The organism is Pseudomonas sp. GX19020, assembly GCF_023371075.1.
In the GTDB taxonomy this organism is placed as follows: Bacteria; Pseudomonadota; Alphaproteobacteria; order Rhodobacterales; family Rhodobacteraceae; genus Pseudogemmobacter.
This window is the reverse complement of the sequence record NZ_JAMCCR010000009.1, coordinates 57,672-163,522: the sequence shown is the minus strand read 5'-3', so window position 1 is coordinate 163,522 and position 105,851 is coordinate 57,672. Positions and strand designations below refer to the sequence as shown.

Annotated in this window: 95 protein-coding genes and 3 pseudogenes (1 of these 98 only partly in view); 45 read left to right on the top strand and 53 right to left on the bottom strand. The window is 62.8% G+C overall.

What is annotated here, in order from left to right:
- From M3484_RS15030 to M3484_RS15015, 4 genes are all read right to left on the bottom strand, one after another.
- Positions 1–281, bottom strand: a 281-nt coding sequence (locus M3484_RS15030) for a helix-turn-helix domain-containing protein (RefSeq protein WP_502942469.1), incomplete at its 3' end; no start/stop codon positions are given.
- The gene (locus M3484_RS15025) at positions 262–582 is read right to left on the bottom strand and encodes a transposase (RefSeq protein WP_249497490.1); all 321 of its coding nucleotides are present in this window, start codon (positions 580–582) and stop codon (positions 262–264) included. The genes M3484_RS15025 and M3484_RS15030, both read right to left, overlap by 20 nt.
- Positions 583–746: 164 nt before the next feature.
- Positions 747–1,736: a restriction endonuclease gene (locus M3484_RS15020; protein WP_249497489.1), complete on the bottom strand. Its 990-nt coding sequence runs from the start codon at positions 1,734–1,736 to the stop codon at positions 747–749.
- A gap of 140 nt (positions 1,737–1,876) precedes the next feature.
- A complete protein-coding gene (locus M3484_RS15015) occupies positions 1,877–2,602 on the bottom strand; it encodes a hypothetical protein (RefSeq protein WP_249497488.1) in 726 nt (241 codons plus the stop codon).
- A gap of 605 nt (positions 2,603–3,207) precedes the next feature.
- On the opposite strand from M3484_RS15015, the gene M3484_RS24030 reads away from it, so the two are divergent.
- The 5 genes from M3484_RS24030 to M3484_RS14995 all read left to right on the top strand — a co-directional run bounded on the left by M3484_RS24030 (position 3,208) and on the right by M3484_RS14995 (position 8,207).
- Positions 3,208–3,444: a helix-turn-helix domain-containing protein gene (locus M3484_RS24030; RefSeq protein WP_502942468.1), complete on the top strand. Its 237-nt coding sequence runs from the start codon at positions 3,208–3,210 to the stop codon at positions 3,442–3,444.
- Positions 3,445–3,642: 198 nt separating this feature from the next.
- Positions 3,643–4,170, top strand: a complete 528-nt coding sequence (locus M3484_RS15010) for a PDDEXK family nuclease (protein WP_249497487.1) — start codon at positions 3,643–3,645, stop codon at positions 4,168–4,170.
- On the top strand, positions 4,167–6,302 hold the full coding sequence (locus M3484_RS15005; protein WP_249497486.1) for a TnsB C-terminal domain-containing protein: 2,136 nt from the start codon (positions 4,167–4,169) through the stop codon (positions 6,300–6,302). Before M3484_RS15010 ends, M3484_RS15005 begins: the two co-directional genes overlap by 4 nt.
- Positions 6,295–7,860, top strand: a complete 1,566-nt coding sequence (locus M3484_RS15000; protein ID WP_249497485.1) for a TniB family NTP-binding protein — start codon at positions 6,295–6,297, stop codon at positions 7,858–7,860. The genes M3484_RS15005 and M3484_RS15000 overlap by 8 nt, the downstream gene beginning before the upstream one ends.
- The gene (locus M3484_RS14995) at positions 7,857–8,207 is read left to right on the top strand and encodes a hypothetical protein (protein ID WP_249497484.1); all 351 of its coding nucleotides are present in this window, start codon (positions 7,857–7,859) and stop codon (positions 8,205–8,207) included. Before M3484_RS15000 ends, M3484_RS14995 begins: the two co-directional genes overlap by 4 nt.
- A gap of 305 nt (positions 8,208–8,512) precedes the next feature.
- Here the strand turns inward: M3484_RS14995 and M3484_RS14990 are convergent, their stop codons facing one another.
- The 6 genes from M3484_RS14990 to bcoG all read right to left on the bottom strand — a co-directional run bounded on the left by M3484_RS14990 (position 8,513) and on the right by bcoG (position 15,561).
- Entirely contained in the window at positions 8,513–9,316 is an 804-nt protein-coding gene (locus M3484_RS14990; protein WP_171909542.1) for a carnitinyl-CoA dehydratase, read from the bottom strand.
- Positions 9,316–11,307 carry an acetate--CoA ligase family protein gene (locus M3484_RS14985; RefSeq protein ID WP_249497483.1) on the bottom strand — a complete coding sequence of 664 codons (1,992 nt, stop codon included), beginning with the start codon at positions 11,305–11,307 and terminating at the stop codon, positions 9,316–9,318. Before M3484_RS14985 ends, M3484_RS14990 begins: the two co-directional genes overlap by 1 nt.
- 294 nt (positions 11,308–11,601) lie before the next feature.
- On the bottom strand, positions 11,602–11,916 hold the full coding sequence (locus M3484_RS14980) for an Rdx family protein (RefSeq protein ID WP_249497482.1): 315 nt from the start codon (positions 11,914–11,916) through the stop codon (positions 11,602–11,604).
- A complete protein-coding gene (locus M3484_RS14975) occupies positions 11,917–13,080 on the bottom strand; it encodes an acyl-CoA dehydrogenase family protein (protein ID WP_092899412.1) in 1,164 nt (387 codons plus the stop codon).
- A gap of 4 nt (positions 13,081–13,084) precedes the next feature.
- Positions 13,085–14,551, bottom strand: coding sequence for a carnitine 3-dehydrogenase (locus tag M3484_RS14970; RefSeq protein WP_249497481.1), 1,467 nt, complete (start codon positions 14,549–14,551; stop codon positions 13,085–13,087).
- Positions 14,552–14,658: 107 nt separating this feature from the next.
- Positions 14,659–15,561 carry a 3-dehydrocarnitine:acetyl-CoA trimethylamine transferase BcoG gene (bcoG, locus tag M3484_RS14965; protein WP_249497493.1) on the bottom strand — a complete coding sequence of 301 codons (903 nt, stop codon included), beginning with the start codon at positions 15,559–15,561 and terminating at the stop codon, positions 14,659–14,661.
- Positions 15,562–15,593: 32 nt separating this feature from the next.
- Here bcoG and M3484_RS14960 point away from each other — a divergent pair, with 32 nt between their 5' ends.
- The 3 genes from M3484_RS14960 (at position 15,594) to serA (ending at position 19,579) form a co-directional block, all read left to right on the top strand.
- Entirely contained in the window at positions 15,594–16,640 is a 1,047-nt protein-coding gene (locus M3484_RS14960) for a GlxA family transcriptional regulator (RefSeq protein ID WP_249497480.1), read from the top strand.
- Between the two features lie 113 nt (positions 16,641–16,753).
- On the top strand, positions 16,754–17,908 hold the full coding sequence (locus M3484_RS14955) for a phosphoserine transaminase (protein WP_249497479.1): 1,155 nt from the start codon (positions 16,754–16,756) through the stop codon (positions 17,906–17,908).
- 75 nt (positions 17,909–17,983) lie between these two features.
- Positions 17,984–19,579, top strand: a complete 1,596-nt coding sequence (gene serA, locus M3484_RS14950; protein WP_249497478.1) for a phosphoglycerate dehydrogenase — start codon at positions 17,984–17,986, stop codon at positions 19,577–19,579.
- Between the two features lie 139 nt (positions 19,580–19,718).
- Here serA and gnd read toward each other — a convergent pair whose 3' ends face one another.
- Positions 19,719–21,128, bottom strand: coding sequence for an NADP-dependent phosphogluconate dehydrogenase (gene gnd, locus M3484_RS14945; RefSeq protein WP_249497477.1), 1,410 nt, complete (start codon positions 21,126–21,128; stop codon positions 19,719–19,721).
- A 185-nt stretch (positions 21,129–21,313) separates the two neighbouring features.
- On the opposite strand from gnd, the gene M3484_RS14940 reads away from it, so the two are divergent.
- Positions 21,314–22,051 carry a metallophosphoesterase gene (locus tag M3484_RS14940; RefSeq protein ID WP_249497476.1) on the top strand — a complete coding sequence of 246 codons (738 nt, stop codon included), beginning with the start codon at positions 21,314–21,316 and terminating at the stop codon, positions 22,049–22,051.
- 165 nt (positions 22,052–22,216) lie between these two features.
- On the opposite strand, the gene pbpC is transcribed toward M3484_RS14940, so the two are convergent.
- Together pbpC and M3484_RS14930 are read right to left on the bottom strand one after the other, a co-directional pair.
- A complete protein-coding gene (gene pbpC / locus M3484_RS14935; protein WP_249497475.1) occupies positions 22,217–24,268 on the bottom strand; it encodes a penicillin-binding protein 1C in 2,052 nt (683 codons plus the stop codon).
- Between the two features lie 17 nt (positions 24,269–24,285).
- Positions 24,286–29,748, bottom strand: coding sequence for an alpha-2-macroglobulin family protein (locus M3484_RS14930; RefSeq protein WP_249497474.1), 5,463 nt, complete (start codon positions 29,746–29,748; stop codon positions 24,286–24,288).
- A 224-nt stretch (positions 29,749–29,972) separates the two neighbouring features.
- Between M3484_RS14930 and M3484_RS14925 the strand changes: the two genes are divergently transcribed.
- The 5 genes and pseudogenes from M3484_RS14925 to M3484_RS24025 form a co-directional block, all read left to right on the top strand.
- Positions 29,973–32,342: a response regulator gene (locus M3484_RS14925; RefSeq protein ID WP_349306280.1), complete on the top strand. Its 2,370-nt coding sequence runs from the start codon at positions 29,973–29,975 to the stop codon at positions 32,340–32,342.
- A gap of 346 nt (positions 32,343–32,688) precedes the next feature.
- A complete protein-coding gene (locus M3484_RS14920) occupies positions 32,689–33,114 on the top strand; it encodes a MerR family transcriptional regulator (protein ID WP_249497472.1) in 426 nt (141 codons plus the stop codon).
- 50 nt (positions 33,115–33,164) lie between these two features.
- Positions 33,165–34,940 (top strand): acyl-CoA dehydrogenase C-terminal domain-containing protein, encoded by a 1,776-nt coding sequence (locus M3484_RS14915; RefSeq protein WP_249497471.1) that lies wholly within the window; start codon positions 33,165–33,167, stop codon positions 34,938–34,940.
- Positions 34,941–34,969: 29 nt separating this feature from the next.
- On the top strand, positions 34,970–35,182 hold the full coding sequence (locus tag M3484_RS14910; protein ID WP_092899437.1) for a hypothetical protein: 213 nt from the start codon (positions 34,970–34,972) through the stop codon (positions 35,180–35,182).
- A gap of 285 nt (positions 35,183–35,467) precedes the next feature.
- A pseudogene (locus M3484_RS24025) lies at positions 35,468–35,560 on the top strand (IS5/IS1182 family transposase); the annotation flags it as partial.
- Between the two features lie 24 nt (positions 35,561–35,584).
- On the opposite strand, the gene M3484_RS14905 reads toward M3484_RS24025, so the two are convergent.
- The gene (locus M3484_RS14905) at positions 35,585–36,475 is read right to left on the bottom strand and encodes a LysR family transcriptional regulator (protein ID WP_249497470.1); all 891 of its coding nucleotides are present in this window, start codon (positions 36,473–36,475) and stop codon (positions 35,585–35,587) included.
- Between the two features lie 166 nt (positions 36,476–36,641).
- On the opposite strand from M3484_RS14905, the gene M3484_RS14900 reads away from it, so the two are divergent.
- Together M3484_RS14900 and M3484_RS14895 are read left to right on the top strand one after the other, a co-directional pair.
- Positions 36,642–37,538 (top strand): DMT family transporter, encoded by an 897-nt coding sequence (locus M3484_RS14900; protein WP_249497469.1) that lies wholly within the window; start codon positions 36,642–36,644, stop codon positions 37,536–37,538.
- A 494-nt stretch (positions 37,539–38,032) separates the two neighbouring features.
- Positions 38,033–38,242 carry a hypothetical protein gene (locus M3484_RS14895; protein WP_249497468.1) on the top strand — a complete coding sequence of 70 codons (210 nt, stop codon included), beginning with the start codon at positions 38,033–38,035 and terminating at the stop codon, positions 38,240–38,242.
- Between the two features lie 413 nt (positions 38,243–38,655).
- Here the strand turns inward: M3484_RS14895 and M3484_RS14890 are convergent.
- Positions 38,656–38,757, bottom strand: a pseudogene (locus M3484_RS14890) (IS5/IS1182 family transposase); the annotation flags it as partial.
- Positions 38,758–39,597: 840 nt separating this feature from the next.
- On the opposite strand from M3484_RS14890, the pseudogene M3484_RS14885 reads away from it, so the two are divergent.
- From M3484_RS14885 to pnp, 3 genes and pseudogenes are all read left to right on the top strand, one after another.
- Positions 39,598–40,035 (top strand): annotated as a pseudogene (locus tag M3484_RS14885) (formylglycine-generating enzyme family protein).
- Between the two features lie 112 nt (positions 40,036–40,147).
- Positions 40,148–41,164, top strand: coding sequence for a hypothetical protein (locus tag M3484_RS14880; RefSeq protein ID WP_249497467.1), 1,017 nt, complete (start codon positions 40,148–40,150; stop codon positions 41,162–41,164).
- A gap of 180 nt (positions 41,165–41,344) precedes the next feature.
- Complete coding sequence (gene pnp, locus M3484_RS14875; protein ID WP_092899447.1) at positions 41,345–43,483, top strand: polyribonucleotide nucleotidyltransferase; 2,139 nt, start codon at positions 41,345–41,347, stop codon at positions 43,481–43,483.
- 62 nt (positions 43,484–43,545) lie between these two features.
- Here the strand turns inward: pnp and M3484_RS14870 are convergent, their stop codons facing one another.
- The 9 genes from M3484_RS14870 to rpsO form a co-directional block, all read right to left on the bottom strand.
- On the bottom strand, positions 43,546–44,199 hold the full coding sequence (locus M3484_RS14870; RefSeq protein WP_092899449.1) for a hypothetical protein: 654 nt from the start codon (positions 44,197–44,199) through the stop codon (positions 43,546–43,548).
- A gap of 112 nt (positions 44,200–44,311) precedes the next feature.
- Positions 44,312–44,611 carry a monovalent cation/H(+) antiporter subunit G gene (mnhG, locus tag M3484_RS14865; RefSeq protein ID WP_092899451.1) on the bottom strand — a complete coding sequence of 100 codons (300 nt, stop codon included), beginning with the start codon at positions 44,609–44,611 and terminating at the stop codon, positions 44,312–44,314.
- Positions 44,604–44,888 carry an MrpF/PhaF family protein gene (locus M3484_RS14860; protein ID WP_249497466.1) on the bottom strand — a complete coding sequence of 95 codons (285 nt, stop codon included), beginning with the start codon at positions 44,886–44,888 and terminating at the stop codon, positions 44,604–44,606. Before M3484_RS14860 ends, mnhG begins: the two co-directional genes overlap by 8 nt.
- Positions 44,889–44,896: 8 nt before the next feature.
- Positions 44,897–45,247: a Na+/H+ antiporter subunit E gene (locus tag M3484_RS14855; protein WP_249497465.1), complete on the bottom strand. Its 351-nt coding sequence runs from the start codon at positions 45,245–45,247 to the stop codon at positions 44,897–44,899.
- Positions 45,244–46,743: a Na+/H+ antiporter subunit D gene (locus tag M3484_RS14850; RefSeq protein ID WP_249497464.1), complete on the bottom strand. Its 1,500-nt coding sequence runs from the start codon at positions 46,741–46,743 to the stop codon at positions 45,244–45,246. Before M3484_RS14850 ends, M3484_RS14855 begins: the two co-directional genes overlap by 4 nt.
- A complete protein-coding gene (locus tag M3484_RS14845) occupies positions 46,740–47,108 on the bottom strand; it encodes a Na+/H+ antiporter subunit C (protein WP_249497463.1) in 369 nt (122 codons plus the stop codon). Before M3484_RS14845 ends, M3484_RS14850 begins: the two co-directional genes overlap by 4 nt.
- On the bottom strand, positions 47,108–47,521 hold the full coding sequence (locus M3484_RS14840; RefSeq protein WP_092899461.1) for an MnhB domain-containing protein: 414 nt from the start codon (positions 47,519–47,521) through the stop codon (positions 47,108–47,110). Before M3484_RS14840 ends, M3484_RS14845 begins: the two co-directional genes overlap by 1 nt.
- Positions 47,518–49,737 carry a hydrogen gas-evolving membrane-bound hydrogenase subunit E gene (mbhE, locus tag M3484_RS14835; RefSeq protein ID WP_249497462.1) on the bottom strand — a complete coding sequence of 740 codons (2,220 nt, stop codon included), beginning with the start codon at positions 49,735–49,737 and terminating at the stop codon, positions 47,518–47,520. The genes M3484_RS14840 and mbhE overlap by 4 nt, the downstream gene beginning before the upstream one ends.
- A gap of 202 nt (positions 49,738–49,939) precedes the next feature.
- Entirely contained in the window at positions 49,940–50,209 is a 270-nt protein-coding gene (gene rpsO, locus M3484_RS14830; protein ID WP_092899465.1) for a 30S ribosomal protein S15, read from the bottom strand.
- A 378-nt stretch (positions 50,210–50,587) separates the two neighbouring features.
- On the opposite strand from rpsO, the gene M3484_RS14825 reads away from it, so the two are divergent.
- Positions 50,588–51,844: a calcium-binding protein gene (locus M3484_RS14825; RefSeq protein WP_249497461.1), complete on the top strand. Its 1,257-nt coding sequence runs from the start codon at positions 50,588–50,590 to the stop codon at positions 51,842–51,844.
- A 113-nt stretch (positions 51,845–51,957) separates the two neighbouring features.
- Here M3484_RS14825 and truB read toward each other — a convergent pair whose 3' ends face one another.
- Genes truB through rbfA form a run of 3 tightly spaced genes read right to left on the bottom strand, consistent with a single transcriptional unit; the run spans position 51,958 to position 54,038 of the window.
- Entirely contained in the window at positions 51,958–52,860 is a 903-nt protein-coding gene (gene truB / locus M3484_RS14820) for a tRNA pseudouridine(55) synthase TruB (RefSeq protein WP_092899469.1), read from the bottom strand.
- 3 nt (positions 52,861–52,863) lie between these two features.
- Entirely contained in the window at positions 52,864–53,610 is a 747-nt protein-coding gene (locus M3484_RS14815; protein ID WP_249497460.1) for a phosphodiester glycosidase family protein, read from the bottom strand.
- Complete coding sequence (gene rbfA / locus M3484_RS14810) at positions 53,607–54,038, bottom strand: 30S ribosome-binding factor RbfA (protein WP_249497459.1); 432 nt, start codon at positions 54,036–54,038, stop codon at positions 53,607–53,609. Before rbfA ends, M3484_RS14815 begins: the two co-directional genes overlap by 4 nt.
- Before the next feature lie 99 nt (positions 54,039–54,137).
- On the opposite strand from rbfA, the gene dapB reads away from it, so the two are divergent.
- Positions 54,138–54,947 carry a 4-hydroxy-tetrahydrodipicolinate reductase gene (gene dapB, locus M3484_RS14805; protein WP_092899473.1) on the top strand — a complete coding sequence of 270 codons (810 nt, stop codon included), beginning with the start codon at positions 54,138–54,140 and terminating at the stop codon, positions 54,945–54,947.
- 128 nt (positions 54,948–55,075) lie between these two features.
- Here dapB and M3484_RS14800 read toward each other — a convergent pair whose 3' ends face one another.
- Complete coding sequence (locus M3484_RS14800) at positions 55,076–55,264, bottom strand: DUF1674 domain-containing protein (protein ID WP_249497458.1); 189 nt, start codon at positions 55,262–55,264, stop codon at positions 55,076–55,078.
- Between the two features lie 67 nt (positions 55,265–55,331).
- Here M3484_RS14800 and M3484_RS14795 point away from each other — a divergent pair, with 67 nt between their 5' ends.
- The gene (locus tag M3484_RS14795; RefSeq protein WP_249497457.1) at positions 55,332–56,564 is read left to right on the top strand and encodes an RsmB/NOP family class I SAM-dependent RNA methyltransferase; all 1,233 of its coding nucleotides are present in this window, start codon (positions 55,332–55,334) and stop codon (positions 56,562–56,564) included.
- 85 nt (positions 56,565–56,649) lie between these two features.
- Here M3484_RS14795 and M3484_RS14790 read toward each other — a convergent pair whose 3' ends face one another.
- From M3484_RS14790 to M3484_RS14775, 4 genes are all read right to left on the bottom strand, one after another.
- Positions 56,650–56,853: a Trm112 family protein gene (locus M3484_RS14790; RefSeq protein WP_249497456.1), complete on the bottom strand. Its 204-nt coding sequence runs from the start codon at positions 56,851–56,853 to the stop codon at positions 56,650–56,652.
- On the bottom strand, positions 56,850–57,491 hold the full coding sequence (locus M3484_RS14785; protein WP_092899480.1) for an LON peptidase substrate-binding domain-containing protein: 642 nt from the start codon (positions 57,489–57,491) through the stop codon (positions 56,850–56,852). Before M3484_RS14785 ends, M3484_RS14790 begins: the two co-directional genes overlap by 4 nt.
- Position 57,492: 1 nt before the next feature.
- Entirely contained in the window at positions 57,493–58,410 is a 918-nt protein-coding gene (locus M3484_RS14780) for a thioredoxin family protein (RefSeq protein ID WP_092899482.1), read from the bottom strand.
- A 95-nt stretch (positions 58,411–58,505) separates the two neighbouring features.
- Positions 58,506–59,087, bottom strand: a complete 582-nt coding sequence (locus M3484_RS14775) for a DNA-3-methyladenine glycosylase I (protein ID WP_249497455.1) — start codon at positions 59,085–59,087, stop codon at positions 58,506–58,508.
- A 104-nt stretch (positions 59,088–59,191) separates the two neighbouring features.
- Here M3484_RS14775 and M3484_RS14770 point away from each other — a divergent pair, with 104 nt between their 5' ends.
- From M3484_RS14770 to yddG, 4 genes are all read left to right on the top strand, one after another.
- Entirely contained in the window at positions 59,192–60,049 is an 858-nt protein-coding gene (locus M3484_RS14770) for an EAL domain-containing protein (protein WP_249497454.1), read from the top strand.
- A 133-nt stretch (positions 60,050–60,182) separates the two neighbouring features.
- Entirely contained in the window at positions 60,183–61,358 is a 1,176-nt protein-coding gene (locus M3484_RS14765) for an acetyl-CoA C-acetyltransferase (protein ID WP_092899488.1), read from the top strand.
- 196 nt (positions 61,359–61,554) lie between these two features.
- Entirely contained in the window at positions 61,555–62,280 is a 726-nt protein-coding gene (locus M3484_RS14760; protein WP_092899490.1) for a beta-ketoacyl-ACP reductase, read from the top strand.
- Between the two features lie 141 nt (positions 62,281–62,421).
- Positions 62,422–63,273: an aromatic amino acid exporter YddG gene (gene yddG / locus M3484_RS14755; protein ID WP_092899492.1), complete on the top strand. Its 852-nt coding sequence runs from the start codon at positions 62,422–62,424 to the stop codon at positions 63,271–63,273.
- A gap of 46 nt (positions 63,274–63,319) precedes the next feature.
- Here yddG and M3484_RS14750 read toward each other — a convergent pair whose 3' ends face one another.
- The 3 genes from M3484_RS14750 to M3484_RS14740 form a co-directional block, all read right to left on the bottom strand.
- The gene (locus M3484_RS14750; RefSeq protein ID WP_092899494.1) at positions 63,320–63,490 is read right to left on the bottom strand and encodes a YdcH family protein; all 171 of its coding nucleotides are present in this window, start codon (positions 63,488–63,490) and stop codon (positions 63,320–63,322) included.
- A 108-nt stretch (positions 63,491–63,598) separates the two neighbouring features.
- Positions 63,599–64,369: a tRNA1(Val) (adenine(37)-N6)-methyltransferase gene (locus M3484_RS14745; RefSeq protein ID WP_092899496.1), complete on the bottom strand. Its 771-nt coding sequence runs from the start codon at positions 64,367–64,369 to the stop codon at positions 63,599–63,601.
- On the bottom strand, positions 64,366–64,569 hold the full coding sequence (locus tag M3484_RS14740) for a putative signal transducing protein (protein WP_249497453.1): 204 nt from the start codon (positions 64,567–64,569) through the stop codon (positions 64,366–64,368). The genes M3484_RS14745 and M3484_RS14740 overlap by 4 nt, the downstream gene beginning before the upstream one ends.
- A 93-nt stretch (positions 64,570–64,662) precedes the next feature.
- On the opposite strand from M3484_RS14740, the gene M3484_RS14735 reads away from it, so the two are divergent.
- Positions 64,663–65,682 (top strand): polyprenyl synthetase family protein, encoded by a 1,020-nt coding sequence (locus M3484_RS14735; RefSeq protein WP_249497452.1) that lies wholly within the window; start codon positions 64,663–64,665, stop codon positions 65,680–65,682.
- 77 nt (positions 65,683–65,759) lie between these two features.
- Positions 65,760–66,848 (top strand): helix-turn-helix transcriptional regulator, encoded by a 1,089-nt coding sequence (locus M3484_RS14730; RefSeq protein ID WP_249497451.1) that lies wholly within the window; start codon positions 65,760–65,762, stop codon positions 66,846–66,848.
- Between the two features lie 214 nt (positions 66,849–67,062).
- On the opposite strand, the gene modC is transcribed toward M3484_RS14730, so the two are convergent.
- The 5 genes from modC to M3484_RS14705 all read right to left on the bottom strand — a co-directional run bounded on the left by modC (position 67,063) and on the right by M3484_RS14705 (position 71,030).
- The gene (gene modC / locus M3484_RS14725; RefSeq protein WP_249497450.1) at positions 67,063–68,157 is read right to left on the bottom strand and encodes a molybdenum ABC transporter ATP-binding protein; all 1,095 of its coding nucleotides are present in this window, start codon (positions 68,155–68,157) and stop codon (positions 67,063–67,065) included.
- Positions 68,154–68,852, bottom strand: coding sequence for a molybdate ABC transporter permease subunit (gene modB, locus M3484_RS14720; RefSeq protein WP_092899504.1), 699 nt, complete (start codon positions 68,850–68,852; stop codon positions 68,154–68,156). The genes modC and modB overlap by 4 nt, the downstream gene beginning before the upstream one ends.
- A gap of 24 nt (positions 68,853–68,876) precedes the next feature.
- On the bottom strand, positions 68,877–69,659 hold the full coding sequence (gene modA, locus M3484_RS14715) for a molybdate ABC transporter substrate-binding protein (protein WP_092899506.1): 783 nt from the start codon (positions 69,657–69,659) through the stop codon (positions 68,877–68,879).
- 101 nt (positions 69,660–69,760) lie between these two features.
- On the bottom strand, positions 69,761–70,105 hold the full coding sequence (locus tag M3484_RS14710; protein ID WP_249497449.1) for a winged helix-turn-helix domain-containing protein: 345 nt from the start codon (positions 70,103–70,105) through the stop codon (positions 69,761–69,763).
- A 40-nt stretch (positions 70,106–70,145) separates the two neighbouring features.
- Complete coding sequence (locus M3484_RS14705) at positions 70,146–71,030, bottom strand: bestrophin family protein (RefSeq protein WP_092899508.1); 885 nt, start codon at positions 71,028–71,030, stop codon at positions 70,146–70,148.
- Positions 71,031–71,335: 305 nt separating this feature from the next.
- Between M3484_RS14705 and M3484_RS14700 the strand changes: the two genes are divergently transcribed.
- Complete coding sequence (locus M3484_RS14700) at positions 71,336–72,298, top strand: GAF domain-containing protein (RefSeq protein WP_092899510.1); 963 nt, start codon at positions 71,336–71,338, stop codon at positions 72,296–72,298.
- Positions 72,299–72,492: 194 nt separating this feature from the next.
- A complete protein-coding gene (exaC, locus tag M3484_RS14695; RefSeq protein ID WP_092899512.1) occupies positions 72,493–74,010 on the top strand; it encodes an acetaldehyde dehydrogenase ExaC in 1,518 nt (505 codons plus the stop codon).
- Between the two features lie 165 nt (positions 74,011–74,175).
- Here exaC and M3484_RS14690 read toward each other — a convergent pair whose 3' ends face one another.
- On the bottom strand, positions 74,176–75,594 hold the full coding sequence (locus M3484_RS14690) for an amidase (protein WP_249497448.1): 1,419 nt from the start codon (positions 75,592–75,594) through the stop codon (positions 74,176–74,178).
- Positions 75,595–75,749: 155 nt separating this feature from the next.
- Between M3484_RS14690 and dapF the strand changes: the two genes are divergently transcribed.
- The 3 genes from dapF (at position 75,750) to M3484_RS14675 (ending at position 79,124) form a co-directional block, all read left to right on the top strand.
- The gene (dapF, locus tag M3484_RS14685; protein ID WP_249497447.1) at positions 75,750–76,604 is read left to right on the top strand and encodes a diaminopimelate epimerase; all 855 of its coding nucleotides are present in this window, start codon (positions 75,750–75,752) and stop codon (positions 76,602–76,604) included.
- Entirely contained in the window at positions 76,601–77,875 is a 1,275-nt protein-coding gene (gene mtaB / locus M3484_RS14680) for a tRNA (N(6)-L-threonylcarbamoyladenosine(37)-C(2))-methylthiotransferase MtaB (RefSeq protein ID WP_249497446.1), read from the top strand. The genes dapF and mtaB overlap by 4 nt, the downstream gene beginning before the upstream one ends.
- Before the next feature lie 151 nt (positions 77,876–78,026).
- Positions 78,027–79,124: a hypothetical protein gene (locus M3484_RS14675; RefSeq protein ID WP_249497445.1), complete on the top strand. Its 1,098-nt coding sequence runs from the start codon at positions 78,027–78,029 to the stop codon at positions 79,122–79,124.
- A 154-nt stretch (positions 79,125–79,278) separates the two neighbouring features.
- On the opposite strand, the gene M3484_RS14670 is transcribed toward M3484_RS14675, so the two are convergent.
- The gene (locus M3484_RS14670; RefSeq protein WP_249497444.1) at positions 79,279–80,316 is read right to left on the bottom strand and encodes a LacI family DNA-binding transcriptional regulator; all 1,038 of its coding nucleotides are present in this window, start codon (positions 80,314–80,316) and stop codon (positions 79,279–79,281) included.
- Between the two features lie 274 nt (positions 80,317–80,590).
- The gene (locus M3484_RS14665) at positions 80,591–81,190 is read right to left on the bottom strand and encodes a helix-turn-helix domain-containing protein (protein ID WP_249497443.1); all 600 of its coding nucleotides are present in this window, start codon (positions 81,188–81,190) and stop codon (positions 80,591–80,593) included.
- Between the two features lie 99 nt (positions 81,191–81,289).
- Between M3484_RS14665 and M3484_RS14660 the strand changes: the two genes are divergently transcribed.
- The gene (locus tag M3484_RS14660) at positions 81,290–83,248 is read left to right on the top strand and encodes an oxidoreductase (RefSeq protein WP_249497442.1); all 1,959 of its coding nucleotides are present in this window, start codon (positions 81,290–81,292) and stop codon (positions 83,246–83,248) included.
- A 49-nt stretch (positions 83,249–83,297) separates the two neighbouring features.
- Here M3484_RS14660 and eutH read toward each other — a convergent pair whose 3' ends face one another.
- The 3 genes from eutH to M3484_RS14645 form a co-directional block, all read right to left on the bottom strand.
- Complete coding sequence (gene eutH / locus M3484_RS14655) at positions 83,298–84,494, bottom strand: ethanolamine utilization protein EutH (protein ID WP_092899527.1); 1,197 nt, start codon at positions 84,492–84,494, stop codon at positions 83,298–83,300.
- Positions 84,495–84,566: 72 nt separating this feature from the next.
- Entirely contained in the window at positions 84,567–87,023 is a 2,457-nt protein-coding gene (locus tag M3484_RS14650; protein ID WP_249497441.1) for a GcvT family protein, read from the bottom strand.
- Positions 87,023–87,931: a phosphotransferase family protein gene (locus M3484_RS14645; protein ID WP_092899531.1), complete on the bottom strand. Its 909-nt coding sequence runs from the start codon at positions 87,929–87,931 to the stop codon at positions 87,023–87,025. Before M3484_RS14645 ends, M3484_RS14650 begins: the two co-directional genes overlap by 1 nt.
- A 164-nt stretch (positions 87,932–88,095) precedes the next feature.
- Here M3484_RS14645 and M3484_RS14640 point away from each other — a divergent pair, with 164 nt between their 5' ends.
- Positions 88,096–88,857, top strand: a complete 762-nt coding sequence (locus tag M3484_RS14640; RefSeq protein WP_249497440.1) for a DeoR/GlpR family DNA-binding transcription regulator — start codon at positions 88,096–88,098, stop codon at positions 88,855–88,857.
- 15 nt (positions 88,858–88,872) lie between these two features.
- On the opposite strand, the gene M3484_RS14635 is transcribed toward M3484_RS14640, so the two are convergent.
- Together M3484_RS14635 and M3484_RS14630 are read right to left on the bottom strand one after the other, a co-directional pair.
- The gene (locus tag M3484_RS14635; RefSeq protein WP_249497439.1) at positions 88,873–90,060 is read right to left on the bottom strand and encodes an ABC transporter substrate-binding protein; all 1,188 of its coding nucleotides are present in this window, start codon (positions 90,058–90,060) and stop codon (positions 88,873–88,875) included.
- Positions 90,057–91,106, bottom strand: a complete 1,050-nt coding sequence (locus M3484_RS14630; protein ID WP_249497438.1) for a GntR family transcriptional regulator — start codon at positions 91,104–91,106, stop codon at positions 90,057–90,059. The genes M3484_RS14635 and M3484_RS14630 overlap by 4 nt, the downstream gene beginning before the upstream one ends.
- Positions 91,107–91,373: 267 nt before the next feature.
- On the opposite strand from M3484_RS14630, the gene M3484_RS14625 reads away from it, so the two are divergent.
- The 7 genes from M3484_RS14625 (at position 91,374) to M3484_RS14595 (ending at position 97,782) form a co-directional block, all read left to right on the top strand.
- A complete protein-coding gene (locus tag M3484_RS14625) occupies positions 91,374–92,663 on the top strand; it encodes an ABC transporter substrate-binding protein (RefSeq protein WP_249497437.1) in 1,290 nt (429 codons plus the stop codon).
- Between the two features lie 52 nt (positions 92,664–92,715).
- A complete protein-coding gene (locus M3484_RS14620) occupies positions 92,716–93,588 on the top strand; it encodes an ABC transporter permease (RefSeq protein ID WP_092899540.1) in 873 nt (290 codons plus the stop codon).
- Positions 93,589–93,595: 7 nt separating this feature from the next.
- Positions 93,596–94,423: an ABC transporter permease gene (locus tag M3484_RS14615; RefSeq protein WP_092899542.1), complete on the top strand. Its 828-nt coding sequence runs from the start codon at positions 93,596–93,598 to the stop codon at positions 94,421–94,423.
- 11 nt (positions 94,424–94,434) lie between these two features.
- Positions 94,435–95,550, top strand: coding sequence for an ABC transporter ATP-binding protein (locus M3484_RS14610; protein WP_249497436.1), 1,116 nt, complete (start codon positions 94,435–94,437; stop codon positions 95,548–95,550).
- 26 nt (positions 95,551–95,576) lie between these two features.
- On the top strand, positions 95,577–96,479 hold the full coding sequence (locus M3484_RS14605; protein WP_092899546.1) for a polysaccharide deacetylase family protein: 903 nt from the start codon (positions 95,577–95,579) through the stop codon (positions 96,477–96,479).
- Between the two features lie 87 nt (positions 96,480–96,566).
- A complete protein-coding gene (locus M3484_RS14600) occupies positions 96,567–96,785 on the top strand; it encodes a hypothetical protein (RefSeq protein ID WP_249497435.1) in 219 nt (72 codons plus the stop codon).
- Positions 96,778–97,782, top strand: coding sequence for a CobW family GTP-binding protein (locus M3484_RS14595; RefSeq protein ID WP_249497434.1), 1,005 nt, complete (start codon positions 96,778–96,780; stop codon positions 97,780–97,782). Before M3484_RS14600 ends, M3484_RS14595 begins: the two co-directional genes overlap by 8 nt.
- On the opposite strand, the gene M3484_RS14590 is transcribed toward M3484_RS14595, so the two are convergent.
- The 5 genes from M3484_RS14590 to proS form a co-directional block, all read right to left on the bottom strand.
- Entirely contained in the window at positions 97,759–98,754 is a 996-nt protein-coding gene (locus M3484_RS14590) for a lysylphosphatidylglycerol synthase domain-containing protein (RefSeq protein ID WP_216279363.1), read from the bottom strand. The genes M3484_RS14595 and M3484_RS14590 overlap by 24 nt on opposite strands.
- A 287-nt stretch (positions 98,755–99,041) precedes the next feature.
- On the bottom strand, positions 99,042–99,716 hold the full coding sequence (locus tag M3484_RS14585) for an ABC transporter ATP-binding protein (protein WP_249497433.1): 675 nt from the start codon (positions 99,714–99,716) through the stop codon (positions 99,042–99,044).
- The gene (locus tag M3484_RS14580) at positions 99,709–100,995 is read right to left on the bottom strand and encodes a lipoprotein-releasing ABC transporter permease subunit (protein WP_249497432.1); all 1,287 of its coding nucleotides are present in this window, start codon (positions 100,993–100,995) and stop codon (positions 99,709–99,711) included. Before M3484_RS14580 ends, M3484_RS14585 begins: the two co-directional genes overlap by 8 nt.
- A gap of 87 nt (positions 100,996–101,082) precedes the next feature.
- On the bottom strand, positions 101,083–102,357 hold the full coding sequence (locus tag M3484_RS14575; protein WP_249497431.1) for a glycosyltransferase: 1,275 nt from the start codon (positions 102,355–102,357) through the stop codon (positions 101,083–101,085).
- Between the two features lie 66 nt (positions 102,358–102,423).
- Entirely contained in the window at positions 102,424–103,764 is a 1,341-nt protein-coding gene (gene proS, locus M3484_RS14570; RefSeq protein WP_092899558.1) for a proline--tRNA ligase, read from the bottom strand.
- A 120-nt stretch (positions 103,765–103,884) separates the two neighbouring features.
- Here proS and M3484_RS14565 point away from each other — a divergent pair, with 120 nt between their 5' ends.
- The 3 genes from M3484_RS14565 to M3484_RS14555 form a co-directional block, all read left to right on the top strand.
- Positions 103,885–104,076 (top strand): hypothetical protein, encoded by a 192-nt coding sequence (locus M3484_RS14565; RefSeq protein ID WP_249497430.1) that lies wholly within the window; start codon positions 103,885–103,887, stop codon positions 104,074–104,076.
- 602 nt (positions 104,077–104,678) lie between these two features.
- Positions 104,679–105,818: an AI-2E family transporter gene (locus tag M3484_RS14560; protein ID WP_249497429.1), complete on the top strand. Its 1,140-nt coding sequence runs from the start codon at positions 104,679–104,681 to the stop codon at positions 105,816–105,818.
- Positions 105,815–105,851, top strand: the 5' portion of a protein-coding gene (locus tag M3484_RS14555) for a P-loop NTPase family protein (protein ID WP_249497428.1). 653 nt of this gene lie beyond the right edge of the window; only the first 37 of its 690 coding nucleotides appear in the window; it begins with the start codon at positions 105,815–105,817; its stop codon lies beyond the right edge, outside the window. The genes M3484_RS14560 and M3484_RS14555 overlap by 4 nt, the downstream gene beginning before the upstream one ends.

The following is a 105,851-nucleotide window of genomic DNA, read 5'->3' as shown; positions in this document are numbered from 1 at the left end:
CCGATGGGACGCTTGCGGACCTGCCAGTGCTTGAGCTGGAAGATCCGCTGCACCGTGTTCTTGTTGAAGCCCAGCAGGAAGGCCACAGTGCGGTAGCCGAAGGAGGGGTTCTCCTCGATCATGGCCTTGATCGGCTCGGCGAAGCCAGGATTGATCTTCGGGGCGGCCTTGGTCGGCTTGTAGTAGACGGTCCGCCGCGGCACGCCGAACCAGGCGCAAAGCTTCACCAGGGACACCTGAATCCCGTCCGCCAGCAGGCCCTCATGGAGCGTCCGGATCAATTGTCGTCCTCCCGCTCCATGGGGGCCGCCAACTTTTTCGGGCACGCAACTCCAGCATCGCTTCGCCGTAGGCCTCCTGTAGATCGCGAAGCTGCTTCTCGTATTCTTGGCGAACGTCCAGCGGGTTCGCCCGCAGTGCATTCTCCATGCCCCGACGGGCATCATCGACCCAACCCTCGATCTCGGACGGAGAAAGGTCAAAGCTGCGGCTGGCTTCCGCCACCGTCGTCTTGCCCTGAAGGATCTCGATGACCAGCGCCGACTTGCGCTTGGCCGTCCACCGTTTGACGACGTCTTCCAATGGTCCACTCATCGCTACGTTTTACTCCTTGTAGCATGAGCAGATTTTCACTGGGGCAATACACGCTTTCCCGGGCTTACCGCAGCAGCGATGCTGCACCGCCGTTCGTCAGCTTTCCGCCCTTAATCACCGAAACAGACACGGTTGTATATAATTTCATCCCCTCACCCTTGCAGATCGGGCACGTAGATTTGCTTCAAGGGAAGCAATGTCCGATATCGCGGTGACAGCCGAGAGTAGTTTTCGAGGACAAGCTCTACAAATTGCTCGCCGTCGATCAGCCGCAGCTTGGGTCGGTTGCGCTCTAGTTCCACTGATTGGCGGCTGAATGATCCTAGACCAATGAACAGCCCATATTCCCCTTCGCCCAAGGTGCCGAGCAATTGGTCTACTTCCGGACGCGGAACTTGGTCGACCTTGCGTTTGCACTGGACCTTCAGGATCGGTGGTTCAAACCCGAGCTTGTCGCGATGTGCGATCACATCGACCCCGCCATCGCCTGACCGCTGTGTGACGCGAGCGGTGTACCCCATGCATTCAAGCAAATGCGCGACGAACTCCTCGAAATCATATCCGGACAGCTTGGTCATGATCTGGCGGATGATGAAATCGCCGGTCGTCAGCTCCGCTTGCTTGGATACGGCGACTGTCGCCGTATCGTCGTCCTCAACCTCTACTGCCGGTTCGTTCACAGGGGCATCGCCTGCCGGTACCGCTATACCCAGCTTCGTAAGGAATACGTCAGCACTGCTTTGGATTAGGAAAACCGTGATGAACGCGCCAATCTCGTTGAGGACGCTTTGCCCGAACTCGTTTCGGGGAAGGTGCTGCAGCCACTCTACGCCCCGGTGATTGGGATAGTCATCGGGGTCGTCAGCAACATGTTCAAAAGAGCCGGTGAATCTGCCGATATTGACCATGCGGTCGTGTTTCGAAGGGTACACGACGATGTCGCCTGCCTTCATCTCGTGGGTGAAGCGAAAAAGGATGCCTGCATCGACGGGCCGTGAGCCGACTTTCTTGTTTGGGTAGTGTAGGGCCAGTGCAGCCTTGAGGGCGTCCCGATCTGCATACTGCCTCAGGTCGCCCAAGGCCGACCAGCCGATTGCGACATATCCTTCGTCCACGGGGCGGCTGCCGACATGCTCGCCCATATGGACGCCCCATACCCGTGGAATCTGGTTCAAACCGGCACCTCAAAATTTTCATTCAATCAACGGCTTCTAGAGCTGTGCCGCAAGCAAAACATGATGTCGCGAAAGCACCTTTATTGGCTCGCTGGTACCACAGCTGTTTAGGCTTGCGGTATATGGCGCTCAGCGGCGGTCATTGCTTCTGCCTCTGTCTGGAACGGCAGGTGATCGCGCGGGATTGGCTCGAGGTTTTTCCAACCGATCTCGCCAAGCTCCTGAAACCTCAAGATTGCTCCTTCGATCACGGTGCGAGCAATGAATGGAGCATCGACGATAATTTCCAGCCCGATGCCGTACTGGTATGAGTGGTCCAGCCGGAAAGATTCATGGATCACCGGCGGGGTCTCGCGCAAGACCTCCCAGGCGACCTTCTCCTCATACTCCCTGACGGTCAGGCCATCGAGCGCGGCATGACGGCGCGGTTCGGACTGGATCACCCGATAAAGTTTCTGCCTTCCGTCATAAAACGCAGGGCTGAATTTCCAACAATATTCCTCTTCCAGTTCTGCCTCCGTCAGCCGTGACCGGGTCTGCTCCGAGGCGAGATCCTCGGCGCGTTCCCAGAAACGCAGGTTGCCGGTGGTTATGCTGGCGTTCCAGATGCTGTGACCGTCAAGGCCCAGAAACAGGAAATCGAACCACTGCCTGTAGATATCTGAGCGGCCCGGTTCGTCCAGCACCAGATGGCTGGTGAACAGCCCACCATAGATCGGCTTATCGCCCAGAATTTTCCAACGCAAACGCACGAAGGCATCACGCTGCCGGTGTCGCGACAGGGAGGCGAAAGGGGTGAAGCGACGGCGATTCCCGCGTCTCATGGCTGTCATCCTTTTTTGCGCCGTACAGTGATACTATCCAGCGTTGCGGAGAATCTATGCCGAGGCTTGGCATGGACCCACCGGCTATTCCTTCATTGAGGGGTATCATGGCATGCCATGGGCTACGAGCAGCACTTTCAGCTGCCGCGCGTCAATCAGGATGAGACGAAGCGCCGGGTGCGTGACGAATGGAGGGCGTAGCCCGACCGGGGAGATGGCCACCGGCCCGGCCGATCTGGGCGGCACTAGTGCATGTGGGGGCACGGTGCCGATTTTTATAATCGGTCATGATTGCGCAGTCTTCCTGACACGGCGAAATCAATTTTGCTGGAGCCGAACACTCAGAGTTGTGGGATTCTGCACAGAGTTCACCAGACGGTTTCCCTTGTCCTGCCGTCGAACCTTGATCGGGATTACAGCGTAATCGCACGGGTGTTCGGTGATGACCCAAATCACCGCGCACATGACTCAATCTAAATTCAATTTGATAATTCAAAGGCTTGCGAGACCTTTGTTATTGATTTGCCGAATCACTTGATCCACTTGTGGGACAGGTGATTCGCAACTTTCGTTTCCCAGTTCGCCTGGAACCCCTAGTCTAGCATGGAGTAACAATGACTGTTGATCTGGCGCGCCACGCAGACATCCGCAAACGCTTGAGTGCAGTCGGTCTTTCAATCAGCGCACTCGCACGAGAGGTTGGGGTAGCACCTGAGACAATCACGATTGTCAGCCAAGGCTACCGCCGATCGCGGCGGGTCGAAGCGGAGCTGGCATACGCCTTGGGGACAACGCCAGAACGGCTCTTCCCAGAGAGATATATAGCGGAGGAGGGCTCAACCGAAAAATAGCATACCGTCACAAAGGGAAAAGGCCCTCCTAGTGGAACAGGAAGGCCCTTCAGAATTAGATGTCGTTTGGTCGCGACCCTCCTTCTTTCCCTCAAGACGCAGAAAAAGTCAACCCGCCGGAATGGTTTCGGCGGGACTGCCCCTGCATTTTTGAAAGAAGGCGGAAGCGCTTCATCCCCTGCGCCGAAAGGTAGGGGCATGGATGATCGCGCGTTCCGAAACCATATGAACCAGACCCTGATCTACCGCGCGCCAGAACCGAGCCGCGCGAGCCGGGATGTTGTACGCCGCTCCAAGGCGAGCCTGCGCGGCAGCATGATCGCCAAACTTCCGGCCTACGAGCGCCCGCGTGTCATCCAGTTCGAAAGCATGTTGGAATACCGCTTTCTGTGCCTGACGCTGCTGCGCCCGGATATACATGACATTCTGGAACAGCCGCCCGCGATTCTGTACCGCCGCGCCGATGGCAACACTGCGAGGCATGTGTTCGATTTTCTCATCACGTTGACCAATGGCGAGCGAATCGCGGTCGCTATCAAGCCTGCGGGCAGGGTTATCCGGCGGGATTTCATCACCGAGTTGCGTCATATCGCTGCCGACATGCCGAAGCATTTCGCGCATCGGGTCATACTCGTGACCGACGAGCAGCTTGACCGGAGGGCAGCGGCAGAAGCTGCGCGGCGGATCATGTGGAACCGTCCCGCTTTGACGGAGGTCGCAGCATGAACATGCGCGTCCGTCTCTCCCGCTCGGACCTGCTAACGGTGGGTGGCGTTGCTTATCGTCCCACTGAGGTGCAGGCCGAAACCATCACTCTTGAACGTACCGACCAGCCGGGGATTACGGAGAGCTTCACCCATGCCGAGGTTCATGATCTGCTGCAATCCTCCAAAACCCGCTACCAAGCCGGGTATTTCGATTTCGCCCGTAGCCGCGACCGGAAGAACCGTCCGGCTGATGTGCTGGCTGAACTCGATGACCGATCCAGGTCAATTCTTCTCTGGCGGCAGGCGATCTGCGACAGCTTTCTGACCTTGGAGCAGGGCGGCAAAGTCGTCAGAACCTATACATCGGTCACGATGATCACGCCCGTACTCGACTATGAGGTCCGGCGGAAATCGGGGCAGATTGGCAATGGCTCCGGTGGAAAACGCGCGGGTGCAGAGTTGGTTACACGCAAGCTCCCTTGCGCCAAAACCATTCTGCGCTGGCTTCGTGCCTATGAGCACGGCGGGTACGACCTGCTGGCACTCCTGCCCCGCACTCATCGCAGCGGCAATCGCGGGTTGCGCTGGTGTCACCGGACCGAGGCGATGGCGTCTGAAGTCATTGACGCCTATGCCAGCATACAACGACCGACCAAACGGCAGACGGTGGTCGATATCCGTACCCGTATACAATCTGAGAACCAGCGCAGGCGTGGCGATGGCAGGCCCGAACTGGCACTACCATCCGAGCGCAGCCTCCTGCGGCGGCTTTCCCAGGCCGATCCCTACTACATCTATGCAAGACGCTGGGGCATCGATGCGGCGAACCGGAAATTCAATCTCTTCGAGACGGGTGTCGAGACGCTGTTTCCCGGCGAGCGGGTTGAGATGGATGAAAACCGCCTCGACGTGATTTCTCTTCTGACACCTTCGGGGATTCTCGACCAAATGTCCGCCGAACAGGTTGAACGGCTGAAAGGGAGGCGCTGGCTCTATATCGCCAAGGATTGTGCCACGAAGTGCATCCTCGCGCTGCGGCTGGCTGAAACCCCAAACGCTCAGGATGCGATCCGCACCCTGCGGGATGTGCTCCACGACCGGACGGCCTACGCCCAGGCGGCGGGCTGTGAGAGCCGATGGGATCAGGTCGCGGGTATCGGCACCCTCGTCACCGATCAGGGATCAGCTTTCATCTCGGAAGACTTCCGGACGGTCGCGGCCTCGCTCGGCCTGACGATGCACTTTCCCCCGGCGGGATTGCCGCAGATGCGCGGCAACATCGAAACCTTCTTCCGGACGGTCGGGCACAAGCTCATGCCGCTTTTGTCGGGGCGGACGTTCTTCAACCCAGTGGAACGCGCTGACTACCCTTCCGAACAACTGGCATGCCTTGATGACGACGATCTTATCCGCATCCTGCTCACCTTCGTCGTAGACATTTACCACAATGAACCCCACGGGTCGTTGAAGGGTGAGACCCCAGCCGACTGCTGGAAACGTCTGGCAAAAGAGCAAGGATTGCTGCCGGGTCCGGACGGGCTGACGCTGCGAAAGGCTTTCGGACGGCCGCTGACCCGCAAACTTCGTGGCGATGGCGTGCTGTTTGCCGGGCTATCCTACAGTTGTGCTGCCTTGCGTGAAGCGTTCCTTCACTCTCCGGAACGCGATGTGGAAATCCGAGCTGACCTTTTCGATCTGGGCTGGATCGCGGTCAAAGTCGGCAAGTCGTGGCACGCCACGACCTGCAACCATCGTGGCTTTGACGGGATGCGCTATACCGACTGGCAGGAGGCCTGCCGGGCGCTGCGTATTCAGCACCGACGCGCAGCCGCACTGTCAGAGAATCTCGTGCAGCGCGCCGTTGCTCGGATTTCGGAAACCAACCGCGCCGCCGCATTGCGGATGCAGTTGACACCTTTCCATGTCACCGATGTCGAAGTCGCCCGGAACGAAGAAGCCCTGCATTTCTCTCTGACCTCTTCCGGCATCAAGCTGGCTAACGGCGGCCATTCCGGTGATCCGCTCACAGACAGCATCGAAATTCTGCCCCCGGAACACGCGGAGAAATCCCCGTTCGAGACGCGGGAAGAGACGTTGCCCGCCAATCCCGATGTGCCGCGCGGCAAGACCTGGAGGTTTGACGATGAGTGACCTTCCCTCAACCATCGCAAGCAAAATTGCCGATTTGCGCGCAAGGTTCATCCTTCACGAACGGTTCGAGCCTTTGCAGGGGCGGTTCCGCATGCTTTTGGAAAAGCGTCTTGCTGATATTGCCGCCGGGCGCAGTGCAGATGCGCATGGCATTGCCCTTTCAGGCGCATCGGGTACCGGAAAGAGCTGCGCCATGGCGCAGCTCATCGCACGGGCAAGGGTGGAACTGGCGCACTCATCCTGCACCGAAGCAACGATCATCAGCCTCCGCGTTCCGTCCCCCGCTACGCTGAAATTCCTCGGCCAGATGATCCTGCGCGCACTCGGCTACAACCTCTCGGCCGAACGGCAGGCGTGGTACATCTGGGATTTGGCCAGGCATCAGCTGCGGCAGCGCCGCGTCCTGTTCCTGCATCTGGACGAGGCACAAGATCTCAGTTCCCGTGGCACGACAAGTGAACTCAACGCCGTCGCCTCGATGCTGAAAACCTTAATGACCGATCCCGATTGGCCGGTGGGCATCCTGCTTTCGGGCACCGAGGAGCTTGAGCGCATCCTCAACCACGATCCGCAACTGGCCCGGCGCATGGATGCGGTGCATTTCGCGCCGCTTTCTCCCGTGATTCATGCACCTGATGTTGTCGGCCTGATCGGGGACTACGCCATTCGTGCCAGTCTGATTGCCGCCCCAGACAGTCAGACCATCGCTTTGGCGGAACGGCTGATCCATGCCAGTGCCTTTCAGTTCGGGCTAGTGATCGAGATCATCATTGCTGCAATCGAAGCGGCGCTGCTGGAACAGACCCCGGCCTTGCAGGCGCGCCATCTCGCGCTCGCCTATGAGCTGCGGTCGTCATGTTCGGATGCTTTCAACCCCTTCATCGTTAACGATTACCACAGGATTGATGCCCGCAAGGTGTTCATCCGGGAGCCCTACCGCAAGAGCCTGTCCAGTCACCTGCAGGAGATTGGTCGGGTCATGCGCCCGATCATCGGCGGCGACAAAAAAGCGATCTGGCTCGATCACTCGGGCAATATCGAGCGCTTTGCAGTCGACATGCTGGACGTCTGGGACAATGGCGCCGGTGAAATGTCCGACGCTGAGAAGCGCGACAGCACCCCCCGGAAGCGGGAAGAGGTGCAGCGCGAAAAGCCGGTCTGCCCGGAATGCACCGGAATGCTTCGCGGCAATACCTGCCTCGCCTGCGGATGGGAACGCCCGGCGCGGTCTGAGATCGTCGCGGTCGAAGGCACCATGCGCGAGTTTGACGCCGCCGCGCTGGGCATGGAGGCGCGCTCCGGCCTGAGGGCTGACTGCCTGAGCCAGCCCCGTAAGGTCTGGGAGGCTGCGCTCGCATACACCCATGGTCACAGCACAAAGGGATCGGAGCACGCCCTCCGGTGGGCGAAGGGCATTTTCCACGGTGTTTACCCGAGCGAATGGCCCGCCAAAGCGTGGGGCACTCAACCCCCGCTGATTGCTGACCAAGGCGCCTACGCTCTGATCGAGCGCGAGCAAAAGCGCTTCCGTGGTCGCGGTAAGCGGAGGGCATCATGATCCACATGACCCTTTCCGACGCCATGCTGGACGGCTGCCGCGCCGTCGGCATCGAGCCGCCGCGCAAGACGATCACCGGCCAGTGGGTGAAATGCCCGGTGACCGGCAAGGCCCGGTCAAACACCTCTGGCAGGGTGATGATCTTTGGCGATGAGACCGGCGGCATCGCCTGGAACTGGGCGACCGGCGAGCAGCACACCTTCCGCGTCGGTGGTGAGGGCTTCGGAAAGGTGTCAGCCCCGCGCCGCGATCCAGAGGCTCCGAGCTTTCTTACGAGGAATTTGCCAGAAAGTTACGGCAGATTACCGCCCAGACGATGGTTCAAGTTCGCTCCAACCCATCATTGAGCGGTAGCTCTTCGCAAAGTTCGTCTCATTCCTTGAGCTTCCCGGGCTTCCGTCAATCGAGAACTTCTCACGAGCAACGACTGTTGAGATGTTGTGCAGCCACGGCTTTCTGACATTGCCGCGTGCTTGGGCCACCGCCCCACATAGCGTGTGCGGTCCCCAACACCATCGGCGACTGGATCCAGGTCCAAAATACCCGACGCCCGCATCAGCCACCCGCCATGCGGTCACCACAATATGCATTAATATCAATATATTATCCAACAAAAACCGCAGCGGAGGGCGATACAAGCCTGCCCCCGCCCTCAGCGTCCCTTCCAGACTGGGTCGCGTTTTTCGGCGAAGGCTTTCGCGCCTTCCAGCTGGTCTTCCGAAGAATAAAGCCGGTCCACCGTCGGCATCAGCCGTTTGGTGATGCGGTTCAGCGCATCCTGAAAGCGCATGTTTTCCGCTTCGCGCACCACTTCCTTGATCGCGGCATAGACCAGCGGCGGGCCGGATTCCAAAAGTCGCGCGAGCTCCCAGGCTTTCGGCAGCAGCTCGTCCGGCTCGCAGATCTCCTTGATCAGGCCCCAGCGCAACGCCTCTTCGGCGTCGAACCAGCGGCCCGTGAGCAGCAGATCCATCGCCACGTGATAGGGGATGCGTTTGGGCAGCTTGATCGAGGCCGCATCTGCGACCGTGCCCGAACGGATTTCCGGCAGCGCGAAGGTCGCAGTCTTTGACGCGAGGATCAGATCCCCCGAAAGCGCGAGTTCCAGCCCGCCACCGCAGCAGATTCCCTGCACCGCGACGATCACGGGCTTGTTGAGATTGGGCAGTTCCTGCAACCCGCCAAAGCCGCCAACGCCGTAATCGCCGTCCACGGCATCGCCCTCGGCTGCGGCTTTCAGATCCCAGCCGGGGCAGAAGAATTTCTCGCCGGTCGAGCGCAGGATACAGATGCGCAGGCTGTCATCGTCGCGGAAATCGCGGAAGACAAGGCCCATGACGCGGCTCGTCTTCAGGCTGATCGCATTGGCCTTGGGCGCGTCGAGCGTCACCTCAAGAATGGCGCCCTCGCGCCGGGTTTTTACCGGTCCTTCGACCCGCATCTGCATCTCGGCCATCAGTCTCTCCGTATCAGGGCATCCACCGCCACTGCGCCCGTTTCGCGCAAAAGCACCGGATTGATTTCAATTTCTTCCAGACTGTCATCGCCTGCCGTCAGATGGCCCAGCCGGACGGCAATCGTGGCAAATGCCGCCACATCCGCCTTTGGCCGGCCGCGATAGCCGTCAAGCAGCGGCCAGAGCCGCAGGCGCCGCATCGCGGAGAGGATCTGCGCCTCATCCGCCGGCCAGACCAGGGTGACGGTATCCGCCAGCACTTCCGCCGTGACGCCCCCCATGCCAATGGTCAGGGTCAGGCCGTAAACCGGATCGCGGCCAATCCCAAGAAGCATCTCGGCGATGATCCCCGTCACCATTTCCTCGGCAAGATAGCCGGTGGCACCGGGCATTTCTGCCTCGCCCTGCAGCGAAGCAAGGCCAAGCCGCACCGCGCCCGCCTCGGTCTTATGCGCGAAACCAAGCCCCTTGAGCGCGATGGGCGCCGTCAGACCCGTCGCCTGCGCCTGCACCTCGGCAAGCGTGACGCCGGTCACTGCCCGCGGCACCGGGATACCGGCTGCCGCCAGCAGCGCCTTGCCCTCGGCCTCGGTCAAAAGCCGCGTCTCGCGCGGGGCAAGGGCTTTGACCGGCTCCCAGCCGGGCGCGCCTTCGGGCGTCTGCGCCGCGCGGATCGCCGCCAGCGCCGTCTCAAAGCCCAGCAGCGTGCAGACCCCCTGCTCCATCAGCCCCTGTACCCGTGCCTCGCCGAAATTCTCGGAGATCGAGACCACGGGGAAGGCCGGTTTTCCGGTCGCCTTCTGCGCCGCGACGATGGAGTCGAGCGCCGGGAAATAGCTCGACGGGTCGCAGCGGTCGTCCCTCGGCATGTCGATCACATAGAGACCGGCGTCATAGGGCTCCAGCATGGCGCTGAAAACCTCGGTGGTCTTTTCCAGATCACCCCAGATGAAAGTGTTGTAATCCAGCGGGTTGGCAATGGTGACAATTGGCCCGAGCGTCTCGGAAAGCCGCGCGCGACTGGCCTCGGGCACCGGCGGGAAGCTGAGCCCGAAAGGTGCGGCCAGATCCGCGGCCATACCGGCCTCGCCCCCCGAACAGGACAAAGAGCAGAGCTTTGTCCCAAGTCGCGGCCCGTGAAGATGGAAGATCTTGAGCGTCTCGATCAGCTCAGAGGGGCTGTTGACCTCGGCAATCCCCAGCTGCGCGAGGAAGGCCGAAGAGGCCGCACCGCCCCCCGCCAGCGAAGCCGTATGCGAGGCGGCAGCCACGCGTGAGGCCTCGGTCTTGCCGGATTTGATCGCGACCACGCCCTTGCCCATCTCTGCCGCCCGATGTGCCAAACGGGCAAAGGCGGGCGCGTCATCGATCCCCTCGATATACATCCCGATGGCGGTGACGCGCGGGTCGTCAAGCAATGCACCCGCCAGTTCGGCCAGCCCGACTACAGCGGCATTCCCCAGACAGGCTACATAAGCGATCGGCAATCCGCGCTGCTGCATGGCAATATTGACCACGACATTCGAGGATTGACTGAGCAGCGCCACCCCCTTTTCAACGCGCACGCCACCATGTTGATCCGGCCAGAGCAGCGCCCCGTCGAGATAATTGATCACGCCGTAACAATTCGGCCCGAGGATCGGCATATCACCTGCGGCCGCGACGAGGCTCTGCTGCAGCTCCGGCTCACCGGCTTCTGTCCAGCCGGCCGCGAAACAGATGGCGCCGCCGGCGCCACGTTCCGCAAGCTCGCGGGTGACCTCTACAGTCGCGAAACGGTTCACCCCGATAAAGGTGGCATCCGGCGCCTCTGGAAGATCCGCGACAGATGCATAGGCCTTAAGCCCGCCGATCTCGGGCTTACTGGGATGGATCGGCCAGACCGGCCCGTCAAACCCCATCTTGCGGGTCTGTTCAATTACGTTAAGCGCCCAGCCCGCACCAAGAACGGCGATATGCCGGGGGCGCAGCAATCTGTCGAGCCGGTTCATGCGCAGCCCCCCCGCGCGTGCCCGATCCCGGATCCGCCGAGGGGGGCTGTCTGCCCCCCACGGCGCCGCAAAGCGGCGCCTCCCCCCGAGGATATTTTCGGACAGATGAATTCCAGAACCAGTTCCCCTGCCCCGACGAAGCGGGGCAGGGTTTCACCTGTCGCGGCCATCGGCGTCCCCGCCTGTACCGCCAAACCAGTGTCGTGGGATTTACTTAACATTTGGTTTTCAGCTGTCTCTAAATATCCTCGGGGGTCCGGGGGCAGACAGCCCCCGGCACGGTTGGCAACCGGCTCAGCCATGGGAAGCTACGGCGCTGTCCACATGGCCCAGATTGCGCTCCGGCCAGACATGATCCCGGATCAGCTTCTTCAGCTGTTTCGAATCCGGAAAGCCGCCCTGTTCCTTGCGATCCCAGATCACGGCACCATCCAGCTCGATTCGAAACACGCCGCCCGTTGCCGGCACCAGCGTCACCTCATGCAGGTCCTGGCCAAAGGTCTGCAGCAGTTCCTGCGCCATCCATGCCGTGCGCAGCATCCAGTTGCATTGCGTGCAATAGGTGAAGCGGATTTTCGGGCCCGCAGCCTTTTCGACCGGATCCGCCATTCAGCCCCCCACAGCGCGCAAAAGCTCGCGGGAGATGATGTGGCGCTGGATCTCTGAGGTGCCCTCCCAGATCCGTTCCACCCGCGCGTCACGCCAGATCCTTTCCAGCGGCAGTTCATCCATCAGCCCCATGCCGCCATGGATCTGGATTGCCTCATCCGCCACCATCGCCAGCACTTCGGTCGCCTTCAGCTTTGCCATCGACATATCGGCTTCGGTGACCGTGCCCTGGTCATATTTCCAGGCAGCCTCCCGCGTCAGCAGCTCTGCCGCTTTCAGCTCCATCGCCATATCGGCGAGCTTGAAGCTGACGCCCTGGAATTTACCGATCTGACTCCCGAATTGTTTGCGTTCCGCCGAATAGGAGATGGCGTGGTCCAGCGCCCGCTCTGCCCGGCCGAGACAGGTCGAAGCGACCTGCAGCCGTGTCGCGCCCAGCCAGGAATTCGCGACCTCAAAGCCCTTATGCGGCTCGCCAAGCACCTGCCGTTTGTTCACCCGGCAATCGTCGAATTCCAGCACGGCATTGGTGTAACCGCGGTGGCTGACATTGCGGTAGCCTTCCCGCACAGTGAACCCCGGCGTGCCTTTATCGACGAAAAACGCCGTGATCCGCTTTTTCGGGCCGCGTGGCGTGTCCTCTTCGCCTGTCGCCATGAAGACGATGGTGAAGCCCGCCAGATCAGCATGGCTGATGAAATGCTTGGTTCCGTTCAGGATCCAGTCGTCGCCATCTTCGCGCGCCGTGGCCTTCATGCCGCGCAGATCAGACCCCGCCCCCGGCTCGGTCATCGCAAGGCAATCCCAGGTCTCGCCCCGAATGCACGGCATGAGATATTGCTCGCGCTGCTCGGCATTGCCCGCCAGGAGGATGTTCGAAGGACGCGCGACGCAGGTCCAGTGCAACGCATAATTGGCGCGCCCCAGCTCTTTCTCATACAAAAGCCAGGACAGGGTATCGAGGCCCGCACCGCCGACCTCGGCCGGCATATTCGCGGCATAAAGCCCGGCCCCGATGGCTTTTTTCTGGATCTCGCGGATCAGATCCAGCTCCAGCACGCCCGAGCGCTCCACTTCCGCCTCATGTGGGTAAAGCTCGTTCTCGACGAAAGCGCGCGTCGTCTCGACGATCATCTTCTGTTCTTCGTTCAGGCCAAAATCCATAACGTCAGTCCTTCTTCTGGCCAACGGCGCGGCCCGCGCCCTCGGGCAGCGGCAACCCGGCCTGGGCCTCCGCCACCGCCTTCAGCTTCGCCCAGACTTCCGGCGCGGCCCGTACGGTTTTTCCCGCCTTCATATCGACATGCAGGCAAAGCTGCTCAATCGTCGCGACCACCTCGTCGCCTTTCAGGATCCGCACAAATGACCGGAACCGTTTCTCATCGGCCGAGATGATCTGCAGCGTGCCGGTGAGCCTGTCACCGAGCTTCGCCTCGCCGAGATGACGGATATGGGTCTCGGCAGAGTAATAGCTGTGCCCCGCCTCCACATAGTCCATCCCGGCCCCGATCAGCCGCAGGAAGGCATCCGCCACTTCCGAGTTGCAGAAATAATAGCGGCTCTCGGTCATATGGCCGTTATAGTCGATCCAGCCCGGCAGCACCTGCATATGGGCCATGACCAGCGGCGCGGCCTTCGGCCCCTGATCGGTGTCGGCATGGAAGATTGCCGCGCGGCGCGCATCATGTTCGCGCAAGACCTTGCCCGCCCCCCAGTTGCGCTCTTTCAGCGCGCGCAGGAAGCCCACGAGGTTCTGATCACGGATCCGCTCCAGCTCGCGAATGCCATACATCCCCGATTGCGCATCAGACTGGGAAGACACCAGCTCGACCAGCTCGTCATTGAACTCCGGCACATCCATCAGCTTCGTCCAGGGCCATTTCAGCGCCGGGCCGAACTGCGCCATGAAATGCTTCATGCCCGCTTCACCGCCCGCGATGCGATAGGTCTCGAAAAGCCCCATCTGCCCCCAGCGAAGGCCAAAGCCCATGCGGATCGCCTCGTCGATCTCCTCGGTGGTGGCGACCCCGTCTTTGAGCATCCACAAAGCCTCGCGCCAGACCGCCTCGAGGAAACGGTTGCCAAGAAAGGCGTCGATCTCCTTGCGGATCACCAGCGGGAACATCCCGATGTCTTTCATGATCTGCACGGTCTTCTCGACCGTCCCGGGCGTATTCTTCTCCGACCCCGAGATCTCCGACAAAGGCAGCAGATAGACCGGGTTGAACGGATGGGCGACGATGATGTTCTCGGGCGCCGGCGACCCCGTCTGCAGATCAGAAGCCTTGAACCCGCTCGTCGAAGACCCGATCAGCACGCCGGGATTGGCCTGCTGCAGCTGCGCATAGACCTTATGCTTCAGCTCGATCCGCTCGGATACAGACTCCTGTACATATTCCGCGCCCTCGACCGCCTCGGCCATGGTGTCCGCAAAACTCAGCTTCCCCTCCGGCGGCATCGGCACATCCGACAAAGCCGGCAAAGCCAGCCGCGCATTCGAGAGCACAGCATTGATCTTGCGCTCCGCCTCCGGATCGGGGTCGAACACCGCCACATCCCAGCCATTCAGCAGAAACCGCGCCGTCCAGCCTCCGCCAATGACGCCGCCACCGATAATCGCCGCCTTACGCGCCATAGCACGCGCCCCCTTCCCTGACCCCGGCCCTCCATTGCTGCGGGAGAGCCTTTTCATCTGTCTCTAAATATCCCCGCCGGAGGCATCCGCACCCGGCCAGAGGCGCCTCACTTCGGCAAAGGCGCCCGCTTCTCCAGCTTCAGCCGCACCCGCACCTCTGCCGGCGTGATCACCCGCGCGCCGAGGTTCTCGATGATCGTCACCGCGCGCTCCACGAGCTGCGCATTGGTCGCGAGCACGCCCTTGTCGAGCCAGAGATTATCCTCAAGCCCGACCCGCACATTGCCGCCCGCAATCACGCTCGCCGCCACATAGGCCATCTGGTTGCGCCCAAGCGCAAAAGCCGACCAGTGCCAGGATTTCGGCACATTGTTCACCATTGCCAGGAAAGTGTTCAGGTCATCCGGCGCGCCCCACGGCACACCCATGCACAGCTGCACCAGCACCGGATCGGGGATGATCCCCTCATCCGCCAGCGCTTTCGCGAGCCAGAGATGCCCGGTGTCAAAGGCCTCGATCTCGATCCTCGTGCCGGAGGCCACCATGCGCTTCGCCATATCCCGGAGCATCCCGGGCGTATTGACCATCACATAATCGGCCTCGTTGAAATTCATCGTGCCACAATCAAGCGTGCAGATCTCGGGGCGGCATTCGACCACATGCGCCACCCGCTCGGCAGCGCCCGCCATATCGGAATTCGCCGCCATGCGGTTCATGGTCTCGGTGCCGTCGAACAGCATATCGCCGCCCATGCCGGCGGTCAGGTTCAGCACCACATCGGTGCCCGAATCGCGGATGCGTTCGGTCACTTCACGATAGAGCGCCGGGTCACGTGACGGTTTGCCGGTCTCCGGGTCGCGGACATGGCAATGCACCACTGCCGCACCGGCCTTGGCGGCATCAATCGCCGAAGTTGCGATCTGTTCCGGCGAGCGCGGCACATGCGGGCTGCGATCCTGCGTCCCCCCCGACCCGGTCACGGCACAGGTGATGAAAACCTCGCGGTTCATGGTCAGCGGCATGGGAGACTCTTTCCTGTAGCATGGGGCCTGTTGCGCCCGAGATTATCCGGCTTGCCCGCGCACGCTTTGCGATTTACGAATTTTTCATGACGGAAAACGCTATCTTCTCATCGGCACGCGGCCCGCTGACCATTGCGCTCCTTGTGCTGCCCCAGGCCTCGATTCTCGAGGTCGCCTCGGCGCTTGATCCGCTTCGCAACGCCAACCGCCAGCTCGGGCGTGAGCTGTTTCGCTGGCGCGTGGTCTCGCCGGATGGCCAGCCTGTGCCCCTGACCTGCGGCTTGTCGCTGCCCTCGGACGGCCCACCCGGCCATGCGGTCGGTGCCGATGCGCTGATCGTGATCTCGGGCTATAGGCTTGACGAGGTTGCAACCCGCCCCCTGATCCGCGAACTGACCCGTATCGCGCCCCGGTTCCAGCTGGTCGGCGGGGTTGACAGCGCCCCCTGGGTGCTCGCCCGCGCGGGTCTGCTGAACGGCTACCGGGCCACCGTTCATTGGGAAGATCTGGAAGATCTCGCCGCCCGCCATCCGCAGATCGAGGTCGTGCCGGACCGCTTTGTGATCGACCGCAACCGCGTGACGATCGGTGGCGCGGCACCGGCGCAGGATTTCATGCTGCATCTGATCCGCGCCCGCCATGGCGCCGGCCTCGCGCGCCAGGTCGCGAACAGCTTTCTGACCGGCGTCCGCCCCGGCCATGAGCCGCAAATCGCGCCCCTGCGCCGCGACCCTGCGCTCGACCCGCGCGTCACCGCAGCTGTGCGGCGGATGGAGGAGCGGATCGACCAGCCCGAATCCGCCGCCGCGACCGCCCGCGCCGTCGGTCTTTCGCCGCGCCGGCTGGAGATCCTGTTTCGCGACTCTCTCGGCACCACACCTGCTGCCTGGTGCCTGACGCTTCGGCTCCAGGCCGCACGGAGGATGCTGACGGACACACAGCACCCCCTGGCGGAAGTGGCTCTGCGCACAGGGTTTTCCGGCCCCTCCACCCTGTCCCGCGCCTTCCGCAATGCCTGGGGCGAGGCCCCGGGCGCGCTGAGAAAGCCCCCCAAAGCGAAGTCGTAAAAGTCTGAAACCGGCATTTCAAATTCCTCTTGCGTCACCCCCGCGAGAGGCGTAATCCCGGCGGTGGGACACCTCTCCCCAACGAGAGGCATTTATCTGCAAGGATACCAGATATGGCACTCACCGCCCCGGCCGCGCGCCCGGTCAATCCGCGTTTTTCTTCGGGCCCCTGCGCGAAGATCCCTGGCTTTTCCCTCGATATGCTTGCTGATGCGCCTTTGGGCCGCTCGCACCGTGCCGCTGTCGGCAAGGCAAAGCTGAAAGAAGCCATCGACCTTACCCGTGACATTCTTGGCGTTCCCGCGGATTACCGCATCGGGATCGTCCCCGCTTCCGATACCGGCGCTGTCGAAATGGCGCTCTGGTCGCTGCTTGGTGCGCGAGCCGTCGAGATGCTCGCCTGGGAGTCGTTTGGCGAAGGCTGGGTCACCGATGTCGTCAAACAGCTGAAGCTCGACGCCACCGTGCGCAAGGCACCTTATGGTGAGATCGTTGATTTTGCTCAGGTCGATTTCAATAAGGACGTGGTTTTCACCTGGAACGGCACCACTTCGGGCGTGCGTCTGCCCAATGCCGATGTGATCCCGGCGGATCGTGAAGGCCTGACCATTTGCGACGCCACCTCGGCGGCTTTCGCGATGGATCTGGACTGGGCGAAACTTGATGTGACCACCTTCTCCTGGCAGAAAGTGCTGGGCGGGGAGGGTGGCCATGGCGTCCTGATCCTGTCGCCGCGCGCGGTGGAACGGCTGGAGACATATACCCCGGCCTGGCCGCTGCCGAAGATTTTCCGGCTGACCTCGAAAGGCAAGATCTCGGAAGGGATCTTTGTTGGCGAGACCATCAACACGCCGTCCATGCTCTGTGTGGAAGATTACCTCGTCGCGCTGAAATGGGCGAAAACCATCGGCGGGCTGAAAGGTCTGATCGGCCGGTCGGAAGCCAATGCGGATGAGGTCAAAACCTTCATCGCAGACAAAGACTGGATCGCCAATCTGGCGGTGGATCCGGCAACGGCCTCCTGCACCAGCGTATGTGTGAAATTCACAGATCCGCGCATCACGGATGGCGCTGCATTCGCCAAAAATGTTGCAAAAAGGCTGGAGGCTGAAGGCGTGGCGCTGGATGCCGGAGCCTATCGGGATGCCCCTCCGGGTCTGCGCATCTGGTGTGGCGCGACGGTCGAGCAGGCCGATGTGCACGCGCTGATGCCCTGGATCGAATACGCCTTCAACGCCGAGATTGCGGCGCTGGCTGTCGCGGCCTGATCGGTTTTCGGGGGCGTCCGCGCCCCCGCCCCTCACAATTCTCTCCCCCTGAGACCCCATTCAAGGAGCCCCGCAATGGCCCCCCGCGTTCTTGTATCCGACGAATTGAGTGAAACCGCCGTTCAGATCTTCCGCGACCGTGGCGTCGAGGTCGATTACCTGCCGAAGCTTGGCAAGGACAAAGAAAAGCTGGCCGAGATCATCGGTCAATATGACGGGCTGGCGATCCGCTCGGCCACCAAAGTGACCGAGAAGCTGCTGGCTTTGGCCACCCGGCTGAAAGTGGTGGGCCGCGCCGGGATCGGTGTCGACAATGTCGATATTCCGGCGGCGTCGAAAAAAGGCGTGATCGTGATGAACACGCCGTTCGGCAATTCGGTCACCACCGCCGAACATGCGATTGCGATGATGTTTGCGGTGGCGCGGCAGCTGCCCGAGGCGAGCGTTTCGACCCATGCCGGCAAATGGGAAAAGTCGAAATTCATGGGGGTTGAGCTGTTCAACAAGACCCTCGGCGTGATCGGCGCCGGCAATATCGGCGGCATCGTCTGTGATCGCGCGGTGGGTCTGAAGATGAAGGTCGTGGCCTTTGACCCCTTCCTGTCGGAAGAGCGCGCGAAACAGCTTGGTGTGACCAAGGTCGAGCTGGAAGAATTGCTGGCGCGGGCTGATTTCATCACGCTGCATGTGCCGCTGACCGACAAGACCCGCGGCATTCTGAACGCTGAGACCATCGCGAAAACCAGGCCGGGCGTCAGGATCATCAACTGCGCGCGGGGCGGGCTGGTCGATGAGGCGGCGCTGGCCGAAGCTCTGAAATCGGGCCATGTCGCGGGCGCGGCCTTTGACGTGTTTGAAACCGAGCCGGCGACCGAAAGCCCGCTGTTCAACCTGCCGAATGTGGTTGTGACCCCGCATCTTGGGGCCTCGACCACCGAGGCACAGGAGAATGTCGCACTGCAGGTCGCCGAGCAGATGTCGGATTACCTGTTGACCGGTGCGGTGCAAAACGCGCTGAACATGCCGAATGTGACCGCCGAAGAGGCCACTGTGATGGGCCCCTGGATCCGGCTTGCGTCCCATATCGGGTCGTTCATCGGGCAGATGACCGATGAGCCGGTGAAGGCGGTGAACATCCTCTATGACGGGCGCGTGGCGGAGATGAACCTGCCGGCGCTGAACCAGGCGGTGATTGCGGGTGTGCTGAAGGCGCATAATCCGGATGTGAACCTCGTCTCGGCGCCGAGCGTGGCAAAGGACAAGGGGATCCAGATCTCGACCACGCGTCAGGACAAGTCGGGCTCTTTCGACGCCTATATCAAGGTCACGATGGTGACCGACAAGCGCGAGCGCTCGGCCGCAGGCACGGTATTCTCGGATGGGAAGCCGCGATTCATCCAGATCAAGGGCATCAATATCGACGCCGAGATCGGCGCGCATATGCTCTACACCACCAATGATGACGTGCCGGGGATCATCGGTCTTCTCGGCATGACCATGGGCAAGAACAACGTCAATATCGCGAACTTCACCCTCGGCCGGTCGGCAGTGGGCGAGGATGCGATTGCGCTTCTGTATCTCGACGGGCCGATTGACGCGAAAGTGGTCGATACGCTGGAGGCGACGGGCATGTTCCAGCAGGTCAAGCCGCTGGTGTTTGACGTCGCCTGAACTGGCTGGCTTGCGGGGGTTTCACACCCCCCGCAAGCCGCCGGTGCCTTGAACCGGTGGCGTCTCCGTCGGCTTGCCCGTGGGATATTTGAGGACAGATGAAATAAAAAAGGGAGCCATTCCGGCTCCCTTTTCCTTTTCAGGCGTGGTTGCCCCAGGGGCCATGATGGATCGGTTTGCCGTCCAGGCGGTCAAAGCCATGGGCACCGAAGAAGTCGCGCTGACCTTGCAGCATATTGGCGGTGCCGCGGGCGGTGCGCATGAGGTCGAACCAGGCGAGCCCGGCCGAAAGTGCGGGCAGGCTGTGGCCTTTGAGCGCGGCGGTCGCGACGACGCGGCGCAGCGCCTCGTGATGCTGTTTCAGGAGCGCGGTGAAGGTCGGTGCGAGGATCAGATTGCGCGCGGGGTCTTCGCTCAGGGCCTGAGCCATCTGGTCAAGCATCGCCGAACGGATGATGCAGCCTTCGCGCCAGACCTTGGCGCATTCCGGCAGCGGCACGCCCCAGTTCCAGGTTTTCGAAGCCGCATCCAGCATGGTGAAGCCCTGGGCATAGCACAGGATCTTGCCCGCGATCAGCGCGCCTTCGAGGTCTTTCAGGCTGAGCCCACCCCCGAGCGGCTGCGGCCCGGCACCGAAGACCGCCTCGCCCGCCTGGCGTTCGTCCCGCCGCGCCGAGACATTGCGCGCCATCACGGCAGCCTCGATCACCGGGACCGGTGCGCTGAGATGCTGCGCCTCGATCGCGGTCCAGCGCCCGGTGCCTTTCTGGCCGGCGGCGTCGAGGATCACATCAAGCATGGCGGCACCGGTTTCCGGATCGGTCGCGCGGGCGACCTTGCCCGAGATCTCGATCAGGTAAGAGCGCAGCGCGCCTTCATTCCAGGCCTCGAACACCGCGGCGATGCCGGGGGCGGCCATATCCATACCGTCGCGCATAAGGCCGTAAACTTCAGCAATCATTTGCATATCGGCATATTCGATGCCGTTATGGACGGTTTTCACGAAATGACCGGCCCCGCCCGGCCCCATCCAGGTGGCGCAGGGCGTGCCGTCATGTTTCGCCGAAATTGCCTCCATGATCGGGGCGACGCGGTCCCAGGCGGCGCGCGGTCCCCCGCCCATGATCGCCGGACCGTGACGGGCGCCCTCTTCGCCGCCCGAGACCCCCATGCCGATAAAGAGCACACCCTGCGCGACCGCCTCGGCGGCGCGGCGTTCGGTGTCGTGGAAATTGGCATTGCCGGCGTCGATGATCAGATCATCGGGCCCCAGCAGCGGCCGCAGCGCCGCGATCATCTGATCGACCGCATCGCCCGCGGGCACCATCAGGATGATCGCACGCGGCACGGCAATCGCCGCCACCAGATCTTCCAGCGTCTCGGCCGGGGTGAGACGCGCGGCCAGATCCCCGGCCTCTGCATGGAATTTCTGCGTCACATCATGGCTGCGGTTCCAGACCGCGATCCGATGTCCCTTTTCCGCGATATTGAGAGCGAGGGCCGCGCCCATCACCCCGAGCCCGACCAGACCGATTTCTGCAAGCGCCATCTGAGTCTCCTGAACTGATTTGCCCCCGTTTAGCTGCCGCACCGTGTTAGCGCAAACACTCCCTGCGGATCATTGTCGGTACAGGTCAGGATTGGCTTGCGGCGAGAGGGCTGTCGGCCTAAGCCTTGCCCGATCCCGCGGCCCGCGGCAATGCCGGGCATGCGGAACGGATGCAGGAGCCCCCTATGCGCAGCTATGCAATCGGCGATATTCATGGCCATCTCGACCTTCTGAAACGCGCACATGAGCGGATCGCGAAGGATATCGCGCAGCACGGTCCGGCGCCGGTGGTGCATCTGGGCGATCTTGAGGATCGCGGGCCGGACAGCCGCGGCGTGATCGACTGGCTGAAGACCGGCATGGAGCGGGGTGAGGACTGGGTGGTGCTCAAGGGCAATCACGACCGTCTCTTCACGCAGTTCATCCATGACCCGTGGTGGGCAGATCCCGCGCTGTCAAACCCCTATAACTGGTTGCATCCGGCGGTTGGCGGGGCCGAGACGCTGCGCTCTTACGGCATCCGCGCCGCCGGGGATCGCCCCATCGATCCCGTGCATCGCGAGGCGGTCGACAGGGTAGACCCGGCGCATCTGGCCTTTCTGGAAAGCCGCCCGACCTCGCTTCGCCGTGGGGATGTGTTCTTTGTGCATGCCGGCATCCGGCCCGGGATTGCGCTGGAGGACCAGGCCGAGGATGATCTCGTCTGGATCCGCAAGGGCTTTCTCGACGACAATCGCGATCACGGGCCGCTGATCGTCCATGGCCATACCGCGCTGGACCAGGCCAGACATTACGGCAACCGGGTCAATATCGACAGTTCTGCCGCCTATGGCGGGCCGCTCACCGCCATTGCGATTGACGGGCGCGAGGTGTTTTTGCTGACCGATCAGGGCCGCGTACCGCTGCGGCCAGAAAGCGCCTGAAGCCGGTCGGGCAAAGGTCGATCCCGCAGGTTTGCCTGGTCATCAGATGGGCGAGAGCGGGGCGCTGATCACCAGGCGCACTGGCGGTGGATCACGTGCGACGCCCGGTTTCAGATCCGGAAACCGGCCCGGAATTTTTAAAAATTCCGGCGCGGGCGGGGCGGGTCACCAGAGCCGCACCCTTGAACGGGCGGAGCGGCCCTCGGCGTCAATGACACTCAGTGTCACAAATCCGGTGCCCGACAGCGCGAGGATGATTTCGCGATCCGGCGACCCGACAGCCATCGGCGCGCCGTCGATCAGCCAGGTGAAGGGCGCGGTGCCGCCAGAGACTTTCACCTTCAGGCCCGGGCGATCCTCGCTCGTGCGCAAAAGCTCCACCTCGGCCCCATCGGGCGGGAAATCGACTTTCGGCGCGTTCACTTCGGCAAAGGCCGCATTGCGGGGGCGGAAACGTTGCAGGGGCGGCGGCAGCTGGCGGTTCGCGACCAGCAATGTCGCGGCAGGCGCGGGCGGTTGCGGGGTCAGCGCCTGTTTCAGCCGGGAAAAGGCCTGAAACAACACCGGAGCAGCCACATCGGCACCAAACGCCCCCGGCACCGGCGTGCCATCGGCGCGCCCCATCCAGACCCCGATCACATGTTGCCCGTCATAGCCAATCGCCCAGGCATCACGGTGGCCGTAGGAGGTACCGGTCTTATAGGCCAGCCGGTTCGCCGGCGCGCCCGGCGGCGGCGCAAGGCCTGCGAGGATATCCCCCACTTGCCAGGCCGCAACGGCCGAGACCACGCGGGCGCCCCCGGCACGTTCACCGTCAAGGCGCCAGACCAGCGGCAGCGCCACGCCGCCGCGCGCCAGCGCGGCATAAAGCTGCACCAGATCCTGAAGGCTCACCCCCACGCCACCAAGGCTCACCGCGAGCCCGGGCTGATTGCCGGGAATGCGGTACTTCATCCCCGCCTTGCCCATCGCCGAAATCAGCTTTGCCGGTCCGAGCGCATCGGTCAGCGCCACCACCGGAATGTTCAGAGAAAGCTGCAACGCCTCGCGCAGCCGCACCTCGCCGCGGTATTGCCGGTCGAAATTCTGCGGCGCATAGGTGCCGAAACTCATTGGTTTGTCATCGATCACCGTCTCGGGATGGGCGAGGCCCTCGTCAAAGGCCAGCGCATAGACCAGCGGCTTCAGCGTCGATCCCGGAGAGCGCAGCGCCTGGGTCATATCGACAAAGCCCTGGCGTTTTTCATCCTGAAAGCCCGAAGACCCGACCGAGGCAAGGATCTCGCCGGAACGGTGATCGGCGACCACGATCGCGATCTGCATCTGGCTGCCGCGCGCGCGGACAGTTTCCGCCGCAAGGGTCTCAAGCCGCTTTTGCAGATCCCTGTCGATGGTCAGGATATGTTCGCCCAGCGTCGGATCGGCGGTCCGGGCCCGGTCTGCAAGATGCGGGGCGAAGGCCGGGAAAGGCTTGCGGATCCCCGGCACGGGTTCGGTCAGGGCGGCCCGGGCTTCTTCACCCTCGATCAGCCCGAAACGCACCGCACGGTCCAGTACCCGGTCGCGCGCCGCCTCGGCGCGGTCGGCTGCACGGTCGGGGCGGCGGCTTTCCGGGCTTTGCGGGATCGCAACCAGCAAGGCCGCCTCGGCCGGGGTCAGGCGGGTCGGTTCCTTGCCGAAGTAAGACAGCGATGCTGCCCGCACCCCTTCGAGATTGCCCCCGAAAGGCGCAAGCAACAGATAGAGCGAGAGGATCTCATCCTTGGAAAGTTCGCGTTCCAGTTTCAGCGCGACCCGCATCTGGCGCAGCTTGCCGCCGACCTGGCCCGTGGTGCCCTCTTCCAGAAGCCGTGCCACCTGCATCGTCAGGGTCGAGCCACCCGAGACAACGCGGCCAGACCGCGCGGCCTGCAAAACCGCCCGTGCCAGCGCCTGGAGATCAACGCCGGCATGATCGCGGAAGCGACGATCCTCATAATTCAGGAGCATGTCGATATAGCGCGGATCCACGGAGGCCAGATCGACCCTGAGCCGCCAGCGCCCATCCGACACAGTATAGGCCCTGAGCAAATCGCCATCGCGGTCCTTGACCTCGACCGAGGTGGCCAGCGCCAGCGGCGGCAGCACGGTCGCATCGATCCAGCCGTCAAAGGCATCGCGGGACCCTGCGGCGAGCCAGAGGCCCGCCGCAAGCGCAAAGATCCAGCGCGCGCGCATGATCTTACCCCGCCATCTTACTCGGCGTTGACCGTCAGCCGTCCGCTGTCGGTGCGGGCGCGGAAGTCAGGCCGGTACATATCTTCGACCGAGGCCGCCGGGTGGTGGTAATTGCCAGGGCTGATCGCCCGCACAATATAAGCCACACGGAAAGCATCGCGCGACGACCAGTCCACCTGGGTGATGAAACGGTCCTGGCGGAATTCGGAATGTGCAGTCTGCCCCAGCACATTCAGCCACCCGAGTTGCGAGGTATCGCCGCCCGAGATCAGGTTCGGGTTGTCGATCTCAAACCCTGCGGGCAGCGGATCGGCAAGGATCAGGCGGCCATCCGAATAATCCCAGGGCGTCACTTCCAGTTCGACCACATAGCGGTTGCCGGTGACGACCTTGTCCAGCTCCACCGCTTCGCCATCAAGCGTGTAGTAGCTGCGGGTGATCGTATAGCCATTGCCGCCGGCGGGTTCGGGCTCTGACGGCACGCCAAAAGTGGTGACGGTCAGATAGGTGTCACGCCCTTCATTCTTGACCACGACAGGCGCGGCGCCGTCCTGGATCACCCTGACCAGCGGCCCTTCGGCCGGTTTGCCGTCCAGCGTGACGCCCGAGACATCCGGCGCGTCGATCAGCGCATTCGTCGCCATCAAGGCCCAGGTCGCTTCCTGGGTCGAAAGATAGCGCGGTGCGATGGCGATACGGTTGACCAGTTCCTCGCGGTCGATCGCCGTGCTGCCAGCTTCGACCGCGAGGGTAAGGATCGCAGCCGTGTCCCGGTATCTGGTGCCGTAATCGGCGCGCAGCACCTGGGTGTCCGTATCCGAGGGCAGCGCGAGGATCTGCGCGCCGGCCTTGCGGAACATCGCATCGGCCCGGGTCTGGTCGCCATAAGAGGCCAGAGCCGCACCAAGCTGCGCCTGCGCCAGCGGAGTGGCGAAATCATCGCCCTTCACATCGGCATAGTAACGCAGATCCCCGATCGCCGCGGCCCCTTCGCGCGCCAGAACCATCAGCGCATAAGCCAGATCCGTGCCGCCGCCCTGGGTATTGGCGTCGAAATTCGACGCGTAATTGACGCGATTGCGAAGATTGGTCAGCGCATTGCGGAAGGCCAGATCCGGCACCGCATAGCCCTGGGCCCGTGCCCGGCTGAGGAAGTCGGTGACGTAGCTGTCAAGCCACAGATCCCCCGAGGACGGTCCCCAGAGACCGAAGCCGCCGCCGGAGCCCTGATTCATCAGGATCTCGGACACCGCCTCGTCGATCCGTTTCTGGATATCCGCAGCATGTTTCAGATCCATCACCCGTGCCACCTGATCAAAGTAGATCAGTGGCATGGCGCGGGAGGTCATCTGCTCGGTGCAGCCGTAAGGATAGCGGTCCAGCGATGCCAAAAGCCCCGGCGCATTCAGCCGTGCAAGCGGGCCGATGGCCATGACCGATTTGCCAGTGCCGCGCACCATATCGGTAAAGACCGTCTCGTCGAAGGTGAAGGTCTCGCCCGCTTTCAGATCAAAGCGCGAGATTTTCGCGATTTCCGGGTCATTGACCTGGATCGGCAGTTTCAGATCCTTGATCAGCTCCTTGCCATCCGGCGTGGTCAGCGCCACGCGGATCTCGGACAGGCCAACCCCGCCTGCGATCACACCGACGCTGAATTCCGCCTTGCCCTTATCGGCAAGGGTCAGGCTCGCCGGCACGTCTCCAAGCGTCAGATCCTCCGAGGTCACCGCAAGCTTCATCTCACCCGAAGGGCCGCTTGCATGGACGATCTCCAGCAAGAGCCGGCTCTGATCGCCAGGTGCCATGAAGCGCGGCACCGAAGCGGTCACCACCACCGGGTCACGCACCAGGACATTCTTGTCGGCCTGACCGACGCCGGTCTTCGACCAGGCCACGGCCATCACCTTCACCGAGCCGTTGAAGGAGGGCAGGTTAAAGGTCGTGCGGGCATAGCCATCGGCCCCCACTTCGACCGGGCCAGTGAAATAGGCCACCAGCTCTTCGGTCGGAGGCGGGGTTTGCAGCCGCGCCTGGGCGCCTGCATCCCCACCCGAGCGCACCTCGCCTTCGGCCCCGTTCAGCCCGTCGATCAGACGGCCATAAACATCACGAATGCCGATGCCGAGCTTGCGCTGGCCGAAATAATAGCCCTGCGGATCCGGCGCCTTGAAACCGGTGAGGTTCAGAATGCCCTCATCCACAGCCGCGATGGTGACATAAGCGGTCTCGCCGGGCTCAACACCCTCGACCCTGACCGCGACATCCATCGGGCCGCGCGGATCGACTTCATCGGCCATTTCCACCGTGGTCGTCAGGGCGCGTTTGCCCGGATCGACCTTTGCATAAGACAGACCAAGCGCACGCGAGGGCACCCGTCCCGCCGCCACATCCATCGGACGCAGGACCGAAGCCGTCACATAGACGCCGGCGCCCCATTCATCGGTGACAGTCAGCGGGATCAGGTTCTCGCCTTCCTTCACCTCGACCGCTTCCATATGCACAAGGCGGTTTGAAAGCACCGTGATCAGCGCGGTGCCTGCGGCACGCGGCACGATCCTCAGCTGCGCGGTCTCGCCCGATTTATAGGCCGGCTTATCCAGCGACAGTTCCAGCGTGTCGGGCGTCGATGACACATCGGCGGGCACATACCAGCCCGACCAGAAGCTGGTGGAGGTCACAGCGGTCTCGCCGTCGATCCGTTCCACCTTCAGCTCATACTCGCCCCAGTTCACCGGGATCGAGATCGCCACCGGATCACTGCCGCCCAGCGTCGCGGAGCCTTCCGAGACATGGCTGCGGGTGCTCACCGGCTCCCAATACCAGCTGCCATAGCTTTGGTACCACTGCCAGTCATTCTCCAGTCGCGTAAGGGTCCATTTGACCTCCATCGGGGCCGGTTTCTGATCGGGGCCAATGCCTTGCAGGAGGAAGCGCGCCTCAGAGCCCTGCCCCACCACACCGTCGAATTCCGGCTTGATGCCGATCATCGCGCTGGCAGGCGTCACGTTCTTCTCGACGCGGCGCTCCACCGGGCGGCCCGAGCCTTCGGCAACCCGCACCACGGCGGTCGCGGTCAGCGGGCGGTCGGCTTCCAGACCTTCCGCGCCAGGCAATGCGAGGTCGAGCTGCGCCTTGCCCTCATCATCGGTGGTGCCGCTCTGATAGCTGTCCATCCGCGAGTCGAAGGGCTGGTCATGGCGGCCAAAGACATAGCCCGGCCAGGATTTCAGCCCCTGGGCCGCACGCAGATAGATCTCGCCCTCGATCTCCATCCCCGAGGCAGGCGCCCCGAAGAGATATTTCGCGGTGAGCCCGATATTCATCCAGGGATCCGCCAGCGACAGATCGGCCTCACCGGCGTCGAGGGTGAAATCGATGCGTTCGGGCAGGAAATCCTCGACGAGGAAGGTTTTCGACACCAGCGATTCTGCTTTGGTATCGGCAAAGATCGCCAGCGACCAGGTGCCGCGCGGCGCAGTGCCCGCAACCGGAAGCTGGAAGACATAGCCGCCCGCGCCCTGATCTGAGATCAGGCTGCGGGAATATTCGACACCATCGGGACGGGTCAGGATCGCGGTCAGCGGCAGACCAGTCACCGCCTCGGCTTTCGGGTCGCGTGCGATGGCGGTGGCATAGACGGTTTCGCCCGCGCGGTAAGCGCCGCGGTCGGTGGTCAGGAAGACATCAACCGGCGGCGCGGCCTCACGGCCCTCGACGCCACGATCCGACAGGTCGAATTCCGGATCAGTGAGCGAGAGGAAGGAGATATCCTTCTCGCCTTCCGTCACCACAAGCAAAGCCGGAGCCGCGCTGCCGGTGCCACGCATCAGGCCCGGCTCGAAAATGGCATAGCCCTGAGCATCGGTCACGGTCTCGGCCAGCGGGCTGTTCGCCCGGTTCAGAAGCTGTACCTTCACGCCTTCTTTGGCGCCGGCGGTTCCGAGGCTGCGCACGAAGACATGCAGCCCGTCGACGCCGGTCATGCTGGTAATCCCCAGATCCGAGACCACAAACCATTGCCAGGCCGGCGGGAAATCATAGGCATCCTTGCCCGGCATCGCGGCGCGCAGCGCATAGATCCCGGCCTCGCGGCCCTGCAGCGCCTCGACCATCGGCAGACGGGTGGTGACATCCTTATTCACCTCGATCTTCATCGAGGCGGTGCCTTCCCAGACCATCTCACCGATCTCATCGGTGAAGGACCATTCCGAATAGTAATTGATCGGCGTGCCGAAATAGTCGTTCTGGATGGCGCGCAGCATATTGCGGTCGCTGACGCGGTAAAGCTGCAGTTCCAGCGTGTCGAGATTGACGGTTTCGACCGGCAGCGCCGCATCGCCCGATTTCGGCAGCACATAGCCGCGCCCGGGGAAGCGCACGGCCGCCGTGCGGTCGCCGACATAGGCATTGATCTCGATATCCTTGGCCAGCGTCTGACCGTCAGCCGCCGGGAGACCCTCGCGGAAGGTCAGCGTATAGCGTTCGCCATGGGTCAGACCGGTGACGCAAAGCCTGCGCTGATCGGCCAGCTCCACCGCAGTGCCGCCGGCGGGCAGGCGCACATAATCGCCGTAATCGACATCGACAGGTTTCAGGTCTTCGGTAAAGACGGCGCAGATGCGCGGACGGGCCAGATCGGATTCAACCTGATGCTCCTCGATCCGGAAGCCGTATTTGCTGATCGCCTCGTCAAGCATTGCAGCGGTGTCATCCCGCGACTGGAGCGATTGTGCGAGGCGCAGCGCCTGCACCATTTCGCGCCCATTGCCGCGTTCTTCCATCAGCTGCGCCGCAAAGACGAGGATCGAATGGCGCTGCGCCTTGCTTTCGGCGCGCAGATAGGCGTTCAGCGCGCCGTAAAAGGCCTGGGATCTGTACCAGCCCCGGTCGCTCGTATTCTGCTGATCCGCCGCGGCTTTGGCGCGACGGGCATATTCCGCCCAGGTGTCGGCATCATCGATGATGGCAAGCGCCGCGCCGGTCCTGTCAACTGCTGCGGTAAAGCTGGAACGGGCCTCGTCTCCTGCTGCCTCGCGCAGCAGATCATCGGCGCTCTGGTCGCCGGTCGGATGGGTGCTGCCAATCGAGCTGGCACGGTTGAACGCGGCGGTGAATTCGTCATCGGGCAGGAAGCTCAGCTCGGCACGCCGCTCTTTTGCACGGGCCTGCGCGCCCGGCGCTGCTGCGACCACCCAGGCCGATTGCGCACCGATAAAGCTTTCGGGCCCACCGGGATCGGATTTGAGGAAGCAGCTGCCATTGCGGCTGTTGAAGGTCCAGGCGTCACATTGGGTATTGGTGACACAGGCGCGTTCACAGGCCTGGACGGTCGTGTCGAAGACCGAGGCGATATCGCCGCCCACAAGATCCGAATCCAGCATCACGACCGAGCGCCGTTCGGGGATCAGATCCTGGGCCAAGGCCATTCCGGGCAGGGCAATCGTGGCCGCCATCAAAAGACTTCTGACGAAATTACGCATCACAATACTCCCGTTCCGCCTGCCATGACGTCTCTTTCAGCTTCGCACGCGTCCGCCCCCCGGGCAAGTGCCGGGAAGGTCAGGCGGGCGCGAATAAACATGCGGGAGAAAGGAACTTCTCCCCTGTTAACTCCTGCTTCATTTTGAAGGGAGAAGGTGGTCCGGAATACCGGACTTCTGGACAGAATTTCAGATCCGGCACAGCGAAACCGGGTTCCTGGATCATGACGGCGATGGATCTGTCAGAACGACTGACCATGGAAAGGCGAGCGAGGCTGGCAGCAGAACGTCTGCTGGCCTGGCGTATCTGCGAACTCGTCCCCGCCGAAGAGCGGCTGGCGCGCCAGAACCGCAGCATCGTCCGGGCCCAGCGCCTGGCCTCACCCAATGTGGCAAAACCCGAACGAGCAGCCCTTGCCGCTGCCGCCGGCGCATCCTCTGCGATGCCTGTCACTCAGGCCGGGCCCTCCGATCCCCTCTCAACCGTGGCACCACCATCCAGAGCCCCCCTATGCCCAGCCGTCGCTCCGCCTGGAACGCCGGTCACTCTGGTCACGGCCGCAAATGCGGACCCGTTGCTGCCCCCCCTGACCCGGAAGTGCCGGACCTGCCCCCGGCCAGGCCCCTCCCCCGCCCGGTTGCGATTCACGCCATTGGCCGGCCCTGGATGTGCTGCCGGATGGGTTCGTACTTTTCGAAGCGAGGACAGAATCGTGACCTGCAACCAGAGCCACCGCGATATTTACAAGACCTCGGCCCCGATGATGACCCCAGGCCTGTCTTTCAAGGAAATCCTGCGCTGCGGCCTCGCTCCGGGCGAGCATCCCGAGGCGCGCAGGCGCGAAGAAGAACTAGTCAATGCCGGGATATCGGAACACCGCGGCGCTGCGGCCGAAGGGCAGCATCAGCTGAAAGACGGCCACTGGCTGCGCACCATCGATAAGGAGACCCCGGATGGTGGCCGTGTCGGCCTTCGTGTCAACATCACGCAATTGCGCGAAAAGGCGGTGGCGCTCGAATCCGCGCGCCTCGCCGACGAGGCCACGAGCCGGGCGAAATCAGCCTTCCTCGCCAATATGAGCGATGAGAGCCGCGCAGCGATAAATGGCATCGGCGGCATGGCGGAACTGTCATACGACACCGCGCTGTCGGATGAGCCGCGCCTCTTTTCCGGGACCATCCGGCCCTCGGGCGAGGCGCTGCAGATGATCATCAACGAAATCCTCGACTATTCCAAAATCGAAGCCGGGCAGCTGACGCTGCGCCCCGAGCCTTTCGATTTCGAACGTCTCATCAACGAGGTGGTGATGCTCCTGCAGCCGCGCGCGCGGGAAAAGGGCATCGATCTGATGATCGATTACGATGTTGTCCTGCCCACCCGTTTCACCGGGGATCCGGAGCGGCTCCGGCAGGTGCTCACCAAACTGATTGGCAATGCGGTCAGATGCACCACCAAAGGCCATGTGCTCACCCGCGTCATCGGCATAAAGGCCGAAGGCGGGCGCCACCAGCTGCATGTCACGGTCGAAGATACCGGGATCGGCATTCCGGACGGGTTGCTCGACCATGTTTTCGCCGACTTCTGTCAGGTCGATAATGAACGGAACCGCAAATTCGAACGCGTCGGGCCTGGCCCCGCGATCACCCGGCGCCTGATCGAGCGGGCGGAGGGCGCGGTCTGGATCGACAGCGATTATGGCAAGGGTACAGTCTTCGGCTTCCGGCTTACCCTGCCGCTGGCGGAAGATCGCGGGGCCGCGCGGCTGCCTGTCCTGACCGGAAAAGCGCTGGTGGTCGATGACCGGTTCATCACCCGCGCCATCCTCGAACGCAAGCTCTCGGCCTTTGGGGCAGAGGTGTGGCTCTGCCGTTCGGGTCAGGACGCGCTGGACCTTGTCGCTGGCGGGAAGGTCCCGGATGTCGTGCTTGCCGATCACGAAATGCCAGACATGGACGGAGCGGTCCTTGCCAAAAAGCTGCGAGAGGCCGGTTATGACAAGCCGCTGGTCCTCCTCTCGTCCAGTCCGCTTGCCGCGCGGGAGGCGGGTGGCGAGGCCGTCGATGCAATCTTGCAAAAGCCGGTTCTGCGGGCTGAGCTTTATCGGCTTCTGAACCGTCTGACGCTGCCGGTTGCGCCGGAATCCGCCTTGCCCGAGGCCCCACTCCCTGCCGCGCAGCGCATGCGGGCCATGCGCATCCTTGCCGCCGAAGACAACAGGACCAATCAGCTGGTCATGCAGAAAATGCTGCGCCCGCTTGATGTCGAGCTGCGCTTTGCCGGAAATGGCCATGAGGCGCTGGCGGAATGGGAAAGCTACAGGCCCGATCTGATCTTCATGGATATCTCGATGCCAGGGATGGACGGGCACGAAGCGACACGGGCGATCCGCGAAAGCGAGGCCGCGCGCGGGCTGAGGCCGGTTCCGATCATCGCGCTGACCGCGCCTGCGATGGAGGGCGATGAAGAGGGAATTCTCCCCTCGGGCATGGACAGCTATCTGACGAAACCGCTGCGCAGATCCGAGATCAGCGCTGCCGTTCTGGCCTTTGGCCCCGAAGCGTGCCGCCCGCCCGAGAGCGGCGGACAGGGCTGAGCCTGGTTCCGGGAATGCGCGTTCCCCGATGGCTGCCCAAAACCGAGAAGGACCACATATGGCCCGCTCCGCCTTGCCATCTGCGCCGGGTCACAGGCCTTTCAGCCTGGCTTTGCCCATGTCGGCCAATCGCAAAACCGTCTCGACCTCCGCTGTGGCTTTGCCGTCCTGCTCTGCCTCTCTGCCTCTCTGCAGCGCAGCAGCGGCAGCACTCTGCCGATACCGCAGGCGTGACGCGACGTTATCTTGACGTTTACGTAAGCCCAATTGCATCACCGAAGATCAAAGCACATGTCTTAACCAGCCACCGGTCCGCGCCCGGGGGTACTATTCAGGAAAGAGGACAATGCCCAACGACGAGCAGATGACGATCCGCGAGATGTGCGACAGCTTTGATGTCACCCCGAGGACGCTGCGCTTTTACGAGGCGAAAGAGCTGCTTGCGCCGATCCGCATCGGGTCGCAACGGCTCTACACCAGGCGCGAGCGGGCACGGTTGACCATCATCCTGCGGGGCAAACGTTTTGGCTTTTCGCTGGAAGACATCCGTCAGGTCCTGAACCTCTATGCCCGCGATGGCTCGAACCTCGCGCAGATGGAACGCACCTGGGATCTGGCCCAGGACAGGCTGCGCGCGATGGAGCAGCAGCGCGATGAACTGACGGTTGCGATAGGCGATCTGAAGGCAGAGCTGGAGACCGGTGCCGGCCTGATCGCCGCCGCCCGGAGCCAGAATGCCCGCAGCCAGAATGCCGCCCCGCCAGGCAAATGACCACTGCCGGGCCAGGAGGTCCGGCGGCACAGAACCGAAGGGAGAGAGCGATGACCGGCTATACCGCCCCGGTGAAGGATATGCAGTTCATTTTGCATGATGTTTTCGGGATCTCCGGGTTTGACATTCCCGGCTACGCGGATCTCGACCGTGCCTTCACCGGCGCCGTGCTGGAAGAGGCCGGCAAGGTTGCCTCGGCCGTGCTCGCCCCTCTGAATGCAAGTGGTGACCGCCAGGGATGTGTGCTGGAAAATGACGTAGTGCACACGCCCGATGGGTTCAAAGCCGCGTTTGAAACGATGAAGCAGGGCGGCTGGACCGCGCTGGACTGCGATCCGGAATATGGCGGCCAGGGTCTGCCCTATCTGATCAATTGCGCCGTGGGCGAGATCTTCGTCTCGGCCAATATGGCCTTCAATATGTATCAGGGCCTGACGCATGGCGCGGTTTCGGCGATCCATACGCATGGCACCGAGGCGCAAAAGGCGCAATATCTCCCGAAGATGATCGCCTGCGACTGGACCGGCACCATGAACCTGACCGAGCCGCATTGCGGCACCGATCTGGGTCTTCTGCGCACCAGGGCCGAACCGCAGGAGGATGGCTCTTATCTGATCACAGGCCAGAAGATCTTCATTTCGGCGGGCGACCATGATCTGGCCGAGAACATCATCCACCTGGTGCTGGCCCGCGCGCCAGGTGGCGGCGAGGGCACAAAAGGCATCTCGCTTTTTATCGTGCCGAAGTTTCTGGTGAACGATGATGGCTCTGTCGGGGCCAGAAACGGCATCTCGACCGGCAAGATCGAAGAGAAGATGGGCATTCACGGCAACGCGACCTGTGTGCTGAATTATGATGGCGCGAAGGGCTGGCTGCTGGGCGATCTCCACAAGGGGATGCGGGCCATGTTCACCATGATGAACGAGGCGCGGCTGGGGGTCGGTCTTCAGGGCTATGCCGTGGCCGCGTCAGCGTATCAGAACGCGGTCGCCTATGCGAAAGACCGTCTCCAGGGCCGTGCCGTGACCGGGGCGGAGAACCCGCAAGGCGCCGCCGACCCTCTGATCGTGCATCCCGATATCCGCCGCATGCTGATGGATCAGAAGAGCTTTATCGAAGGCGCAAGGGCGCTGACCTTCTGGGGCGCCTCGCTGATCGACCGCGCGCATCGCAATGCCGATGCCGAAGCCGACGGGCTGATCGGTTTGCTGACGCCGGTCATAAAGGGGTTCCAGACCGATAAGGGTTTTGAATCGACGGTCGGGGCGCAGCAGGTTTTCGGCGGCCACGGCTATATCGAAGAACAGGGCATGAGCCAGTTCGTCCGCGATGCCAGGATCGCGATGATCTATGAGGGCGCGAATGGCGTACAGGCGCTGGACCTCGTCGGGCGTAAACTCGCGGCGGATGGCGGCAGGCATGTGATGGCGTTTTTCGACCTGGTGAAGGCCGAATGCCGCGCCCATGACAGTGATGAGCGGATGAAGCCCTTCGCTGACGCGCTGACAACCGCCTCGAAACAGCTTCAGGCTGCGGCCATGTATTTCATGCAGAACGGCGCGAAAAACCCGAATGCGGCGCTGGCGGGATCCTCCGACTTCCTGCATCTGGCCGGCCATGTCTGCCTTGGCCTGATGTGGACGAAAATGGCCGGTGCCGCCTTTGCGGCCCTTGATGCCGGCGCGGCGGACCAGGACTATCTTGACGCGAAGATCGCCACCGGCCGCTATTATATGGCCCGCCAGCTGCCCGCCTGTGCAACGCATCTGGCCCGGATAGAGAGCGGTGCGGATCCGGTCATGGCTTTGGCCGCAGAGGCGTTCTAGACTGACGCAAGCCCGCTCTGGAGAGACTGATGCCGAAACGTTTCCGACTGACCCGCCGATTTCCCGTCGCCATGACCGAAGACGGCTATCGCCGGCTGAAGCGCTTCGCCTTTGATGCCGGCCTCGATGAAGGAGAAGCCCTGTCCTTCCTCTTCGAAAATTTCGACTCGGTCATCGACAGTGAAAAACTCACCCATCGGCTGCGGCTGTTCAATTCCGAGCTCGACGCGCGCAAACGGTAACCGCCGGCGGGCGTCAGCCAATGAACGCCGCCTGAGGGGTGGGTATGTGGATCGAGAGGAAAAGTCTCATCAACGTCTGCCCGCCCCGAACCCTTAGCAAGTCTCTGAACAATTCCGGCCCCGACGCCCCTCCATCGTGCCTGAACGGCAGATCCGGGCGAATGGCCATCCCGAACGCCGCGCTGCCACCGATATGCTTCACTGCCACTCGCCCGGAACTCCCGGCCCTCCGCCATCGACGGCAGACCTGACGAGCAGCCCGGATAGGCCAGGCCACGGAGTCGCCGGAAGAGGATCGAAGTAAAGATGCGGTGCGGCCATGCCTTCGGTGAACGCATCTTATCGCGCGATCCGGACCGCCAGGCAGTCGAAGCCCAGACCTGCAGCGCGCTTACCTGCAGTTCAGGCGGCGAGCGTCAGACCGCCATTGCGACTGATTTCGGTGGTCACTTCGGTGATCAGGCTGTCCAGCGCCGGATTTCTGGCCTTCCGAGCACGCCGGATGACATAGGCAAGCGCCGGCGGTTTGGGCAATCGGTCCGCGAGCACCTCCATCTCAGCGCGCAGATACCGGTCGCTCAGCAGCGCCACCCCGAGGCCGGCATTGACCGCTGCGGTAATCCCCGCCGCGCTTGAACATTCGAAGACGGTTTCCAGCATCGCACCGCCATCCTGGCCGATATCCAGCGCCCATTGACGATAGAAACACTCATCATCAAAAGACAGAAACGGTACCGGTCCATCTGGCGCAAGTGCAAGTTCGCGGGATTTCACCCAGTGCAGCGCCTCGCGGAACAGCACGACATCGGCGGGCCGGATTTCATGGGCAAAGACCTGAATGATGGCGGCATCGAGCTCGCCACGATCCAGCATGGCGCGCAAGATGAGGCTCATGCGGACCCGGGTGCGCACCGACACCTGCGGGTGCAGGCGATGAAAGCGCCCAAGGATCCGCGCAAGATCCGAGCAGGTGGTGTCTTCGGTCAGGCCCAGCAGGATCCGGCCGCTGAGATCGTTTTTCGTCAGGCTCAGCAGCGCTTCGTCATGCAGGCTGAGGATCCGGTCGGCATAGGACAGCAGTTCTTCCCCCTGCTTTGTGAAAAGCGTCATGCCGGGCCTGCGGCAGAGGATTTCGCAATCCAGGCTGGTCTCCAGCCGCTTTATCTTGTGGCTGACTGCAGATTGCGTCAGCCCGAGCGCCTCGGCCGCGCGCGTGACGCCACCGTGCTGACGGATGGCCCTGACAGCGCGCAAAGCGTCGATATCGAGGCGTCGCGATAGAAGTTCGGTCATGATAATGCCCCACATGTGACCCCGTATTCATGACCAGGTGGCAATATTCAGGCAAGTATTCATTACATTTACGATGGTCCTGTCATTTGAATATCGAAATTTGTCATGTGCCCCGACGCCTGAAACCCCGTAGCCAGTGGCAATCCTGTCCAAACCGGAACACAGAATGTCCAACCTCGCCACTGCTCTGCCGGCCCGCGCCCGGCCCTGGTTTCTCTGGCCTGCCATGGCGCTCATGCTGGTGGTCGGATGGAGCTCCGGCTTCGTCGGCATCCGATACGCGAATGATGAGGCGGGTATTGCCCTCCTGCTGTTCTGGCGGACGCTGATTTCGGGCCTGATCCTTTTGCCCTTTGCGATTTTGTTCGGGCCTCGCCTGTCGCTGAAGGCAGTTCTGGCGCAGATGGGCTTTGGGGTGATGGCGGTTTTTATTTACCTTGGGGGGTTTGCGCTGGCCATCGGCGAACGTGTCCCGACGGGCCTGGTCGCGCTGATCTCTGATCTGCTTCCGCTTGCCATTGCCGCCATGTCGCAACCTTTGCTGGGTGAACGCCTTACCCCACGCCAATGGCTGGGAACCGGGATCGCCCTGGCCGGGGTCTTGCTTGTGACCTTTGACAGCCTGAGTCTGGGAACTGCCCCCCTCTGGGCCTATGGGCTGACAGTGGTGTCGATGCTGGTCTTTGCCCTTGCCTCTATTCTGCACCGCAAACAGCCCCTGCTGCGCATCCCTGTGTATCAGAGCCTGTGCATTCACACCCTTACCAGTTCTGTCCTGTTTGCAGCCTGCGCCTGGATGAGCGAAGGAAGTCTGGCCCCGCCCCTGACGCAGAAATTCGCAATCGGCATGGCCTGGCTGGTGCTGATCGCGACCTTCGCGACCTACTCGGTCTATTACACAGCGCTCAGGATGTTTCCTGCGGCGAAAGTCAGCGCCGCCATTTATCTGAGCCCCCCCGTCACGATGGTATGGGCATGGGCGCTGTTCTCCGAACCTCTGACCATGGCAATGTTTGCGGGTCTTGCGGTCACGATGCTGGGGGTCTGGCTGACCTCGCGCTAGAACCGGCGCTTCGCACCTGAAAGACCGCCTCGCTTCGCGTGACTGAAAGCGCCGGACGAACAGCAGGGCGAGGCTGGCCCAGCCAATCGCGAGCCGCTGGCGGCCTTTCCCGGGGCATATGCGGCCCATTGATCCCGGGCCTCCTTTCTCAGCCTGACCATGAGCTTTCGCATATTCCCTCCCCACCCGGATCATCGCCTCGCGGGACAGGTTTCGGACCGAGGAAAACACCTGAAGGCGACCTGCACTGAGGCTTCAGCGCCGTGACACGCGGGGGAAATCCGGCCAGCCGCGAGGCCGATGCGGGCGGCTCTGGGATGACCAGGAGCCGCCTTTGCTTTGACCGGGGCAACTGAAGTCGCCCGACAGAGCGGGCAGGAGCGCAATTCGGCGGGCCTCAGCCTGGTTCTGCCCGTGAATCCGGCTGGATTTCGCGCGTGATATTACGTGATGGAGCCTGCATGCGGCCCTGACGTTTTAGAGGTGTCGCCGCAATGAAGCGCGACAAACCTGTCGTAAATGGAGGACTAGCAATGGCAGACCCCAGAGACCCGACCCGCGAGCAGCCGCGCGATCCGAAGCAACCTCAGGTGAAGGATCCGCACCGCAAATCTGACAGTGATCCCGGACGCCAGCAGGAACAGCAGATGCCCGGCCAGAAACAGCCTGGTAACGATCAGCCGCGTCAGCCCCAGCGGCGCTGACCCGTCGGCGGCGGGGAAAACCCCGCCGCCTTCGCTATGAGAGGTGTCGGGGTTACTGGGGGGAAGCGGATCGTGAAGTCAGAAAAGACCAGTTCAGTGCCGTTCGGGCCCTCCGTGCCATGGCCGCATGTCCAGCCAGAAGAGGCGGAGGAGAGAACGTCGTTCAACCCATCGCGGCATGACCGTGGGCCGGCGGATCATCAGGCCGATTGCCAGAGACCGAAGGAGCAGGCCTGTTGAAAAAGAGCGCGATCATGAGCCCGGCCGGAGCGGGCTGGGCCGAAAACAGCGCTCTTGGGTCATGTTGCAAAATGGCGGGACCATAGCCTGACAAAGGCGGCGTCGGCAAAGGCGCGGATACTGCCTGCGATATTGTCGCAGCCGTTGGCCAGTCAGCAGCTTTTCGGTTTGTTGAAGAGGGTCATCTCGACAGCCTTGCGCATCTCTCGGTTCTTGCGCATCGGGATCATCGGCGCCGCGCCGCGGCTTTCTATATCCTCGTGACGTCTATCCGAGCGACAGCCCCGGTGCCACAGGCATAACAGCCTTCGGGGGCGGCCAGAACGGCTCTCATCGGGACGTCAGCGCCGTTGGACCCTGATCCTGGAAGTGGTCCCGCAAACGAACCAGTGATCGTTTTGCCACCGGACCTCTCGAACAGCAGAGAGCCTTTTATCAGCAGTCCCCCTGTTGCTTCCGCTGAATAATGATGATGGGCGCGCATCACAGTGCTGTCGATGATCTGAAGGCCCGCTCACCGTTGGCTATCAGATCGCGCGCCAGAATTGCCTCCCAAGCAGAGATGACCCTGAAACACATGGCATCGAAAACGGTAATCCATTTTATTAACATGGTCTGCGGACCGTGCTGCTCCGCTATCCCCCGATGCCCGCATGAGGAACGGATTGGCACCAAAAATCGATTCCGGAACAAGCTGCGGCCTGATGCCACCGGAGTTTTCGGTGCATGACAAGGCAACCTTATGACGCGCAGAAACATTCCTCCGGTCCGCTTTGACGATGCCGTGGCGCCCTGGCGCCATAGATCGGTATTCGAGTGCCTTTACAGTTCCCGGTTCCGGACGAATTCTGCGCGGGATCGACGGCTTCCACACAGGTCATTGCCAGGCTCCGGTCTGCGAACCGGCGCGGGCAAGGATGATGATGACCCTGATGCCGCATGAGGCGCAGATCATCGACATCGCGAACTGACCTGCGCTCCGGTCGCCCCTCGTTCATAACGGGAGCCCCTGCGGTGACAGTGGTCGATATCGCCGCGGCAAAGCGGCAAAGCCGGCAAGCGCTCTTGCCGCTTGTCAGAGGCGAGCGGTCTCCGGATCCGGTGGTCCCGTCCTTCTGCAAGGGGCACATGACGCCAGGGCTTTTGCAGCGTTTACCGGCCACAGCCTGCCCTCCGAGGCGCAATCGGACTATGTCGCGCGCGGCGGGCTTACGCGGTTGAAATTCCCTTGGGGGAAGGATCTGACCCCGGCTGGGTGGCATGGGCATAATATCTGACAAGCCCGCTTTCCCGATCGGAACAGCGCAGAGGACGGCGCTGCAGCCACCGCTCCGGTCAGGGCCTTTGCGCCGAACGGCTATGGGCGGCCCGATATGACCGGCACTGTCTGGGAATGGACGGCGGGTGGCAGCAAGGTGAGGCGCGGCGGATCGCATCTGTGTCATGACAGCTATTGCGCCCGCCATTTCGTACAGTCGCGCAGCCATAATACGTCGGAAAGCCCGACCGGTCCTACTGGCCTTCGGCTGAACTGGGCTGAACCCGGCCCCTGACAGCGGCTGTCCCCCTGAAATCTCACCAACCCATTCCGCCTTCACGGAATTTCTGCTATCTCTGCGCGGGATATGGCCGCAGGCCCCCTGTCAGTTGCCGGAGGCCGATACCATGACCCATGCTGCGACAAGGCTGTTCTGTTTCGCAAACCAGGATGCTGGCTGGATGCCGGTCAATCACCTGATCAGCCTGATGGCGCGGCTCCTTGAGGCCGAGACTTACGACCTTGGCCCCTGCAGGCTGTCGCTGCCGCGGCGGCTTGGCGCGACGCTGTTTCCTCCGTCGCGCGGCGGCACGGGCGGTGATATCTTTGTGCTGCGCTCACCTTCCGAACTGATGCGGGCGCTGGCCCATCCGCTCTGGCGCGAGAAACGGGCGTTCCGCGCGCTCTGGGTGATCGACAGTTTCTGGACCAGGACCTGGCCGCGCCCCGCCAGGCGCCTGCTGTCGCATTTCGACCTGGTGGCCTATACCCGCGAGGGTGACGCCCCGGATTACGAGGCGCTGGCGCCGGGCCGCGCGATGTATCTGGGCTGGGGGGCCGACGTGCTGGATCTGGGCAGCGATGCGGCAGAGCGCCCGATTGACCTCTTGCGGATCGGCCGCCAGCCCGAAGCCTGGGATGATGACGCGCGCACCGCCGCCGCCTGCGCGGCGCGGGGGTTGCAGTTCCAGGGCCGTCCCCCCTTCCCCGCCAGCCCGGAAACACAGCAGACCGAACTGATGCGCGACTGGTATGCGCGGTCGAAATTCATCATCGCGCATTCGAACATCGCGGCGCCCGCCCCCTATACCCACCCGACACGCGCCTATGTCACCGCGCGCTGGACCGATGCGCTGGCCTGTGGTGCCAGCGTTGCCGGGCGCCAGCCCGAGGGTGATCTGCACCTGGTCAGCTGGCCCGGCGCGGTGCTGGAAACCGGCGGGATTGATCTTGAGCGCAACCTTGATCTGATTGCCGAAGCCGTCCGGGCCTGGACTCCGGAGGTTGCGCGCCGCAACCATCACGAGGCACTGGCGCGCCTTGACTGGCGGATCCGGATCGCGGCCCTCGCCACCAGACTCGGGCTGAGCACACCCGCCCTTACCGCCGATATGCAAAGGCTGCAGGCGGCGATCAAAGGCTGATGCAGAAGGGGGCCGACCGGATCGGGCTTCCCAAACAGGCCATTTTCCTGTATGGCCCGCGCCATCTGAGACGTGACGCCCCTGGCCCCGGGCACATGCATGAGGATTGGGGCGGCGACAATGGGGTCGCCATATATCGGGAGACCGGCAGGGGCCGGAGCGCTCCCAAGAGGAAAATGCATGTTCAAAATTTCGAAAAAATCTATCCAGTGGGGCGATGAGACGCTGACCCTGGAAACCGGCAAGGTTGCGCGCCAGGCCGATGGTTCGGTCATCGCGACGCTGGGCGAAACCCAGGTCATGGCCAATGTGACCTTCGCCAAGACGGCCAAGGAAGGCCAGGATTTCTTCCCGCTGACCGTTCATTATCAGGAAAAATACTATGCCGCCGGCAAAGTGCCCGGCGGCTTTTTCAAGCGTGAGGCACGCCCGTCGGAAAAAGAGACGCTGACCTCGCGTCTGATCGACCGCCCCTGCCGCCCGCTCTTCGTCGAAGGCTTCAAGAACGAAGTCCTCGTTATGGCAACCGTGCTGTCGTGTGACCTCGTGAATGACCCCGATGTGGTCGCGATGATCGCCGTTTCGGCCGCGCTGACCATCTCGGGCGTGCCGTTCATGGGCCCGATCGGGGCAGCCCGCGTTGGCTTTACCAATGGCCAATATGTTCTGAACCCGGCCATGGACGACATGACCCAGCTGAAGAACAACCCGGACCAGCGTCTGGATCTCGTCATCGCCGGCACCAAAGACGCCGTTATGATGGTGGAATCCGAGGCTTACGAGCTGACCGAAGAAGAAATGCTTGGCGCGGTCAAGTTCGGCCATGCCGCGATGCAGCCGGTGATCGACCTGATCATCGACCTCGCCGAAGAAGCCGCCAATGAGCCCTTCGACTTCCAGGCTCCGGATTATTCCGAGCTTTACACCCGTGTTGCCGCCGCTGGCGAAACCCAGATGCGCGCTGCTTTCGCGATCCGCGACAAGCAGGAGCGCACCAATGCGATCTCGGCTGCGGTGAAAGCGATCAAGGCTTCGCTGTCGGAAGAAGATCTTGCCGACAAGAATCTCGGCTCGGCGATCAAAAAGCTGGAATCGGGCATTCTGCGCGGTGACATCATCAATGGTGGCGCCCGGATCGACGGCCGCGACAACAAAACCGTCCGCCCGATCTTCTGCGAAAACGGCATCCTGCCGCGCGCGCATGGCTCGGCACTGTTCACCCGCGGTGAAACCCAGGGCCTCGTGGTCACCACGCTCGGAACCGGTGAAGACGAGCAGATCATCGACGCGCTGAACGGCAATTACCGTTCGAACTTCCTGCTGCATTACAACTTCCCGCCCTATTCGGTTGGCGAAGTTGGCCGCGTGGGTTCGCCCGGCCGTCGTGAGATCGGTCACGGCAAACTCGCATGGCGCGCGCTGCAGGCGGTTCTGCCGGCTGCGACCGATTTCCCCTACACGATCCGCGTCGTGTCCGAGATCACCGAATCGAACGGCTCTTCGTCGATGGCTTCGGTCTGCGGCGGTTCGCTGTCGATGATGGATGCGGGCGTGCCGCTGAAATCGCCGGTCGCGGGTGTGGCCATGGGTCTGATCCTGGAAGATGATGGCCGCTGGGCCGTTCTGACCGACATCCTCGGCGACGAGGATCACCTCGGCGACATGGATTTCAAGGTTGCAGGCACCGCCAACGGCATCACCACGATGCAGATGGACATCAAGGTCGCAGGCATCACGCCCGAGATCATGGAGCAGGCTCTGGCCCAGGCCAAAGACGGCCGTCTCCATATCCTCGGCGAGATGAATGCCGCACTGTCCGCGCCGCAGGGCTTCTCGGCTTACGCTCCGAAGATCGAAACCATGTCGATCCCGACCGATAAGATCCGCGAAGTGATCGGCTCGGGCGGCAAGGTGATCCGCGAGATCGTCGAAGTGTCGGGCGCCAAGGTCGACATCAATGATGATGGCATGATCAAGATCGCCTCGAACGACGCCAATGCCATCAAGAAGGCCTATGACATGATCTGGTCGATCGTGGCAGAGCCGGAAGATGGCAAGATCTACACCGGCAAGGTCGTCAAACTGGTCGATTTCGGCGCCTTTGTGAACTTCTTCGGCAAGCGGGACGGTCTGGTCCACGTGTCGCAGATCGCGAACAAGCGTCTGAACCACCCGAATGAGATCCTGAAAGAAGGTCAGGAAGTTAAGGTGAAACTCCTTGGCTTTGATGATCGCGGCAAGGTCCGCCTCGGCATGAAGATGGTTGACCAGGAAACCGGTCTGGAAATCACCGAGAAGAAAGAAGAAGCCGAGGGCTGAACCCTGCTTCAGAATCAAGAAAGGCCCCGGAGCGATCCGGGGCCTTTTCTCTTTCGCTCAGGTCATTTCTGTTCGACTTTGGGGATGCCACCCTCGAACTGCATCAGCATCCCGAGGCTCTTGTTGAAGCCCCAGCGGCGATATTTCAGCTCGCCATTGACGAAGTAAAGCTCGGCCACGGGATATTGTTTTCGCACGCCGCTGCCGGTGTCCCAGATCTCGACCACAGCGCCCTTCTTGCGCGCGGGGCCCAGCTGCAGCTGAAAGAAATCCCGGTCGGCGGTTTCGGCCACAGCGGCCAGCACAGCCAGAACTTCATAATAATCGGTGAGACGTTCGGCTTTGAAATGGCAGACGCCCTCCAGCCCGACAATGCCAAGCGCTGCCGCCCCCGCTGCCACACCAAGTGCCGACGAGGTCAGCACGGTGCTCCCTGCCCCAAGCGCGGCCTCGGCCCCGCCAAGGGCTTTGGCGGCATTGGCGCCGGCCACAACGGCCCCCACGGCGGAAAAGCCGGTGCTGCTGTCGACCAGGGTCAGGAAATCCGGCGCAGTGGGGTCAAAACGTCCTACGACGGCTGCATCTGCCGCCGCTGCCGCGAGTTTCGGGGCGCGCAGCGCGATCATCTCGCTGAGGCGATAATTGCAGACATCGGCCGCTGCGGCACCGGCGCCGAGGGCCAGGACCAGAAAGGCACTGGAAAGGATACGGGACATTCTGTCTCTCGCGGATGACGGATGGGGCTGCTCTCGGGCCAAGCATAAGCCATACCGCGCCAAAGCGCAAAAGCGGGCGCTGCCGTCCCGGATCACAATCCGTCCAGCGAGATCAGCGCCGCCCGCGCGGCAGCCCCCCGCTGCGCCAGGCGCTGGCGCGGCCGATCAGATGTGCGGCGATGGGGGCGGTGACAAAAAGAAACAGGATCGCCACCAGCGCCTTTACCGCCGCCCCGGTGGTGCCAAAACCAATCGCCGCCGCCAGTAGCGCGAGGCTTCCGGCAAATGCCCCGACCTTCGACGCCGCATGCATACGCGTCAGCACATCGGGAAAGCGCAGGACGCCAAGCGCCGCAATCACCGCAAACACCCCTGCCGCAAGCGCCAGAACCCCTGTGATCACCTCAGTCATCGGTCCCCTCCCGCCGCGCCAGCCGCTCGGCATAGCGTGCCAGTGCGACCACCGGCACGAAACTCACCAGCGCCACCGCCACCGCGATGTCGAGATAGGCCCCGATCCCGGCCTTCAGCGCAAACAGCGCGCAAAAGCCGATCACCGCCGCCGACATCATATCAAGCGCCACCACCCGGTCGCCGAGTGTCGGCCCTTTCCACAGCCGCAGCAGCCCCAGAAACACCGCCAGCGCCATAAGCGCCATGGCCCCGGTCAGACACAGGTCCAGAAACACTGCTGACCTCATCTGAACACCCCCCTGACGCGGCGCGCCATACCATCCTGCAATTCCTGAACCAGGGCCTCAGGATCGCTGCCATGCAGGCAATGGATCATGAGGCAACTGCGATCTCCGGCCACATCCAGTGTCAGCGTGCCCGGTGTCAGGGTGATCAGGCCCGATAAAAGAAAGATCTCGGCATCCGTGATGTCGTGGCGCAGCGGCAAGCGGATGATCGCCGGAGACAGCGTCAGGCGCGGCCGGATGCAGTCGAGCGCGACCTGGAGACAGGATTTCACCAGCTCTTTCAGGAACCAGGGCACGAGGCTGACACCGGCGACGATGCGGGGAAAAATATGGGCGGCAAGGCTCATGGGCGCACTCCCAGCACGGCCTGGATATAGGCGTCGGGCTCGAGGAGTTGCTGCGCGGCGGTGGTGGCAAAGGTCACGAAGGGCTGTGGCATCACCCCGATCAGCACCGTCATCGCCGCCAGCACCGCCATCGGCGTCAGCATCAGCACCCGCGCGCGCGGGGAAAGCTGCGCCAGCCTGGGCTCACAGCCGCCCGGATGCGGCTTCCAGAAGGCACCGGCGCAGATCTTGGTCATCGAGTAGATGGTCAGAAGACCCACCATCAGCGCGATCCCTGCAACCAGCAGGGCCCCTTCCTCCAGCGCGGCCCGCACCAGCAGATATTTCGCCCAGAACCCCGAAAGCGGCGGAAAGCCCGCAAGCGAAAAGGCCGGGATCAGGAACAGGACCGCGAGGACGGGCGCCGAGCGGTAAAGCCCGCCGATCTGCGCCAGATCAGATGCTCCGGTCAGGCGGCGCGAGACCCCGGCCACAAGAAAGAGGTTCGCCTTCACGATAATATGGTGCAGCAGGTAAAATACCGCCCCCACCAGCGCGAGCGGCGTCATCAGCGCAAGGCCCAGCACCATATAGCCAATCTGGCTGACGATGTGGAACGACAGGATCTTGCGGAAATCGCTCTGCGCCGCCGCACCAAGCACGCCTGTCACCATGGTCAGGCAGGCGCACCACAGAAGGATCTCATGCGTCCAGCCCTGATCTCCGGTGAAAATCAGCGTGAACACCCGGATCAGCGCATAGACGCCAACCTTGGTCAGAAGCCCGGCGAAAAGGGCGGATACCGCATAATGTGGCGTGTGATACGAGGCTGGCAGCCAGAAAAACAACGGGAAGACTGCCGCTTTCATCCCGAAGGCCAGCATGAACAGCATGGCGATCACCGTCATCAGCCCCTGATCGGGGTGCGCCGCCACCCTGCCATGCAGATCGGCCATGTTCAGCGTGCCGGTCGCGCCATAGGTCAGCCCGGCGGCGCAGAGAAACAGCGCCGTCGCAATCAGGTTCAGCGTGACATATTTCACCGCACCATCCGTCGCGCTGCGGCTGCCTCCGAGTGCCAGCAGGCCAAAGGACGAGATCAGCAGCACCTCGAACCAGACATAGAGGTTGAAAAGATCGCCGGTCAGAAACGCGCCGGTCACGCCGCCCAGCAATGTCTGGAACAAGGTGAACCAGCCGAGCCGCGCCGAGGTCGGGCCGATTTCCGCCATGGCCCAGAGGGCGGTAGCCAGCCCGATGATCGCCGTGATCAGCACCATCGCGGCCGAGAGATGATCGGCCACCAGCGTGATCCCGAAAGGCGCGGGCCAGGCGCTCACCTGACCGGCGATCACGCCATGGTCGATCACCGTGACCAGAAGCCGGACCGCGAGCCCCAGCGAGACCAGCGCCGTCAGGACAGAAATCCAGCCGGAGCCTTTTCGATTGCGCAGGAACAGGCAGGCGGCGGCCCCGATGAACGGGGTCAGGATCGGGGCGGCGAGGATCCAGTTCATGCTTCCCCCCGCGGCTCTTCCGGCTCAGCCAGACGCATCCGGTCAACCTCAAGATGGCCAAAGCTGCGATACGCGCGGATCGTCAGCGCCAATGCAAAAGCGAAGAGACCGAAGCCAATCACGATGGCGGTCAGCAACAGCGCCTGTGGCAGCGCATTGGCCATCTCGCCGACAGGCCGCGCGCCGCCGGGTTCCAGCAGGGGCGGTCGGCCTTCGGTCAGGCGACCGGCGGCGAAAATCGCCAGATTGACCGCATTCGAAAGCAGCATCAGCCCGAACAAAAAGCGCAGCAGATTGCCTGAAAGCATCAGCCAGAGCCCGGCAGTAACCAGCGCTCCGGCCAGTATCGCGAGAATGGTTTCCATCAGCCGCCCTCTTTTCCACTGTCTTCCAGCGCGAAGATCAGCGCGAGGACGCCGCCGATCACGGCCAGGAATACGCCGATGTCAAAAAGCAGCACCGTGGACAGGGGCAGGACCGGAAGATCGAGCCAGATCCCCTGGAAAGGTGCTCCCCCGCTCAACGCGGCCGCAAGCCCCGCGATCAGGGCGCAAACCAGCCCGATGCCGCCCAGATTGCGCGGATCGATCCACAGCATCCGGCGCGCGGCCTCCGGCCCGTCGGCGAAGATCACAATCGCAAAGCCAAGCGCCGCGATCAGCCCGGCGATAAAGCCGCCCCCCGGCGCATTATGACCGCGCAGCAGGATATAAAGCGCAAACCCCAGGAAAAGCGGCAGCAAAAGCCGCGCCCCGGTGGCGAGGATCGGGGATCTCATCCGCGCGCCCTCCCGATGCGGCGTCTCAGAAGCGCCCAGGCGCCGATGCCGGCCAGAAGAACCACGGTGAGCTCGCCAAAAGTGTCAAAGGCCCGGAAATCCACGAGGATCACATTCACGATGTTCAGACCATGCGCGAGGCTGTAGCTGTTTTCCTCGAAGTAATCTGCAAGCTGCCGGTCCGGCGGATGCGCAGTGATCGCCAGCAGGATCAGCGTGACCGACAGGCCCACAAGGCCCGCGATCCCCCAATGCAGCGCGCGGCTGCGGGGGCTGCGGCGCTCGGTGATCCCGGGCAGGCGCAACAATGCGATGCCGAACAAGACGGCAGAGAGGCTCTCGACCATCAGCTGCGTCACCGCCACATCCGGCGCGCCGAAGATCAGAAAGATCAGCGCGACCCCGATCCCGACCGTGCCGATCCCGGCGATATTGGCGATACGCGAATGCGGCGTCAGTGCAAGCGCCGCCCCGCCAAGCATGAAACCCGCGATCACCCAAAGCGGCAGCGGCGCGGTGAAGTCCACCGCCAGAGCCGGGCGCTTTGCGGCCAGCGTGACCCCAAGCACGAGGCCAAGCGTCAGAAAGCTCAGCGTGAGGTAGCGGCTCAGCCTGCCGGACTGGATCAGTCGGGTCAGGCAGGCTGCGAAACTGGCAAAGCCCACAAGCAACCGATCCCAGCAGCGGTCAGCAAAGGAAAGCCCGGTCCCGCGCGCCAGAAAACGCGGCGCGGCCAGGAACAGCACCCCCCCCAGCCCGAACGTCGCAAGGCTGAGCGCCAGCGGCAGATTGACCCCGGCCCAGAGATGCAGTTCCGCCGCCGGGGCCGCGCCAGATCCCATGACCGCCGCATCCAGCAGCGGCTGCAAGAGGCCCGGCATCAGCCCGAAGACGAGACCTGCCCCCCCAAGCACGACCGGCCCGGCCAGCATCTGCCAGCCTGCCTCATGCGGCACTCGCGGCAACGGCCCGGGCGCAGCCCCCCAGAAAGGGCGCAGCGCCACCACGCCCGCCACCGCAAAGATCAGCGCGTTCGAGGCCAGCAGCGGCAGAACGAGCCAGGGCGTGACCCCGGCATAAAGCAGCTCTTTCCCGATCCAGCCAAGGAAGGGCGGCAGGCCCGCCATCGAAACCGCAGCCAGAAGCGCCGAAACCGCGGTCAGCGGCATTGCCCGCCGCAAGCCGCGCAAGGCAGTCACATCGCGGCTGCCAGTGCCGTGATCCACCGCGCCCACCACCATGAACAGCGCCGCCTTGTATAGCGCATGCACGATAAGGAAGGTCAGCGCCGCCGTCAGGGCCACGCCCGTGCCCTGCGCCAGAAACAGCACCAGCACGCCCAGTGCCATCAGCGTCGTCCAGGCCAGCGCCAGTTTCAGATCACGCTGACGAATCGCCATGACCGAAGCAAAAAGCGCCGTCGCCCCGCCGGCCAGGGTCAGCGTGATTTCCCATGCGCCAGTGCCCGAAAGCACCGGATGCAGCCGCGCCAGCAAATAGACCCCCGCCTTCACCATGGTCGCGGAATGGAGATAGGCCGAAACCGGGGTCGGTGCCGCCATCGCATTGGGCAGCCAGAAATGGAACGGGATCTGCGCCGATTTGGTAAAGGCCCCCATGAGCACCAGCGTCAGGATCGCGCCGTAAAGCGGGCTCTGCTGCAATCCCCCGCCTTGCAGGATCTCCGCAAGATCATAGCTGCCGCCCGCAAAGCCGATCAGGATGAAGCCGGCCAGCAGCGCCAGCCCGCCACTTGCCGTGACCAGCATCGCCTGGAGCGCATTGCGGCGCGCCTTCGGATCGTCATGGTTGAAGCCGATCAGCAGGTAAGAGGTGAGCGAGGTCAGCTCCCAGAACACAAAAAGCGTGATCAGGTCGCGCGCCAGCACCAGCCCCAGCATCGAAAGCATGAAGAGAAACAGGAAAAGCACAAAGCGCCCGAATTGCGGGTGATCGCCCATATAGCCGGTGGCATAGACAAAGATCAGCCCGCCGATCCCCGTGATCAGCGCGGCAAAGATCAGCGCCAGAGGATCCAGCATGAAAGACAGACCGATCCCGAGCGAGGGCACCCAGGCCATATCGAACAGGACCGCGCCGGTGGCGATGACCGCTCCTGCCCGGGCAATGAGCGCCGCAAACAGCGCGAAAGCGACAGCTGCGGCCAGATAGCCCGCCGCGCGCGACAGGGAGAAACCGCTTTCGTCTTGCGCCATGGCCTCCCCTTTCGGCTGCGTCCTTCCGGTTGCTCAGTCGATACAGGCAGACAATCGAAGACAGAAATAGAAATCTGCGGCCACCCTTATAGTTCAGGACTATAAGAAAGGGGCGATATCAAAGCAAAATGCCCGCACCTTCCGGCGCGGGCATTTTTCTGATACAGGGTCGACCCGGCGAAACCGGGCGCTGCGACCAACCTCAGCGACGCAGGCCGAGACGTGCGATCAGCGAGCCGTAACGGGCTTCGTCTTTGGCTTTCAGATAGTCCAGCAGCTTGCGGCGCTGCGCGACCAGCATAAGCAGACCACGACGCGAGTGGTTGTCTTTCTTATGCGATTTGAAGTGCTCGGTCAGGGTCGCGATGCGCGAGGACAGGATAGCAACCTGTACTTCGGGCGAACCGGTATCACCGGCTTTGGTCGCGTATTCCTTGATCAGGCGGGCTTTTTCTTCGACGGTGATCGACATCGGATGCTCCTTTCGGTGTTGCGAGAGACGGCACAAGCCGGGATGTCGTCCAGCAGGGCCCTTAGACCCCGGCAGGGATAACCACTGCAGGGGATGCGCGCCTATACGGGGATTCGGCGCAAAAGGAAAGCCCCTGGCGCTGTCATCGGCAAGGTGTATCGGATCTGGTCTGATCCTGGCCCGCGCCGGACGAACCCTTCCGGTCAGAGCGAATCCGGAAACGGATCGCATCGGATTTTTCACAACTTAACCAAAACATCTCCTATGAGAATACACCTCTGCGTGGTATGAATTGATCAGGAAGTTTTCATATGTATCAGATGGTTAACGTGAGAAATGGTTAATGCCCCCATGGGGTCAGCCATGTGAGGTGAGACAATGCTCGGCCTTTTGGGATTATTGGGGGCGGTGTTCGCCGGGGCTTTGATCGAGGGCATTTCTGCCCGCAGCACCGACGAAGAGGATGTGTCCGACAACCAGGACAGCCAGGGCGACCCTCAGACCGGTCACGGCAATCTTCTCGATGATGCGGATGACGCCACCCAGAGCGACCCTTTCCACGGCCTGAATCCTTTCCGCACGGGCGGCACCCATGGCGGCGGCTGGACAGGAGGTATCCCTGCACCGGATGGCGGCAGCGCAACGGACGCCCCCACGGGTGTCGGTTCCGATGAAACCGGCACCGGCTTTGAAGATGGCCATATACCAGAGTATGACCGCCCTGTCGCTGATCCCCCGATCGCGGGCCCCTTGCCGGATAATGCTGGCGACACCGACGAAGACACGGGCCCGGGCACTCCGGACGGTTCCGGCACCGGGTCAGGCCCGGTCTCGCCACCGCCTGTGCCGGTCACCGGCACCTCCGGAGACGACCTGCTGGACGGCAGCGACAGTGATGACCTGATATTGGGCAATGATGGCAATGATCAGATCAATGCCCGCGATGGCGATGACACGGTCTATGGCGGCAATGGCAATGACATCGTCAATGCCGGGGCCGGCAATGATCTTGTCCTTGGCGGCGCCGGAAACGACCAGCTGCATGGTGATGCGGGCGATGATACGCTGGACGGCGGCGATGGCGATGACCAGCTGATGGGGCATGAAGGCGACGACCTGCTTCAGGGCGGCGCCGGTAATGACATGCTGCTGGGGGGCGAGGGCGCTGACAGCCTTTATGGCGAGGAGGGGGATGACTGGCTCTGGGGCGGTGAAGGCGACGATCAGATGGTCGGCGGTGCGGGCTCGGATACGCTGGATGGCGGCGCCGGTAATGATACGCTCTGGGGCGCCTTCCCTGAGGGTGACGATGGCGAAGTCGACTTCCTCAATGGTGGTGACGGCGATGATGTGATCCATCTTGGCGTGGGTGATTATGGCCATGGGGGCGCGGGCTCTGACAGCTTCGTCCTGACGCAATGGCTGGGTGAAGGCGGCTTCGCGACCATCACCGATTACGACCCGCAAGATGATGAGATCGTGCTGGTCTATGACCCGACCGCCCATGTCTCACCCGCAGTCTCGGTGACGCAAAGCGCGACCGGTGGTTCATCCCTGATCAGCATCGATGGCTTTGTCGTGGCCGAGGTGAATGGCCAGATCGACCCGTCCGAAATCAGGCTGCTCGCTGCCTGATCCGGCGCGGCGCTGCAGGAACCAGGGAGGCCAGAGGCAAAAAGTCAAAGGGCGGCCAGATCGGCCGCCCTCCTCAGTGTCGCAGCCGTGCCGCGAAAATCAGGGCCAGCACGTCAAAGATTGAACACGCGCGACGGGTGCAGTTCGCCGCCCATATAGCGGCCAAGCGCCAGCGCCTTGCCGTCAAAGCTCGCCCAGGCCTCATCGCCATAGTCGATATGGCCAAGCACCTGCCCCGGATTGCCGTTCTTCAGCCGCACCGCCCCTTCCGCCGTCGCCTTCAGCTCTGGCAGATCCGCCAGCGCGAGCTCGAGCGGCGCCAGCAGGGCATCGATCCCGTCCTGCCGCGCCAGCTCTTCGATCTGCGCCATCGTGACCCCTTCAGCCGCTTCGAACGGGCCCGACCATTCCCGCCTGAGCCAGGCCACATGACCCAGACAGCCAAGCGCCCGGCCAAGATCGCGTGCAATGGCGCGCACATAGCCGCCCTTGCCACAGACCATTTCCAGATCGGCGTGATCGGCATCGGGCCGCCCCAGCAGCACAAGACTGTCGACCCATAGTGGCCGCGCCGCGAGATCCATCTCGATCCCTTCGCGGGCAAGATCATAGGCCCGCTCGCCATCGACCTTGACCGCAGAAACCTGTGGCGGCACCTGAAGGATCTCGCCACGAAACGCGGCCAGCGCCGCCTCGATCTCATCATCCGCAGGCCGCAGGGGCGAGGTCGCGATCACCGCGCCACTTGCGTCATCGGTCGAGGTCGCAGCCCCGAACACCACCCGGAACCGGTAGCATTTCAGCGCATCTGCCACCACCGGCACGCATTTGGTGGCCTCGCCCAGAGCAACCGCCAGCACCCCCGTCGCATCCGGATCCAGCGTGCCCGCATGGCCCGCCTTTTGCGCCTGAAAGGCCCATTTCACCTTGTTCACCACATCGGTCGAGCCAATGCCCGCAGGCTTGTCGACAATCACCCAGCCGGAAACCGGGCGACCTTTGCGCGTTTTCGCCATTGATTAGTCCTGTGCCTGACCCGAATCGACGACGGTGCCGACAATCGGCCCCATCGCGAAACCGCCGTCATGGCGCCCCAGCTCGGGCGCGTAAAGCCGCGAAATATTGCCGTCGAAATAAAGCGCATCCGTCAGCCCGAGATGGTCGCGGAAAAACCGCGCGAACTGGTGGAAATTGACCGCGCGGTCGCTCATCACGAACACCGCCTTCGTCCCCGCCGCATCGACGCCGACACCATTGCGGATATAGGTCGAATCGCTGTTTTCCAGAAAGCGCGGATGCAGTTCACCCTTGATCACCAGCATCGGCCCGGACTGCGTCGCATAGCGGCAATTGCCCCGCAGAGGCTCGAACTGACGGCTGTCGCTGATGTTGAAACTGCCATCCGCCCAGCAAAACACCCCATTTGGCAGCAGGCCGAAATTCCCCGGCCCCTCGGCGGTGACGATGGCGTGTTTCTCTTCGCCGCCCTCGATATAAAGCCCGACGGGCGAGCGGTCGCGGTGATACATACCGGCATTCATCGCGAAACCAAGCGTCTTGCCCTCGGCCGCCAAAGCCTGGTCCACCGCGCGGAACGAGCCGAGATTACCCCTGGGGCCATCGAGAAACAGCCGCAGATCATCCGCCGCCGTCACTTCGCAAAGGCTGAAGGGCACGCCCTCGAACATATCCTGCCGGCAGGCCGAGGCCGATGCGGCACCCGCACCCGATATCAGCACCACCAGGGCTGCGAGGAGGCGGATCACGCCTCGTCCTCCCCGGCCCCTTCCTCATCTTTGCTCTCGATATCGCGCTGCACCCTCGGATCCGCGAAGAGCCGCCGCGTCTCGTCAAGCCGGTCATAGGTCTCGTCCGGGCGGAACCGCAGATCCGGCGCGTATTTCAGCGTCAGCCCGGCCGCGACCCGGTGGCGCAGCTCGCCCCGGTGCTTTGCCAGCAGCTTCACTGCCTCATCAACCGGCGCCGTGCCCAGCAGGGGCATGACATAAACCGTCGCCACCTTGAGATCGGTAGAAAGCGCGACTTCACCGACCGTGATCGGCATAGCATTCAGGTCCGGGTCGTGGATCTCGCCCCGGTTCAGAACATCGGAAAGGGTACGTCGGATCAGTTCGCCAACCCGCAGCTGACGCTGGGACGGCCCCTGACCGGAGGATGTGCGTTTTGTGGCCATGACCCGCATTTAAGCGCTTTCGGCCCGCCCCGCAACGGGCAGGGTTTCAACCAGGCGCTCTCGGCGTTAAACCACGGCAGGAAAGCGCTGGAGGAAGTCATGAGCGATCTGCCGGGTATTGTCGTCACAGGTGTGTCGGGCCGCATGGGGCAGATGCTGGTGAAGACCATTCAGGCCAGCGGCAAGGCGCGTCTTGTCGCCGGGGTGGAACGCGAAGGCAGCCCCTGGATCGGCCGCGATCTTGGCGAATGCATGGGCGGCCAGCCGAATGGCATCATTGTGACCGATGACCCGGTCGGAGCCTTCGCCAAAGCCCAGGGGGTGATTGATTTCACCTCGCCCGCGGCCACGGTGGAATTTGCCGGCCTCGCCGCCCAGGCCCGCGCGGTGCATGTGATCGGCACCACCGGCCTCAGCGATGCGGATATCGCGAAACTCGGCGCGGCAGCGCGCCATGCGGTGATCATCCGCGCCGGCAATATGAGCCTTGGCGTCAATCTTCTGACCGGACTTGCGCGCAAGGTCGCGGCGGCGCTGGATGAAGACTGGGATATCGAAGTGGTCGAAGCGCATCACCGCCACAAGGTCGACGCGCCGTCTGGCACGGCGCTGATGCTGGGCGAAGCCGCCGCAGAAGGGCGTGGCAAAAGCCTGGCCGAGCTGCGCACTCCCGCCCGCGAAGGCATTACCGGCGCGCGCAGCCGTGGCACGATCGGTTTTTCGGCGATCCGGGGCGGCGATGTCGTGGGCGAACATGATGTGATCTTTGCCGCCGACGGCGAACGCATCGTGCTGCGCCACCTTGCCACGGACCGCTCGATCTTCGCCCGGGGCGCCTTGCGCGCCGTCCTCTGGGGTCAGGGCAAAAAGCCCGGCCATTATGACATGGCGGATGTCCTCGGCCTCTGACGCAGGCGCAGCCATCTCGATCCGGAGGGACGGCCTGTTCCAGGCCTGAATATAGACGCGCGGTTCGCTTGCGCAGTCAGGCTCAGGCGCTCCGTCAGCCGTCAGCCCGTCAACAGGTGCTCCGTCGATCAGAAATCGACCGCGAGCCCCTTCTTCTCCCAATCGCCATAGCGCACCGGCTCCAGCCCGTCGCGTCCGCCATATTCCTTTGGCACCGCCTGATCGCCCAAAGCCCTGCGCCGCGCCTCGGCTTCGGCAAGCGCCCGCAGCGCCTCGGGCGGCAGATCGCGTTTTTCTTGCGGTTGGCAATCGGTCATGGCAGCGGTTCCTCTCCGGTCCTTGTCTGTGATACAGCGCCGGACGGCAGGTGCAAAGGGGCGCAGAATGGCTGAAGGTATAGCGGCACGGGCAGCGGCGGTGGCCGCACTGAATGCGGTCCTGGGCGAGGGCAGGATGCTCGCCGAGCTCTCCGAACCAGATCTCGCGCCGCAGGACCGCGCCCGTGCGGCTCGCCTGACAGAAGAAGTGCTGCGTAGGCTGGACCCCGCCGACCGCATCCTTGCGCCAAAGCTGCGCAAATCGCCGCCGCTCGCCCTGATGAATATTCTCCGGCTCGGGCTGGTGGAAATGGCACTGGGCGCCGCCCCCTATGGCGTGGTGAATGCCTGCGTCGCCATCGCGCAGCAGGACCGTAAAACCCGGCATAGGTCCGGCCTCGTCAATGCCGTGCTGCGCGGGATCGACCCGGCCGCCCTCGCAGAGCAGCCGGTGCAGAAACTGCCGCGCTGGCTGCGCCAGCCGCTGGTGCAGAAATGGGGCCGCGATGCGGTCCATCAGATGGAAACCGTGTTCGCTGCCCCACCGCCGCTTGATCTGACGCTGCGCCCGGAAGGCCCGCATCCCGAGGGCGAGATGATGCCGACCGGCAGTCTGCGCCTTTCGGATCCTGGCCGGATCACCGCCCTTCCCGGCTATGCCGAAGGCGGCTGGTGGGTGCAGGATATGGCCGCCGCAATACCGGCGCGGCTTTTGCAGGCGCAGGCCGGAGAGCGGGTACTTGATCTCTGCGCTGCGCCTGGCGGCAAGACGATGCAGCTGGCGGCCACCGGCGCCGAGGTCACTGCGCTTGATATTTCGGCGGCGCGGCTGCGGCGGGTTGAGGAAAACCTGGCACGCACCGGTCTGCAGGCGCAGCTGATCGCCGCCGACGCCCTGCATTGGGAGCCGGATGGCCTCTTTGACGCGATCCTGCTGGATGCGCCCTGTTCGGCCAGCGGCACCATCCGCCGTCATCCCGATCTGCCCTTCATCAAGGATGGCAGCGAGATCAGGGGCCTGGCCGAATTGCAATCGCAGCTGATCGACAGGGCGCTGTACTGGCTGAAACCTGGCGGGAGACTGGTATTCGCCACCTGCTCGCTCCTGCCGGAAGAGGGCGAGCTCCAGCTGGATGCCGCCCTGGCCCGGCATCCCGGGCTGAAAACCACCCGCCTTGAGCTTGACGGCATCAGTTCCGACTGGTGGACAGAGAGCGGCGGGCTGCGGTTGCGCCCGGATTACCTCGCGTCGCAGGGCGGTATGGACGGGTTTTTCATGATGCGCCTCCATCGTCCCTGAGGCGCCCCTGAGGGCCGCAAATTTCTTAAGTAAGAAATTTGGCCTGAATTTTTCTGAAAATTCCGCGCCCGCCGCTGGCGGGCGGTCAATCCAGCTCGCGGGCTTCCGACACAAGCATGACCGGAACACCGCCCCGCACCGGGAAGGCCAGTTTCGCTGATTTCGAAACCAGTTCCTGCTTCTCACTGTCCCAGATCAGCGCCCCATGCGTGACCGGGCAGATCAGGGCCTCGAGCATCCGCCGGTCGAAAGCGTTCGGTTTCTGGTCTTCATTGCCGGTCTCGCTCATTGCAGCACCTCATCGCCATTGCCGCCCCTGAGGGCGAATTCCACCAAAGTCACCAATGTCTCACGCCGTGTTGCAAGATCCGGGGTTTCCAGCAGGGCCTGGCGATCCTCGGGCGACAGCGGAACCAGCATGGAGAGGGAGTTGATGAGAATTTCATCCGGAGCTGCCTCCAGCCCCTTCCAGTCAGCGCTCAGATCCCGGCCCGCCAGATAGCGCGAGATCAGCGAGAACAGCGCCGGCCGGTCGAGGCCTCTATCCTCTTCGGGACCGCCCAGATCACGCTCAAAGGGTGACCAGTCCACATTGAAACGGCGATAGGGGGTAAAGCCCTCTACCTCGTCGCCCATGCGGAACCGCGCGAGACCCGCAAGCGTGATCATATAGCGGCGGTCATCGGTTTCACCAAGTTGCACCAGACGACCGGCGCAGCCGATGGTCGAAAGCCGGTCCTCGCCCAGCGGGCAGACCATACCGATCAGCCGGTGCGGATGTTTCAGGCAATCGTCGATCATCGCGAGATAACGCGGCTCGAATATATGCAAAGGCAGCCGCGCCCGGGGCAAGAGCAATGCACCGGGCAACGGGAAGACCGGGAGCGTCCCCGGCAGATCTGCCAGCGAGGGCCGCAGCGGAAACATCTCAGGCAAAGATCATCGAAGAGAGCTTACGGCGCCCTTTCAGCACAATCGGGTCCTGTGGCTTCAGCGCGTCGAAAATGGTGAAGAGCTGCGCGCGGGCAGCGCCGTCATTCCATTCGCGGTCGCGCCGGAACAATTCCAGCAACTGGTCCACCGCCTCATCGATCTTTCCGCTGGCATTGAGTGCCACGGCAAGATCAAACCGCGCCTGGTGATTGGCCGGGTCCGCGTCGACGGCGGCCTGCAGCTCGGCCTCGGGGCCGGCATTGGCGGCCTGCCGCGCCAGTTCCAGCTGCGCGCGGGCGGCCTCGACCTCCTGCGCGCCGGCAATTGCGGCCGGAACCGTCTGCAAAAGTGCCTCGGCGGCGTCAAAATCGCCGGCGCCGATATGGCTGCGGGCGAGGCCACCAAAAGCGGCCGCATTTTCAGGTTCTTCACCAAGGATGGCCGCGAATGTCTCGACCGCATCGGCATAGTCGCCGTTTGTCAGCATCTCTTCGGCGGCCGCCAACGCATCGCCCAGGCCCCCGTCATCACCGCCAAGCGCCACCAGTTTCTCGACGAATTTTTTGATTTCCGACCCGGGAAGCGCGCCCTGGAAGCCATCAACCGGCTGGCCCTGCCAGAAGGCATAGACCGTCGGGATCGACTGCACGCGCAGCTGACCGGCGACCATCTGGTTCTGATCCACATCGATCTTGACCAGCCGCACTTTGCCTTTCGTCGCCGTGACCGCAGCCTCCAGCGCCGGCCCGAGCTGCTTGCACGGCCCGCACCAGGTCGCCCAGAAATCAACGATCACCGGCACCTCGCGCGAGGCATCGATCACATCGGCCATGAATGTCGCATCAGATCCGTCTTTGATCAGATCGCCAGGCTGGCTGGCGGCGGGCTTTTGTGTCTCATCAAGACCGAGCATGCTGTCCTCACTTTCGCGGCTTTGCCCCTATATGCGCGCTGATGTCGCAGTCGCCAAGGGGGCGCGCGCCCCTTCCTGCCTGATCGCTTCCCCGATCAGGCGAGCGCGGCACATTCCCCATGTTGCGGGCAACTGGTCAGATGGTCATTCACCATCCCCGCCGCCTGCATGAAGGCATAGGTGATCGCCGGGCCGCAGAAATTGAAACCCCGTTTTTTCAGGGCTTTGGACATGGCGGTGCTCTCAGGTGTGGACGCTACGGCCTCTGCCATCGACCCGAGCCGGTTCTGCAACACCCCGCCGCCGGTGAAAGACCAGATCCAGGGCGAGAACCCCTCGGCTGCCTCGATCTCGAGAAAGGCGCGGGCCGAGCGGATTGTGCTCTCGATCTTGCCCCGATGGCGCACGATGCCGGGGTCAAGAAGCAGGCGTTCCACCTCGGCCGCGCCCCAGGAGGCGATGGTCTCCGGCTGAAAGCCCTGAAAGGCTGCGCGGAAATTCTCCCTTTTTTTCAATATCGTGTACCAGGAGAGCCCGGCCTGGAAGCCTTCGAGGATCAGCATTTCCCACAGCACGCGCGGGTCGCGCTCAGGCCGGCCCCATTCCTCATCGTGATAGGCGACATAAAGCGGGTCTGTGCCGCACCAGGGACAGCGTTGCGTGGAATCGGCAGTCATATTGGCCTCCCGGAATAGGCAAAATTTGAAACAAACGCAGAACGTTCAGCCTCGGTTTACCTATCTTCGCGCAGAGTGTCACCCGAACAATAAGGACAGCGGGGATGAGCTTCGAACAGGCGCGGCGCAAGAAAGTCGATCTCGAAGGCCAGGAAGCCTCTCCTTTTGCCATCGCGGTTTCCTCGGCAGAACGCGCGGTGCTGCACATGGTGCGCGAGGCGTTGCAGCACAAGCGGATGCGCCTGGCCTTCCAGCCCGCCGTTTATGCCGCCGCCCCTGATATTATCGGCTTTTATGAAGGCTATATCCGGCTGCTGGATGAAAAGCAGATGACGATTCCCGCGCGCGACTTCATGTCGGTTGCCGAAACCCGCGAGCTTGGGCGCGAAATCGACGTGGCGGCGTTGCGGCTGGGGCTGATGACGCTGCGGCGCAATCCCGGGGTACGAATCGCGGTCAATATGTCGGCGAGATCGGTGGGCTATAAACCCTGGACGCAGCTTTTGCGCCGCGTGCTGGGCGAAAACCCCGGCATCGGCAAAGGGCTGATCTTAGAAATCAGCGAGGCCTCGGCGATGCAGATGCCCGATGTGCTGATCCCCTTCATGGACGAGTTGCGGGGATATGGCATCACCTTCACCCTGGATGATTTCGGCGACAGCGTCACCTCGCTGAGCCTGCTTCATGAATTCGGCTTCGACATCGCCAAGCTAGACGGCCGCTTTATCCGCAACTGCAACAGGGATCCGGAAAACCAGCCGATCCTGCGCGCAGCCATCGCCATGGCGCAGGAATTTGGCATGTTCTTGGTGGCCGAAGCGGTCGAAAGCAACGAAGAAGCGAACTGGCTGCGGGAGCAGGGCGTCGGCTGTCTGCAGGGCTATCTGTTCGGCCGGCCGGAACTCGATCCCGATTTCAGCCTGTATCTCCGCGCCAGGCATGCGGCGGCAACCGCAGGCTGAGGTCAAAAACTGTCGCGCAATATTCTTGCGTATTTCTTCTGATTGTGTCCCTCTTCGCCAAAGAAGACCCTGCGGGCCACCCGATCCGCTCGCGGATCTCTGCCCGACGTTACTGCCTGAGGAGAGGCTTCAGATGACCAATATCGTAATCGTTTCGGCCGCACGGACCGCCGTGGGCTCGTTCAATGGGGCTTTCGCCAATACGCCGGCGCATGAACTGGGAGCGAGTGTGATCGAGGCCGTTATCGCCCGGGCCGGGATCGATAAGTCCGACATCGATGAGACCATTCTGGGCCAGGTGCTCACCGCAGGTCAGGGCCAGAACCCTGCCCGTCAGGCGCATATCCTCGCCGGCCTTCGCAAGGAAAGCCCGGCCTGGTCGATCAACCAGGTCTGCGGCTCGGGCCTGCGCACGGTCGCGCTCGGCGCCCAGCAGATCCAGACCGGCGCGGCCGGAATCGTCATCGCCGGTGGTCAGGAAAGCATGAGTCTCTCGCCCCATGTCGCGCATCTGCGCGCCGGCACCAAAATGGGCGACATGAAGATGATCGACTCGATGATCAAAGACGGCCTCTGGGATGCGTTTAACAACTATCACATGGGCCAGACCGCCGAGAATGTAGCTGCCCAGTGGCAGATCTCGCGCGAACAGCAGGATGAATTCGCTGTCGCCAGCCAGAACAAGGCCGAAGCTGCGCAGAAAGCCGGCAAGTTCAAAGACGAGATCGCGCCCTTCACGGTGAAGACCCGCAAAGGCGATATTCTGGTCGACAGCGACGAATATATCCGTCACGGCGCCACGATCGAGGCGATGCAAAAGCTGAAACCCGCCTTCACCAAAGACGGAACCGTGACCGCCGCCAATGCGTCCGGCCTCAATGACGGCGCGGCCGCCGTATTGCTGATGACCGAAGAGGAAGCCGCGAAGCGCGGGCTGAAAGTTCTCGCCCGGATTGCCTCTCATGCGACGGCTGGTCTTGATCCGTCGATCATGGGTGTCGGCCCGATCTATGCGTCGCGCAAAGCGCTGGACAAGGCCGGCTGGAAGGCCGCTGACCTTGACCTCGTTGAGGCGAACGAGGCCTTTGCCGCTCAGGCCTGCGCCGTGAATAAGGACATGGGCTGGGATCCGGCAAAGGTGAACGTCAACGGGGGCGCGATTGCTATCGGTCACCCGATCGGCGCTTCGGGCGCGCGGATCCTCAATACGCTGATCTTCGAGATGAACCGGTCGGGTGCGAAGAAAGGCCTCGCCACGCTTTGCATCGGCGGCGGCATGGGTGTCGCGATGTGCCTTGAGCGCGAGTGACATCAAATATTTGTAATATAAAACTAAATTCAGGGGCACCGGCGCGATCCGGTGCCCTTTTCCATAGCAGGGCTGCCTTAGAAACATACAACCATGATGAAACTATGATGCGCAGGAAAAATAATAATTGAAACAATGTTGCGCACCCGCTGAACTGCCGTTAGCTTCACGGGAACAGCTTATCTGAGGAGGAATCATGTCCAGAGTTGCACTCGTCACCGGCGGTTCTCGCGGCATCGGCGCGGCTATTTCAATCGCGCTGAAAGCGGCCGGCTATAAGGTTGCCGCAAATTATGCCGGCAATGACGATGCGGCCAGGGCCTTTACCGCGGAAACCGGCATTCCGGCCTATAAATGGTCAGTTGCCGATTATGATGCCTGCGTTGAAGGCATCAAAAAGGTCGAGGCCGATCTGGGACCGGTCGATGTGCTGGTGAACAATGCCGGCATCACCCGCGATGCCATGTTCCACAAAATGACCCCCGGCCAGTGGAAAGAAGTCATCGACACCAATCTGACCGGCCTGTTCAATATGACCCACCCGCTCTGGTCGGGTATGCGGGATCGCAAATTCGGCCGCGTGATCAATATTTCTTCGATCAACGGGCAAAAAGGTCAGGCAGGCCAGGCGAATTACTCGGCGGCGAAATCCGGAGATCTCGGCTTTACCAAGTCTCTGGCCCAGGAGGGGGCGCGGGCCGGCATCACGGTAAATGCGATCTGCCCAGGCTATATTGGCACCGAAATGGTGCGTGCCATCGACGAGAAAGTCCTCGCCGAACGCATCATCCCGCAAATCCCGGTCGGCCGCCTCGGCGAGCCGGAAGAGATCGCGCGCTGCGTGGCCTTCCTCGCCTCGGATGATGCCGGGTTCATCACCGGGTCGACCATCTCTGCAAACGGGGGCCAGTTCGTCGTCTGACGGATCCCGGCACGCCACAGGAAAGGCCCGCCCCGGCGGGTCTTTCTCTTTATGCGGTGCCGGATTACAAGGGCGCCGGAGTTTTTACAGAAAACTCCGGGCCGTTTCCTTACTTAAGGAAACGCGGGCAGGAGAGCTGAAATGTCGCAAAACAAGGCTACGGCCATCGGATTCAGCGCAGTCCTGATGTGGGCCTTGCTGGCCCTTCTGACCATCGGATCAGATCCCGTACCGCCCTTCCTGCTCAACGCGATCTGTTTTGCCATTGGCGGTGGCATCGGGCTGGTCTGGACGGCGCGAAACGGGTTCCATCTGTTGAAGACCGTCTCCTGGAAAGTCTATGCTTTTGGAACGATTGGTCTTTTCGGATATCATTTTCTTTACTTCACCGCTTTCCGCGTGTCACCCACCGCAGAAACCGGGCTGATCGCCTATCTCTGGCCGCTGTTCCTCGTTCTTTTTTCCGGCCTTTTGCCGGGAGAGAAACTGCGCATGCCGCAACTGCTCGGGGCAGCTGTCGCCTTTACGGGTGCTGCGCTGATCATCCTTGGCGGCGGCAAAGAAAGCGGTTTCAACACGACCGGCATGATCCTGGCCTTTGGCTGCGCCCTCACCTGGTCGGCCTATTCGGTCATCTCGCGCCGTCTCGGCAATGTGCCGACAGAAAGCGTCACCATCTTCTGTCTCGCCTCCGCGGCCTTGTCGCTGGTCGCACATCTGGCGCTGGAGGAGACCCTCTGGCCCACCGGCACTGCCGGCTGGCTCTCGGTGCTTCTGCTTGGGATTGGCCCGGTGGGCGCGGCGTTCTTCACCTGGGATATCGGCATGAAAAGAGGCGACATCCAGCTGCTGGGTGTCGCCTCTTATGCTGCCCCTTTGCTGTCGACGCTTGCCCTGATCATCGCGGGCAAAGCCGAAGCCAGCTGGGCGATTCTTGCGGCGGCGATCCTGATCACCGGTGGTGCGCTGATCGCCTCACGCAAGGCGTCCTGATCCACCTGCTCCCGGGCTTTTCCGGGCGGGCCTCAGGAGAATTCACTCAGTGGGATGCGCTGAGGCGGCCAATTTCCTCTTTCAGCCGGAGCTTCTGGCGCTTCCATTCTGCGATCTGGGTTGCATCCGTCGCGGGGCTGCGTTGCCCTTTCTCGACTTTATCAGAGAGCACCTCGTGCTTCTTGCGAAGTTCTGCCAGATGCGAAGAAATGGTCATTTCGTCCTCCTGTATGGTTCGCGTAAGGAGGATTGCAGCACGGAACGCGAGTCGTGTCATCTCTCTTTCATTTGATCGCAACAAATACTGCCGGTAATTCTCTTTTAATCAGCCGAAACGCGCCGGCAGGGCTGCACCGTCACGCAAAATTGCATTTGCTTCTGCAGTATAGCTTTCGCGGTCGCCGTCATGCGCCAGGCCTTCATGGATCACCAGCGGCGGGAACAGACGAAAGGCAGCACGCCCCCCTTTCTTTGCCCGCAAAATCACCCGGAGCGCTTCCCGCCCCTCACGTGCCGCCAGCGGCAGGATCGAGGCCGAGCCGAGCTTGGGCGCAAGTGCCGCCAGAAGTTCGGGCACCGAATCCGCGCCTGCGATCAGTGTCAGCCAGCCGCCGGGCGCGAGGCGCCGCGTGGCCGCCGCGACCCATTCCGACACCGGCAGGACCACCTGCATCGCTTTCGCCCGGATATCCACCGGCGAGGCGCTGCCCCCGGCCGGATACCAGGGCGGATTGGCAACCACATGATCGAAATCATGGCGCAGGGCCAGGGGCATCCGGCTCAGATCGCCCTCATGCACCTCCATCGCGATGCCATTGCGCTCTGCATTCCTGCGCGCAAGGGCGGCGTAAAGCGGCTGCACTTCCAGCCCCGCGAGCCGCAGACCCGGCACCCTGGCGGCAAGACACAGCGAGACCGCCCCTGCCCCGCAGCCCAGATCCAGCACCTGCTGGCCCGGCTTCGCGCCACAGGCCGCCGCAAGCAGCACCGCATCCGTCGCCGCCCGGTATCCCCTGAGCGGCTGCCAGAGCCTGAGCCTGCCGCACAGGAATTTGTCATCCGACAAATCCCCATCGGCAAACTGCTCCGTGCTCATGGCGAAACCTCCAGGCCGTTATCCGTCACAATCGCCCGCGCCATAAAGAGGTCGCGGTCTGCAACCATCAGGCGGCGCGGCAAAATTCCGAGTGAACCATCGAGTACACTCATGTGGACGTCCAGGTCGAAGGCTGTTATTCCCTCGCCCTCAAGAAGGGCCGTCGCAAAGGCGATCACCGTCGGGTCGGTCGTGCGCAAAAGCTCTTTCATAGGTTTTGGGTAGCCGCAGCGGGCCGTCAGGGCAAGAGGCGCCTGCCCGCCAGGAGTTGACCTGAGTGTTTGGGGATGAAGATGGACGGCAGTGACAACGCGCATCGCGGTCCGCAGGATCGGCTGGCGGAGGCTCTGGCCCCGGATATGGCCGCCGTCAACGCGATCATCCGTGCGCGGATGGCCAGTGAACATGCGCCCCGCATCCCCGAAGTCACCGCCCATCTGATCGAGGCCGGCGGCAAACGGATCCGCCCTATGCTGGTGCTCGCCGCGGCGCATATCTGCGGCTATCCGGCCAGAAATCCTGGCGGTGAAGACCACCAGAAGCTCGCCGCCACGGTTGAATTCATCCATACCGCCACGCTTTTGCATGATGATGTCGTCGATGAAAGCGCGCAGCGCCGCGGCCGGCCGACCGCCAATCTGTTATGGGACAACAAGTCCTCGGTGCTGGTCGGTGACTATCTTTTCGCCCGCGCCTTCCAGCTGATGGTCGAACCGGGCAGCCTGCGCGTGCTCGACATTCTCGCCAATGCCTCGGCGACGATTGCCGAAGGCGAGGTGCTGCAACTCACCGCCGCCCGGGATCTGGCCACCACAGAGGACACCTATATCCGGGTGGTGCGCGGCAAGACGGCAGCATTGTTTTCAGCGGCAACGGAATCCGGCGCCGAGATTGCCGGGGCGACGCCCGATCAGGTCAGGGCGCTCTATACTTATGGCGACGCGCTTGGCATCGCCTTCCAGATTGCCGATGACCTGCTGGATTACGGTGGCACCTCGGCCGTGATCGGCAAGAACACCGGCGATGATTTCCGCGAACGCAAGCTGACCCTGCCGCTGATCAAGGCGGTCGCCAAAGCCGATACGGAAGAACAGGCCTTCTGGACCCGCGTCATCGCCAAAGGCGATCAGCATGAGGGCGATCTGGAGCTTGCGCTTTCGCTGATGGAACGCCACGGCGCCCTGACCGCCGCCCGCGCCGATGCGCTCGCCTGGGCCGCGACCGCGCGCGCCGCGCTGGCGCCGCTCCCCGATCATCCGCTCAAGGCGATCCTGGGCGATCTTGCGGATTTCGTGGTTTCGCGCATCGCGTAACCGCGGCCACCGCCGGTACAGCTGACTTTCTTTCCGCGAGCGCCTGTGCTTTCCTTGCGGGAAGGAAGGGGTGTTGCTTGCCTGATCTTCATGCCGACCTGACCGAGGCGCTTTATTCAATTCTGCTCGGGGAAGCGGACTGGTCGCGGTTTCTGAGCCTGTTGGCATCCGATCGCATAAATGGCGGCGCGCTGTTCCTGCTGCAAAATGACCATATGAGTGGCGGTGTCGGACGGCTGGAACTGACCTCAGGCATCGGTGCAAAGCAAATCTCGGATTACGCCGCATATTACTGCCAGCATAACCCCTGGCTGCCCGATCACATCCTGCGCCTCTCCAATGATGTGATCGTCGATCATGAGGTGACCTCGCGCGACGCGCTGAAGCGAACCGAGTTTTACAGCGATTTCCTGCGCCCCGCCGGATTTATCGGCTCGGCCGGCGTGACTCTCGGGCGTCGGGGCGGCGAACATATGCTGCTGACCATGATTTTCGGCGACAGTGATCCTGAAATCGCCACGATGATGGGCCATCGGCTTGAGGCCCTGAGGCCGCATCTTCAGCGGGTGATGCGCCATTTCTCTAATCCTGGCAGAGAGGCCATGGCCGGCAATTTCGCCGCCGAGGCGCTTGGCGTGCTCGGCACCGGGCTTTGCGTGATCGGCGATGATCTGAAACCGGTATCGATTTCGCCGGCGGCTGAAGAGGCGGCACGGCGCGCGGATCTCTTTTCCCTGACCCCGACTGGCCGCATTCACCTTGCAGATGAGGCCGCGCGTCAGTTTCTGGGGCAAATCCTGGCGCGGGGCTATGACGGGCCCACAGAGCATGTCTGGCATCAGAATGGCTACCGACTGACCCTGTTCCGTGCCGCCCGCGCGCCGATATCCGAATTCCTGTGTGGTCCGGCCGGCGGATTGATCATCGAAGAGGCTCAGCTGAGGTCCGAACCGCTGCGAATTGCGCATTTCCAGCAGCGCTATGCCCTGAGTGCGGCCGAAACACGGGTGCTGACGGCGATCACGCAGGGGCTCTCGATCCGGGCAATCGCCGACGCCCACAGCCGCTCGGTCGAAACGATCCGCAGCCAGGTGAAGAGCCTGCTTCACAAGACGGGTTCCGAAAGCCAGCTGGCCCTGATGCGGCGCCTGAGCGGGCGAGGCTGAACACTCTCCCTGATCCACTCCTGAACGTGGCCCTGATGCCTGTCCGTATCAGGGCTGAAATCCGGGGGAGGTCACGTTCTGACGGCGCCTCCCCCGGCGAATACGAATGAAAGGGCTTGCTTCAATAGACCATGGATACCCGCGACTTCCGGGGCGACCCATCACCCGGCAGGGTGAAAATGCAGCAGTAATTGTAACGAAGCGCGATCCGCACCTACACCAGTGTTCCCGCCCCTGCTGTCCCCGGGGCCACCGCAACCGACTTGACCACCGCGAAGACCCGCATCCCCGGTTCAAGTTCGAGCAGCCTGGCCGAACGCAGGGTAATCTGCGCCAGCAGCGCCGCCTCACCCACCGAAAGACGCACCAGCACCTCGCCGTCTTTCTCCGAGATTTCCTGCACCGTGCCGTCAAGAATATTCAGTGCCGAAATCGCTTCCGGCTGCTGTCGCGCCAGCATGACATCGCGCGCAAGGATCCGCAGGCGCAGCGTCGTCCCCTCGGCCACGCCCGGCAAAGACAGCCAGAGCGCGCCGCCACCGGTCTCAAGCCGCGTCAGCCCATCGGCATCGGTCGCGCCGACGCGCAGCTTCAGAACCGCGCCCGCCTCGCGCGGTCCAAAGCCGCGCGCGGAAACCGGGTCGGCCAGCACCTCGGCCGCAGGGCCGGCACGGCTCACCTGCCCGGCCTCAAGCATCACCACCGTCGTCGCCAGCCGCGCCACTTCGGCGGGTGAATGGCTGACATAAAGGATCGGCAGCGCCACTGTGTCCCGCAGCCGTTCCAGATAGGGCAGGATTTCGGATTTCCGCGCCTCGTCCAGCGCAGCAAGCGGCTCGTCCATCAACAAAAGATCGGGGTCAGACAAAAGCGCCCGGCCAAGCGCCACCCGGCTTTTCTCGCCGCCAGACAGGCGACCGGGGCGGCGGTCCAGCAAGGGGGCGATGCCCAGCAGGTCGACCACCTGATCAAAGGCAGCACCCGCACGGCCCTTTGGCGCGAACCAGCGGCCATAAAGCAGGTTCTGACGCACCGTCAGATGCGGGAAAAGACGTGCGTCCTGAAAGACATAGCCGATACGGCGTTTATACGGCGGCAGGAAGTTTGCGCGCGCGGTATCAAGCAAAACGCGGTCGCCAAGCGTGATCCGGCCCTGATCGGGACGCAAGAGCCCGGCCACCGCATTGACCACCGTGGTCTTGCCCGACCCCGAGCGGCCAAAGAGCGCCGTCACCCCCTGGGGCGCGTCGAACCGTACATCCAGCGTGATGCCGGGAAAACGGTGCTGCAGGGAAACCGACAGCGTCATTGCCCTGAAATCCTGCGCGCAACCACCCGCGAGACCCATTCCGACAGCAGGAGCGCCGCCATGGCGATGGCGATGGCGACCCAGACGAGGCGCGCAGCCTGTGCCTCGCCGCCCGGCACCTGCATGAAACTGTAGATTGCCGATGGCAGGGTGCGGGTCTGGCCGGGGATGTTCGAGACGAAGGTAATCGTGGCGCCGAATTCCCCCATCGCTTTGGCGAAGGCAAGGATGCAGCCCGCGATCACGCCTGGCAGGATCATCGGCAGCGTCACCGTCAGCCAGACCCAGGGTTTTGATGCCCCCAGCGTGGCGCTCGCCTGTTCCAGTTTCGGATCCACCGCCTCGATAGCAAGCCGCATGGCGCGCACCATCAGCGGAAAGGCCATGACGGCTGCGGCCATCGCGGCCCCGGTCCAGCGAAAGGCAAAGACGATCCCGAACCACTGGTCGAGATATTGCCCCACCGTGCCTTTGCGCCCGAAAGTGATCAGCAGCAGATAGCCGGTGACGACCGGTGGCAGGATCAGCGGCAGATGCACGATGCCATTGAGCACCTGTTTGCCGGGAAACTCCCACCGGGCAAGGGCATGGGCGATGAAAAGGCCGAAAGGCAGGCTGACCAGCACCGCCCAGAACGACACCCGCAGCGAAAGCATCACCGCGTTCCATTCGTCAGGAGACAGCCAGTCCGTCACGCCTCTCAGGCCCTTTCAACAGTCTCAGTTCAGGATCGAAAAGCCTTCTGCGGCGAAGATCCTGTGGGCCTCATCCCCCGAAAGCGCCTCGTAAAAGGCGCGGTCCGCCGCATCTGCCGCGCCGGTCAGCAGGGCGGCAGGGTAGACGATCGGTTTGTGGCTGTCAGCGGGGAAGGTGCCGACCACGGTGACATTATCCTCGGCCACGGCGTCGGTCGCATAGACGATGCCGTAAGGCGCCTCGCCCTGGGCTACCAGCGCCAGCGTCGCGCGGACATTGTCGGCCTGAGCGACCGATCCCTCAACCGCACCCCATTGACCCAGATGTTCCAGCGCAGCCTTGCCATACTGGCCGGCGGGCACGGAATCGATCAAGGCCATGGCAAGCTTCTCATCGCCCAAAAGCGCCTTCAGATCAAAGCCCTCGCCAATCTCGACCGGTGCGGCATCCTTGCCATGTGCGACCAGGACCAGCGTATTGCCCAAAAGATCTTCACGCGCGCCTTCGACAACCAGACCGGCCTTTTCGACCTCATCCATCCAGTTGACGGCGGCCGAGATAAAGATGTCGGCGGGCGCACCCTCGATGATCTGTTTCGCCAGCGCATTCGAGCCGGCATAGGAAATCACCACCGTATTGCCGGTTTCCTCCTGGAACTTCGCCGCAACCTCATCCAGCGCGTTCTTCATCGATGCGGCGGCAAAGACCACGACCTCTTCGGCCTGGGCCATGGCGGGCAGCGCAAGGCTGAAAGCGGTCGCAAACAGTGCAGCGCGGCGGGCGAATTTACGGCTGGCGAAAGACATGGGATTCCTCCGGTTCGATATATCTTTACGGATATAAAGACCGCCAGGACGAACAGGTGCAAGGGTTATTTCCCGACCACCACAACGCCCATAGCCGCAGATCAGGGCTGAGTCGGGGCCAGCATTGTCTCGAGCACCGCGATCTCTTCGGCGCCTGCCTCGCGCGATTTGCGCTCGATCTCGCGGAAAAGCGCCAGCACCTGTTCACCCTCGGGCGTCAGATGCGCGCCGCCCCCGCCCGAGCCGCCGCGCGCGCTGGCGACGAGCGGGCTGGCAAAGGCCGCGTTCAGCTCTTCCACCAGCATCCAGGCGCGTTTGTAACTCATCCCCATGGCACGACCGGCCGCCGAGATGGAGCCGGTCTCGCGGATATGTTCCAGCAATTCGGCCTTGCCGGGGCCGACCATCGCATTGTCAAAGTAAAGGCGCAGGAAAAAGCGTTTCATCACACCAGTTTCCCCCTCCTGCGCCCGGCTGGCAAGAGGTCTAGCTGAGATAATGCTCGACCGGACCCAGCGGTTTCGGCGGCTCTTCCCCCAGATGCGGCGCAAGGCTGATCTCGCAGGCGCGGCAGATCGCATCCAGCGCGAGGCCATTGGGGCTGGTGCCGAAGGGATGGCTCAGCTCCTCGGTCACTTCCGCCAGACCAAGGAACATATAGGCCACGATGGCGGTGAACAAAGGCGAAAGCCAGCCGGTGGTTTCCGCCAGTGCCAGTGGCAGCAGCAGGCAATATAGCCAGGTCGTGCGGTAGATCAGCAGCGAATAGACATAGGGCAACGGGCTGTTGGCGATGCGCTCGGCCCCCGCCTGAAGCAGGGCGAGATTGGCCATGCGGGTGGTCAGCGCGCGTGCGCCAAAGCCGTCGATCTCGCCCGACCGGCAGCCCGCGCTCAGCTCCTCGGTAATCGCATCCAGGGCAGCACAGGGCGGATGGGGTGCCGCGCGGAACTGCGCCCCGGGCCCGGTCTCGGGCGGCACCAGCTTGCGCAGGTTGATCCGGTGGGCATGGATGAATTCCAGCGACAGCCGCAGCATCCGCTCGCGCCGCTGCGGGTCAGGCACGAAAGTTCCGACCTCCCGGGCATAGCTGCGCAGATCGGCCAGCAGCCCGCCCCAGAGCTTTCTCGCCTCCCACCAGCGATCATAGGCGGCGGCATTGCGAAACCCGAGGAAAAGCGACAGCCCGATCCCGAACACCGTATAGGCAGCGGCATTCAGATGCGGCACCCAGGGCGTCAGATGATCCAGCAGGACCACCACAAGCGCGAAACAGGCAACGAAGAGCACCGGCGACGCGACCTGGAAGATGATCGAGCCGCGCGTGGCGGTCAGCAGTTGCAGCGGGGTGGGTTTGTCACGGACGATCATCCTGGACCACGACCTTTTCAAATTGGCGATGCGGCACTCGTTGCACAGGCTCGTGACGGCACCACAAGATTTCTTGCCCCCGAAAGCAGAACATGCGTTACTCTGTCGCATCCGGAGTGATGCAGTTCTGCGGGCAATGCCCATATAGCTGGCAGCGGCAGATCGGCGTCACCAACCGGCGACCTAGCAGCCCTGGCTCAGAGAGTAGCAGAAAAGCCGGGCGCCGGGGGAAAGAACTGCTGTTTCCAAGATGCAATTCCGGCCGGGATCCGGGTCCCGGACGGCGGAGGGGGGAAGGCCGATCCATGCCAGGCAATATCACCACCAGCCGCACCATCCGCGACCATGTGGCCCATGTTTCCGCCGCGCTGGAAACGGGTCAGGCAGCGCGGTCTTCGATTGTCGCCTCCTGGGCGCGTTCGGCCCGCCACGGGCTGGCACCATCGGCCCTTGCGCCACGTGATCAGCGGCTGGACGGGATGGGCCTGACCCGGCTGCGCGAGAGGATGGAGCCGGTGACCCGCGCCGCCCGCCCGACACTGGAGCGGCTGTTTCAGGTGGTCGGCGGTTTTGGCGCCAGCGTGATCCTCGCAAGCGAGGACGGCATTCCCTTTGAACGCCTGGTGAAGCAATCGGAAGACCGCGATTTCCAGGATGCCGGCCTCAGCGCCGGCTCGGACTGGAGCGAAGCGGCGGCCGGCACCAATGGGATCGGCACCTGCCTTGCCGAAGGGCGACCGGTGGTGATCCATCGTGACCAGCATTACCTTGCCGCAAATACCGCGCTGACCTGCGCTTCGGCGCCGATCTGGGATCCTTCGGGAGATCTGGTGGCGGTGCTGGATGTCTCGACCGTGCGCGCCGATATTGCCGAAGGGTTTTCAGGCCTTTTGAGCCATTCGGTGCATGAGGCCGCGCGCCGGATCGAGGCCGATCTTTTCCAGGCGCGCTACAGCGGCGCGCGGATGGTGCTGGTTCCCGGTGCGGATCGCGGCACCGGCGCGCTTCTGGCGGTCGATGCCGATGAACTGGTGATCGGTGCCACGCGCATGGCGCGCCAGCATCTGGGCCTGACCGGTGACCTGGCCAGAAACCCGGTTCCTGCCGCCGATCTGCTGGGCGTCAGCAGCCATCTGCGCCCCGAGGATGGCGAGCGCGCGGTGATCCACCGCGCCATCGCGCGCACCGGCGGCAATATCTCGGCCGCGGCACGGGCGCTTGGGATCAGCCGCGCGACCCTGCATCGCAAAATGGGCCGACCCGACTGAGTGCGGCCCGGCTGACTGCTGCCAGACGGACCGCCGCACTCCCATCGCACTCACGGGCAGTCGGCAGGACAGACTGTCTCAGAACTGCGACAGCTTTCGCAGTTGCGGCATATTCCCGGGGGTGACCCGCGCGAAATCAGACGCCAGCTTGGTGTCATCAGCCGCAAGGGAGAGCGGCCAATGGAGGAGCTACCATGACCAAGCACGAAGAATTCGGCCTGAGCACTGCGCCCTATAAAACCCGCTATGAAAACTTCATCGGTGGCCAGTGGGTCGCGCCGAAAGCCGGGCGCTATATGGAGAATGTCTCGCCGGTAACCGGCGGTGTGATCTGTGAGGTTCCGCGTTCGGACGCTTCCGATATCGAAGCGGCGCTGGATGCCGCCCATGCGGCCCGTCGTGGCTGGGCACAGACTTCGGCGACGACGCGTTCAAACATCCTGCTGCAGATCGCCGCACGGATTGAAGAGAATCTCGAAGCCATCGCGATTGCCGAGACCTGGGATAACGGCAAGCCGCTGCGCGAGACCATGGCGGCCGATATCCCGCTGGCAGTGGACCATTTCCGCTATTTTGCCGGCGCGATCCGGGCGCAGGAAGGCTCGATCGGGCAGATCGATGATGACACCGTCGCCTATCACTTCCACGAACCGCTGGGCGTTGTGGGCCAGATCATCCCCTGGAACTTCCCGATCCTGATGGCGGCCTGGAAACTGGCACCGGCGCTCGCGGCGGGGAATTGTGTCGTGTTGAAACCGGCGGAACAGACCCCGGCCTCGATCCTGTTCCTGCTTTCATTCATCGAAGACCTGCTGCCGCCAGGCGTGCTGAACATCGTCAACGGCACCGGAACCGAAGCCGGTGCGGCGCTGGCAGCCTCGCCCCGGATTGCCAAGATCGCCTTCACCGGCTCGACCCCTGTGGGCAAGTCGATCATGCGGGCCGCAGCGGATAATCTGACCAATATCACCCTGGAGCTGGGCGGCAAATCGCCGAACATCTTCTTTGAAGACGTGATGGATGAAGATGACGATTACTTCGATAAGGCGCTGGAAGGGTTCACCCTTTTCGCGCTGAACCAGGGCGAGGTCTGCACCTGCCCGTCGCGGGCCCTGATCCAGGAATCGATCTATGACCGGTTCATGGAACGCGCGCTGAAACGGGTCGAAGCCATCGTGGCAGGCGACCCGCGTCAGGCGAATACGATGATCGGCGCCCAGGCTTCGAAACAGCAATTCGACAAGATCTCGTCCTATCTCGAGCTCGGGCCGAAGGAAGGCGCGAAAGTTCTGACCGGCGGCCAGGCGAACCATTTCAACGGCGATATCTCGAAAGGCTTCTATATCCAGCCGACCGTCTTCGAGGGCACCAACAAGATGCGGGTCTTCCAGGAAGAGATCTTCGGGCCGGTCGTGTCGGTGACCACCTTCAAGACCCAGGACGAGGCAATCGAGATTGCCAATGACACCGTCTTCGGTCTGGGCGCCGGAGTCTGGTCGCGCAATGCGAACACCGCCTACCGCGCCGGTCGTGCGATCGAAGCGGGCCGGGTCTGGACCAATTGCTACCATCTCTATCCGGCCGGCGCGGCCTTTGGCGGGTACAAACAGTCGGGGATCGGGCGCGAGAACCATAAGATGATGCTCGACCATTATCAGGAAACCAAGAACCTGCTGGTCTCCTATAATCCGAAGAAACTCGGCTTCTTCTGAGCCCCACCGATCCGGGGCAAAGCCGGGGGAGACTACTCTGCCCCGCCCCCCCCTCTTGCTCTCCCTGTCGGAGGATGCATCGGGTTCCGGCCCGGGCAACCTCTGGCCCTCCGGCCCGCCCTGGCCCGGGGCCCGCCCTTTCCGGTTTTTCCGGAGGGCAGGCCCTCAGATCCGGGGCGGGTTCTTTTCCGGCCAGCCTGTGGCGCGGTGCCAGGCCTCGCCCATCGCGAGAATCGCGGCATCGGATCCGTGGCGGCCCGCAATCTGGATACCCGTCGGCAGGCCGTTCGCGCCGAATCCCGCCGGAACCGCCAAGGAGGGCAGGCCGATCAGTGAGACCGGCACCACCACCTCCATCCAGCGGTGATAGGTATCCATCCTTTGGCCATCGATGCTTTCGGGATAGCGCCAGTCGGCCGGGAAGGGCCAGACCTGCGCCACCGGCATCACCAGCGCATCGTAATCCGCCAGCAGCTGATGTGCGTGCGCATACCAGGCAGAGCGGATTTTCGACGCCTGGTAGAGCGCCTCTGCCGTCACGCCTGCGCCGGTCTCGACCTCCCATTGCGTTTCGGGTTTGAGCTGCGCCCAGCGGGCAGGCGTATGGCGCTCAGCCCCTTTGCCCCCGAAATTCAGGAAGCTGCGGATCGTGACCCAGGCGTGCCAGAGATCGGCCATCGGCAGAGGGAACTGCACCGGCACCACTTCGGCGCCGAGGCTTTCAAAGGTCTTCAGCCCGGCTTCACAGGCGGCAATGATGCCGGATTCAAACGGGATCTGACCGTTGAAATCGCCAAACCAGGCAATGCGTTTCCCGCTGAGGTCATCCGGTGCGGCCCGGACCGCACCAAGGTAATCCTGGGCGGGCTGACCGAAGGGGGTCAGCGGATTGGGCCCGGCCTGAACGCCCAGGAGCAGCGCAAGATCGGCGATATCGCGGGCCATCGGGCCTTCCGTCGCCATCGTGTCAAGGAAGGTCTCGGCCCCGGCATCGGTCGGAACAAGCCCCCAGCTCGGACGAAACCCGTAGACATTACAAAAGGCTGCGGGGTTTCTGAGGCTGCCCATCATATCCGAACCATCCGCCAGCGGCACCATCCGTGCGGCCAGCGCCGCCGCCGCGCCCCCCGATGACCCGCCCGCGCTGCGCGCCAGATCATAGGGATTGCGCGTCACGCCATGCACCGGGTTAAAGCTGTGACTGCCATGCCCCCATTCCGGCGTATTGGTCTTGCCGATCACGACCGCCCCCGCCGCCCGCATCCGCGCAACGATCAGATCATCGGCCTCGGGTATATGATCGGCGTAAAGCGGCGAGCCATAGGTTGTCCGGATGCCTTTGGTGTTCAGCAGATCCTTCACCGCCAGCGGCAGGCCAAACAGCGCGCCCGCAGGTGCCACATCGTCCAGCGCCCGCGCCTCTGCCATGATCTGGTCGGGATCGCGCAGCGAGATCACCGCATTCACCTGCGGGTTCACCAAAGCGATGCGGGCCAGATGTGCCTCCATCACCTCAGACGGTTTAACCTCGCGGCGGGCGATCAGCTGCGAGAGATCGAGAGCGGAGCAAGCGGTAAGATCCATGGCAGTCCCGTGACAATGCGTTCACCCGAAGGCTAGCAGAGGCGGCGCCCCGGGTGAAAGACCCTCAGGGCGGGAAAGCACCCCGTGCAAAACCGGCGCACGGACATGCATTTTGCGCTCTGGATTGCGGGACGGCGCAGGCGTATATGGGGCGCATGACACAGGGCCCTGACCCCAGCGGCCTGCCCTTCATCAAGATGCATGGGGCGGGCAATGATTTCGTGGTGATCGACTCGCGGGCTCGCGGCGAGGCGGTGGTGACGGCTGCGTTGGCGCGCGCGCTTGGCGACCGCAACCGGGGCGTGGGCTTTGATCAGCTGGCCGAGATCCGTCCGGCGCCCGAAGGTCAGGACGGCGTGGATTTCACGCTGGATTTCTGGAACACCGATGGCAGCCGCGCCGGGGCCTGCGGCAATGCCACACGCTGCGTCTCGGATTACGTGATGCGCGATCTGGGCAAAGATGCGGTGACGCTGATCACCCAACGCGGAACCCTGCGGGCCGAGCGGCTGAAAGATGGCCGCGTCAATGTGAATATGGGCCAGCCGCAGCTGGACTGGGCTGAAGTGCCGCTGTCACATCCGGTCGATACCGCGCAGCTGCCGCTCGACGGTGCGCCGGTGGCGGTTGGCATGGGCAACCCGCATTGCGTGTTCTTTGTGCCAGATGCGGATACGGCGGATGTCGCGAGCCTTGGCCCGCGGATCGAACATGACCCGCTGTTCCCCGAGCGCACCAATGTCGAATTCGCCAGCCTGACCGGCCCCGACCGGCTGCGCATGCGGGTCTGGGAGCGCGGTGCCGGCATCACGCTCGCCTGTGGATCGGGCGCCTGTGCGACGGCAGTGGCGGCGCATCTGCGCGGGCTGACCGGGCGACGCGTGACGCTTGACCTGGATGGCGGCGTGCTGGAAATCGACTGGCGCGAGGATGGCGTCTGGATGGCCGGGCCGGTGGCGCTGGTTTTCGAGGGCCGTATCCCGCCCGCCTTTCTTGGCGCGCTGACATGAACGCCCCCGTTTTCGCCACGCTGGGCTGTCGCCTGAACGCCTATGAGACCGAGGCGATGAAAGAACTCGCGGCAGCGGCCGGGGTGAATGGCGCAGTGGTCGTGAACACCTGCGCTGTCACCGCCGAGGCCGTCAGAAAGGCCAAACAGGAAATCCGCCGTCTGGCGCGGGAAAACCCCGGCGCCCCGGTCATCGTCACCGGCTGCGCGGCACAGACCGAACCCGAGACCTTTGCAGCGATGCCCGAGGTGACGAAAGTCATCGGCAATCACGAGAAAATGCAGGCCGAGACCTGGACAGGGCTGCGCGCGCCCCTCCTGGCCCCGGACCTGATCGGCGTGACCGAAAAAACGCTGGTTAATGACATCATGTCGGTGAAAGAAACCGCCGGCCATCTGATCGACGGCTTTGGCCGCCACCGCGCCTATGTCCAGGTGCAGAATGGCTGCGACCATCGCTGCACCTTCTGTATCATCCCCTATGGGCGTGGCAATTCGCGCTCTGTCCCCGCCGGCGTGGTGATCGAACAGATCAAGCGCCTGGTGGATAAGGGATTTCAGGAAGTTGTCCTGACCGGTGTCGACCTCACCTCCTGGGGGGCCGATCTGCCCGCAACGCCGCGCCTTGGCGATCTGGTGATGCGGATCCTGCGGCTGGTGCCGGATCTGGCACGGCTCAGGATCTCGTCGATTGACAGCATCGAGGCCGATGAGAACCTGATGCAGGCCATCGCGACCGAGCGCCGGCTGATGCCGCATCTGCATCTCAGCCTGCAGGCAGGCGATGACATGATCCTGAAACGGATGAAGCGCCGCCATCTGCGCGATGACGCGATCCGGTTCTGCGAAGAGGCGCGCAGCCTGCGCCCTGATCTGATCTTCGGCGCCGATATCATTGCGGGTTTCCCGACCGAGACCGACGAGATGTTTGAAAACAGCCTGAAGCTGGTCTCGGATTGCGACCTGACCTTCCTGCATGTCTTCCCCTATTCGCCCCGCAAAGGCACGCCTGCCGCGCGGATGCCACAGGTGAAAGGCCCGCTGATCCGCGACCGCGCCGCCCGGCTTCGCGCTGCGGGGGAAAGCGCGCTCATCCGCCATCTGGAAAGCCAGCAGGGCGCTTTGCATGAGGTCCTGAGCGAAGGTCCGCATAATGGCCGAACCGGCCAGTTCACCGAAGTGAGCTTTGCCGCGCCCCAGCCCGAGGGCCGCCTCATCCCGGCCCGGATCACCGGCCAGGACGGCGCGCGCCTGATCGCCACCCCGGTCTGATTTCCCCGATCGTCCTCACCGCGAAATTCCCGCACCGGCTCCAGGGCCTGCGGGCGCCAGGGTCTGGTTTTCCTGAACAAATCACTTTTGATCTGGGTCTCATCACCTGTCTGTGACAGCTTGCTCAAAATCACACAGAGTTATGAGTTCGATGTCATACACCAACCTGACCCTCCCCGATCGCCCGCTGAAACTCACCCCCGGCAGTATCTCGCCACCGGGTGCTGCCCTGTTCATGGTTCTTGTGCTGCTGGTGATCGGCGGCTTCCTGGCCTGGTGGCAGGGGCCGGATATCTGGCGCGACTGGCAAATCAGCCAGAACCCGGTGACGGTTGAGGACAGTGATGTCCGGAACGGCCAATGCACTACCCGCAAGGCCTTCTTCACCGATTGCGACGCTCATGTCGCCTATAATTACGAGGGCCGGCATTACGAATCCGATATCAAGCTGATGTTCGTCGATATCCACAGCGGCGATTACTGGGTCGATGTGGTGATCTCGGCCGATAAGCCGCATCTCGCGACACTGAGCCTTGGCGTCGAAAAGATCTGGAACCGGATCTTTATGCTGGCGGCCTTCGCCTTGCTGTTCTTCGGCGGCGCGGCGGCGATCCTCTGGCAGCAGCTCCGGGCAGGCAAGGCGTCGCGCGCGCTCGCGCAGCCCTCACGCCTGACGCTGCTGCCGCTTGTGATCACCAATATGCAGCAATTGCGCGGCAAAACGCAGATCAGCTATCATGACAAGGACCAGCCCAAACCCGTGCTGACCACGACCCTGCGCAAGGGCGACGATCCGCTGATGGTCTGGGATGATCAGGGCAATGGCTATGGCCTGGGGGTAAGGGGCACCGGCTCGCGGCTGCCGGCCTTGCTTGACCGCGCCCTGACGCGGATCGACCTGACAGATCAGGAACGTCGTGAGGCGCTGGCGCTGCTCGACCGCGAGGAGGCCGAAAAATTCGGCCAGGCGCAGCACAGCGAGGCCCCGGCAAAGAAACGCGGCGGCGGAGCCCTTCGCAATCTGCTGGCCGGTCTGGGGGTGATCCTCTTCTTCGTTCTTGCCGCGCTTGGCTGGTGGCTCTGGTATGTGACCGGCAGCTCGGATTCGCATGATCCGATCGGCATGGAGATCAATGCAATGATGCCGGAACCGATCAATCTCTGGGCCTGCGGCAAGCTCGAACAGCGCTTCGGGGATCAGAACGCGCCCTATGGCTGCACCATGGATGACCATATCAGCTGGAAATGACCAGCGCCCCGCCGGTGGCATCTTCGGAAGCCTCCGGCGGGGATATTTAAGGACAGATGAAATCCCGCTGCCCGATTTCATCTGTCCTTAAATATCCCGGGGGAGTCTCCGCAAGGAGACGGGGGCAGAGCCCCCCATGCCCGCGTTCCGCCCCTCAAAGCTTGCGGATGGTATCGCCCGGCTGCAGCTTCGGCTCGAACTCGATCACCTCACCGCCGATCACCCCGCTCGACCGTTTGCCGGCAATAATCTCGGCCGCAGCGACTCCGGTTTCCAGCCGGCAGGCATCCATCGTCGCCAGCCGGCGGGGCAGACCGTCGAGCAGTTCGACGCCGTTGAACCCGGCAAGGCCGATCCGGCCCGGCACATCCAATCCCTGTTCAAGGCACCACAACAGCCCGCCTGCGCCGATCATATCATTGGAATAATACAGGAAATCGACATCCGGGCGGCGTTTCAGAAGAGTCTCTGTCATCTCGCGCCCCTTGGCAAGCGCCGAGCCGCCGGAATAGAATTCGCGGTCCACCATCGAAAGGCCCGCAGCGGCCAGCGCCTCTTCAAACCCTTCCAGCCGCTTCCTCGCACGGTGGTCATTCGTCGGCATATGGGTGCCGAGAAAGGCAATTTTGCGATAGCCCGCCGCGATGATCGCCTCGGCCATCTTGCGCCCGGCGCGGCGATGCGAGATCCCCACCATACTGTCGACCGCTGTGCCGTCGATATCCATGATCTCGACAATCGGGATACCGGCCTGCGCCAGCATCGCCTTTGACGCCGCGGAATGTTCCAGCCCCGCCACGATCAGCCCCGAGGGCCGCCAGGACAGCATCTCATAGATGACCTGTTCCTCGCGATCGATCTGATAATTCGAGACGCCCACCACCGGCTGCAAACCAGTATCTTCCAGCGTCTTCGAAATCCCGGTCATCACCTCGGGAAAGACCATATTCGACAAAGACGGAATCACCACGCCGACCAGATTGACCCGCTGGCTCGCCAGCGCGCCTGCGATTTTATTGGGCACATAGCCCAGACGGCGCGCCGCCTCGAGCACCCTGGCCCGCGTCGTTTCTGACACATCGCCGCGATTGCGCAACACCCGGCTGACCGTCATTTCGCTGACCCCGGAGGCCTCTGACACATCGCGAAGGGTCAGGGCGCGATGGGGTTCGGGCGGCGTTGGTTTGGTCAATGGGTGGTCCTCTGGCGGGATCTGAAAAGAGGCGGGCAGATCGGGGCGGGTCATGAAACAGCGCTTTCCTGATTGTTAGCGCCTCATGAGGGGCTTGAACAGGCAGTAATCCCCTGCTAATGATAGCGCTAACAGTGAAAGCTGTGATCCGGATGCTCTGTGCAAGCTCTCTTTTGGAGCCTCCGGGCCCCTGAGGGGGGGTGGTGGGCCAAATTCACCCCCCTTCACATCCTCCCCCTTTTCGCCGTCTCTCCGCCCGCCTATCCCATAAACATCAGTAGGTTGGCGGGCTTATCGCCCAGATCACCTCGGTCTCTGCCGGGCCCGGATTGCGATAACGGTGCGGCTCACTTGAGGCGAAGGAAAAGCTGTCCCCCGCCTCCAGCCGGAAATGACGGTCACCGACCCAAAGCTCCAGCTGCCCCGAAAGCACCAGACCGACCTCGTCACCGTCATGACTATAGGCGTCCTGCGCCTCAGCGCCGGGCGGCAGGCGCGAGCGGATCATCTCCAGCGCCATCGACAGGCGCGGCGTCAGCAATTCATCGACGGCACCGCCCTGATAGGCGACCTGGAGGCGGTTGGCCTGGCGGATGACATAGCCCTGTTCGGCTTCGGGCACCGGTTGCTCGTCGCCGGCGAAAAACCATTGCACCGTGACACCCAGATGCTGCGCAATGGAAACCAGCGCGTTGATCGAAGGTTCGGCCAGATCCCGTTCGATCTGGCTCAGATAGCCGATAGAAAGCCCAGCCCCATCCGCCAGCTGCGCCAGGGTTTGTTTGCGCCGCTTGCGCAGCTCACGCAGCCTTTCGCCCAGGATGCGACCCTCGGCGGCAGGCGCAGCCTTCAGACGCGGCTCATCCGGCTTCATCCTGCATCCCCTCTCCTTCCGTCAGTAAAAAATACTATTGATTTTTTTACTTGCCCTGTCAAACCTGCCGCATCCGCCACCCAGGGAGCCCGGGCAGCCATGACCGACGCGATGTTTCCGCACCTGTTCCGCCCATTGACCATCCGTGGGCGCGAGATCCGCAACCGCATCGTCTCAACCGGGCATGACACCTGCCTGCCGGAACATGGGCTCGTGAACGAGGCCTATATCGCCTATCAGGAAGCCCGCGCAAAAGGCGGCGCCGGACTGATCGTGACCCAGGTGGCGGGCGTGCATGAGACAGCGCGCTATACTTCGCATCTGATCATGGCCACGACAGATGACTGTATCCCGGGCTATGCCGAACTGGCGCGGCGCTGCCACAGGCATGGTGCGCGGGTGGTTTCGCAACTGTTCCATCCCGGGCGCGAGATCATGGAAAGCGCGAATGGGATGCTGGCGGTGGCATATTCCGCATCCGGCACGCCGAATGAGCGGTTCCGCAATATGCCGCGCGAAATGGATGCCGCGATGATCGCCGAAATCACGCAAGGCTATGCCGATGCGGCGCGGCGGATGTACAGGGCCGGCCTTGACGGCGTCGAACTGGTCGCCTCGCATGGCTATCTTCCGGCGCAGTTCCTGAATCCGCGCGTCAACCGGCGTCAGGATGAATATGGCGGGTCAGATGACAACCGTCTGAAATTCATGGCAGATGTGCTGGAGGCCATGCGCGCGGCGACGGGCGATGATTTCATCATCGGGCTCAGGATCTCGGCCAGTGAGAAAGACGAGGCCGGGCTGACCAATGCCGAGACGCTGGCGGCGGCGAAAGGGCTTGGCGCGCGGATCGATTATCTTTCCGTCACCATCGGTACCTCGGCGACCATCGGCGGCGCGGTCCATATCGCGCCGCCGATGAATTTCCAGGCCGCCTATACCGCGCCGGAGGCCCGCGCATTCAAGGCGGCACTTCAGGTGCCGGTGTTCATCACCGGCCGCATCAACCAGCCGCAAGAGGCCGAACTGGTGATCGCGCGCGGCGAGGCCGATGGCTGTGGCATGACCCGCGCGCTGATCTGCGACCCCGAAATGCCGGTCAAGGCGGATCAGGGGCGGTTCGACGATATCCGCGCCTGTATCGGCTGCAACCAGGCCTGTATTCATCACTTCCATCGCGGATTGCCGATTTCCTGCATCCAGCATCCCGAAACCGGGCGTGAGACTGTGTTCGGCAGTCATCCTGCAACCACGCATCCCCGCAAGATCATGGTGATCGGCGGCGGCCCGGCCGGGCTGAAAGCGGCGGCGGTGGCGGCAGAGCGCGGCCATCACGTGACGCTTTTCGACGCGGAACCACGCCTGGGCGGCCAGGCATTGCTGGCGCAGCTTTTGCCGCATCGCGCGGAATTCGGCGGCATCGTGACCAATCTGACCCGCGAATGCGCGCTTGCGGGCGTTACGATCCGCAAGAATACCCGCGTCGATGCAAGCCTGTTGCACGAATTCGCCCCGGATGCGGTGGTGCTTGCGACCGGGGCCACGCCCTACCTGCCGCCCTTCGAGACGGATGGCGAGATCCGGGTGGCCACCGCCTGGCAGATCCTGCGGCGCGAGGTGAAACCCGGTGCGCGGGTGGTGGTGGCCGACTGGCGCGCCGACTGGATCGGGCCGGGCGTGGCCGAGGCACTGGCGCGCGACGGCGCCGGGGTCGATCTGGCGGTGAACGGGCTTTATATGGGCGAGGCGATGCCCTTCTACGTTCGCGATGCGACGGCGGCCTCGCTGCACCGGCTTGGTGTGCGGGTCACGCCCTATGCGCGACTGATCGGCACCTTTGGCGATACGGTCTTCCTGCAACACACCGCATCAGAGCTGCCGATTGAAATCGAAGGCGTGGATATGCTGGTTCTGTCGAGTGGTCATCTGCCTTTTGACGGGCTCAGGTCTGAGATCACGGCCCTGGGCATCGAATGGCATGGCATCGGCGATTGCGAGACACCCCGCACGGCGGAAGAGGCGGTCTATGAGGGGATGCTGGCCGGTCGCGCCCTCTGACCTTCGCGTCAAGTCCCGCCCGGGCCTGCGCCCGGGCGGCAAGGAAGGATCAGCGCTCTGCCGCTGCCAGGGCCTCGGCTTTCGGCACAGACAGCCAGACCGCGAGGATAAAGCCCGCCACACCGCCGAGGAGCTTGCCCAGGATCAGCGGCGCAATCAGCGTTGGCTGGAAATTCGCGGTGAAGGCAAGGTGATCGCCAAAGGTAAAGGCCGCGCAAACCGCGAAGGCAATCGCCACCACCTTGTCACGCGGACGCATCTTTTCGACCAGGCGGAACATGGCAAGGATATTGGCACAGGCCGCGAGCAACCCCGCCGCGCCTTCGGGCGCCACGCCGATCTTCGCGCCAAGCACCTCCATCGGTTTCGCAAGATATTTCGTCAGCAGGTAGACCATCGGGAAAGCGCCCGCGAGCATGATGCCGATATAGCCCGCCACTTCCAGCGCACGGAACTGGTCGGCCTCATCCGCGATGATCGGATCAAAGCCCCAATGGCCAAAGACATTGGTAAAGAACCCGGTGAAATATTCGACGATCGAGGCCACCAGCACCAGTGTGATGCCCGCATACATGATCTTTCCGAACCACAGGAAGCCGGTGATCATGGCATCCGGCGCGAAACGCAGGCCGAGCGCAATTGCCACGCAGAAGATGATCAGCGGCAGGAGATTGCGGAATATCTCGCCAAAACCGAGCGTCAGGGCGAAATTCGCATCGGACGCGGTCGAGACCTCCGGGCGGATGTCCAGCCCCGAAAGTGCGATCACCGTGCAGGAGATCAGCACCCCGACCGGCACCGAGAGAATGCCGGACATGATGCCCAGCGCCATATATTTATGATCAGCCTTCTTCAGCATGGCGAGGCCGACCGGGATCGAGAAGATGATCGTCGCGCCCGACATGAAACCGACCACGGTCGCAATCGCCCATGCCTCGCGGGTCTGGGCGATTTTGTCGGCCAGCTGGTAGCCCCCCATATCGCCCGCAATCACCGTGGTCGCGGCAATCGAGGGGTCAGCACCCACAAGGGCGAAAAGCGGCCCGGCCGCGAATTCGATAAAATGCGAGAGATAAGGAATCGCGGCCATGATCCCGGCCACAGGAATGAAAATCGGACCGATGGAATGCAGACCCTCGGTGAACTCTTTACCAAGCCCCTTTTCAGGGTCACGGATCGCGGCAATCGCACCCAGAACGGCGCAAACCATGATCAGCCAGATAATATAGGTTCCAATGGAAGCCATTGCTGTCCCTCCTGTTGATTATTGTTTTCATTGATAAAAGGCCGGGCCATTTCGGGCCCGGCCTGCAGTCACTTATGCTTTCACCCGCAGCGAGCCCGGATCGTAAAGAGGATCGAGATGCAGTTTCGCGGGCCGGATCTCGTTGGCGACGACCAGCTCATAGCGGCCCGATTGCAGGAAAGCGTCGCTGACGCCCGCCTCATTGCGCACATAGCCAAAGCCGATCGGGCTTTGCAGGCTGTAGCCGTAACCGCCGCTGGTCAGATAGCCGACCGGCTCACCATCCCTGAGGATCGTTTCACGCCCCAGCAGCACCACATCGGCATCATCGGTGGTGAACCCGGCAAGCCGTTTGGTCAGGGCGGCGCCAGCCGCCGCCTCGCAGGCTTTGCGGCCGATAAAGTCAGTGCCGCGTTTCAGCTTGACCGCCCAGCCAAGGCCCGCCTCGAACGGGGTGTCATTCGCAGTGATGTCGGATCCCCAGGCGCGGTAACCTTTTTCCAGGCGCAGGCTTTCAATCGCGCGGTAGCCGGTCGGGCGAATGCCATGCGGCGCCCCCGCCACCATCAGCGCGTCAAACACATCGCCGGTGCCGGAAAGGGGTACATGCAACTCCCATCCGAGTTCGCCGACATAGGTGACCCGCAGCGCACGGACCTGATGGCCGGCGATCTCCAGCTCGCGAACCGCCCCGAAGGGGAAGGCCTCATTCGAGACATCCGCCTTTGTGACCGAAGTCAGCACCTCGCGCGCCTTCGGCCCCATCAGGGACAGCGTGCCATAGTCCTCGGTCACGTCGCTGATCGCCACATCGCCCGATGGCAGATGGTCGGAAATCCAGGCAAGATCATGGGTGCGCGACCCCGTTCCGGTCACGAGATAAAAACGGTCATCGGCCAGCCGCGCCACGGTCAGATCACATTCAATGCCGCCGCGCGAATTCAGGATCTGGGTATAGGTCAGGCGGCCCGGCGCCTTCGCGACATGGTTCGCACAGATCAGTTCCAACGCATCGGCCGCCCCTGCCCCCGCCACCTCATATTTCGCGAAGGACGACTGGTCGAAAACGCCTACCCCTTCGCGGACGAGCCGGTGTTCCCGGCCCACCGCATCAAACCAGTTCTGGCGGCCCATCGAATAGATATCGCGCGGCTCTTCGCCCGGGCCGGCAAACCAGTTTGGCCGTTCCCATCCAAGTTTCGATCCGAACACCGCGCCATGGTCTTTCAGCCGCGTATAAAGCGGCGAGGTGATGCGCGGGCGCCCGCTTTCATATTCCTCATGCGGGAAGCCGATGGTGTAATGCTTGCCGTAAGCCTCAAGCGTGCGTTCCTCGACCCAGACGCGGTCACGATGCAGCCCCGAAAAGCGGCGGATATCAACCGACCAGAGATCCAGCGGCGCCTCGCCCCGCATGACCCATTCCGCCAGCGCCCAGCCCGCGCCGCCGCCCGAGGCGATGCCAAAGGCGTTGAACCCGGCGCCCACGAACATATTGGCACATTCCGGCGCGAGGCCGAGGATGAAATTCCCGTCCGGTGTGAAACTCTCCGGCCCGTTGATCATCTGCTTGAGGCCGGTTTCCGCGAGCTTTGGAACCCGGGCGATGGCCTCTTTCATATGCTGCTCGAAATGGTCGAAATCATCATCGAACAGCTGGAATTCCCACTGGTCGGGCACATCGCCGCCAGGTAGCCCCGTGCGCCAGCTCTGCGGATTCGGCTCATAGCCCCCCATCACGAGGCCGCCCACCTCTTCCTTGAAATAGGTGCGCCGGTCGGGGTCGCGCAAAGTCGGCGCATCAGACGCCAGCCCCTCGATCTTTTCCGTTACGATATATTGGTGCTTCACCGGTTGCAGCGGCACGTTCACACCCGCTTTCGCCCCCACCTGCCGCGCCCATTGTCCGCCGCAATTCACCACCTTCTCGCAGGCAATCACGCCCTGATCGGTCTCGACCGCTGTGATACGGTTCCCATCCATCTGAAACCCGGTGACGCGCACGTTCTCCACCAGCTTCGCACCGTGCATCCGCGCGCCTTTGGCCAGCGACTGCGTGATATCCGATGGGCTCGCCTGCCCGTCCGTCGGCAACCAGGAGGCGCCGACCAGATCCGAGACATCCATCAGCGGCCACATGCGTTTGACCTCTTCGGGCGAGACAAGATGCATATCCATTCCGAAGCTTCTCGCGGTGGTGGCGAGGCGGCGATATTCCGTCCAGCGATCCTCATTCGTCGCAAGCCTGAGGCAGCCGGTCATCTTCCAGCCGGTCTCAAGCCCGGTCTCGGCGGCGAGATTTTTGTACAGGTCAACCGAGTATTTCAGAACCTTGGTGATCGAGGCCGAAGATCGCAACTGCCCCACCAGCCCCGCCGCATGCCAGGTCGACCCCGATGTGATCTTGCCCTGTTCCAGCAGGATCACATCCGCCTTGTGATCGCGCGCCAGGTGATAGGCGGTCGAGCAGCCGATAATTCCGCCCCCGATCACCACGATCTGGGCATGTGCGGGCAGGGTCTGCGACATCAGGTTTTCTTTCCGTAAACTGAGCGGTAATGGTCGAGCGCGATCTCAAACCGCGCGAGGTTTTCTTCGGTATAGGCCGGGTAATCGGTGCCGGGCGCGTTCAGATACAGCTCGGACGCCATGCTCCACATCGCCTCACGCAGAAGGCTGGCGCATTGCATCGCGGCCATAGCGCGCAGCAACTCGCGCGACGGCGTCTCGCCGAAATAGGCGCGCAGCAGCGTGTTCGTCTCTGTCGCCGAAAAGCCCGCATTCGACGACACGCCGGCAAGGTCGAACATCGCGGTCGAGAACCCGGCATATTCGAAATCAATCAGCCAGAGCCGGTTGCCATCATCGAGGAAATTCGCCGGAAGCAGGTCATTATGGCTGAAAATGATCGGCAGCGGGATCTGCGCTTCCTCCAGTTCATCGGCCAAAGCGAGATAACGCGGCAGATCGGCCAGTTTGCGACTGCCGCCCGTCCGCAAGGTACGGGCATAATCGCGGATCACATGGAAGGGCCAGAAGATGAATCCCGGCCCAGAGACATGGCGCCCCATCTCACGATGGAAATCGCGGATCAGCCGCGCCACGCCGTCGATATTGCCGCGCACGTCACCCGCGTTGAACGTATGCGCGCTCAGGTGGCGGCTGACCATGACCCCCGGCCCGGCGAATTCTACCGCCGGAGCGAAACCGGCGGCTTCGGCGGCGCGGGCGGTCATGATCTCGCGCTCGCGGATCACGTGGTGGAACGGATAATCCTTGCCAAAGCGCACCACATGGCCGCCCTGCGCATCGCGCACCAGCCAGCTTTCATTGCTGATGCCGCCCAGAAGCGGCGCGATGCTGATTTCCCCCTGCCAGAGCGGCAGCGCTCCGATGATCGCCGCCTTCTCTGGCGGAACTCTTGTCTCTCCGGTCATATGCCCCCCTGCAGTCTGTCGCCGCATCTTGGTGTAAGACTGGCGGTGGCTTCGGGATTGCGTCAACAAAAATGTGGATTTATGACCGACTATGACCGATATCTGTGGAAACGGTCATAAATTCGCGCGCCAGATGCGCAAACGGTCACGAGGTCAGGGCTTTCATGGATCACTCTCCGCGTCACGGCCAGATCCTCGCGATGCTGTCGGACCAGGGAACGGTTGGAATCAACGAACTTGCAGCGCGGCTGCGTGTCTCGGCCGAGACCATTCGTCGCGACGTGAAGAGCCTGGCCGCGCAGGGCGAAATCGTGCGGATGCATGGAATGGTCGGGCTGGCCTCGACGCTGCGCGAGGCCCCCTTCGAGCGCCGGATGCGCGAAAACCGCGCGGCGAAAGACATCATCGTGCGCCGCGCCGCCGCCACGATCCGCGACGGGGATTCGGTCATGCTGGATACCGGAACGACGACCAGCCTGCTGGCACGCGCGCTTTTGCAGCATCATCAGCTGGTGGTGGTGACGAATTCTTCAGACATTGCCCGCACACTGGCCACGGTGAACGGCAACCAGGTCTATATGGCGGGCGGCAGGCTGCGGAGCGACAGTGGTGCGTCCTTCGGGGTCTCGGCGATAGATTTTATCAGCCGGTTCAGCGTCGATCATGCGGTGATTTCGGCCGGGGCGATGGATGCCCTGACCGGGGTGATGGATTACGATCTGGAGGAGGCGGAATTCGCCCTCGCCATGCTGCGCTGCGGCCGCAGACGGGTGGTGGTGACGGATGCGACGAAATTCGGAGTGCAGGGCCTGGTCCAGGTCTGCGGCTTTGACGCGATTGACGAGGTGATCTGCGACCTGCCGCCGCCCCCGGACCTCGAGGCCGCGCTGCAGGCCGAAGGCGTGCTGATTCGCGCCAGCGACTGAACCGGCGCAGCGCCCTCAGTCCCCCAGGAACTCGCGCCAGCGCCGGATCAGGTAATTATGTTCAGGCATGATGGTCGACCAGACGGCGATACGGGCAACACGGTCCTGATAGCTGCCGCCTTCACGCCGCTCGCCGCGCCGGACCACGATCTGCCCGTCACTGCCCGCGAGATCTTCGCAGGCCGGCTCGCCCGCATACCAAAAGGCCCATTCGGCCGGCGTCAGCGTGTCGCGCAGCGGCTGGACCACCGACATGTAATAGCCCTGCCGCGCCATGATCGCCCCGGGAACACCGTCGAGCCACCAGTTAAGCCAGGCATATGCCATGTCGAGCCGTTCGCCCGACAGCGCCGCCGAAAGGCAAAGTCCGGAATGCCAGCCGCGATAGCCCTCGCCCGGCGCCGCATAATGCAGATCGCGTCCCATGGCCCGCATCGCGTAATAGGCCGGCGACCACAAAGCCGAAATCACCGGCCCGCCACCACTGCCCTGAGGCGTCATCAGCCGCACCGCATCATCGGATGTCGCCCAGAAGCGCGTGAAATGTCCGGACCGGCGCAGAGGCATCAGCACAGCGAAAAGCGCGTCGATCTCTTCGATGGTCAGATCGCCCGGATCGGCAATGTCGACCAGCCCCGCCGCCCGCGCAGCCAGCGCAAGTTCTACCACACTTGCGGCCGGATCGGCGGCGAGGGCCGCGCGCCCATGCCAGCGCCCATCGAGAAGCCAGGCCCAGCTTTCCGGCTCTCCCGCGTGGCGAAGCGCCGGCATTTCCGGTGTCCAGACAAAGCTGTCCACGTTGTAAGTTGTTGGCAACATGGATATTTGCGGCGCCGCTCCCGGCTGCGGCGTCGCGGCAAGGCTGCGATCAGATTGCGCATAAAGAAGGCTTCCGGGCCAAGTCCCGGGTTGGCGCCCATCGGCGCCGGGGCGCGTTCCTGCAATGGTCACTTCATCCCACCGCGCGAGCCGCGTTGTGTCGATCGGGCGGATCGAGGCCGCCGTCCATAAAAGATCCAGCGAATGGAACCACTGGTCATAAACATCGAAGCTTTCGGGCGCCATCACGCCGCGGCGCTGACAATCGAGCCCGTCCAGCACCTCGAACTGAATGCCGAACGGCAAATCTGCCGCCGCCCGCGCGCACAGTTCAGGCGTCAGGGTCGCAGGTGTTCCGATCACGCGCAGCACGGTGTCCGTCATATTCCCCCCTGATGTGCCGGAATCAGCCAGGCCACCCGGCGCGGCGGCGGCAGGAGCGACAGCACCCGGAGCCGCGCAAGGGTAAGCCGCCCGATCCGCAACAAATGGCTGCGCATCAGGACCTGCGCCGCCTCGGCTTCGTCCCGGCCCAGATGATGCAGGATCCGCGCGTAATCAAGCAATGCGGCCAGGTCATCGGTCAGCGGGAAGTGGTGACGGAAAAGATGCGGCACCACCAGCGAGATCTGGTTGCGCCGGATCGAGGCCAGCAGTCGCGAATTCCGCAGCCCGGCAAACATCTCCTGAAACATCGCCTGGTCGATCTGATCCAGCGCCTGGGGGTCCACCTGCGGGAAGACGCGGATCAGTGCCGCGACCTGCGTCTCGAGCCCCGCGAGCCAGGCCCGGTCGAGGCCGGGCAACACCTGGACCAGCGCCGCCGGCTCCATCAGCGCCCGCATTTCCAACGTTTCGCGCAGGTCGCGCGCGGTCATCTGGCCGACGATCCAATGCGACTTGCTGTCCTTGTCGACCAGGCGCCGGTCCATCAGCCGCCAGAGCACCTCGCGCGCGACGGTCCGGCTGACATTGAAATGGTCGCCAAGCGCCGCCTCCTGAATACGCCAGGAGCCGAAAGGCATGGCGGCGGTGATTTCCTCGCGCACCTCGTCGAAAATCCGCTCCCAGGAAGGCGAGCGGTCGATTTCCTCCGGCTCGCCGGTGAGAATCTGGTGGAGCTGGCGCAGCGGCAGCTGCACCGGCTCCGCCTGGCCAACCTTAAACCCCTGACCGCCGGCCTCAAAGATCAGCCCGGCCTCGGCCAGGAGCGCGAGCGCACGGCGCACCGGAGCCCGGCTGACCCCGAGCTGCCCCGCAACCGGCGCTTCTTTCAGCACCGTCCCGGGCGGCAGCTCGCCGCTGCTGATTTTGCGGAACAGAAGGTCGCGAATCGAGACATAGAGAAAGGCCGGACGTGACCCCGCCGCCGCCATCGACATCGCCGGGCGGTCGATCAGCGGGGCAGATTCGGTGATGTCCTGGCTCATCCGTCCGATCTTTCTGTCCATCGCATACAAAGGCCGCACAGATCCCGACAAACACTGGGAAACCTGCCCGAAAATCCGGCAGTTCAGGCGCCTTATCGGAAGTATGCGATCATGCCTTACATCTTTCCAGATAAAAATTGTGCATTGCATCCTAAGAACACTTTGCTAGCGTACTTGTCAGAGTGATATCCGCTCCGGATAGTTCGCATCAGCGCCTGACCGGTCAGAAGACCCGGCAGGCCACCTCCAGCAACAGGGAGAATGACCATGACGACCAGCAAGAAACCGGGCCTCAGCCGCCGGGGCTTTATGAAAGCCTCAGCCGCCGGAGCCGGCGCGGCAGTGGGTTCGGGGATTCTCGGCGCGCCGATGATCTGGGCCCAGACAATCAAAGACATCACGCTCAACCAGGTGGGGCCCTCTTATTCGGTGATCGCCGATATCTGCGAAAAGGCCTCGGCCGATCTCGGGTTCAAAATCGTGCCGCAAACCGCTGACAGCACCTCACTGATGGCCAAGGTGGTGAACCAGCCCGAGGCCATCGACATTGCCGATCTGGAATTCTGGGCGATGCAGAAGGTCTGGCGCTCGGGCCAGCTGCAGCCGGTCGAAGTGGCGAAGATCGCGAAATGGGGCGATATCACGCCGGTGATGAAGGACGGCAAGAATTTCGACGGATCCGCCCAGTCGATGCAGGGCACCACGCCGGTCAAGGTGATGTATACCGGCGGTCCGGGCGACACCGCCTTTTCTGCCAGCCCGACCGAGTTCGCCACCACGATGCCGACCATCTTCAATGCCGACACGGTCGGCATCCGGCCAGACCTGATCGGGCGCCCGGTGGAAAGCTGGGGCGAGCTGTTCAACCCGGAATTCAAGGGCAAGACCGCGCTGGTGAACATCCCGCAGATCGGCATCATGGACGCCGCCATGGCGATGGAGGCTCTGGGCGAGCTGACCTATGGCGACAAAGGCAACATGACGAAGGAAGAGATCGACACCACGATCAACCGCCTGATCGAGCTGAAGAAAGCCGGTCAGTTCCGGGCCTTCTGGTCGACCTTTGACGAATCCGTCAACCTGATGGCGGGTGGCGAGGTGGTGATCCAGTCGATGTGGTCGCCCGCCGTGACGGCGGTGAAATCGCGCGGCACTGCCTGCGTCTATCAGGGGCTGAAAGAGGGCTACCGCGGCTGGGGCCTTGGCATGGGGCTGATGAAGCACCTCGAAGGCATCAAACTTGAAGCCGCCTATGAATATCTGAACTGGTATCTCTCGGGCTGGCAGGGCGCGTTCATCGCGCGGCAGGGCTATTATTCCTCGGTGCCGACCACGGCAAAGGAACAGCTGACCGAGAATGAATGGGGCTACTGGTATGAAGGCCAGGCCGCGAAAGAGGACATCCTCGACCCTTACGGCGCGGTGATGGACAAGGCGGGCGCTGTGCGTGATGGCGGCTCGTTCGAGGCCCGCATGGGCAATGTCGCCTGCTGGAACACTGTGATGGATGAAGAGCGCTACATGGTGCAGCGCTGGAACGAATTCGTCTCGGCCTGATCCAATTTCCGGCGGGGGTCGCGCCCCGCCGGCACTCTCACGAGGTTAATCAATGTCGCGTTCTTCCGGGCGATCTTCGCCGCTGACGCCCTATCTCCAGGTCGCGCCGCTGGCGCTGATCATGCTGGCGATGGTGGGTATTCCGCTGATCACCGTGTTGCTTTTAAGCTTCTGGCAAACCGATGGCATCACGATCTACCCGGAATTCACCTGGGACAACTATGCGCAGGTGCTGACCTCGCCGGTCACGCTGACACTGTTTCTGAACACGCTGAAATACGCCGCGCTGACCCTGATCGCGACCATGCTGATCGGCTTCACCTGTTCGTATTTTCTCGTGTTCCATGTGCGGAACCTGAAATGGCAGATCGGGTTGTTTTTGCTCTGCACCATTCCATTCTGGACATCGAACGTCATCCGCATGGTGTCCTGGATCCCGTTTCTGGGCCGCGAGGGCGTCTTCAACCAGGCGCTGATATCAGCCGGGGTGATCGATCAACCGCTTGATATCCTGCTTTATTCCGACTTCGCGGTGGTCCTGACCTATATCCATCTCTTCACCCTGTTCATGATCGTGCCGATCTTCAACTCGATGGCCAAAATCAACCCGAACCTGATCGAAGCCGCCCGCGATGCCGGCGCCTCGGGCTGGCAGATCCTCTGGACGGTGATCGTGCCGCTGTCTCGCACCGGGATCGCGCTTGGCTCGATCTTTGTCGTCACGCTGGTGATGGGCGATTTCTTCGTCGTCCGTGTCATGAGCGGCGGGCAAAGCGCATCGGTCGTCTCGGCGATGAAGAACCAGATCGACCAGTTGTTCTACCCGGAAGCTGCCGCGATGGCGGTTCTGCTGATCGTGGTCGTGTTGCTGATGGTCTCGGCGATCCTGAGGATCGTCGATATCCGCTCTGAACTGGCGAAGTGAGGGTGTAATGTCACAGGCAACCCAAAAACGCGGGCTCGGATTTTACCTGCTGGCGGCGTTTTTCGCGCTTTTCGTAATCTTTCTTTACGGCCCGATGCTGGTGATCTTCATCCTCAGCTTCCAGGGGCCAACGGGCGGGCTGACCTTCCCGTTGCGTGGCGTCTCGACCCATTGGTTCAACGACCTCTGGACCTCAACGCGCTATGGCGATCTTGGCGGCGCCTTCCGGCGGTCGATGGTTCTGGGCGCGATGTCTCTGGCCATTACCGCAATCGTCTGCCTTTTCGCCGGCCTCGCCTTTCGCAAGCGGTTCATCGGTGCCGGGCCGCTGTTTTACCTGGCGATCACCAGCCTCGTGGTGCCGGGGATCCTGCTCGGCCTAGGGATTTCGCAACTGTTCCAGCTGCTTGGCTTTAGGTTGAACTGGTGGCTTTCGGGCCTGGGCGCGCATCTGAGCTGGACCCTGCCTTTTGGCCTTTTGATCATGTTCGCGGTTCTGAACCGGTTTGACGGCTCCTGGGAAGAGGCCGCCCGCGATGCCGGCGCCACCCCCTGGCAGACCCTGCGCTATGTGACCGTGCCGATCCTGTTCCCCGGTCTGATCGCCGTGGCACTGTTCGGCTTTACCCTGTCTTACGATGAAATGCCGCGCTCACTGTTGACGGTAGGCGGCAGGAATACCCTGCCCATCGAGATCTCAAATATGACGACGAATGTGACCACACCCGCGCTTTACGCGATCGGCACCGTGACTTCGGTGCTCAGCTTCGCCGTCATCGCACTGGCCTTCGCCGGCATCGCCCTAATCCAGAAACGCCGTGCCCGCGCGAAGTGAGGAAACTGACTATGTCTGATGTAAGCCGTATTGATATCAAGGGCGTAACCAAGCTTTACGGGTCGGTGAAGGCGGTCAACAATGTCGATCTGGTGATCGAGGGCGGGTCTTACTGCTGCATGATCGGCCCCTCTGGCTGCGGCAAGACCACACTTTTGCGGATGATTGCCGGGCACGAGACCCCCTCCTCCGGCAATATTTCCATCGGCGGGCAGGACGTCACCCATGCGAAAACCGGCAGCCGCTGCACGGCGCTGATGTTCCAGAATTACGCCCTCTTCCCGCATCTTTCGCTGACCGACAACGTCGCCTTCTCGCTGCGCGTGAAAGGCGAGGCAACCGAAGCCCGTCGCCTCAAGGCCCGTGAGATGCTGGACCGCGTACAACTGGGCCATCTCGCGGACCGCCTGCCCTCGGAACTGTCTGGCGGACAGCAACAGCGGGTGGCACTGGCGCGCGCCCTGATCACGAATCCAAAGGTCCTCCTGCTGGATGAGCCGCTGTCTGCGCTTGACGAATTCCTGCGCCTGCGGATGCGGGTTGAACTGAAGCGCCTGCAAAACGAGCTTGGGATCACCTTCATCCATGTCACCCATACCCAGCCAGAAGCCATCGCGCTGGCCGATCAGGTCGTCGTCATGGATCACGGGCTGATCGAACAGGCCGCCTCACCACGCGACATCTATAACCACCCGCACAGCCCCTATGTGGCCCGGTTTATGGGCGGCCAGAATGTGCTGGCAGGCAAGGTCGAAAGCACCTCGGGCGATTCGGCAAGCGTCACCACCGCGGATGGGCACCGCTATGACCTGCCCTCCGCGCCAGGAGTGACCCCGGGCGCGGAAATTCGTTTCTCGGTCCGCCGCGACCGCATTCACCTCTCGCCAGATACCCCCGCAAGAAACGGGCTTACCGGCAAGGTCATCAACACCGAATACCAGGGCACTTTCGTCAAAGTCGCCCTCGATACGGGATCGCGCGAAGAATTCATCATCTACCTGCCCGATGAAGCCTGGTTCGCACGGCCCATCACGGTCGGCGAGACCATCCATGCCAGTTGGGAGCCCACCGCAAGCCACCATCTGAAAGGCACGAACAATTCCGCCGGAGCGCCTCTGGAAGACTGAGGCAAATCCGTTAACAGGAGGATAACATGGCCAAGAAAATCTACTGCGCCTTCGGCACCGATATTGATTCGGTCGCTGGCTGGATCGGGTCTTATGGCGGCGGCGACAGCCCGTCAGACATCCAGCGCGGCATCTTCGCGACCGAGGTCGGCATCCCCCGGCTGCTGCGGCTGTTCAAAAAATACGATCTCCAGACCAGTTTTTTTATCCCCGGCCACTCGCTGGAAACCTTTCCGAAAGAAATGCGGATGATCGTGGATGCAGGCCATGAGGTCGGCGCCCATGGCTACCTGCATGAAAACCCGATCGCGATGACGCCACAACAGGAGGAGGATGTTCTCGTCAAATCCATCGAACTGATCGACAAGCTGACAGGCCGCCCGCCGCGCGGCTATGTGGCGCCCTGGTGGGAAATGTCGAACTCGACGGCAGCTTTGCTGCAGAAATACAATTTCAGCTATGATCACAGCCAGGGCTATCGGGATTTCCAGCCCTTCTATGCGCGTGTCGGCGATGAATGGAATGTCATCGATTACACCAAACAGGCCAAAGACTGGATGCATCCGCTGAAACACGGGCGCGAGATCGATCTCGTCGATATCGCGGCCAACTGGTATGTCGACGATCTGCCGCCGATGATGTTCATGAAGAAGTCGCCCAACAGCCACGGCTTCGTCAATCCGCGCGATATCGAAGAGCTGTGGCGCGACCAGTTCGACTGGGTCTACCGCGAAATGGATTATGCGGTCTTTGCCTTCACCATCCACCCGGATGTGGCCGGGCGCCCGCAGGTTCTGCTGATGCTGGAACGGCTTATCGAATACATTAATGGCCATGATGGCGTCGAATGGGCGACGTTTGAACAGATCACCGATGACTTCCGCAAACGCTATCCGTTTGAAAGCGGTAAGCGGCCAGAGGTGATCTGAAACGGGGGCGATATGTGTTCCGCCTGTGGGTTTCCAAGCCGGCCCGGGCATTGGACTGATGCCGGGGGCTCTACCCCCGGCGACAGGTTGCGACTGCGCTTCATCCGGGTGGCCGCGATCAACCGGCTGCTCGCGCCCTGGGGGTTAAAGGCCTATGATGACGGTGTGACGCCCGGGCTGCAGCTCTTTGCACCCGGCGGCGCAAGGGAGCTTGTGGCCGATCTCGACAACCTCTGGGCGGTGGCTTCCCGTATGGCCGGAACACCGGTGGACCCGCTTTCGCTGACCGTGCTCAACAATGACTGAGACTTCTCTCCAGGGGCAGAACGCCAAAGGCGATGACCTTTTGCCACTGACCATCCTTGGCGGTTTTCTCGGGGCCGGGAAAAGCAGCTGGCTGCGCCATCAGCTGCATCAGGGATTGCTCCGCGATCAGCATATTATCGTCAACGAGGCTGCGGGAACGCCGGTAGACAATCTGCTCCTGGGCAAGGCCACTCGACTTACGGTCCTCGCCGGGGGCTGCGCCTGTTGCGAAGGCCTGACGACACTGATTGCGACGCTGCGCGACATCTGCGATCAGGCCAGCGGTCAGGACGCAGGAAAAACGACCGGCATCCTGCTCGAGACCAGTGGCCTCGCCGATCCGGGCGTCATCGCGAGTGCCATTGCCGCAGACCCCATCCTCGCCCGCCGGCTCCGTCTGTCAGAAATAATCGTGCTCGCCGATGCGCAACACGGGACATCGCAGCTTTTGGAAGAGCCGCTGGCGCGTGCCCAGGCTGAGACAGCCGACCGCATTATAATGACCAAAACCGCATCGGCTCCGCCGGATCAGACCGCCCGCCTGCTGGCAACGCTGCGGCTGCTGAACCCCGGTGCCCGGATCGAAGCGGCAGAGCTCGGGATCCCCCGTGATCTGCCCGAACCGGGTCAGCCCTATGCGCTGCCAGCCGCCAGGGCCGACACACCGGACGCACCGATCCGGCCTTTCCGGCTGACGATCGGAGGAGCCTCGCGCGATGATGATGTCCTCGGCTGGGTGGCGCTTTCGACCTGGCTTTCCGCGCTCCTCTTCGCGCGGGGCAAAGATGTCATCCGCGTCAAGGGTGTGGTGCGGACGCCGGCGGGGCGGCTCCTGCTGCAATCCGTGCGCCATGTGATGCAGCCGCCCGAGATCCTGCCAGAGATCATGCCCGAGACCTTCGCCGGGCCGCAGCCCGAGGAAGGTGTCATCGTGCTGATAGGGCGCAATTTTGATGCCGGTCTTATCGCGCAGTCATGGGCCCGCTTTGGCGGCTGACCCGCCGGCTTTTTCCAGGGCGCGTTTCGCTTTCAGCTGACCGGATTCGAACAGCGCGACCAGCACGAGGCCCAGAACCAGCGGCAACATCAGATAGAAAAGCCGGAACACCAACAGCGCCGCCAGCACCGTCTCGGGTGGAAATTCCGGCAGGCCGGTGATCACCGCCAGCTCGAACACCCCGATCCCACCTGGCGCATGCGACAGCAGCGCCAGTGAGAAGCCGACCACGAACACCCCCATGACCACCATATATCCAGGGTTATTCGCCTCAGGCAGCGCGAAATAGAGGATGCCGGCGGCAAAAAGCAGCTCCACCGGTGCAATCGTCACCTGCTTCAGCGCGATGGAAAACCGCGGGTAAGAAATGCGGAAATTACGGATCTTCAGATCCGGCAGACCAAGCGCCGAAGAGGCCAGATAGGCCACCACAATTGCCAGCGTAACCAGCGCCGCCCATTGCACCACATGCGGCGAGATATGGGTGGATACGCGCTCGCCCAGACCCGGCGTCAGGAGAAAGGCAAAACCCAGAACGATCATCACGGCAAGGCTGAAGGTCAGCGAGCAGAAAGTGACCAGCACCCCCACTTCGGGCCCCGAAAGCCCCCTGGTCGTATAGGCGCGGTAGCGGATCACGGCGCCGGAAAAGGCAGAGGCACCAATGGTATGGGCAAGCGAATAGGTGGTCAGGGCACAGCCGACAACAAAGGGAAAGCTCACCTTTTTGCGCAGATGCTGCAGCGCGATCACGTCATAAAAGGCAAGATTGATATAGCAGGCGAGCGTGCAGAGCACGATCAGCAGCCAGTGCCAGGAATTGATTGCCCCGAAGCCGGCCCAGAGCGCCTCCCAGGACATATCTTTCAGCTCATGCGTCAGAAACCAGAAGGAAATCCCGATTGCCAACAGGCCGATCACCGGCCAGATGAATTTCTTCCACTTCGCGCCGCCTGACGTCGTACCTGCCACGTGCCATTGTCCTGTTGTTTTTGGCCCCGCCGGCAACAAAATAATCCCCGGCAAGTTGCCACTATTGGAACCGCATTCCATGACAAGGGCAATTCCGGTGCCCGGGAAAAATGCAGAAAATCACGAAATTCTGTTTGGCTGTCACAGCATCGCGGGCCCCGGCCAGGCGGGCGCGGCCCGAACCTGCCGCCAGGGTTGCGTGGCTTGCCACCATTGCGCGCGCAGAGCCAGGTCAGCCGGTGGTTTCCGGGCGCCAGCGAGATGTATTGCGGTGGCCAGAGGCCCGCTCAGCCCATCCTGCCCTGGTTCAGACGCACCACACGGTCCATACGCGCGGCCAGCTCAAGGTTATGCGTCGCGATCAGCGCCCCCATCCCGGTCGAGCGCACCAGATCCATCAACGCGCCGAAGACCTGATCCGAGGTTCCGGGGTCAAGGTTGCCGGTCGGCTCGTCGGCCAGCAAAAGCCCCGGCCCATTGGCCAGCGCGCGGCAAAAGGCGACCCGCTGCTGCTCGCCCCCCGAAAGCGCTGCAGGGCGGTGATCCGCTCTCGCTGACAGGCCGACCTTCTCAAGCAGATTGAGCGCCCGCGCGGATGCCTCCGATTTCGACACGCCATTCGCCAGCTGCGGGATCACAACATTTTCCAGCGCGGTGAATTCGGGCAGCAGATGGTGGAACTGGTAGATGAAGCCGACATCGCCGCGCCGCGCCTCGGTCCGGAGCCTGTCAGACAGGCCGCCCATCTCGCGCCCGCCCATCACGACCCGGCCCTGATCCGGCGTATCAAGCAGGCCCGCAATATGCAAAAGCGTCGATTTCCCCGCCCCCGAAGGTGCGACCAGCGCCACGACCTCGCCTTCCGCAATCGACAGATCGACGCCGCGCAACACCTGGACTTCCGAGGGTTTCCCCTTGTTATATCCCTTGGTGATCCCCTCGAGAACCAATGCCTCACTCATTGCGCAATGCCTCCACCGGGTCCATGCGGGCGGCGCGACGCGCCGGAAGAACAGTCACGCTGAACGACAGGCCCAAGGCAAGCGCCACCGCCGAAATCACGTCATCTGCCTGCAATTTCGCGGGCAGCGAATAAATACCCCGGACCGAGGCATCCCAGACCGGGCTGCCATTGATCCAGGCGATCCCCGCCATTACCTGGTCGACATTCAGCGCCACAAGGCAGCCAAGCGCCAGGCCCGCGAGGGTGCCGATCACGCCGGTCACCGCGCCGCAGATGAAAAACACCCGCAGGATAGAGCCCTGGCTCAGCCCCATGGTGCGCAGGATGCCGATATCGCGCCCCTTGTTTTTCACCAGCATGATCAGCCCCGATACGATGTTCAGCGAGGCAATCAGCACCAGGATCGACAGGATCAGGAACATCACATTGTCTTCGATATCCAGCGCCCTGAGGAAGGACCCGGCTGAATCGCGCCAGGTCCAGGGATTGGCCTCCGGCCCGGCGGCATTCAGGATCGGCAGCACATAGTCGTCAACCTTTTCCGGATCCTGCACGATGATCTCGATCTCATCGGCAAAGCCCTCGCGGTTCAGAAAGCTCTGCGCCTCGGTAAAGGGCATATACATCCGCACCTTGTCGATATCGTAGCGCCCGGCGGTGAAGATATAGACGACCTCATAGGCCTTGGTGCGCGGGCTGACCCCCATCGCCGTTTTCGGACCGTTCAGCGTGATCACGCGAACCCTGTCGCCGACGACCACGCCCAGATCGCGCGCCAGTACCGAGCCAAGCGCAATACCTTCGGGAAACTGGTCAATATCGCCGATGGAATCGGATCCGACCCCGATCCGGGGGATCTTTGCCAGCTCCTCGGGCGAGATGCCGTAAAGATCAGCGCCAACACTGCGCTCTCCATCCGAGACCATGACCTGACCCCGGATCAGCGGCGCCGCACGCTCCACCCCTGGCACTTCGGCCACGCGGGCGGCGAGCCCCTCATAATCCGCAAACCCCCGGATCCTCACGCCGGCCTCATCGGTCCGCTCTGAAGACCAGAGCGTCACATGCGCATTGGCGCCAAGGATCGTATCGACAAATTCCTCACGGAACCCGGCGCGAACGGCGAGGGTCACGATCAGCGCCGCAACCGCAAGCGTGATACCGATCAGCGAGATCCAGGTCATCACCGAGACCCCGCCCTCGGCACGGCGCGCGCGCAGATAGCGCCAGGCGATCAGCCACTCAAAAGCGGCGAAAGGTGCGGTCTTTTCAGCCATATGCCCGGTCCTCATGCCCGTTTCTTCGGTCTTGCCGGGCCGGTGCCCGTTCATTGGCGCGGAAAGTGGCCTTTGAGGCGCGAAAGGTCAAGAAAGCCTCTCGTGATCGGCTGTTACAGTCGTGTCAGCGCCAAACAGATCCGCCAGCGCCCCGGCCCGCCGCCTGTGCATCGTGGCATGGGTATAGGCCCGCGCCGTCTGCAGCGCGGCTGGCGCCATACCGGCCAGCGCCGCAGCATCCTGCACAAGATCAGCCAGAGCCCCGGCCAGCGCTCCGGCCTGACCGGGTACACAAAGGCGGCCATTCACGCCGTCCTGCACCACCTCACGATTGCCGGTCGTCGCTGTCGCCACCACCGGCACGCCTTGCGAAAATGCGTCAAACAGGATGCGCGGCTGTTCATCGCCGGTCGTCGGCACCACCACTGCATGATAGCCGCGCAACAGCGCCATAAAGGGCGCGCCATACTCCACCGGATCCAGCAGCCCCAGCCGGACATGCCGCGCCTGCGCCGCAAAAGCCCCAAGATCCGCGCGCATCGGCCCTTCGCCGATCACGTCAACCGCCAGGGCAATGCCCCGCATTTCCAGCTGCTCCAGCGCTGCCAGAAACAGCCCGATCCCCTTTTCCGCCACCAGCCGCGAGGCCATCAGAAAGCGCGGGACATCGCTTTTTGCGGCCCATGCGGCCTGCATCTGAGCGTCGCTCAGGATCATCTCCTCCGAGATCCAGCTCGCCGGCAGCACCAGTGCCCTGCCCTGCGCGCCAACGGGCAGGCTCTCGCGATATGCTTCACTGGTATAGACCCCAAGCCGGGCGCGGCGCATCGACCAGCGCGCGAAGCTTTCCGTCAGACGGGCGCGCAGCCGCGCCTTGCGCCCCGCGCGAGCCGGGTCCGGCAGCCGCCAGAAGGCGCTTTCGATCATCATCACAAGCGGGCGCCGGCGCAGCACTGCAACCGGGTTAAGCACCAGCCCAGGCGGCAGAGGCCATCCCGCCACGCCAGAATGCACGATCTCTGCCGCGCCCACTGCGCGCCACGCCGCCAGCGCCATGCCTGGCAGGGCGAAAACCACACGCAGCGCGTGCCCTTCTGCCCGCCCGAAAGGGCAAAACCGCAACCGGCGTCCCGGTGGCACCATTACCCGCACCATATCCGGCCCCGGCGCGGTGATCCGCACCTCCGGCGCCAGCACGGCCAGATCGGCAATATAATCAAGATGCGCCCGCAGATCATGCGCCCAGAGACGGCCGAGCCAAACCTCCCCCTGCGGGTCGCGGTAGAACGGGATCAGGACCGAGAGCAGATAGCGCTGCGAGATCAGCGGCAGCGCCGGCAGATCGGGGGAATCTTCGGTCATGATCTCCCCCTTTTCTCTGTGTCAGATCGCAACGGCCCGGGCCAGAGACCCGGGCCGCGCGCGCCCTCAGCGATGGGGGGCGTAGATTTCTTCGATCCGGGCGACGGCGGCCTCCGGCGTCAGCTCTTCGCTCTCGCCCGTGCGGCGCGAGGTGAGTTCGACCACGCCATTCGCCAGACCGCGCGGGCCGACGGTGATCCGCCAGGGCAGACCGATCATATCCATCGTGGCGAATTTTGCACCCGCCCGATCGTCACGATCGTCGTAAAGCGGCTCCAGCCCCTTCGCGAGCAGCGCCTTTTCAAGGCTGGCGCAGGCTGCATCCGCCGCCGCATCGCCTTGCTTGAGATTCACGATCCCGACCGGGAAAGGCGTCACGCCTTCGGGCCAGATGATGCCCTTGTCATCATGGCTGGCCTCGATGATCGCGCCCAGAAGACGCGAAACGCCGATTCCGTGCGAGCCCATTTCGACCGGCACTTTCGTCCCGTCCTTGGTCACGACGGTCGCGCCCATCGCTTCGGAATATTTGGTGCCGAAATAGAAGATCTGGCCAACCTCGATACCGCGCCCGACCTTGCGGTGCTCTTCCGGGATCTGGTCGAAAAGACCCGCATCATGGGTCTCATCGGTGCGGGCATAAAGCGTGGTGAACTCTTTGCAGACGCCATCGACCTCTTCGCGATTGTCGTAATCGACCTCGCGGTTCCCGAGTTTCAGCCCGGTCACGCGGTCATCATAAAAGACTTCGCTCTCGCCGGTATTCGCCAGCACGAGGAATTCATGCGTATTGTCGCCGCCGATCGGGCCAGAATCGGCGCGCATCGGGATCGCGGTCAGGCCCATACGTTCATAGGTGCGCAGATAGCTGACCATATGGCGCTTATAGGCATGCAGCGCCGAATCCTTGTCGACGTCGAAATTATAGCCGTCTTTCATATAGAACTCGCGGCCGCGCATGACGCCGAAACGCGGGCGGACCTCATCGCGGAACTTCCACTGGATCTGGTACAGCGTCAGCGGCAGGTCTTTGTAGCTGTTCACATGGGCGCGGAAGATGTCGGTGATCATCTCCTCATTGGTCGGCCCATAGAGCATATCGCGCTCATGGCGGTCTTTGATGCGCAGCATCTCGGCGCCATAAGCGTCATAGCGGCCGCTTTCGCGCCAAAGATCGGCGGGCTGCATCGTCGGCATCAGCACCGGAATATGCCCTGCGCGCACCTGTTCCTCATTCACGATCTGCGCGATGCGGTTCAGAACGCGCAACCCCAGCGGCAGCCAGGAATAGATGCCGGCGGCCTGCTGCTTGATCATGCCCGCGCGCAGCATATAGCGGTGCGAGACGATCTGGGCCTCTTTGGGATCTTCTTTCAGAACGGGCAGAAAGTAGCGCGACAGACGCATGGCGGCCTCTTTGGCTCAGATGTGGCGGCAGGTATTCGCCCCCGTTCCTAGCGGCTGGCCCCCTTGCGGGCAAGAGAGCGCAGAACCTGCATATCGACGCATTCTCCGCAGTGCCGAGCCATGGAAGCCGGTGATTGCATCACCAGGATCCTTTTCACCCTCTCTCTCACCCGGGAAATGCTGCTCCTGCTGGCCGTGATTAAGGCCCTTAGCCTCCTGCTGTCGCAAGGTGTTCCCCTGCCGCCCTTCCTCGCCTTTTCACCGACCGCATCGGCAAAGCGGTCGAGCAACCCGGTGTGGAAAAGACAGTGAAAACCGGCACTGGCGAAGATGGCAAAACCCTCCTGCACCTGAACCTGTCCGCCCATAAAATCCAAATCGCCCCGACTGGATTTGCGAATCGCAACAGATGTTCCGTGCCGTCGAAACTCCTCACAAGCTGAAGGGGAGGCAAAACAGAAATATCGCCTCGCCCGCGCTCGGTGGACTTCGATGGCCTGTTCCTGACGAGCGGAAACTTCTCCGGCGCGCACATGCAGGGATAGCGGTTCGAGGCAGCGAAGTTTTACCCAACCGACCTGACCGGCGCCCGGATGTCCCGATGCCAGCTGAATCTTGCCAATCCGAGCGCGACAGTAATGCATGGCACCCGACCCGATGGCGCACATTACTCCCTGGGGGCGAATTCGCGGTTTCGGCACTGTCGTCACACCATCACTTACTCTCCAGGCTGCTGATATGAGCAGGGTACGAATTAGGGATTGCAATGCCATGAGCTTCTGAACCTCTGGCTGAGACACTATAAGCTCTCCGGCTGGCCCAATGAGGGCTGACCCCGCCCATCCCTGCCCTTCCCCTTGCGCCCGCAGCGTTCCACGGCAATATCTCTCCCCGTAACGAGGGAAAGGTCTGCCATGTCACTGCCGATCCAGACACAGGCGAAATACTGGGCAATCGCGGGGCTGGTGCTGATCGTGCTCCTCTGGCTGCTTGGCGATGTGCTTTTGCCTTTCGTCCTCGGGGCGGCGCTGGCCTATTTCCTCGATCCGGTCGCCGACCGGCTGGAGCGGCTGGGGCTGAGCCGCGTGGTGGCGACTTCGGTGATCGCGCTGGTCGCGGTGCTGATCTTCGTGCTTCTTGTTCTGTCGATCATCCCGACCCTGATCCAGCAGCTGATGGCGCTGATCGAATCCGCGCCCGAGATATCCAAAAAGCTGCAGGGCTTCCTCGTGGACCGTTTCCCCGAACTGGCCGACCGCACCTCGACCCTGCGCCAGACGCTTGCCGAACTTGGCGAGACGGTGAAGGCGCAGGGCGGCAAGGTCGTGGGGGGGCTGATCCAGACCGCATTCGGCGCGGTGTCGATCGTTCTTGTCCTGCTGGTGGCGCCGGTCGTGACCTTTTATCTGCTGCTGGACTGGGACCGGATGATCGCCCGCACCGATGCGCTGTTGCCGCGCCAGCATATCGACAGCATTCGCCAGATCGCCTCTGAAATCGACGTGACGCTGGCAGGGTTCCTGCGCGGACAGGTCATGGTCTGCCTGATCCTTGGCGCTTTCTACGCCATCGCGCTGATGGCGGCAGGGCTGCAATATGGGCTGATCGTCGGCGCGCTGGCCGGGGCGATCACCTTCATCCCTTATATCGGCGCGCTGTTTGGCGGCGTCCTCGCCATCGGCCTTGCGCTGTTCCAGTTCTGGGGCGACTGGTTTTCGATCGGCATCATTGTGGCGATTTTCGCGGTGGGCCAGTTTGCCGAGGGCAATATCCTGTCGCCCAAGCTGGTGGGGCAATCGGTCGGGCTGCACCCGGTCTGGCTTTTGCTGGCGCTTTCGGCCTTTGGCTCGCTCTTTGGCTTTGTGGGCATGCTGGTGGCCGTTCCGGTTGCGGCGGTGATCGGGGTGTTGGTGCGCTTTGGCGTCGCTCAGTATCAGAACAGCCCGCTTTTCATCGGAGAACAGTCCGCAAATCCACTTCCGACACAACCAGCGCGCAGCCGCAGATCGCCCCTTAAAGACGCGGACCGCGCAGAAAGCGGAGACGAGGCGTGAGCAGACAACTCGCCTTTCACCTGCCGCCCCAGG

Bases quoted from the DNA above. Each gene is read 5' to 3' on its own strand.
- M3484_RS14800 (WP_249497458.1), bottom strand. From the start codon at position 55,264: ATGACCGATTGCCAACCGCAAGAAAAACGCGATCTGCCGCCCGAGGCG.
- M3484_RS14620 (WP_092899540.1), top strand. From the start codon at position 92,716: ATGTCGCGTTCTTCCGGGCGATCTTCGCCGCTGACGCCCTATCTCCAG.
- M3484_RS14580 (WP_249497432.1), bottom strand. From the start codon at position 100,995: ATGGCTGAAAAGACCGCACCTTTCGCCGCTTTTGAGTGGCTGATCGCC.
- M3484_RS14770 (WP_249497454.1), top strand. From the start codon at position 59,192: ATGAGCTTCGAACAGGCGCGGCGCAAGAAAGTCGATCTCGAAGGCCAG.
- M3484_RS14595 (WP_249497434.1), top strand. From the start codon at position 96,778: ATGACTGAGACTTCTCTCCAGGGGCAGAACGCCAAAGGCGATGACCTT.
- M3484_RS14565 (WP_249497430.1), top strand. From the start codon at position 103,885: ATGGAAGCCGGTGATTGCATCACCAGGATCCTTTTCACCCTCTCTCTC.
- M3484_RS14930 (WP_249497474.1), bottom strand. From the start codon at position 29,748: ATGCGTAATTTCGTCAGAAGTCTTTTGATGGCGGCCACGATTGCCCTG.
- M3484_RS14870 (WP_092899449.1), bottom strand. From the start codon at position 44,199: ATGTCCCGTATCCTTTCCAGTGCCTTTCTGGTCCTGGCCCTCGGCGCC.
- M3484_RS14665 (WP_249497443.1), bottom strand. From the start codon at position 81,190: ATGAAGCCGGATGAGCCGCGTCTGAAGGCTGCGCCTGCCGCCGAGGGT.
- M3484_RS14750 (WP_092899494.1), bottom strand. From the start codon at position 63,490: ATGACCATTTCTTCGCATCTGGCAGAACTTCGCAAGAAGCACGAGGTG.
- M3484_RS14795 (WP_249497457.1), top strand. From the start codon at position 55,332: ATGGCTGAAGGTATAGCGGCACGGGCAGCGGCGGTGGCCGCACTGAAT.
- M3484_RS14995 (WP_249497484.1), top strand. From the start codon at position 7,857: ATGATCCACATGACCCTTTCCGACGCCATGCTGGACGGCTGCCGCGCC.
- M3484_RS14970 (WP_249497481.1), bottom strand. From the start codon at position 14,551: ATGGCGCGTAAGGCGGCGATTATCGGTGGCGGCGTCATTGGCGGAGGC.
- serA (WP_249497478.1), top strand. From the start codon at position 17,984: ATGGCCCCCCGCGTTCTTGTATCCGACGAATTGAGTGAAACCGCCGTT.
- M3484_RS14645 (WP_092899531.1), bottom strand. From the start codon at position 87,931: ATGACCGGAGAGACAAGAGTTCCGCCAGAGAAGGCGGCGATCATCGGA.
- M3484_RS14985 (WP_249497483.1), bottom strand. From the start codon at position 11,307: ATGAACCGGCTCGACAGATTGCTGCGCCCCCGGCATATCGCCGTTCTT.
- M3484_RS24030 (WP_502942468.1), top strand. From the start codon at position 3,208: ATGACTGTTGATCTGGCGCGCCACGCAGACATCCGCAAACGCTTGAGT.
- M3484_RS14855 (WP_249497465.1), bottom strand. From the start codon at position 45,247: ATGAGCCTTGCCGCCCATATTTTTCCCCGCATCGTCGCCGGTGTCAGC.
- eutH (WP_092899527.1), bottom strand. From the start codon at position 84,494: ATGGCTTCCATTGGAACCTATATTATCTGGCTGATCATGGTTTGCGCC.
- M3484_RS14675 (WP_249497445.1), top strand. From the start codon at position 78,027: ATGTCATACACCAACCTGACCCTCCCCGATCGCCCGCTGAAACTCACC.
- bcoG (WP_249497493.1), bottom strand. From the start codon at position 15,561: ATGAACCGCGAGGTTTTCATCACCTGTGCCGTGACCGGGTCGGGGGGG.
- M3484_RS14575 (WP_249497431.1), bottom strand. From the start codon at position 102,357: ATGACCGAAGATTCCCCCGATCTGCCGGCGCTGCCGCTGATCTCGCAG.
- M3484_RS14760 (WP_092899490.1), top strand. From the start codon at position 61,555: ATGTCCAGAGTTGCACTCGTCACCGGCGGTTCTCGCGGCATCGGCGCG.
- pbpC (WP_249497475.1), bottom strand. From the start codon at position 24,268: ATGCGCGCGCGCTGGATCTTTGCGCTTGCGGCGGGCCTCTGGCTCGCC.
- M3484_RS14840 (WP_092899461.1), bottom strand. From the start codon at position 47,521: ATGAGATCCCCGATCCTCGCCACCGGGGCGCGGCTTTTGCTGCCGCTT.
- rpsO (WP_092899465.1), bottom strand. From the start codon at position 50,209: ATGTCGATCACCGTCGAAGAAAAAGCCCGCCTGATCAAGGAATACGCG.
- M3484_RS14710 (WP_249497449.1), bottom strand. From the start codon at position 70,105: ATGAAACGCTTTTTCCTGCGCCTTTACTTTGACAATGCGATGGTCGGC.
- M3484_RS14925 (WP_349306280.1), top strand. From the start codon at position 29,973: ATGACGGCGATGGATCTGTCAGAACGACTGACCATGGAAAGGCGAGCG.
- M3484_RS14790 (WP_249497456.1), bottom strand. From the start codon at position 56,853: ATGAGCGAGACCGGCAATGAAGACCAGAAACCGAACGCTTTCGACCGG.
- mnhG (WP_092899451.1), bottom strand. From the start codon at position 44,611: ATGACTGAGGTGATCACAGGGGTTCTGGCGCTTGCGGCAGGGGTGTTT.
- M3484_RS14960 (WP_249497480.1), top strand. From the start codon at position 15,594: ATGGGGCCTGTTGCGCCCGAGATTATCCGGCTTGCCCGCGCACGCTTT.
- M3484_RS14785 (WP_092899480.1), bottom strand. From the start codon at position 57,491: ATGTTTCCGCTGCGGCCCTCGCTGGCAGATCTGCCGGGGACGCTCCCG.
- M3484_RS14700 (WP_092899510.1), top strand. From the start codon at position 71,336: ATGCCAGGCAATATCACCACCAGCCGCACCATCCGCGACCATGTGGCC.
- M3484_RS15020 (WP_249497489.1), bottom strand. From the start codon at position 1,736: ATGGGCGAGCATGTCGGCAGCCGCCCCGTGGACGAAGGATATGTCGCA.
- M3484_RS14895 (WP_249497468.1), top strand. From the start codon at position 38,033: ATGAAGCGCGACAAACCTGTCGTAAATGGAGGACTAGCAATGGCAGAC.
- M3484_RS14825 (WP_249497461.1), top strand. From the start codon at position 50,588: ATGCTCGGCCTTTTGGGATTATTGGGGGCGGTGTTCGCCGGGGCTTTG.
- M3484_RS14690 (WP_249497448.1), bottom strand. From the start codon at position 75,594: ATGGATCTTACCGCTTGCTCCGCTCTCGATCTCTCGCAGCTGATCGCC.
- M3484_RS15010 (WP_249497487.1), top strand. From the start codon at position 3,643: ATGGATGATCGCGCGTTCCGAAACCATATGAACCAGACCCTGATCTAC.
- M3484_RS14780 (WP_092899482.1), bottom strand. From the start codon at position 58,410: ATGCTCGGTCTTGATGAGACACAAAAGCCCGCCGCCAGCCAGCCTGGC.
- M3484_RS14845 (WP_249497463.1), bottom strand. From the start codon at position 47,108: ATGGAAACCATTCTCGCGATACTGGCCGGAGCGCTGGTTACTGCCGGG.
- M3484_RS14900 (WP_249497469.1), top strand. From the start codon at position 36,642: ATGTCCAACCTCGCCACTGCTCTGCCGGCCCGCGCCCGGCCCTGGTTT.
- M3484_RS14765 (WP_092899488.1), top strand. From the start codon at position 60,183: ATGACCAATATCGTAATCGTTTCGGCCGCACGGACCGCCGTGGGCTCG.
- dapF (WP_249497447.1), top strand. From the start codon at position 75,750: ATGACACAGGGCCCTGACCCCAGCGGCCTGCCCTTCATCAAGATGCAT.
- modA (WP_092899506.1), bottom strand. From the start codon at position 69,659: ATGTCTTTCGCCAGCCGTAAATTCGCCCGCCGCGCTGCACTGTTTGCG.
- M3484_RS15005 (WP_249497486.1), top strand. From the start codon at position 4,167: ATGAACATGCGCGTCCGTCTCTCCCGCTCGGACCTGCTAACGGTGGGT.
- M3484_RS14880 (WP_249497467.1), top strand. From the start codon at position 40,148: ATGACCCATGCTGCGACAAGGCTGTTCTGTTTCGCAAACCAGGATGCT.
- M3484_RS14610 (WP_249497436.1), top strand. From the start codon at position 94,435: ATGTCTGATGTAAGCCGTATTGATATCAAGGGCGTAACCAAGCTTTAC.
- M3484_RS14775 (WP_249497455.1), bottom strand. From the start codon at position 59,087: ATGACTGCCGATTCCACGCAACGCTGTCCCTGGTGCGGCACAGACCCG.
- modC (WP_249497450.1), bottom strand. From the start codon at position 68,157: ATGACGCTGTCGGTTTCCCTGCAGCACCGTTTTCCCGGCATCACGCTG.
- M3484_RS14635 (WP_249497439.1), bottom strand. From the start codon at position 90,060: ATGACGGACACCGTGCTGCGCGTGATCGGAACACCTGCGACCCTGACG.
- M3484_RS14745 (WP_092899496.1), bottom strand. From the start codon at position 64,369: ATGAGCACGGAGCAGTTTGCCGATGGGGATTTGTCGGATGACAAATTC.
- M3484_RS14850 (WP_249497464.1), bottom strand. From the start codon at position 46,743: ATGAACTGGATCCTCGCCGCCCCGATCCTGACCCCGTTCATCGGGGCC.
- M3484_RS14705 (WP_092899508.1), bottom strand. From the start codon at position 71,030: ATGATCGTCCGTGACAAACCCACCCCGCTGCAACTGCTGACCGCCACG.
- M3484_RS14630 (WP_249497438.1), bottom strand. From the start codon at position 91,106: ATGAGCCAGGACATCACCGAATCTGCCCCGCTGATCGACCGCCCGGCG.
- M3484_RS15015 (WP_249497488.1), bottom strand. From the start codon at position 2,602: ATGACAGCCATGAGACGCGGGAATCGCCGTCGCTTCACCCCTTTCGCC.
- M3484_RS14955 (WP_249497479.1), top strand. From the start codon at position 16,754: ATGGCACTCACCGCCCCGGCCGCGCGCCCGGTCAATCCGCGTTTTTCT.
- exaC (WP_092899512.1), top strand. From the start codon at position 72,493: ATGACCAAGCACGAAGAATTCGGCCTGAGCACTGCGCCCTATAAAACC.
- M3484_RS14640 (WP_249497440.1), top strand. From the start codon at position 88,096: ATGGATCACTCTCCGCGTCACGGCCAGATCCTCGCGATGCTGTCGGAC.
- M3484_RS14650 (WP_249497441.1), bottom strand. From the start codon at position 87,023: ATGTCGCAGACCCTGCCCGCACATGCCCAGATCGTGGTGATCGGGGGC.
- M3484_RS14980 (WP_249497482.1), bottom strand. From the start codon at position 11,916: ATGGCGGATCCGGTCGAAAAGGCTGCGGGCCCGAAAATCCGCTTCACC.
- M3484_RS14975 (WP_092899412.1), bottom strand. From the start codon at position 13,080: ATGGATTTTGGCCTGAACGAAGAACAGAAGATGATCGTCGAGACGACG.
- dapB (WP_092899473.1), top strand. From the start codon at position 54,138: ATGAGCGATCTGCCGGGTATTGTCGTCACAGGTGTGTCGGGCCGCATG.
- M3484_RS14735 (WP_249497452.1), top strand. From the start codon at position 64,663: ATGGACGGCAGTGACAACGCGCATCGCGGTCCGCAGGATCGGCTGGCG.
- M3484_RS14940 (WP_249497476.1), top strand. From the start codon at position 21,314: ATGCGCAGCTATGCAATCGGCGATATTCATGGCCATCTCGACCTTCTG.
- M3484_RS14910 (WP_092899437.1), top strand. From the start codon at position 34,970: ATGCCGAAACGTTTCCGACTGACCCGCCGATTTCCCGTCGCCATGACC.
- gnd (WP_249497477.1), bottom strand. From the start codon at position 21,128: ATGGCGCTTGCAGAAATCGGTCTGGTCGGGCTCGGGGTGATGGGCGCG.
- yddG (WP_092899492.1), top strand. From the start codon at position 62,422: ATGTCGCAAAACAAGGCTACGGCCATCGGATTCAGCGCAGTCCTGATG.
- M3484_RS14625 (WP_249497437.1), top strand. From the start codon at position 91,374: ATGACGACCAGCAAGAAACCGGGCCTCAGCCGCCGGGGCTTTATGAAA.
- M3484_RS14585 (WP_249497433.1), bottom strand. From the start codon at position 99,716: ATGAGTGAGGCATTGGTTCTCGAGGGGATCACCAAGGGATATAACAAG.
- mtaB (WP_249497446.1), top strand. From the start codon at position 76,601: ATGAACGCCCCCGTTTTCGCCACGCTGGGCTGTCGCCTGAACGCCTAT.
- M3484_RS14615 (WP_092899542.1), top strand. From the start codon at position 93,596: ATGTCACAGGCAACCCAAAAACGCGGGCTCGGATTTTACCTGCTGGCG.
- M3484_RS14920 (WP_249497472.1), top strand. From the start codon at position 32,689: ATGCCCAACGACGAGCAGATGACGATCCGCGAGATGTGCGACAGCTTT.
- pnp (WP_092899447.1), top strand. From the start codon at position 41,345: ATGTTCAAAATTTCGAAAAAATCTATCCAGTGGGGCGATGAGACGCTG.
- M3484_RS14905 (WP_249497470.1), bottom strand. From the start codon at position 36,475: ATGACCGAACTTCTATCGCGACGCCTCGATATCGACGCTTTGCGCGCT.
- M3484_RS14605 (WP_092899546.1), top strand. From the start codon at position 95,577: ATGGCCAAGAAAATCTACTGCGCCTTCGGCACCGATATTGATTCGGTC.
- proS (WP_092899558.1), bottom strand. From the start codon at position 103,764: ATGCGTCTGTCGCGCTACTTTCTGCCCGTTCTGAAAGAAGATCCCAAA.
- M3484_RS15000 (WP_249497485.1), top strand. From the start codon at position 6,295: ATGAGTGACCTTCCCTCAACCATCGCAAGCAAAATTGCCGATTTGCGC.
- M3484_RS14990 (WP_171909542.1), bottom strand. From the start codon at position 9,316: ATGGCCGAGATGCAGATGCGGGTCGAAGGACCGGTAAAAACCCGGCGC.
- mbhE (WP_249497462.1), bottom strand. From the start codon at position 49,737: ATGGCGCAAGACGAAAGCGGTTTCTCCCTGTCGCGCGCGGCGGGCTAT.
- M3484_RS14915 (WP_249497471.1), top strand. From the start codon at position 33,165: ATGACCGGCTATACCGCCCCGGTGAAGGATATGCAGTTCATTTTGCAT.
- truB (WP_092899469.1), bottom strand. From the start codon at position 52,860: ATGGCGAAAACGCGCAAAGGTCGCCCGGTTTCCGGCTGGGTGATTGTC.
- M3484_RS14660 (WP_249497442.1), top strand. From the start codon at position 81,290: ATGACCGACGCGATGTTTCCGCACCTGTTCCGCCCATTGACCATCCGT.
- M3484_RS14560 (WP_249497429.1), top strand. From the start codon at position 104,679: ATGTCACTGCCGATCCAGACACAGGCGAAATACTGGGCAATCGCGGGG.
- rbfA (WP_249497459.1), bottom strand. From the start codon at position 54,038: ATGGCCACAAAACGCACATCCTCCGGTCAGGGGCCGTCCCAGCGTCAG.